Below are 99,996 nucleotides of genomic sequence, written 5' to 3' on the forward strand. Positions count from 1 at the left end.
TTACCGAACTGAGTGAAATAATTGGTAAAGTTAACCTGTGGTGGACCCAGGGCGATAGTAACAGTTCTATTGGGAGAAAATTCAATAAGATTAATACAAATGAATGGGTTATGGATAGTACAGAAATAGTTATTGAAAAAATGTGGGCTATGAAACAATCTCATTCTCTTGACCACCAATTTATCTTAATTAAAACTAAGGCAATGTCTGATTTTAGCATTTATGGTGATGGAGGGAAATACGAATGGAGTGAAGCTGGCTGGTTTAAGAATAAATATATTACTAGAGAAGAATATGATGATGGGGTAGCAGAGATGGATGGCACTATAGTTAAATTAGATGGAACTGCTGAAGTAAGGGGAAGAAATCTTATACCTCAATTTTATTTTTTGGCTACTCAGTCACACCCTATATTAATTTCTAATAATGATTTAGTTGTATCAGATATATACAAGAATCTATTGGTGAGAGGGGAACTAATGGAAGAGGATATATATAAGTTAATCCGCTTAAGGAAACATGAGATATCTTCAATGCTAAATTAATCATAAAAACTAACTTTTTATTTATATTCTAAACCTGTAAAAAGCGCTTGTTCTAATATTGAGAATAATCGTAATTTCTTTTAATGTAATGTGAAACTGTAGCTTGGAAACGAATGAATAGTCTTTGTGAAATCTATTAAATGAGGTGGTTTAGGTGATTTTAGAAGACACGATTATGGATTATTTAAAAAAAGATAATGTCAATTTTGCCTTATTAATAAAGGGGGAGTGGGGAAGTGGTAAAACTCACTTTTGGAATAAAGTGTTGAAGAAAAAAATAGCTTATGAGTTAGGTGAGGATAGAATTAACTATGTGTCTTTATATGGTATTAGCAATATAGAGTCATTAAAAAGAGATGTTTATGGGAAATATATAAGCTTAAAAGGGTTTAGTGAACAAAGAATTAAAAGAAAAGAGGCAGGAATTGCTGCAGTAAAGTCATTGGCGCAAGGTGTTACAAACTACTATGGAGTATCTAGTAATGAGATAGAATTCGACTATGAGAAGTTAATTAATATTGATGAAACCATTTTTTGTATAGATGATTTTGAAAGGACACAACTACCAACAACAGAAGTGATGGGTTTTTTAAATAATCTTGTTGAACATAGCGGTGTGAAAATGATTATTCTAGCAAACGAAAACGAGATAGAGGATGAGGATTACCCAAAGGTAAAAGAAAAGCTTATCGGAAAAACTTTAACTTTTAATCTAAATGAAAATGAAGTTATACCAGAGATTCTTGAAATTTCCATTTCAAATAAACTTTTGCTTAACGACCTTAAACGGAATACTCAATCTATCATTAAGGCGTTTGGCAATAGTAACACTAACAATTTAAGAGCACTTATACAAGCTCTAGGAGATATAGAAAGTATATACGAAACTGTAGGAGAGGAGAAAATCAGTGAGGTTAATAAGGATTATAAAGACAGTTTAATTCTTTTCACAATAATTTTATCTTTACAGATAAAAACAAATAGAGTTAGTAGCAAAATATTTAATTCTATTAATTCATTAGGTGATTTTGAGAGTAGGAGAGTAAAGGAGGATGCAAAAAGAAGAATAAATGAGTCGAAAGGGAAGGCTGTCAAACTAGAAGGTTTATTAGATTTTAGCAAGAATTACCTTGAAGGGTATAATATGCAGAGAAAATTTTATAATTCTTCTAAATTATTAGTGTGTAATGGAAATTTAGATAAGGAAAAAATAACACAAGAGTTGAATGAATTAATCACCTTGCAGAATACACCACCTAGTTATGTTTCTCAGATATTAAACATGTATACAATACCAGATGACGAAATAGTTCAAGTAACTAATAAGGCATTAGCTGAAATAAAGCAAGGAACCCCCCTTTTGTCTAATTACTCACCATGTTTTTATATGATAAATGAATTAATAGAATCTAATGTAGTTACCTTACACATAGATGAAGTTTTTAGTATTTTCGAAGAAGGTATCCAAAAGAATACCTACATTAATGAATATAAAGGTAGAGTCTTATACTCATTAGTAAATATAGAAAAAAATGTTGTAAAGCAAGTTAACACTAAGATAATGGAATTCGTGGATGAAAAAGAACATGAGAATATACTGGCTGAAAAAAAAGATTTTATGACTAATGCTTTTAATAATGATACTAGAGATTTTTTCCTGCAAGAATTTCATAGGCGCTCTGAAGAATTGTCAAAACACACTATAAAACCATCCGAATTTCTAGAAAAAGGTTTACTAAACTTCGAAAATGAGGAATTAAATTCTTTCGATATGTCTTTACGGGTAAGGTTTAAAGAGACCAATTTAAGTCCACAAACTAAAGATTGGATTATTGAATTAAAAAATGAGATTGAATGTTACTTAGTAAAACAAAGTGAATCAGTGTTAAGTCATTTAATACTTAAAAGAATCATAGATACTTTAAATGCGTTAATTGAGTTTAAAGAGGAGCCTGAAGTAGAAGAATAAATTTTTAATATAATCCAAGGTAGTTACTAGAGTAATTATACTACAAATTTTACTTTATATTACAAAAAATCTCCCATATGTTATGTTAGAACCGACATAACTACAGAAACCGGGTGATAACGATAACGATGGGAGCAACTTCTTTTTTTAGAGGTGAGTGGGATGTACTCGCTAACTTAGGGGAGCCCGCTGAAAATAACGTTTATCATGACCCGCAGACCACGATTGTGAAGTTGCGCCTGTTTGGGGAAAAGGTAGCGAAGATGATTCTGGCTGCCGAGGGAATTAAGGAAGCTCCCCGAACGACGCAGGTGGTAATACCCTGAGCCGGGAACGGCTCATTGAAAGTAATCCTCATAGTGAGTTCGTGAATTAGGGTATGGTTTCTGTACAATCAAAACCAAATCTTTCGTTACAGTTGGAAGAGAAGCGTCTATCTCTCATTTCTTTAAATGTTATTTGAGTCATGTCAAATTTAGGGGCGACCTTCACTCCGTACAAAAATAAATATTCTTTTTAATGAGTATCCCCTTTGGTCAGAATGACTAGATTTAAGAACGTATGCTGGGTTGTTCTTTAGGGGTGTATCTTAATGACCAATTACTCGGAAATGAATGAGCGTCCACAGTAGGTGCGCCCAATATTTTTTATAAATCATTAATTAAGCCGGGTACATATCTTTCGAAAACATAATCTTCCCATCCTTTTTCTAGCCGTCTTTCAACCTGCCAGACAGGCATGTTCAAAAATAATCCAACTTGAGCACAATTCTTAAATTCACCAATGAAAACTTTACTTTTCTTTATAATTTTATAGACTTTAATAGTCCCGTAAGTCTTCTTTAATTGGTGGATTGCACGTTTTCTTTTCTGAGGGTAAACCTTTTTCTTCCATTCATCTGAATAATCACGTTTTCGGATAAAAATATATCCTTTAGCGGCGTTTTGTCTCTTGTTTAAACAACGTTCAATATCATAGTAAGCAAGTGGGCGTTCGTTGGAGTGTGGGTCATGGTTGTTTAAGTAAGTTAAAGCTTTATTATACCCAATAAATGGCCCTAAGGGTGATGGGTCATTATAATGAAAGGCATAAAAGGATTTTTCTTGAAATTTATTCTCTCTGTACATCTTTATTATTTCTTTTGATAAAGAAAGAGTATTGTATAAATTGCTATGGACAATTTGAGTGACGGTTTCGTAGGAGATTCCAGTAGCTTTAGAAATTTCTTTAAGTGATGATTCTCCTGCTTTTAAGCAATCAAAAATTGCTACAAGTACTTTTGAATAGTAGCCTTCAAAATCACGATTGTTTCTAAATTCGTTAATCTTATTTGCCAAATTGTTTATATCGTGAAGGAGCTTTTTTGTTTTTTTTCTGTTTAGCTGCAGTAATTTTGCCCACGTATAAATACTCATCATAGTTACTGATGAGGATAACTTTGTGATTTCATCTCGTTCCCCGAAAAGATACAGCACTAAAACACTGCTATATACTTGTGGATACTTTGTGACTTCTTTTCCATTTAAGATGGCTTCAATTGAAGGTTTTGATGTTTTGAAATCTATTGCTGTTTCAAAGTCTGAAGTTAAGGCATCTGGCTCTTGTAAATCATCATTGTTAAGATATCTGTTTTTACTCGAATCCGTTATTAAATCTGTATGTTTATTGATAATTGCTTCAATTTCAGCATGAACAATTCTACCTTCAGCAACTTTATAGTCGCAAGGTATAATAGAATTTCCAGAAATGCCACAATGTTCAGATAGAAATTCATTGAAATTTCGACCTAAATTTAATTTGTTCTTGTATTCCAACCAAACATCATAAAGACCCCGACATTGCTTAATTACTTCAGTTACATTTATCTTTTTATTAATATCAATAATTAGAAACAATAAAGTTCGAATTTGATTTAAATCCAACCTTCTTGGATGATTAATCCAATAGAATTTCTTTTGCACAAGTGAATCAGGTAGTCTGTTATTGAAATAATGCTCTGCAAGCTCTTTTTTTGTGTAAAATTCATTGTTTATTGGGGGATAAAAGCAGATAAACTCAACTTGATTAATCCATACATCAATGAATGAACCTTTAAATTTTAATTGAGCTTTTTGATTTTTGTTGTTTGCAAATGGTACATACTTGTTCCACATACCGCCACGCCACTTCAGAATTTCACCGTTTTCATCTATAGTTATGAGCTTTTCCGACATAAGGTGTTTTATATTTTGTAAGTGTTGTTGGAGTAGTGAATCCATATTATGTGGCTCCTTTAAGTATTATAAAAACATTTTAGACAATGAGGATAAGGAGTATTCATTATTTAATGTTAAAGTTTTTCCTTAAGCAAAATCCCACCACACCCCATCATATTTTGTCTGCGACACAACGTCCACACATGTGGAGTGCGTAGCGTAAACCTAATAAATTCCGAATCGACGAAAGCTTTCACACTCTGTGAAGGCTTTTTAAATTTGGAGGGATCCTGTATTGTTGGTGAACATTAGAACTGTCCTACTTGTTTTTGCAGGAAATAACGAGCGATGTATCGGTAAGAACACCCATGAAAGAAGAAGTTAACGGCTGTCATTAACACCGTAAGCAGGTTGCACCTGTGTGTAATCCTCAATTTCCACCTTCTGATTCTAACCAGCACTGATCCCTTTTTTATGTGTTCTTCCAAACTTTTGAGGCATTCCCCCAGATTGGGCTGGGTGGCAAGCTTCGAAAATGGCCTTCAGGCAATAAGTTAATGTTGTATAGGTTGAAGGTGGTGAGTAGATGGGTAGGCGAATAAATCATAATGAACGTGATATCGAGTCGTTAGCAAGGCTCATGATGTCGGAGGCGGTTGGTGAAGGCGCTGTTGGAATGCAGATGGTTGGTACGGTTGTGGCCAACCGGGTGGAGGCAGACTGTGGTCCTGACTTCGAAAATTTACGCACGATCAATCATGCCATTTATCAGGAAATCCCGGGTACTGGGATCCCTCATTTCGAGCCCGTCTTAAATGGATCTCTGTATACACAGCGGCCCGACGAGTCTGACCTGGAGAGGGCAGAGGATATCCTGAGCGGGTTCCGGGAGCCGCGGTCGAGAATGAGCCTGTGGTTTTTTAACCCGAGTCCTGACAGATCATTCCGGGAGCCCTGTACAGACACGATGCCAAGATCCCCGATGACGCAGTTTGAGTTTGCACATAAAAATCATTGCTTCTATGTCGGTGTACCGGGCTATTGTCCGGAGTTTTACGGCTAAAATAAAGAATTGGAGAGGATTTACAGTGACATTAGGACACTCTGGTTATTATCCGATGAATCATGTTCCGGGTTATCATTCTGCATATAGACAACAGGGGCAGAACGTACAGCAGCAGAACGGACAACAGCCCCACCAGCAGCAACAGCTTCAACAGTTTCAACAACCTCAACAGCAGCAAAACGGCTTCCCACCTTCCGGACCGGCATTTGCCACCCCGGTGGTTCCGGCGGGGACCTGGCAGCAATTCCCGGGACGTGTGGTGGAAGAATCCTTTATCGAGAACATCCTTCGGTACAACAAAGGTAAGATCGGGACCTTCTATTATACGTACCGGGGGAACACCAGCTGGAATGCGATGGTGTACACAGGGCGCGTGGAAACGGCGGGCCGTGACCATATTATCATCAGCGACCCGGCCACCGGTAAACGGTACCTGCTTCTGATGTCCAATCTTGACTGGGTGGAATTCGACGAACGAATCAACTACCCTGACTTTGGAATCAGTGAGGAAATTCAGGCTGCGATGATCGAATCGGATTGATGATAAGAACGCTGAAAACCCGCTAATCCATTCAGGGATTTTGCGGGTTTTTGGTGGTTCCAGTCATCAGCAAAGATTATTCCAGATGCGCGGTGGAAACATCGAATGGGAAGTGTGACAGCTTAGAGTGTTACATAACGGGGAGCAGATATGACTTTCAGAATGCTTTTATTTCCACTACCTCCACACATGTGGAGGTAGTGTCTCAGACAATTTACGTGGATAATTAACAATTCATCGAACCGGTAAAGCACCGTTGGTTCTTCCTTTTTGCTGACTTCAATCCGCAGATAGGGTACTGAAGCGCGAATACGCCACCTCATTTTGTCGACATTATTATTCCCTGTGAAACTTTGGAAGTTAATCGTGGATTCAATGTAAATGTTATTCTGCATTGGCGGTTGCTGAAGAACTTGTAAAAGAAAAGGAAGGTACATGCAGGAGAACCGTACTATAAATTTTAAAATATAAATTTGTTAACAGTACGGAGGATGCCTACCAAATATAATAAATTAGTAAGCCAAAATGTTAATACTAAACTACAAAACATTAGTCCTTCTATCAAACAAGCTGCGGAACTGGTAAACGCGATTCTTAATGATCAAATAGGATGTCTATAAATGACAATAAAGTAATCGAGAAAGGCTGTCAGCAGGAAAACCTCTCCTGCCGACAGCCTTTTTGTGCGGTCCCGTGATGTCTGAAAGCTAAGTGGTGAAAGTCCACTGCGGGTTTGGCTTAGGAAACGTTCGCGAACGGCATGGATGTTAAGGATAGATTAGCTAGGTTAACACACGTTGATAGAATTCTTCAAATCGTGGAGAAGGACGATTGTAATTAGAGAAACTAGGAATTAATTAAAGAAAAGTAATAGATTTTAACTATTTTCTAATAACATAAAGGGCCTTCCAACAACGGCTTCAATACGAAAATAACGATCCAGACCCTTTTCACGAAAAGCATGGGTCATGTTAGTAATTGTTTGTAAATCAGGAACGTCATATAGGAAACAGGCATGCCATCCCAGTTGTCCAGATCGGCCAGATGCAAGCACATCCGCATCGATAGTACCAATTAGTTCTGATTCATTACTCTTCCATTCATTAATGATTTCTTTAAACTCTGGAATAATTGTTTTTTCTTTAAATTCTTTTGTTGTATCAAACCATCCAGTTGATTCAAACATAAACATTACTCTTATAGGCGAAGTAATTTTAGGAACAAGTACATCTTCTTCGTCAGACACTTTTTTTCACCTCTTTTATTTGTTTGATTTCTTCCATTCCAGTAATTCGCTTATGTTTTTTATATAATAGTATCCGTTTATTTTTGTTATTGTTCCCGTCTTATCAAGGCTCCTCATTATATTAGAGACGGTTACCCTGGAGGTTCCCGATAAATCGGCCATTTCCTGATGTGTAAATTTAATTGTTACTTTTCTCCCCACCTTGGTTTCTAAGCCGTATTGCTGAGATAGCTTATACAGATACGTGATAACTCTTTCATTTGCATTCATAAAAGTTATTTCACTTATATGATTCTTTAATGAAGTTAATTTTGAGGTGAGGTTAAAAATTAACTTCTTACTTAAGTTTGTATTATTTAAGATGGTTTTCAGGAACTGGTCTCGATGAATGTATGAAATTTTTGAGTCAGTATTTGTAGTTGTTGTAACTATAGCCTCAATCTGTTCTATTGCTGAGCTTTCACCAAAAATACTTCCTTTATTTAATATAATAATTGATTTCTCCTGACCATCCGTATCTAATAAGGAAGCTCTCACTCTCCCTTCCACGATGCAGTAAATATATTGATTGACCTCCCCCTGGTGATAGATAACACTATTTTTTCTATAACTAATTTGAGGACATTTCTCAAAGATATCCAGCCAGTCATTAACATCGTTATGAAACCAAGGTGATTGAAAATTTTGGCTGAAAAAGCTTTGGTCGTCCTGACTTAACATAACTATACACCCCATTTCTTATGAATATTGTAAACTATTTTACAGAAAATTTAAAATCTTTAGATATAATAAAAACAAAATAAGTCGAATGAAACAGTTGGTAAATAGGAGGTAGACAAAATGATAAGTAATACTCTAATTACAGAAGAAGATGCGAAAGAGTGGCAAAAAGAATTTCCCATTTTAAGGGATGTGATCCATGTAGGGAATTGTTCTCAAGCCCCACAAGCGAAGAAAGTGAGGCTGGCTATAGAAAAATACTTAGATAACTGGTTGACCGTAGGAATGGACTGGGAGTATTGGGTGGAAGAAGTAAATCGGTCAAAAGAAGAGTTTGCTAAATTGATTAATGCCAGCCCTGAGGAGGTTGCCATAACTTCCTCTGTTTCACTGGCTACCGCCTCTATTATAGGAGCATTACCATTTGACGAAATAAAGTCCAATATCGTTTTAACAGAAGCAGATTTTCCAACAATCGGTCATGTTAGCCTGGCTCAAGCGAAGAGGCAAGGTTTCGGTGTGGATTTTATACCGGTGAAAAACGGTGAGATCGAAGAAGCGGATTATGAAAAATACGTGAATGACAATACAATGCTAACTTGTGTTACATCAGCTTATTATCAAAACGGTTTTAAGCAAAACTTAAAAAAAATTGGTGAGATTATTCATCAGAAAGGTTCAATCTATTATGTAGATGCCTATCAGGATATTGGTACCTCCCATATAGATGTTAAGGAGATGGATATTGATATTCTTACAACCGGTAACTTGAAGTACTTGTTAGGAATGCCGGGGATAGCATTTATTTACGTTAAGAAAGAATTATCAGAAAGATTAGAACCGTCAATTACAGGTTGGTTTGGAATGAAAAATCCTTTTAGTTTTGAGATAAAAAATTTAGATTATGCACCTGATACGAGAAGGTTTGACACGGGAACGCCGGCGATTCTTACAGCCTTTGCTGCAAGAGCAGGAATGGAGATAATTAATAAAGTTGGACCAAAAAACATAGAAGAGAGAATTGACAGGCTATCGATATTCACTCTGGATTTAATGAGAACTAAAGGAATGGATATTGCCAGCCCTCTCGACATAAAAAGGAAAGGTGCCGTAACAGCCATTAGAGTTCCTAATCCCCATGATGTGGAACGAAAGCTAAAAGAAAAACAAATTATTGCCTCTGCCCGTGGGGATGTTATTCGTATTGCTCCACACTTCTTCACCACTCAGGAAAACCTCAAAATAGTGGTTGATGAATTGGAAGATGTATTAAAGGTATAGTAATACATTTCTTATCTAAGGAGGAGAAGAGTCGATGGAAACACGTATTAAGACGGACGAGGAATATGATGAGAAAGCAGAAGTTGAGAGGCTTATAAAGAAACATACTTATATCATGCCGCGAACAAAGCTCGGGTGGGTTTTATCCAGTATTATAATCGTTTCTTTTTTAATGGTTTATCCGGGGCTAATGTGGGCGAACACAGCTTATCCATTTATTTTAGGAATGCCATTTACCTATGTTTGGCTTACGTTTTGGGTGCATGTAATTATGGCGGCAGGTATATACGCAGCTAAAAAACTTTGGATTTGAGAAGGGGGAGATTATCTTGGATCAAGCAGTCATCTCAATTGTAATAGTTGTGCTGTTTACATTTATTGTACTATCTATAGGGATGTTCGGCTGGGCTAAAAAAATGGATACATCTGCGCAAGATTACTTTGTGGCAAGTAGAACCCTAGGGTTTGCAGCATTATTTTTTACTTACACTGCGACCTATCACAGTGCTTCTGCTTTTCTGGGTACCGGGGGTTTCCTTTATGCCCATGGGATCTCATACTGGGCGATTGGTCCTTATACACAAACAATCGGTGGAATACTTTTGTATTTATTTGGAAGTCGAATTTGGTTGTTAGGTAAAAAGTATAATTACTATACCCCTGGTGATTTGTTAGGAGCATTTTATGAAAGTAAATTTCTTAAAGTCTTAACAGGAATCGTTCTGGCTGCATTTGTAATTCCCTATGTTCAACTTCAGTTGGCTGGTGCAGGTTGGATAACGGAGTTTGTTACCTTTGGAGCTGTCCCTTATGTATGGGGAGCAACTGGCCTTGGGTTAGTTGTATTATTATATGTTTATTTAGGTGGTATGCGTTCTGTTGCTTGGACGGATATTTTTATGGGGGTTTTCATGTTCTTTGCTATTGTAGTTGGAGGTTGGTATTTAACTAATATTCTATTAGGTGGGCCGACCCAGGCATGGCTGACAATTGAAGACAGAACACCTTTACAACTTGTATTACCTGGCGCACCTGGATATTTCACACTACCTATGGCATTTTCCTGGACAGTCATTATTACAATTGGCTTAAGTGTTGCTGCCCCACATGTAATTATGAGAATGTTTTCTGCGACTTCGATCCGCATCCTTAAATGGGTGGCTGTTCTTTCCCCGATATTCCTTGTTTGGATTTATATTTCTTATGTCTGGTTTGGAATGGGAACAAGAGCCCTGTATCCAGGAATAGAATTTCCGGATGAAATTTTACCAAGGTTTCTATTTGAACATACGCCTGTTGTTTTTGCAGCTTTAATCTGTGCAGGTGGATTAGCAGCAATGCTATCAACTGCAAATTCCCAATTACATGCCTCAGGTGCATTATTATCAAGAGATGTTTACAACACTATAAATAAGAATGCTGGTGAAAAGCAGTTAGTTACAGTAGGAAGAGTTGCAATTTTAATTATCTTTGTGTTCTCGGCATTTGCAGCTATTCAAAAGCCTCCTCTTTTAGCTATGTTAATTGCACTTGCTACAGGAGGAATGGCTCAAATCTTTCCCATGTTATTTGGTGCATTATTTTGGCCGCGTGCTACAAAGGCAGGAGCTATTTCAGGTTTTATAGTAGGAACTATTATTATGGTGTGGTTTGAGCTTGGTGGGATCAATTTATTTGGAATGATGCCAGGTTTTTGGGCGCTGGCAGCTAATACCATTGTTTTTGTGGTGGTGAGTTACTCCACTCGACCACAGTCTGCACATATTATTAAGAAGTTCCATGGCTTCTTAGACTCAGAAGAAGCAAAAAATATGTTGAAACTATAGGAGGGGAATGCAACCAGAGGAAAGGAAGATGAAATTACAAATGAATTTTGAAAGTAATTAGATGCTACTATTTGCAAAATTGTTATTCAGTTAAAGGAGTAGGTTTATGAATAGTATTATTAAAATTACTTGGCCTTCTTTAAAAGAAGAAATAAAAGTAAAACTTTTAGAAGATATAAATCCTGACTTATGCGAGCAGATTAAGAACACCTTGCCATTTGAAAGTATACAAAGCCACGCAGTGGTCGCAGGGAAACAAATGTATTGTCCATACCGATTGGTAACACGATTGAGTGATTTAACTTATGAAAACATGAATGAACAGCCAATCGGAAGAATGAATATTGAGTTGGATTTTCAATATTTAGCGATAAATTATGGTCCAATGACAGAGCCTGTTCCTGCACTTCCTGTCGGACAAATATTGGAGGAAGATATCCCTAATCTAATGCAGGTTGGAGAAAAAGTTTGGAATAATTTATTATACTCAGACGATTACCTTATAGTACATATGACCTTAGAAGGGAGGTTTGGCGATGAATGAGATAGTGACCTTCAAGAAGGAAGTTGAAGAAGAGATTACTAACATTTGGATAAACGAACCAGAGGATATTTTTGTACTTAAAAAGGGATACCTCCCATCCGGAGCAGGTATATATGATCAATACTTTTCTGTGCTTGTAATGTTAAGTGGAGAAATGAGATCACTGGGGATACACGCTTTTGCAGACTTAATGGCGTTTGCCGAAAGCCCGGCCTTTCAAATGGATCAGATAAGAATAATGGTGAAAAGAATACTAAAAATTGATTGTGGGGTGATTAGCTATTTTGGCCTTCCTAAATATGGAGGATTTTTGAATCGATATTATGCTTTAATAGATACTATTGAAACAAAGGAAGAATTTATTGACGTAACAAGATCAATGTTTACTTTAACAAACCGCTATCAAATGTGGTTACACCAAATCTTTCCGTGGGGAATTTCAATGTTTTTTAAACAAAAACAGCCGGATGATTATAAACAAACCTATGAAACATTAAAGGAAGTAACAGAAAAAGGAAGATGAAAACTTTAATTCCCTCCCCGACCCAAAGAATTAATAAACATTTATTGTTGAAGTCAGTTTGTAAAGTATTTAATGGTTAGTATTTTTTTAATTCGATATGGTGTGTAAATAAAAATTACATGGAGGCAAACATGTATACAACTGGAACTGCCTTTTTGGAAGGGTTATATGAAGCTGGTGTTTCCTATATTTTTGCTAACTTAGGAAGCGATCATCCAGCAATTATAGAGAGTTTGGCAAGAGCAAAAAAAGAAAACAAAGAATTGCCAGCAGTTATTACTTGCCCTCATGAATTCGTTGCACTTAGCGCTGCCCATGGTTACGCTCAGCTGACAGGTGAGCCTCAAGCTGTACTGGTTCATGTTGAATGTGGGACACAAAATCTTGGGGGAGCTATTCATAACGCCTATAAAAGCAGAGTACCTGTTCTGATTTTTGCAGGTGCCTCTCCGTACACACAGGAAGGAGAACTTACAGGTAGTAGAAATGAATTCATCCACTGGATACAAGATGTACGTGATCAACGGGGAATTGTTCGTGGTTATACAAAATATGATAATGAAATTAGGACAGGATTTAATGTGAAGCAGCTTATTTATCGTTCCTTGCAAATAGCTAAAAGTGATCCGGCTGGTCCTGTATATTTAATGGGCCCAAGAGAGGTGATGGAAGAGGAAACAACGCCAGTGACGCTGGAAAATGAGCTTTGGCAGCCTATTTTACCTGGGGCGATTGCACCTGAGCAGTTAGACGAATTAACAAGGGACCTTTTAGCAGCCAATGCCCCACTTATTGTAACCTCGTACTTAGGCAGAAACACAGATGCTGTAGGCGAACTTGTTAAATTGAGTGAGAAACTCTCAATTCCTATTATTGAGTCTATCCCTCACCACATGAATTTCCCTCACAATAACCCTATGCATTGTGGTTCTCAATGGAATGTTTCAACACAAAATAAACTGCTCGCTGACGCAGATTTTGTGCTTGTAATTGATAGTGACGTACCGTGGATTCAAACAAAAAATAAACCGTCTGATAAGGCGAAAATATACTATCTTGATGTCGATCCTCTTAAGGAAGAAATGCCACTTTGGTATATTCCATCTAAGCAGTTTTTGAAAGCGGATTCATATATCGCACTTCAGCAAATCAACAAACATCTTAATGAATATGAGATTGATCAGGACGCTGTTTCTAAGCGTTGGTGGAAGTATTCTGAAGTCCATAATTCCTTAATGGCAGAAAAACGAAATGTTGAAGAAACGAGAACTGATATTATTACTCCAGAATATATAGTTGCTTGTGTAAGAGATGTCATTGATAAAGAAAACACTATTGTTCTGAATGAAGCGATCACTAATTATCCAGCAGTCTCTAATCATATTGAAGTAGACAGACCAGGTTCATATTTTGGAAGCGGGGCAGGTTCTTTGGGGTGGAATGGGGGTGCCGCAATCGGAATGAAACTGGCTAACCCTGACAAAACGATTGTCAGCCTGACTGGAGATGGTTCATATATGTTCAGCGTTCCATCAACCGTTCATTGGATGGCTAATCGATATAATACTCCATTTTTGACGGTGATCTTCAATAATTCAGGTTGGAAAGCGCCGAAAATGTCTACTTTAGGTGTCCATCCGAGAGGGGTTGCAAATGAAACAGAAGAATTCTGGGTGAGCTTTGACCCGACATCTGATCTGGCCGGAATTGCTGAGTCGGCTGGGAATGCCTACCCTATTAATGTTGAAGAACGAGCAGAATTGAGAAGTGCTTTAGAAGAAGGGGTAAACAAAGTTAACGAAGGACGGGCCGTGGTTATTAATGTGACAATTCCTCATGTTTACAAGGATGGTGATACTCGCGCTAGAGGAAAAAACACGATTATCCAAACAGATACTATGTAGAGGAGGAAATGAAATGAGTGTAAAGACAGAACTTTTAGGAGACCTTTTAACTGGAATCGTTGAAGAGAAGGTGAAAATAGTAGATTTAACCCAAATTTTAAATGAAGAAACACCTGTTATACAGTTACCGCCTCCATTTAAAAATACAGGGGGGTTTAAGTTCAAGAAACTTTCAGAATATGATGAAGATGGGCCGGTATGCTATTGGAATGATTTTGAAGCCGGCGAACATTGTGGTACCCATTTTGATGCACCGGTGCATTGGGTTTCGGGAAAAGATGGAGATTCAGTTGATACAATGCCAGTTAAAAATATGTTTGGTGAAGCTTGTGTTATAGATATCACAAAAAAAGTAGAAGAAAACCCTGATTATTGCCTGTCCATTGATGATATTAAAAAATTTGAAGCTACACATGGCGAGATTCCCAGTCACTCTTTTGTCATTATCCATACAGGGTGGGATCAATATAACAGTAACTCTGAAAAGTATTTTAACATTGGAGAGGACGGCCAGCCACACACACCTGGCATATCAAAAGAGGCTTCAATCTTTTTAGTTGAGGAGAGGGATATCCTTGGAGTCGGTGTTGAGACGGTAGGCACAGATGCTGGTATCGCGGGTTCATTTGACCCTCCTTTTCCAAACCATCATTATATGCACCAGGCAAATAAATACGGAATTGCCCAGCTTTCAAATATAGATAAACTGCCTCCAAGAGGGGCGGTATTAGTAGTAAATCCTTTAAAAATTGAAAGAGGAAGTGGGAGTCCATTACGTGTACTGGCGTTGATTGAGAGATAAATGAGAAAAATCAGGAACCAATTTCATAAAGTGAGTGCTTGAGTATTCAGGAGATAAACATATTGTTGTGTTAATACTCTGCGGATAGATAAACCAGTGAAAATATAGAAGGCAGCCCAACAGGACCCTTGGTTTGGGGGACCTCTGGTTATTTTAGATCAAACATAAAAGAGAATTTTTGAAGCAATTTATTTTGGAGATCATAACTTTTAAAATGGAGGCATGAATAATGGAAACAGTAAGTAAAAAGATCGATGTTAATCTTGATAAAACTTATGGTCCATATATCAACGGTAAAACTGTAGACCCTTTTATGGGTTATATTGATGCTATTAATGCTGCAAGCGGAAAATTACTTTCCAGGATTGGAAGAGGGGGGACCGAAGATATTGACAGTGCTGTCAAGGCTGCCAGGAAAGCATTACCAGACTGGTCCAATACTCGGGTCGAAGAACGTTCAGCGTTACTCCATAAAATAGCTGATGTTCTAGAAAAAAATCAAGAACGTTTAAAATTAATCGAATGTATGGATACAGGGAGAGCAATCCATGAGTTTGATTTGGATTATGAACTTGCTATATATCAATTCCGTTATTTTGCCTCTGCGATCTTAACATATGAAGGTACCTCGAGGCCTGTTGAGAATGGTTTTTTAATAACGAAGAAAGAGCCATTAGGTGTTTGCGCTCAAATTATTCCTTGGAATGTACCTATGATTATGACTTCCTTTAAGCTGGCTCCAGCTCTGGCTGCAGGAAATACGGTGGTATTAAAACCAGCAGAAGATGCGTGTCTTTCTATTATGGAATTTGCTAAACTCCTCGGAGAGATTCTTCCACCTGGAGTGGTTAATGTTGTACCAGGATATGGAACAGAAGCAGGGCAAGCACTAATTGATCACCCTGATATAGACAAGCTTGCATTTACAGGAAGCGTGGAAGTAGGTCGTCATGTAGGTAAAACAGCTGGAGAAAGAATTCTTCCTGTTACTTTGGAACTTGGGGGGAAAGCGCCACATATAGTATTTCCTGACGTGGATATTGATCGTGCAGTAGAAAATGCGACTTTAGGATACACTTTCTTTAATGGAGAAAGCTGTATTCTTGGTACACGCCTTCTAATTCATGATGATATCTATGATGAATTCATAGAAAAATTAATAGAAAGAGCAAAAGAAGTAAAAATTGGTGAACCAACAGACCCTTCCACTAGATTAGCATCCATTATTAATGAGAAACAAGGTAAGAGAGTACTTGGCTACTTTGATATCGCCAGAGAAGAAGGGGCGAAAATTCTATATGGAGGTAATCGGGTCACCGTACCGGGGTATGAGCATGGTTATTTTATTGAACCGACGATCATTGAAGCTGAACCTAAAATGAGAATAGCTCAAGAGGAGATTTTTGGACCAGTTGCCACAGTGACTCGTTGGAGTGAGGTAGAAGAAGTTATCAAAATGGCCAATGACGTTGAATATGGTTTGGCAGCCGGGATCATGACGGAAAATCTTGAGAAAGCATTAGACACAGCTAACAAGCTGGAGGCAGGGAGCGTATGGATTAATCAATACTTTAATTTTCAGTCAGGAGCACCGTTTGGTGGCTATAAAAACAGTGGTGTGGGAAGAGAATACAGTAAAGAAGCTTTAGATGCATATAGTCAGTCAAAGGCAATTGTGGCTGGTTATCAACTACCACCGAAAGGGCTTTTTAAATAAAGCGTCTTTACGAGTAGAGAGAGTATTTAACAGGGTGCTATTAACGCCACGTCTTCTTTTTTAAGATTGTATTCAATTTGTTCGCTTACATCATAAGCGTGATATATCTCGATGAGGCGATTTTATGATGAACTTTAATCCCCTCATCGAGCTGTTTTTTTCAGCATTCTATGAACTTCGGGCGATATGGTTTTGGTGATGGCCGCCGCGTAGTTCCGGACGGCTGTTTTTGAGGAAACGAGAAGATCCGTCGCAATAATCTCATCTGTAATCAGTGCTTTGTTTACTGATTTTATCAAGAATTCCTGACATTCTAATCAGCTTCCTTCTTATTTTTCCTCCTGACAATAACAAACTGAAACTCTTGGAGAGTACCTGTCTCTAAGGGTTTTTTATCGTGCGCCCGGCATGTCTGACAGCTAGGTGGTGAAAGTCCACTACGGGGGACGGAGGGGCGAACCCTCCTCCTACTTGATTTCCTCTCATCAGCAGCTCTTTTCAGGGTGTCCCTCTTACAGAGGGATTTTTTGTATTCCGCCAGGGAGTAAATATGCGGATGATCAGCTTAGCTTAGTGAAATTCTTTCAGATGGCCTTTTATTTTGTAAATATAAGGTCTTTTTTGTTGAAGCTATTTATTAATAGGTGACTACGAGCATTACTGAAGAGGAACGTGGGCAGTTAGAAGGTAGAGATGGATATAATTCAGGCGATGATGCGAACCGTGGATTCCGCCTGCATGTTGATTTACCATAAGCCGGCAGGTGAATTTGACGAATCGGCATATGATTATGATAGACTATCCTTAAATCAATATTTCGGGGGTAGAGGAATGAAAATATTCATCACACTGCTTATCGTTGCTTCAATTATTTCGTTCGTCATTGGATTAAAAAAGAAACATCGTAACATGACAATCATTTCTGGTGCAGCAAGTGTTGGCTTTCTTGTATTGTATATGGTTTTATTTCAGCTTTAACCTAGACGGTACTGGGAATAATATTGACCTGAAATTGGAAAACGTGTGAAGACATCATTGCAGTTTGTGTAATGGTGTTTTTTTAATGTAGAAAAGATCCTGCAAATTGATAAGCGGCTATAAGTAATGAGGAAAATGATCGGGTTAATATTGGGGAGTACTTGTTGTTACCTCCTTAACACTCATTCGGCCTTATTAGTACAAAAAATATCTGTTTTGTTGACCGCTACTGTGTAATACTATATAGTGGTAGTAAGTGTTACTGGATACCAGTTGTACAGAATAGGGAGAGGTGAATGAGCTGGTTAATCTAACAGAAATGCTCAAAGGCGTACTTGAGGGCTGCGTGCTTGAAATTATCAGCCGGAAAGAAACCTACGGGTACGAAATCACGAGGCAGCTGAATGATCTCGGTTTTACAGATGTTGTGGATGGGACGGTTTATACCATATTGGTGCGGCTTGAGAAAAACAAACTGGTGGAAGTTACGAAAAAGCCATCCGAAAAGGGGCCGCCCAGAAAGTTTTTCACGCTTAACGACGCGGGGCGTGAGGAGCTGAGGAAGTTCTGGGATAAATGGGAATTCGTTGCGTCGAAAATGAACGAGTTAAAGGAGGAGAAACAATGAATTTTTGGGAAAAAATAACGGGAAGCGATATGGAGAAAGAAATGAAACGCTTCGAATCGCGAGTCCAAAAGTTGCCTCCTGCGTATCAGGCGGCCTGGGAAGAGATCGACTCATGCATGTGGGAGCACGCAGATTTCACCGGTCGCAACCTCATGCCCATTCTTGACGGTGTGCTTGGTTTTCTCGAAGAAACAGCGGCGGAAGGACTAAGTGTCCAAGAGGCTTTAGGCAGCGATATTGAAGGATTCTGTTCAGCTTTGGCAGGCGTAAAAGGGGCAAAATCTTATCGGGATAAGTGGCGCGAGCAGCTCAACAATACGATCGCGAAAAAATTAGGTAAGTAGGAGGGTCACAATGAGCATAAGAGATATCATTGAAGGCAAAAAAGAGTGGCGGTCGCACGTTGCTCGAGTCAAAGCGCTCCCAAAGGATTATCAGATTGTTTATAAAGAAATTCAAAAATATTACTTTAAGGTTGGTCCTGTTGAGTTAACCGAAGGAACGGATCTTCTCTCGGGAATTATTGATCTTTTTGAAGAAGGTGCTGCCTCGGGCAAAGGTGTGCTCGAAGTGACGGGAAGTGACGTAGCGGCTTTCTGCGACGATCTGATCAAAGACTCAGAAACTTACGCTGACATCTATCAGAGATCTGCTGATGAGGAAGTGAACAAGGCCATGAAAAAAGTGATGAATAAAACAGAAAAACACAGGTGAGAAGACTGAAGACGGGTTTTCATAGGTCAAACAAGCCATTCACAAGCAAAACCACATGCGATTTCCCAGCCAGAAATCACATGTGGTTTTTATTGTTGTATCAGCGAATCATAATTTTACAAAACTGGAAATCACACAGTCATTCACATAGAGGGATTGGATATTTATGTTATTATGTATGATGTAAACATTTTACTGAGAGATTTTACCACGAGGAGTATCGTTGATAAGTGTCAGGAGGGTCATTCATTAAAAAAACCTACGTCTTTCTCATTATTATTTTAATTATCAACTCAAGTAGATATTTGACCTATTTAATAGAGGGGAACAACTCCCTTTATTACATTTCCATGTTCATTCTAAACATCATTGGTTTAGTAGTAATCTTAATTTCACTACTATTCAATAAGAAGTAATTAACAGCTGAAAGATTTCTATTCCTGCCGATGGTTTATTTTTTGTGAAAACGCGTGGGACTGTCAATTACTGTTTTGAACCTTACAGGTTAACCCGTTAAAAAGCAGATTCCCTGCTTTTTTTTAGGTAGGAACCGTCCCCTTTTGACCCATTTGTCCAAAAAGAAATGGAGAAATGTAATGGTGGTACCAGCCCCGGAACAGGCAAAAGTATAGTATTATTTACTGGTGAAAATAAAGTTCGTTGCGGGGGAACCATGAAAAAAATAATAAAAATCATTAGTATTGCCATCGTATTATTTATTGCTGCAGGTTATTTACTGAATGAGTTATCTCAGTCACGAACGTTCCAGTTCTTCGGAGGTTTGGTTACCAGTGTCGAGACAGACGAAAAAGTCGTTGCTTTAACCTTTGATGATGGTCCAGGGGAAAATACAGTGGAGATACTCGATATTTTAAGAGAGCATGATGTAAAAGCAACGTTCTACTTAACGGGGTATGAAATTGAGGAGCACTTTGACGATGCCGTTCAGATTGTGGAAGAAGGACACGAAATCGGGAATCACTCCTATTCCCATCAGAGAATGGTATTTAAATCCCCATCCTTTATTAAAGAGGAAATCGAGAGGACGGATGAGTTAATACGGGAAATCGGTTATGAGGGGGAAATCACGTTCCGTCCACCTTATGGAAGAAGATTAGTGCTGCTGCCGTATTACCTTTCCAGGGACGACAGGCAAACCATTTATATGGATATTGAACCGGAGTCCTATCCTGAAATTGCTGCTGAAGCAAGTGAAATTGAAAACCATGTTGCAGAAAACGTAAACCCGGGTTCAATCATTTTATTGCACGTGATGTACGAAAGCAGAAGAGAATCTCTCAATTCGGTAGAAGGGATTATTAATGAGTTAAAAGATGAGGGTTATACTTTTGTAACCATTTCGGAATTGCTGGCGTATGAAAATCAGGAATGAGATTACCTTGCGCTTTCGTGCAGGATCGATGATTAAGAGCTTGGAGAGGATGCCTCTCTGAGCTTTTTTATACTTGGCTTTGTTATTTTTCCTCCAACTGGCAACCTTTGTTCCCGGCTCGTGGTATAGTAATAAAAGACATGCATGGAAGGAGATGGTGTTTTATGGCTTACAAGTACAGAACTGAGATTGTAATCAACTGGGAGGTACTTGCTGAATAATTCATGCATATGAACCTCCCAAAAGCTGTATTCTTACTACACTTTAGGAGGAAGATTTTTGAACAATTACAAAACGAAAGAATTTGGTTTTACTGAAGAATGGGTTGAAAAAGCCCTTGAATACGAGGCCCTTCAAACAGGCAGGGTTTCCTCACTGGCTAAAGGTATTTATAAACTGATTACCGGACATGGTGACATCAACGCGGAACTTTCCGGAAAGTTCCGTTTTAGCGCTGCAGGTCCGCTTGACTATCCCACGGTGGGCGACTTCGTGATGCTTAAACACGAAGCAGGGAGTGCAATCATCCACCATGTGCTTCCCCGAAAGAGCGTGCTTACGAGAAAAGAAGCCGGTATGACGCAGGAAAATCAGCTGATCGCAGCAAACATTGACCGCATTTTCATCTGTATGTCACTAAACAGCGACTTCAATTTAAGGCGTTTGGAGCGTTATTTGACCATCGCGTGGGACAGCGGGGCGACCCCTGTGGTCGTGCTGACGAAAGCCGATCTCTGTGAAGATGTACCAGCGAAATTGGATGCCGTCTCGGACACAGCCTTAGGGGTTGATATTTTCGTGACGTCCTGTATGAGTGAAGATGGCTGGCATCCCGTAAAAGAATCGATAGCAAAAGGACATACTGTCGCTTTTATTGGCTCATCAGGAGTTGGGAAATCAACGTTAATAAACGCTTTGCTTGGTGAGGATCTGATGGAAACCGACGGGCTTCGAAATGATGATAAAGGAAGACATACAACAACGAGGCGTGAGCTGTTTGTGATGCCTGACGGCGTTATTTTGATCGATACACCCGGCATGCGCGAGCTCGGCGTGCAGTCTGTGGATCTTTCCCGGTCTTTTTCCGATATTGATGAGCTTTCTGCGGCTTGCCGATTTAACGATTGTCAGCACAACTCCGAGCCGGGATGTGCGGTAAAAGGAGCGATCACAGAGGGCAAAATAACCGAAGAACGCCTGCACAGCTATCGAAAGCTGGAAAGAGAAGCTGCCTACGCCGAGATGAGAGCGCGAAAACGCGAAGAGGAAAAAATCAAAAAGATGTTCGGCAGCAAAAGTGAAATGAAGAAAAAGCTCAGTGAAGTAAAAGCAAAAAACAGAAGATAAACAAGAAGAAGTGCCTGGAGACTTTACGCTCCGGCACTTCTTTTTACTGTAAAGGCTGTGTTAAAAACAGATGTTGATATGTATAGAGTTGACTGCAGCGAACGCGCGACACTTTCCACAGGATCCGCAGGGTGATTATTCACCCACTCTATTTGATGAATACTCCCTGTCTACTTTCCTTAAAATGGTTTTCAACGTAAACTGATAGTAGACAACCAGTAAAGTAAAAGCTTTAAAGGTCGTAGATAAGAGTGAGCTATGTGTGAGAAGAGAAAAGGGGCCACCACTGGTTAATTCGGGTACCTTGAGCAGTCAGTCATTATGGAAAGTGTTTTCAATTACAATTTCAGGCGGTGATAAGATGTATACAGTGAACTGGGGTGCTTTAGTAAACCTGTTAAAATCTTATTCTGTAATTATTGCAGGACTTGTATTTATGGTTGGTATAGTCGTATACATTGAAAAAGAGAAAGCAAGAAAAGAAGAAGAGCGTGATGAGGCGGACTACTGGGAAGCAGATGAATGAGGGGAAAAATGAGATTTGCGATATTTCTGGTCTCCGTTTTCATTTTAGCAGCGTGCACCAGTGGTTTAAGGGTTGATAGCAGTGAAGAAGCGCATGTATATGAAATGAAGAGTTTCAATGGGGTCGTTGATGAATCGAAACTAGTCATTAGAGACGAGAAAGTCATTGATGAGTTTATCAGCGCTTTCCGTGCTGCCAATAGACACAGAGGGGTTGTGGATATGGCGGATCCGGATTACAGAGTGGACCTTGGCAAAGACAGTTATTTTCTCTGGCTGGGTGAAAGTGCAGGGACTGTTATGGATACGGCTGATACCCATACAATCTACGAATTACCGGAAGGATCTGCTGAAAGGCTGCGTGTATGGTTAGAAGAGCAGGTGCTGGATGGATAAAGATAATAAAATACTTTAGGTCGAATGTGTTCAGTCAAAAAGAAGCTCAGTCAGTTCCCGGCTCGATTCTTCAGTTAAATCATAAATGGTTTCTGTGTCATTTACGTTCATAATCGTACCTGTTGTATTTTCCGCAGGCAGCCAGAAATGAAATCCATGCGGAGATTCGTCGTGGAGGATGATCTCGAAATCATAATCACCTTCAGCCATATCAACGGACCCATCAATCCTCTGGGAGGAGTTAATGGCTGTCAGAATGATGTTCAGTTCATCTTCCTGAGTAATGGTCAATGGATCCTCTCCATCGATTGAGCCGAAACGCTCAAATTCTGAAACATGAATTCGATCAACGTCATCAGCCTTATAGTTAAAGTCTCCTGTTGAACATGAAGATATAACCAGCAAATACATTGACACAAAACCGGTAAAGGCAATTTGTTTAATCATGGCAGGGTCCTCCTTTGTAAGCTGCGCTATTATGGAACTGGATACGGGGGATACTCAGCACTTGTATATATTTTCTCATCCCGTTAGTTCAATCTGATCTCCATTTTTCTACTCTTCGTCATCATCCCAATTGACTCATAAAATTCAATGGCAGATGTATTTTCCTCGGATACTCCCAATTCAACGCTATCAACTTTGAGGGTTCTTCCGAAATCAAAAACATATTTAGTGAGTTTTTTTCCGATACCTTTCTTTCTGTGTGCTTCAACCACGCACAGACTTTTGATATATAATACTTTCCTCGCTTTAACAAAAGTGTTTTCTGTTACTTCTTCTTCCTTTGTCACGACAGCACCAGCGATGTCACTTCCTATGGCAGCCACAAAAATATGCTGTTTATCATCAAGCAACTGGCTTTCAAAAAACTCCTGTTCGACTGGAGTGGAATTCTCTTTATACAGATCCGGTCTTACAGAAACGTGGAATTCATGAACCTGGCTAAATAAAGGTAACAAGGACTCGTAATCGACTTGCTTAGCGTTTCTAATCAATATATTCATTTGGTTCTCCCCCAATATTTTGCTCTTTACTTTAATCGAAACGGTATGTTCTTAAAAGGCGCCTCCGTCGTTACTTCTTCGTAAAAATCCCACATAACTCCTTCAGTTGTTACATTTAACTTACTGAAATCCCAGCCGTTTATTTTCCTACCTTAACGTAAAATTCCAGTTCATTCATACTTATACCTGCCTTTCAAGCCGGAAGGGAAGCGGGGGGATTGGTCAAACCATGCTCAGGACATTTTATTATTCCAATACCGGATCTGGTCCTCTATTTGTTCTCTTATCTGTATATTTTCGCTCTGCAGACTGAAGTAAAGCGTTTTATATAAGTTCAAGACATTCGTTTTTGTTCTGAAAAAGGTCAGCGAATACCCTTCTGTCGAGTGGACTTCTTCCAGCCTGGCTGAAATACTATTTATCCACGACTCCAGTACATCACACGAAATCCCTTTGTCCAGGAGAGAGTTGACGACTGCTGCCAGTCTCTCGTCTTCGTCGTCGATATAGGTGACACCGGGAAATAAACACGAGCTGATCGCATCGAGTGCAGTTTTATGATTGCTCGAATCGTATTCAGGGTGCTTGACACATGCATCGAGTAAATCCGCACCGTGGGCAATGGCGTGAGCCCACCCCTTCCCCTCAACAAAGCCCCTTGTATCTTTTTCCGAATTCATATAGAGAATCGCTTTATTAATGACATCCTCAATCTCTTTTTGTGACAGGAGCATCAGATCACGGTCCCTGGTCATCAAAGCGGCTATAAGCAGTGATGAAAATGACCGGGTAAACACGGAATCACTGCTGGTGTCCCCGATGCTGAAAAACAAATGATTCTCGTCGAGACATGTATGCAGCATCGTTCGGAACTGTCTGCTCGTAATTTTGTTATTATAAATCCACTCCGCGAAGGTGGAATAAATCAGTTCGTCCCTTAACTCGGAATCGATCGATCCCACGTTACTGAGCATTTCACCGATTAAATTGTCACCGGGAGTGCCGCAGTCCTTCTCCTTTTTTAACGCCTGTAAACGCTGCTTTAAATGCATGCCTCCAGCTCCTCCATTACATCTATTGCGGATGATTCCTTCTATAGATTAACATAAATTTCCTAATATTCTTTCGGAATCATCTATCTCACAATTAATATGTTAAAATTTTCATGTAATGTAAAGGGGAAGTAATAAGCTGAGGGGGTGGATCGCATTTGGAGAAGTGGAAAACTGTAAAGTCGACGTATTTGCATAAAAGTCCATTCGGGAATATCAGAAAAGATCAATGCGAACTTCCTGATGGCGCTGTAATCGACGAGTATTACGTGAATGAATATCCGGATTGGGTCAATGCAGTGGTATTAACCAGGGAAAACAGGATTGTCCTGGTCGAACAGTACCGTCATGCCGGGGGAGATTTTTACCTCGAAGTGCCTGCCGGGAAAAAAGAAGACAATGAAACACATGAGGAAGGGCTGATCAGAGAAGTAAAAGAAGAGACAGGATACGTTTCTTCCAAAGAACCAATTCTGCTGGGTGAATTCATGGTCAACCCGGCGACACAGACCAATAAAGTAAAGACCTATCTGATCGTGGAAGCGTATAAGGCCTATGAGCAGGATCTGGATGTAACGGAAGATGTGAGAATCAGACTGTTTGATTTTGAGAGCTTTGGAAGTCTAATCACCACAAATCAGATCAGGACTCAGCTGTTTACGGCCCATGCTTACTATATGGCCCGGAATTATGTCTTGGAAAAACAGATAAATAAATAATTTGATACTTATTCATTTTGGGGGCAGAGGCCTGAAACGGGATCTTTTAAAGATTATGGAAATCGTTAGTCCGCTTAACCGATCCTCTCCCTAATAAACACAGAAAAAAGCAGGGACAGAGACGGTTTAGCGAACGGGAATCCAAACGGGTCATAGTGGCATCGATAAATCGCTTGCTTTCCGCAGAAAGCAGGTGAGACCCCGTGTGCTGCGCAATACGGGGTCTCACATTTACTTTTCATCCGAAGACACTGAAAAAATTGTTTTGGGCTTTTCAGTAACCCTCTTTTCATCCTGCAGATACCGAGGTTTGTGTATTGTTCGGAATCTCAGCTAAACACCGCTTTATGTCCCAGCTCCATTGATTTCCCCAGGTACACGGAGCTCAGCTACCCAAAGCCATCCCCCTCAGGCCTCCATACCATCGCACTCCTCACTCTGATTTTCATCTCCAACGCCTCCTTTTCCTATTAATCATAATCAAAATTCCTCTTCTTACATCATGCGAAAATATTCACCTTGACGTACACGCTGCTTTTCCATTCGTCTGCACACCCGTTCATAATGCTGCTCGCGCTCAATTTCTTTTCTGCTGTAGGGATGACGCGTAATGGATACCGTGTAGTGAAACAGTGTAAATAACATACCTTATCACCTCCTTTTTTTACTTCCTCAATCATGATTTTTGTTAAGGTAACCGAACTCCCCGCTGGCTTTTCGCACCTGGCAATGCCCCATCTATACCAGGTAGGGGTATTTTAGGAGGCACTAAAAAGCACAGGCTGATCCGTCGGCCTGTGCACAGCACGTTAATAACATTAAAATGCACAGACCCCTCATCGGCCTGTGCATCATTTTGCCATTTGGTTAAAAAACCATAGCAAATTTATACGATCTCACAGAAGTCGCCCGATGATCCGTTATGAAGTTTTACAGTTGAAATCATTTTTACCTGCATCATGGGGACGACCTCCTTTCGTTTTTGTTGGTTAATTTCGGTTATCCACTTTCCATGTTATAACACTTTATGGGAAATGCAACCGATTTTCGTGTGTGAAAATGTGTAATAATTTTACAAATGCATGTCATGCTTTCCGTCGTCCTTTTGCCAGGGATGTTATGGAGAAGTGGAGAATAGGTGAAGAAGAATTATATATAAAGATAATTTAAATAACGGGGAGCTTTATTAAAGCAGGCTGCCGCTCCTCTTACGGACTGACGTGGAGAAAGCGAATTTGCTGGGCATGAGAAAGATTGTAAATTTAATAGAAAGGGGAGGGGAAGCCACGATGCAAAAAACAGTTTTATTTATTCATAGTGCCGGACCGCAAGGTGGAGGAGAAGGAAGCAGCAATCTGTCAGCGTATTTGCAAAGAAGACTCAGGTATCAGTATCACTTTGTTTGTCCAGAGATGCCTAACCCGGAGAATCCCGAATATACCCTATGGAAGAAACAGCTTGAAAAAGAACTGGATAAGCTTAACGGGGAGGTAATTTTAGTTGGTCATTCATTGGGAGGATCTGTTTTATTAAAGTACCTTTCCGAGGAATCATCAAATCTGACTTTCTGTGGTTTGTTTATCATTGCTTCACCATACTGGGGGTTGGATGAAGATTGGCAGTTGAAAGATTTCATGCTCCAGAGTAATTTCCAGAAAAGTCTGCCCGCAATACCCAACCTGTTTCTTTACCACAGCCGCGACGAAGTGATCGTACCTGTTAAACATCACAAAACCTATTCGGAAAAACTTCCGCAAGCATCCTTACGGGAACTTGAAGGCAATCAGCATTTGTTTCATAATGGCTTACCTGTACTGGTGAATGATATAAAGAGATTATAGGGAATTCGGGAATGATCCCATTAAGCACGCCAATTGGGCACTCATCAAAAAAACACCCTGCCTCCAGTGGTTCACCACTAAAGGCAGGGTGCGTTACGTTCCGGAAATTATTAAGATGATTTTACCCAATAAGCTGCTTTACCTTCAGAGGGAGAAGGTGGGAATTGATCTCCTTCATTTAAGCTTATTTCGGTATTGTCATCTGCTTTATTTCCACTTTCAAGCTGGTCTACTTTATAGTTGCCGGATTCTGGAGCTTTTTCCCCTGTTTTAAACTGTTTGTCTGCCATCGTTATACACCTCCGCAGTTTTTTTATTGTTACTTGTTCCTTTGGCAGTCATATACTCTCTTAATGCCGTAAATCCTTTATCCACCACCTTTCCTGGATTCTTGTTTTACGTTAATCTCATTTACTTTTTCTGACCCCTTCAAACACCATTCAGGCTTCTTATTCATAATTCCTACATTTGTCTTGCTTGCTTATAATGGTTACCCCTAACGGCGTGGCGACCAAGTATCAGAACAATGATCCTGCGTGGATTCAATTGTTAGAGAGCATCCATCTACAGCGAAACGACAGGATGAGAAAAGGGAATTTAATTCCAAATACAGAAACATATGATACGCTTGGATTATCAGAATTCACCAAATAACAGCAAGAAGGATATTTTGGTATTTTGCAGTTACAGGAGGTGTACAGTGAAGACTAAATTACTTAGTTATCCTATGATAGCAGCTTATGGAGGTTTTACAGCAGTGCTTTTGGGTAGTGTGCGTGACGGCGACGCGTTATTGGGTAGTGTGGTGTATGGCTTAATCCTGGGGGTGCTGTTCTTTGTGGCAGCTTCTTTCGTAGAAAAGAGGATCGTAAAACATAAAAAGTCAGGGTGAGAGCTTTGGCTTTTCGTTGTAAAAAAGTATAACAACGGCGTTTTATAGTGTTAAATCAGAGTTTCTCGTTGGATAAGGATTTGGTCATTCGTTTTATTGAATTGTTTCAGGAGAAGGAGTTGATAGAGTCAAAGAATTATATGAAAGCCCCGTCTCCCTGCTTTTATGGTGAATACCTATACACTGAGGGAATATAATTTACTGCAAAAGATCAGAAACAGCCTGTTTTAAAATAGCAGGTGAAAGCAGGGGGAGGAATCTGTGGGGAGATTGGATCCTGAAAAGCTTTATGTGGAATTCAGATCGGGTGTGACCACAGCGGAACCGGTACTGGGACGAAAATATACATTGACTCACTCTGATCTGACAGCTGAGCTGTTCCTGACTATAGGTCTGAAATTTGCATACGACCAAATCACCAGTATGAGGGATGAGGTTCTGGCAGAATGGAGAATGTCCAGTTCGGGCCTGTTTCTTTACGTCTACGTTTATGTAGGCAACTTTGGTCCGGCCGTAAACGCAGTACGCAATGCTGTCTTCAGGAGGGAACTGCCGCTGGCGCTTGAAGCCATCGTCTATGGAGACAATCAGTTTTTTGCTGTACACCCGCACTTAAATCATGCACCCATATGGATCTATTTTGATTCAGCAGATCCGGGCTATACCCAGTTTGAATACTGGGGAACACCTTTAAATTATCAGTAGGGAAAAACGAAGCAAGATCAAAATTCACCGATTCACGAAAGCTTTCACACTGTGTGAAAGCTTTTTTGACATTCGGCGGCCGGCAGATTATCCCTTCCCTTTCGCCTACACGCACTTACTCCAAACTTCAGCACCAGGCTCATCGAGCAGAAAGAATGTAAGTTAAAGCGTGTGGCAATTATAGAAGAAGTACGCATCGTCGCTCAGTATACATGCAAAAGGGGAATGGTTATAAATGTTCTTCACCGCCGGAAAATGTGCATATCGCTCTCTCTATCCGGGTCAGCGTGCAGCGGAATAATACAACAAACTTTCCGAAAACCGCTTTTTAGGAATGAAAATTCATTGCCCTTTTGGAATCTGTACTATGTTGTCATCTATTTCGAACACAAAAATTTCTGCAGTGTTTTCGATAAGTTTGACTTTTCCGTAATGCAGCTGCCTATGGTGATTAGCGCAGACCGTAATAAGGTTATACGATGACAATAAACCCGCCTGCAGTGTAGATACAGGAATAACATGGTGAGTCTCAATGTAATATTCACCATCTGGCTTCTTAAATGAATATGGATTCAACCCCAGACTATCACAAATCTGGCATTTAAAGTTTGTTTTTCGTTTGAACTCTTGTGCAATGCTGCCTCTTTCTATATATTTACTGACTCTCTGTTTTACAAGGGGTACGGCATCAGCGTATTTTTCCTCCAGTAATTTAAGACTCGTTTGATTTCCTTCCTGGAAATCAAATTCCAAGGTATCCAAGCCTCCAACTTTACTTAACAGATTTTCAAATGCTGAGGGGTTTAACGGCATAGTAGAGCCTTGCTGTCCCTTGACCAGATGTTTATCAGACACTTCTGCTGATAAGTTCAGCTGCTCCAGTAAAACAGGGTTATGGAGTAGATTTTTAAGGCAGCGAATACTAACTCTAAGCCTGTCCTCTTCGTCTTCTTTTTCATCTTCCCCATACTCTTTTTTAGTACTTTTCATAAGTTTAGGCACGTCTAATATTTCTACAATTGCGTACACGCCTCTTTTTAAACGAGGGCGGTTTTGAAGTTCAGCTTTAGTTCTTTTATCATAACCGACTCTCACGACCCCCAATTGTCCTTTATTGAAGTAATCTTTATGATGTTTAGAAATTGAGAAGTTATCTATTACAGTTGAGGATGACAAGAACTTGTCTATGTGCCATTTCTTTGGATTACAAAAAAAGGTCCAATAACCTGTTGGTTCAATCATAGAAAAACCTCCTGGCCAGGAATGTTATGTAGAAATTACAGGATAAAAAGACGGCTACTTTATTTTTGAACAGCCGTCTGCCGTATATAATGATCTTGTTTATGTTTAAATATGCCCTTTATGGTTAAAGGCACACTCCCAACTTCATTGAGGCTATTGCAGCATTACCGGCCGGGTGAACTCCCTGTTTATTCTGGGCTTGTACCTGGTGAATCGAGGGCTGATTCACACAAAAAAGGACAGACAGAGTCATCCTCCGCCTGTCCTTTACAGGTTACATTACTTCGGAAAAGTTGCTTTTAGATAGAATATGAAACGAAAGGCGGCGACTCCGGCGGGAAGAGCAGGAGCAGAAGACCCTGCAGGGACGAGCGTTTACATCTTGAGTTTGCTTCGAGCTGCTTCGACGCAGATGCTTCGGAGCAATTCGGGCAGAGGAAGAAGCATGGTAACTACTCTGCTGGCTGATGCCCTGCCCGCGGAAAGCGTCCGCCTGTAGTGGAGATAGCTTAAGTCTTCCCGAAGATAGCTTTTATTTTACAGGTGCCTCCAGCGCCACGTCTGCTTTTTTAAGGTCATGGTCGATCTGCTCGCTCACATCATAAGCGTGATACATCTCGTTTTCGATCATGTACGTGGCGATTTTGTGATGGGCTTCGATCGCCTCGTCGAGCTGCTTTTTCAGCATTTTATGAACTTCAGGCGATGCGGTTTCGGTGATGGCCACCGCGTAGTTCCGGACCGCTGCTTTTGAAGACACGAGAAGATCCGTCGCTATAACCTCGTCGTTAATCAGTTCCTTGTTATTGATCTTATCAAGAATTCCTGACATTCTGCTCAGCTCCTTTCCTATTTTGCCTCCTGTAGAATTCCTTTCAGTTCTTCCACTGCTTTCTGCGACAGTTTTGCGTCCTCTTCAAGAAGCTCCTTCAGTTTTTTGTCCGAAGCCAGCCCCTGCATCATGGAGGACTTCACCGCACACGCGGATTTCACCGTCAGCATTTCGTGCACTTCCAGTAACTCGTGTGGAGCGTATTTTTTATCAGCCACACAGACACCTCCCTGTCGTCTTGTCCCTTTACGGATACCACGTGTACCTTCAGTGAAACCGGAATTTATTTCGTGACGGGAAAAACAGGACGTTAGGAATGGGACAAACCGTTTATTTTCAAGCTGAACGACAGGAAAGGTTTGAACACGGCGGTTACGGTGCAAAAAAAGAACACAACCACAAATAAGGAGGAGATGGACATGGAACATGTAAAACCTTTAGCGATTAAAGCAGTCGCTGCCCTTTCAGTCCTGTTTGTCGTCCTTGGCCTCGGGTACGGGGTTTCCTTTGTGAATGTTTTACTCATCACTTTAGTACTGGGTGCTGTTTCATATCTTGCAGGTGATCTGGTCATTCTGCCTAAGACAAATAACATCATTGCCACGCTGTCCGACGCTGTCGTAACCTTTCTCGTTGTCTGGCTCATGGGGATGGCGCTAGCCGGCGGTGCTTTCCTGGTACCGGCCATTGTCACGACCGTGCTGATCGGTGTATTTGAATTCTACTTCCACATCTACATTGCGAATTCAAAGATCGGCCTGAACTCGCCGAGCGGAAAAAGCTGGGAGACAACGACCGATAACGGCTAATTTCAGTGGAACTGGAAGAGGGCAGGGGATTCGTTCCCGTGCCCTCTTTCACTTTTATGGCGGGATTGTGCCAGGGGCAAAACCGGAGAGACCCGGACTCATACCACCGGCTTATTCGTTGATCCACGTAATAGGTACTTCCCTTCTTGAATCTGGGGGAAAATAGAAATTTATAAGGGGGTCTGTAAGCCTAAAGCCCCTTTTTTGTTCAAACTGTTTTATCTTTTTTAAAAAAAAGGAAGTCCCTCAAGTGAATAGAGCAAAAAATAACTAGGAGGTTTGACAGATGGCAAATTACAACGTGAGATTTCATTTTAGTAACGATCATTACGACACAATGAAAATTAATGGAGAGTCGAAAGAGGATATCATTTCCCAGATAACGGCCGTAGATGAGCAGTGGCTGATTCATGGCAAAACACACGAAGCTGTCAATTTAAACCTGGTAACGTCTATTGAGTTTGTAGACGAAGAGGACGACGAATCATCTGAAGACGAATCATCAGAACAAGGTGAAGGTGAACAGGAGGCTGCTGCCTCAAGAGAGGAAGATTACGAAGAAGAATCCGAGGAAGATGCTGAGGAATCTGAAGAAGAATCGGAGGAACAGGAAGAAACAGAGGAATCTGAAGAGGAATCTGAGGAACAGGAAGAAACAGAGGAATCTGAAGAGGAATCAGAAGAACAGGAAGACACGGAGGAATCTGAAGAGGAATCTGAGGAACAGGAAGACACCGAAGAATCAGAAGAAGAATCAGAGGAACAGGAAGACACTGAGGAATCTGAAGAGGAATCAGAGGAACAGGAAGACTCTGAGGAAGAAACCGAAGAAGAGGAAGACGATAAAGAAGATAATAAGGGAAAGAAAGAAAATTCCGGTTCTAAAAAGAACAAAACGAAGAAGAAAACCAAGGCCAAGTAAAAATTCTTAAAACCTTGGCATCGAAGCACAATTACCGAAAATCCGTAACAAAGACGGACAATAACAGTAATAAAACCCTTGGAGATCTACTGTCTCTAAGGGTTTTTTAATGCCGTTTGCCAATCATGGTACTAAATAGGGCAGTTAATCCGTTTGTAATTTTCGTAAAGCCATCCCGTTGGAAACCACTCCAATAAACCCTGCAATCGCAAAGACATATGCAGCAAACAGGGGAGTGGAAGCGAGTGATTCAGTAAGAATTCTAAACATACCAAAAGCAAAAATTAGTAAACTGCCTGTAAGGGTAATAATTGTTCCGGTTTTATTGTTCACTATTACAAACCTCCGAAAAAAGTTAATTATTAACATTTTATATGTTAACACAAATGGAGAAAGGTGTTAACAATTAGATTGATCAATCTCTCTGGCAGTAAGCTTCGGGTTTGGGTTTGGATATATATGTTAATATAAAAATGGGAGATTCACATCTATTGTTTAGAGAAAATCAGTTTACATAAAGCGAGGTTCTGCCCAAAAGTTTTATAGTTTTATAAATCAGGGGGAGTTGTTCAAGTTGCCCGAGCTTGTCAGAAATAATGAGGAAATTTTTATTATCCTATACTGTTTTATTTTATTATGGGTAAATATCAGCTTCATTAAAGAGTATAAAAGTATCAAAGAGGGATTAGGTGACATATCATCCGAAAATGAATTGGAGATAAATCCGAATACAATGGCGATGATGGTTTTCAGCCTGATGTTTAATTTTATTCGCAGATGGCTGATTTATCTGCTTGCCGTGTTAATCACTGGAAACATCTTTGTGGCTGTTGTTTCACTGGCCCTGTTTGTAACAGGTTTATACGACAGCCTGTTCAATTACAGCTTGGCCAGGGTGAAAAAATCGAAAGTGAAGTTGTATTTAGCAGTTATGGACACGGTATATATTTCTGTCTTTGTTATTTATCTTTTGGCTGTCTAAGTAATGCAGGAATTTAAGACTCTGTCGCCTGGGGGGGACCCGATTTCTGCAGGCGATTCGTAAGCCTTTATGGATAAAGAAAGCAGGAGAGCTCCGACCCATGTGTAGTCCGAGCTCTCCTTTTGTTTTCTTAAGGCTGGCTTTCGCTCACTGCGCTCCCTGTCCGCGGACACATTAAGCTTTAATAGCCTTTTTAAAAGAAGTCAGAAAATTTCATTGACATTTGGATTTGCAAATCGTATGATAAATACAAATAAGTGATTTGGATTTACAAATCGATTTACCAACCCAAAATAACCGGTGGAAGGTGACGATGATGGCCGATAAAAACGGAAACAGACACGATGCAATGGAGATCAACTGGGAGCAGCAGAAGGTATTATCCAATCCGCTGCGGTCGAGAATGGTGGCTCTGCTTTACGAACAGGCGATGACACCGAAACAGGTTGCTGATGAAGTAGGGAAAAACCCCGGAACGGTTTACTATCACATCCAGCAGCTGTTAAAGCACGATATTCTCGAAGTTGAACACGTTAACACGGAAAAAGGGATTGTAGAGAAATACTACCGGGCGAAAGCAAAGCTCTTTAAGAATCCGGAAAAAGTATCCCCGGCAGGGCACGTTCACGGCAGTACGGCGAACGTTTATCTGTCCAAAAAGCTTGTGGAACAGTTAAATGAAGAGCTCGAGGATCTTTTCTTTAAATACGGCCATTTATCCTACAGGGAAAAAGACAGCGAGGAACAATCGCCGTATCTGATCGAATTTCTTATAAAAGAAGCGAACGAAGAGGAGGAGGGGGAATGACGACAAAAATAAAGCCTTTCGTGTTTGAGAGAAATTTCCTGATACTGCTGACAGGTGTTTTTATGAACGGGCTGGGGAGCGGGATCTACATGGTTGCGGCGATGCTGCTTGTTTTTAATCTGAGTGGGAGTGTTCTCTATTCCGGGTTCGCCTTTTTTGCAATCAGTTCAGCTGGGGCACTGGCCTTTTTAATTGCCCCGTTTGCAAACTACGCGAAGTATAAGAATGGTCTCGTTTACAGCAACCTGATCAAAGCGATCATCTTATTTACCATCCCAATCATGCACTACACGATCGGCCTGCACGTCTGGTATGTCATCGTTCTATTGTTTATCACCGCGTTACTGACGCAGTATACGTATCCGATTGAATCAACCATACTACCTGTGATCGTAGGGAAAGATCACGTGGTGGAGGCGAATTCGTACCTGCAGACGATTCGTGAGTCGATGGATATTGCCTTCATTGCAGGAGCAGGTATTATCATAGCTGTAATCGGTACCGTTCCGGCTATTGCAATTACGGCTGTCTGCCTGGTGCTGGTGACGATTCTGTATGCCTTCTTCAACTTCCAGCAGCCGGAGATGTCCAGGGAAAAAGCTCAGTCTGTCGGAGCTGCCGCTAACGGTTACTTTAAGGATCTTGGAGCCGGTTTTAGCTACATCAGAAATTCTCTGATTCCGAAAATGATTTTTTCGATCGTGTTCATTAACGTTGCCATGGTGATCATGACAACAAACCTGCCTGCGTTCTCCCTTATAAAAGGGAACGGAGCAGAAGCAGTGTACGGTTTTTATCTCGCCTCCCTGTCGCTCGGGGTCCTGATTGGTACGATTCTTTCTCCCAAACTGAAACATATCGATTTTGGAAAACTGGTTATCGTTACTTTTGCCGGTACAGGGGTGATGTGGATCGGGACGTCGACGCTCCCGGTAGTGCCGTCGATGATTCTATTCTGCACAGGTGCTGTTTCGATCGGAATTCTGAACATCCTTGTGTTTTCGGCGATACAGAAGCAGGTGGAGACAGCGTTTATCGGAAGAGTTGTTACCCTGTTAACGAGTGCAGCATCCCTGGGCATGCCCGCAGGTGCTCTTGCTGGCGGCTTCTTAGGGGAAATGCTTTCACCGGAAATCCCTGTTATGATCTGCGGCATCTCGATGATTGTCTTCAGCCTTTTCTGGTTGAGCAGTTCGGTGTTGCGTAAGCTTCCGGATATTGAGCGCGTGAACCTGTTTTACAGCAAGGCTGCGTAGGCGAATATCCTAAAACGATGAAGGTGTGGGCTGAACATGAAAATCCTTGAAACAGAACGACTGTACTTAAGGGAACTGAGAATGGAAGATGCTGCAGAGCTGGCCGGGGTTCTTTCCGATCCGGAATCGATGCAGTACTACACTGAACCGTTTAGTCAGGAGAAAGTGGTGAAATGGATTGAGTGGAATATGGGGAATTACAGAAAGTACCGTCATGGCTTGTGGGCGGTCATTTTAAAAGAAGAGGATGTATTTCTCGGAGACTGCGGGATTACTATGCAGACAATCGAAAATGAAGAGGTCCCTGAGATTGGCTTCCACATTATTAAGAGCTATTGGAATCGGGGGTATGCAACTGAAGCCGCGAACGCCTGTAAGGAGTATGCATTCGATGTTCTGGCGTACCCCGAGGTGTTTTCATACACCACCGCTGCGAACATCCCTTCACAAAAAGTGGCAGAGAAGATCGGGATGCAGCCCTATAAAGTGTTTGAGAAGAACGGGGAAAAGCAGGTTGTGCAGGTGGTGTCCAGGGCCGGATTACAGGTAAGCGATTAAATCTTTTATGGCTGCAAGTTCGCGGATGTTCCCGTACCGGTAGTCGGAGCCGACGCCGATGCCGAAGCCCCTTATATTCATGTTGATGGCCAGCTCCACATCCGCCGCCGAGTCACCAATCATGAAGGATTCGGTTAAATCAATCCCGGGGTGGGTGTTTAAAGCCTTTTCGATCATACCTGTTTTCGGTTTAATGCAGGAACAGTTCCCGGTCCTGGCATGGGGGCAGTAGTAAATGTCATGAATGATAACCCCGTGCCGTTTCAGATCCTTGGCCATCTGCCTGTTGATATCGTGGTACTGATCCACTGTAATATGACCTTCACCGATAATGTACTGATTGGTGATGATGATGATCGCGTAGCCTTTTCTGTTTACTTCTTTTAACACCGGGATCGCTCCGTCCATAAATACGGGAAAGGTCACGTGGGTCCATTCGTGATCCGCATAATCTTCAATGATTGTTCCGTCCCTGTCAAAAAACGCAACCTTCATGTTTGCCCTCCAATCCCGTTATTTTCCCACATAGACTGTTTTTATCTCTTCTTCAACGATTCTGTTGCCTTCAATCATTACCTTATATGCTTTGGCCCCCGGTCTGGAACTGACAGAGGAGGAGAGCGTTTCATTAATAAAATGAAGAGCAGCACCGTCATCGGCTGCATAACCCTCTTTTATTTCACCTTTTAATACTAACCGGTGGTAAGCCGGTTTCCGTTTGTTCTCACCATCGTAGTGAGGACAGTTGCTGCCTTTTAAAAAGCCCAGACAGTCCAGCTTGTATAACGGAGCGTTCAAAGGATCTGTTAAGCCTTCTTCGAACCAGCAGATTGAACCTGCACTCAGTCCGGTAAGGATAATCCCTTTTTCGTAGGCTTTTTTCAAAATCGTGTCCAATCCCCATTCCTTCCAGAGTACGAGCAGGTTCCTTGTATTACCTCCGCCCACATAGATGACATCCTTGTCGAGTATGAAGTTTTCAATGTCCGGCACTTCCGGTTCAAACAGGGACAGGTGGGAAGGCTCGCATGGAAGCGTCTGAAAGGCCTTGTAAAATCTCTCAATGTAATTGGTCTGGTCCCCACTGGCGGTGGGAACAAAGCAAACCTTTGGTACGTCACTTTTAACCTGAGCCAATATGTAGCGATCAAGTAAAAGGTTTTCGGGCTCCATCGAAAAACCTCCGCCACCCATCGCGATAATTTGTCTCAATCGATTTTCCCCTCCCGTGGTCATTACTTAAAGTACGATGTACTGTTCAATATCCTGATTGATCCTCTGGATGGACTGCTGCCAGAACTCAGGGTGCGAAAGGTTTATACTGAAATGCTTTTTAACCAGCTGTTCAAGAGGGAGTAATCCTGTTTCACTTAAGAACCTCTGGTACTTCCCGCTGAAAAGAGACTCCTTCTTCGCATGCTCTAAAAGTCCAATACTCAGCAGAAACCCAAGAGAGTAGGGGTAATTGTAAAAAGGGATGTTTGCCTGATAGAACTGCACATACTTAATCCATATAAATGGTTCGTATTCACTTAACCCATACCCGTACGCTTCTTTTTGAGCCTGTATGGAAAGCTCTTCTATCTGACTGGCATCCAGAGGCCCGTTTTCTCTGCATTCATAAAAACGGCTTTCAAATAGAAATGCGCCTCTAATCGCCATTAAGTAATTCAGGGTCCGCTCAATTTTTGCACCAAGCATTGCTTTTCTGACTGAAGAATCACCGGTGTTTTCAATTACGTAATCGATATAAGCTGTTTCAAAAAAGACTGAAGCTGTTTCTGCCGTGGTCATTTCGAACGTTTCATCTGAAAACACTAGAGAAGCAGCGTTTTTCATTTGTTTAAAATGCCAGGCGTGTCCCAGTTCATGGGCAAGCCTTCTTGCGCTGTCTATACTCTCGTCATAATTAATGGAGATTCGTGATTCACTTTCTTGCATAAATGGCGCACAAAACCCTCCAGGCGGCTTAGTTTCACGCGGTTCCGCATCAACCCAGCCTCTCATAATGACGTTTTTAATAAATTCGCCTGTGTTACTGTCGATGGGAGCAAGAGCTTCAGAAATTCCTTCAACTGCCTGGGGGAAAGGAATGGTATGTGGTGTTGCCTGAGTTGAAGTCATTAAGTCGTGCCAGGAGATTCTTTCTTTTCCCGATTCCCGGGCTTTAGTGTGTAAATACTTTGAAACCTCAGGCAGGCTGTCATCAACTGCATTCCACATGGCATCAAGCACCGGCTTTGAAATGCCGTTTATTTTCAGTGAAGCTTCAAGGGTATCCGCATTTTTCACCTTATTCTCATTTAGGCGCAGTCCAGCCATGGAATTGTAGATAGAGGCAAAAATACCAGCCTGTTTTTCAAGAGTCCTGTTAAGTTCTGAGAATATTTGATTTCTGGTGGAAGGCACGGGGTGAGACAGTGCCGAATGACTGGCTTCAGCAAAAGACAGTTCAGTTTTTTCACCCTCCGCTTCAGCTTTAACTCTAAGATTATTTCTTACTTGTCCATAGATGTCTTCCATGCTGCTCAGCGTTTCGGCGGCAAAACCTGAAATGATTTTTCCCGAGCTGCTTTTTGGCTCTGTACCTTCTGTTAAATTCCTGATAAAACTCTTCTGCGTCATACGGCTGGACCAGTCTGCGAACTGCTCCTCACCCATTTGGCTGATTATTTTCTTCTGATTCGATACGAGAAGGCGGATGCGGGATTTTAACTCTGAGATGCTGGTAAGTAACGGAGATAAAAAAGAGCGATCTTCCTCTTCGGTGGTAAGACAATAATAGAAGGATTCCGCTGATTCAACTTGCTGAATCAGTCGTGCAAGTTTGTTCAGTTCAATTTCATTGAGGAGTGCTGATTCTTCGGCTGCCTCAAGTACTGACAGTTTTTCTCTTAAACTATTGATGTGAATTCTAAATTCCTGTGTGTCGGGATCACAAGGAAGAAGGTCAGTGAGGTCCCATCTTGTTGGAGCAGCTATATTCATCCTGTTTCACTCCAGTCATATTTAATTATTGATCCACTTAACTATTCCTGAAAAGTCGATGTTAATAGTCCAGGATAAATTGTACGATAATCTAACTCTTTAATAACTCTTCTGGCTATCTCCTGAATCACTTCTTCTTCATAAATGCCTGCTATATAAATTTCTCACAAATACAGGCGCAGCTTTATATATGTAATCAACCATCCCATTAATTTCTTCCAGGTACCGGCCTTCATGGTCAGGAGGGGGAACGGTTAATGAAGTCTCCTCGTTCCTGTATATTTCATTGAACAAGGGAATTCTTCTTCCGTACTGTTCCTCAATGAAGGTCCTGTGCTCCACGCCCATTGCTACAACCAAGGAAAAGTCGTCCAGGAACTTACTCTGAAACTGTGTTCGTTCAAAGGTTGATGTGTCTACGTCAAGATCTTTCATTCTATCAAAGTGAATACTTGAAAACCTGCTTAAATAGCTATCTGCTCTGAAGCCTGCAGAAGCCACTTCTATACCTGTGATGCTGTTTTTCTTCATATAGGACCTTAAACAAAACTCCGCGGTCACGCTTCGTGTGTAATTATCTGTGCACAAAAATAACACCTTCACTTTTTCATCTCCCTTCTGAAGCGGATCTATTTCAAAGCAATATCGATCTGGGCAAAATGATGCTCATCATGCTCTTTAAGCCCCTTAAAGTACTCAGACAGAGACAGTGTTGTTTTTCCGATTGTGAAGTTTCTCTCCCACTTTTCCTCCGGAATTTCCTCGATCGCCTCACAGAGTGCAGTCCTTACAGAAACGAATGTATCGATTGTGGACTGCCGGGACTCTTCCCTCGCTTTGGCTGCTGCCCGGTGGTTTGTTTCTTCAGCGTCGGGGCCTTTTGGGAGCTGGTCAGTGGAAAAGAAGTAAGGCAGCCGCTGATGGAGGACGAAGCGATCCCACGGTATGAAATGACCGACAACTTCGGCTACCGTCCATTTTCCTTTGGCAATCGGTGTTCGCCACTCATCCTCACTCAGGCTCCTCAGAGAATCTGCAAATTCAATTGACTGCTCGTAATGAACTAGTATTTCTTGTTTGTGTCTGTTCATAAGAATCATCCTTCTTAAGTATTTTCATTGTTTAACCAGAAAACATAGAGTCACCCCAACCGCAGTTACACCCTCGCATGACCGCAGTTTTCCTCTGCCTGTTTGAGGTGGTTTTTCCCCCAGTGGCACATGGCCTCCAAAATCGGGCTGATGCTTTTGCCGTATTCACTGAGCCGGTACTCTACTTTCGGCGGCACCTGTTTGTATACATCGCGGATGACAAGGCCGTCCTGTTCAAGATCCCGCAGCTGCTGGGTGAGCATTTTCTGTGTAATGTCCGGCAGCAGTTTTTTCAGCTCACTCGTACGCTTGGTACCTGTTTCAAGATGACAGAGAATCAGGCATTTCCATTTGCCTCCGATCACCTCAAGGGCAGCTTCGATCGACATATGATAGCTTCTCATTTTCCTTCACTCCTAAGGCACTTTGAAGTACCTATCGTACAAAAAAGTGCGTACTTCAATCTTTTTCCACATGCACGTATACTTCTTATTATAAAACCGGAGAGAGGTGGATGGCTATGCTTGTTCTTTACGGGAGTTCCCGTGCGGGCGGCAATTCAGAGCTGCTAGCAGAAAAACTGATCGGCAATCACGAGGCGGAACGGATTTATCTTCGCGGGAAAACGATTGAAAACATTAAAGATCAGAGGCACGAGGAGGGAGGTTTTGAAAAGAAAGGAGACGATTACTATGACGTCCTGGATCAGCTGATGGCCCATGATACTGTTGTATTTGTAACCCCGCTCTACTGGTACGGGATGAGTTCGGTGATGAAAACCTTTGTGGACCGGTGGAGCGAAACGCTTCGCGACAGGCAGGTACCGTTCCGGGAGACGATGAAAAGAAAAATCTTCTACCTGGTTGTCACGGGCGGTGACAATCCAAAGCAGAAAGCCCTGCCCCTCGTCCTTCAGTTCAGGCACATCTGCGATTTCTTTGGGACCAAGTGCGGCGGATACGTGATCGGTGAAGGGAATGAACCGGGGCAGGTGGCAGATGACAGGGAAGCAATGTTTCAGGCAGAGGAGATGTCCAGGCGTTTGAAGTGACGATGGGGAAAAGGACTCGAAGTGGGGAAGCATCAGGTGGACCAACTCCGTTGCCCAGCTATTAATTGAGTCTTAATTGCCTATTACATTTTAATAGCGTTATGTAATAATGAAAGAGTTGTCATGACTTAACAGGAGTTATGCGGTTTCAGTACCTCTGTAAATTTCACAATATTTAAATTAATTGTCCGCCTGCATAACAATCTATAAACCAAGAGGGAGATTACATTGATACAGATAAAAGCGGTCACTAATGAAGACGTGAGAGAAGTTTCGGGCTTAATCGCACAGTTGAACAGCAGCGAGGAGTCACATATTGGCTACTGCGGGAAGGATCAGAAGGAAATTCAGAAATCCCTTCTGGAAGATCTGGATGATGTGAAGTTTCCGGAGAGTTTTGTCGGCGCTTATGAAGGGGATCAGCTGGTTGGTGTACTGGGGTTTGATGCCGACCTTGAAGATCGGAGTGCCGAAGTGTGGGGGCCTTTCATACAGGCAGATAAGTGGGATGCCGCAATTGATATGTGGAAAACAATGATGGTACGGCTGCCGGATGAGATCGATTCACTGGAGATGTTTCCGAATGCGAAAAACCGTCGCGCATGCCAAATGGCAGAAGAACTCTCATTTAAAAAACACAGCGATCAGACAATCCTGACCTTTCACGGGGACCAGAGCCGAGAGCTGACAAGCACCTCTGTGGAGGAATTAACCCCGGCGTACGAGTCTGAGATGATACAGCTGCACGACTCCGCCTTCCCGGGGACTTATTATAGCGGACAGCAGATCCTCGAACGGTTAAATGAAAACCGTAAAGTGTTTGTCATCACCAGTAATGGCACCCTTTATGGGTACATATATGTAGAAGCTGAGCCGGAGTTCGGTGACGGCAACATCGAATTTTTTGCTGTGGCTCCGTCTGCGAGAGGAAAAGGCATTGGGACGCAGTTGTTAACTGGAGCTCTGAAGTGGCTGTTCACATTCGAGTCCATCGAATCGATCAGGCTTTGTGTCAACGCAGCCAATGACCGGGCTGTAAACTTATATAAAAAAGCAGGTTTTCAGCATCAGCATGATTTGCAGGTGTTCAGTAAAGAGGTTTAAGGCAGGAGGAGTAAGGGCGCGGGGAGGACCCGTGCTCTTTTTCGTACAGTCAGATAATAGCCGGCTTCTGCATCCTCCAAAAAAATCACTTCATTCTCTATTTCATCATACCGAGAATCTGCTTTGAATTTTTGATCAGTCCCAGTAACCCGAGTCCTTTTTTTGCATCTTTCGTTAATTTCTTTTCTGCCGTCTTAATCGTTTTCTCATTGGCCGAAGTATAATTGCCGGCATTGTAAAGCGGCTGCGGGTCGTATTCCAGAATCAGCTGAATCGCTTTTGTTTCATCTTCCCCAACCATCCTGTCTGATAAGTACAAAGCCATATCGATCCCTGCAGACACCCCGGCAGCGGTCAGGTATTTCCCATCCTCGACGATCCGTTCCCTTGCCGGTACGGCTCCATATCGGCTTAAGAGGTTAAGCGGCTTCCAGTGGGAGGTTGCCTTCCGTCCGGCTAATAAACCGGAAGAAGCGAGCAGCATCGAGCCGGAGCAGACGGACGTCGTCCATTTCGTCGTTTTATCCATCTCCTTAATCCACTCCAGAACTCTCTCGTTCTTCATCTCTTCAATGAATGCGATAGTGGAGCCGGGGATGATTAGAATATCCGCCTCTTTCACATCCTCGATCGAGTGCTTCACGTTCAAATCAACAAAACCTGAATCGGCCTTGATTTCCCCTGTTCTCTCAGCCGCAAAGCAGACCTCGGCATCGGGAAGGTTCCTTAAAACCTCATAAGGTCCGATAGCATCCAGCATCGTGATCCCGTGGTATACGTAAATGACGATTTTCATGACTTGGCCTCCTGTTTTTATCCTGAGAAACCAATTCAATTAACAGTTGGGGAAACCCTCTAATGATTTCCAGAAAGGTACCTGCAGGGATTATTCTTTATATATTTCACATTATCTCTATTCTCTTATTTTTACTTCTTTTTCCTTTGATTTAGCCATATCGGTCGATTTTCAGTCATAAATCATGTTTTTGTCCGTTTATCTACTGTATGCTTTTAAATGCAAACGAATAATAGATATTAAACCTGGGTATTGTCAATAGTTTTTGAAAGAATTTTCTGTCAGATAACAAAATAAAGTACTGTCTTTTTTCAGATGACAGGCTTATACTAATCTGGAAATATACTAATGAATGTTTAGGAGGAATGGTTGTGAAAGGCTTGTTCTTGTCCTTGTTGATTGGTTTGTTCCTTGTCGTCTCGCCATCTGCCGGCAGTGCCGCACCATCGGAGAAAGAACTGGAGACCTATTTAAATGACACCAAATGGTCCCACAGTGAACTGGTGGAATACCTGGATTTCTACGATTTAACCCTGGATGATTTTGAAGACATGGAGGATCTCGAATCCTTTCTGGGTCCTCTACTGAGTGAAGAAACCCTCAGAGACCTGCTTCATGACTTTGGTGTGAGCGAACGGGAAGTTACCGAACTTCTTGTCAAAAACGGGGAGCTTGAAAATGGCGAGGGGATCCTGGACGTTTACAGATTCGCTGACGACCTGGAATTCGACCTGTTTTACTATGTACAGACTCCGATTACTGAGGAAACCCTGGACGAGCTGTTAAAAGACTACGAGCTTACATATGATGAGCTGACTGCTCTTTTAAAAGACAACGGAGATTCTATTGGAAACTATGAATATATCGAAGATCTGGACTTGGCTGTATGGGATTATCTGTACGGCGGCGACTGGGACATGGACTTTGAGGAACTTACCACGTTTATGGATGAGATCGGTTTAACCGAGGAAGAGCTCGAGAGACTGTTCCAGCACCTCGAGTCACTGGACTTTGATGACGCTTTTCTGGATCGGCTGGACGAGCTGTCATGGCGGCTCATTGCTTTCGAGGATTTTGACGAAGCATCCGAGCTCACAGCTGAACAAATCGCGGAACTGCTTGCGATCTTCACGGAGCTGTTGGACCTGTTCCAAATGGAAGTGGAGTTTTACTTTGTTAAAGGAGACGAAAAGAATCCGGTTTCCCTTCAGTCCCTCATGACGATGACAACGACAGACGGCTACGACCTGCTTATCGAGCTGTACAACAGACAGGGCACGTTTCTGGCGGACATTCTGTTAAGAGCTGACATGTTCGGCTGGGAACTGATCAACGGCACGGGCACTGATCTTAAAAAGACCCATGATGTGATCGAAGAGAACGGGCATAAAGAACATAAAGAGGTCAGCGTAAGCAAACCTGCAGATAAAGCCGGGGAGAGTAAGACTCTCGTGAAAACGGAGCACGGTGCGAAGCTTCCGAAAACAGCAACCAGTACCGCTTCCGGGTTGGCAGCCGGGCTCCTGGTTCTCATGAGCGGCCTGTTGCTCTACCGGAGGTTCAGTGTTAAACATGGCTAAAGAACAGCGGAAAAGAATGAAGCGATTCATTCTTCTTTCTTTCAGTATGGCGTTGATTGCGGGAGGCTTGTGGTTTACGACAACCACGTCCTATACGTTTCTGAAAGGGTACATGCTCTACAAGAGCGGCGGGGGAGTGACCGTTCAGGCTGAAGGCGCAGGAACGGAGGACGCTCATCTCCAGGAAGAGCCCGCAAAAGAAGACGTGCCCGGTTTGGAGGAGGATCCGGACGCGGGTCCTCTTTACCCTGAACGACCGGAAATCGGGGATGTAATCGGAGAACTTTATATTCCGAAGCTTGATGCGAAGCTTCCGATCTACCATGGTACCGATGAAGACGAGCTGGCAAAAGGCGTCGGTCATTTTGCAGGAAGCGTATTACCGGGGGAACCGGACAACGCTGTTCTGGCCGGACACAGGGACACAGTCTTTCGTGATCTCGGTGAAATCGGACTAAACGATCTTCTCATTGTTACCACGGCTGCAGGAGAATTCGAATACAAAGTGAAAAACGTCCGCATCGTCGATGAAGACGACAGAACCGTGATCGTTCCAAAACCGAGAGCCACACTCACAGTGAGCACCTGCTATCCGTTTACAGTTGCGGGGAGTGCGCCGGAGCGCTACGTTCTCGTAGCGGAACTTCGGGGCGGGGAGCGGGAAAGGGGAAAGCGGTGAAGAGAATTTGTCATCATTTCATGATAGTTTAAAATCATAAAGGAAAGGATGATAGCAATGGACGCAGTGGATATGTTAAGAGATGATTTACTGGCTGAACTTGAAACGGGCATCCGGTCGATGGAAGGCCTGCTGAAAAAGGTGCAAATGGAGGACTGGGATTATCAGCCGGCAGACAACATGAGAAGCCTTAAAGAGCTTGCAAAACATATCGTTTCCATACCGGAAGTAGACCTTCATATTTTTCAGGAAGAAGAGCAGGAAACGATTCAGGAGCTGGAAGCAAAATACGATAAACTGGGATCAGCTGATGACATGATTAAAGCAATGTATAATGGGTTTGAAGAGTATAAAGGATATTACCTGTCCTTATCTGAAGAGGATTTTCTGACTAAAAAAACAAAACCATTTTACCTTGAAGAAGGTGAAACACAGGCACGCTGGCTTGTTGAAGAAGTTTCCCACCTTTTCCATCACCGGGGACAGTTTTTCAACTATTTGAAGCAGCTTGGCTACGACGTGACAATGTTCGATCTTTATGTCTGACACAGCTGATGCCACGGGAGGAATCATGATGACACAGAAAAAGAATGCCAGGGTCTGTGAAGAGGGCCATACTTATTACAAAAGCAGCGACTGTCCAAGCTGTCCTGTCTGTGATAAAGAGAAAAAGCCTGAAAGCGGCTTTCTCTCGAAGCTCAGTAAACCTGCAAAAGGCGCTCTGATTCATGAAGGGGTCGACACGCTGGAGAAATTATCAAAGTACACGGAGAAAGAAATATTAAAAATCCATGGTATTGGACCGGCTTCCCTGCCTGTGATGAGATCGTTACTGGCGGAAGAGGGATTATCGTTTAAGGACAGTTGACAACATTCCCTTTCTTCTTCTTCCTCAGCGTAAGACTCATTCATCTTCTCCTGTCCCTGGCCCTAAGCATTTTTCCTGTCCCTGATCTAAGCCCCAAGTCGCCTGGAGTATGGGCCAACCTGGATTGAAAAAAGATTTTACCGGTACTGACTTGCAATTCCCCACATCTCCTGATACAATAAAGAAGAATTATTTTTGTTCGGTGTAAAAGAAAGTATGAAGAAGGACTTCGTCTTGATGATACTTGAGCAAGAATAGTAATACATTGTGCGATCACGCACTAGGAGGCAACAAACATGGAACAAGGTACAGTAAAATGGTTTAACGCAGAAAAAGGTTTTGGATTCATCGAAGTAGAAGGACAGGACGATGTATTCGTACACTTCTCTGCTATCCAGGGCGAAGGATTTAAAACACTTGAAGAAGGTCAAAGCGTAACTTTTGACGTTGAGCAGGGTTCCCGCGGACCTCAAGCTGCTAACGTTCAAAAAGCTTAATCTTATATCGCTTATACAAACAGGCTCTTTATGCGGAGCCTGTTTTTTTGTGTTCAATAAAAAAAGCCTGCTCAACGTTAGAGTAGGGAGGGAGTAAAGGTATTGGGTCTGGTAAAATTGCAGAAAAGATTAAAGAGGTCAAAGCTCTATAGGGGAGTTCAGGAAGGTGAATCGTTGAAAAAACCTTTCGAACATATTCCCGAAAACTCAGGATATTTTCGGGAGGTGTACTATATTCTTTTCAATTAGTCTTAATGAAAACTTTCTAATTGATTTTCAGTGATCCCTTTAATTAATTCCAGTTCACTGCTCAGGAATTTACGGGCGTTATCCAGCATTTTCTTTTCGCTTGTATTAAGTGCTTTTTCCTTCTCCATACGCATTAAGTCACGTACAACTTCAGCACAGTCCTGTATTTCACCTGTTTTTATTTTCTCTGTGTTCACTTTATACCGTTGTTTCCATGACAGCAGGCTATCTGATTCTCCATGCTGAAAAATGTGCATGATGTGTTTTAAAGCCAAAATGTCAGTAACAGGGCGTATGCATGAACTGACTATTTTATTCTCAGGAATCATAACCTGCATGTTACCGATTAACATTTTTATGACATAATACTGCTGTTTGTCACCGGAGATTTCCTTTTCTTCAATGGCTTTGATTTCACCTGCTCCGTGCATTGGATAAACAATGTTATCACCGACTTGAAACAAATTATCCACCTCCCTGTATAGTTACATTCTTAATCATAACACAAATGATGTTTTTTAACAAATTTTTAATAATACCATATATGTGTTTTGCGTGTCAACTTGTTTTTGGGAACCCGGATTTCCAAGGGGATACTATTTCTGCTGCGTAAAATCAGGGGGCCCAAAAAAAATAGCGATGCCGTCGTTAACAGACATCGCTATCCTGTATATGCCCGGAAAAGAGTCTCCCGCTGCCAATGGAAAGCGGCATGCAGGGACCTGAATCAAAAGGACGTTCGTTCCTTATCACTTTTGATTTTTTTCCTCCCGGAACCTCTCGACAGCCTCTTCTACACTAAAAACGCCAACATTCCCTTTCTTCCGCTTCCTGAGTGCTACAGACCCGTTCTCCATCTCCTGATCCCCGACGATGAGCATGTAGGGAATTTTCTTTTTTTCTGCTTCGCGGATTTTCAGCCCCATTTTTTCCCCGCGGTCATCCACTTCCACGCGCAGTCCGGCGGCTTCCAGGCGGGACTGTACCTCGTAGGCATAATCTGCATGGGCATCGGAGGAAATCGGGATGATTTTTGCCTGTACCGGTGTCAGCCAGAGAGGGAACTCCCCGGCAAAGTGCTCGATTAAGATGGCCATAAATCGCTCAAGGGAACCGAAAATGGCTCTGTGAATGAGAACGGGAACGTGGCGGCTGTTGTCTTCGCCTATATAGGAGCAGGCGAATTTTTGAGGCATCTGAAAATCGAGCTGGATCGTGCCGCACTGCCAGCTTCTGCCCAGTGAGTCCAGAATGTGAAAGTCGATTTTAGGGCCGTAAAATGCCCCGTCGCCGGGATTGAGCTTGTAGTCGACGCTCTTTTTTTCCAGAACGGATTCAAGTGCTTCCTCCGCGTCGTCCCAGATTTCTCTCTCACCCATGTAGTCCTCCGGCCGCGTGGAAAGCTCGACTTTGTACTCAAACCCGAAGTGGGCGTAGAAGTCATCGACCAGCTCAAGAATGTTCCCGATTTCCGCTTCAATCTGATCGGGTCGGACGAACAGGTGGGCGTCGTCCTGTGTAAAGGAGCGCACCCTCAGGAGTCCGTTTAAAGACCCTGAAAGCTCGTGTCTGTGAATGAGCCCGAGCTCTCCGTAGCGGACCGGGAGTTCCCGGTAGCTGCGGCGTTTGCTGTTGTAGATGGCGATCGCCCCGGGGCAGTTCATCGGCTTGATCGCGTAATTCTGCTCATCCACCTGGGAGAAGTACATGTTTTCGTGGTAGTGATCCCAGTGGCCGGACTTCTCCCAGAGCTCCTGCTTCATCATGATCGGTGTCCTGATTTCCCGGTAGCCTGCCTCCTGGTGCTTTTTGCGCCACAGGTTTTCAAGTTCGTTGCGGATCACCATCCCGTTCGGCAGGAAAAAGGGCATGCCCGGCGCATCCTCCATGGATGTGAACAGCTCCAGTTCCTGACCCAGCTTTCTGTGATTTCTTCTTTCTGCTTCTGATTGATTTGCCATTGTGAATTCCTCCTGAATTTTTTATAAAAATGAGTTTACCCTTTCGTCAGTTTCGTGCAGCTCCGCTGAACGCCATCCGCTCCCTTTCCGCGGCGGTGCCGGCGAGCCTCCGCGAGCTTCGCCCTGCGGGGTCTCGCCTGGCCCCCACTGCCGCAGGAGTCTCGCTGCTGGCGTCAGCTGCGCAAAAGAGCGATTTACTGACTAAGAGGTATACTTATTTATGAAAAAAGACCACACTCTTCCCGTAAGTAGGGACGAGTGTGGTCGTGGTTCCACCCTGATTCCATAGAGCGGAGAACGCTCTATGCTCAAGAAAGGTAACGGATTTCCCGGCTGCGGATAGTCTGGCTTTGTGCCATTTCCCCGCAGCAGCTCGAAGGTGGTAAACGATTCCGTTTTCCTGCAGGGCTCTCAGCCGGTGACCCTGTTCTCTGTCAGGAAAAGTGAAGAATCGTTCGTGTCCTTTTCAACGCCTGTTATATTATTTTTTAAACGCTCTGTTAAAGTCAATTGTTGATTTCCGCTCAGCGCGCTCCCTTTCCGCGGGCACCACTGCAGCCTCCCTCGGGAAAAATCACCCTCCAGGGTCTTCCGTAGGTGCTTTTCCCGCTGGAGTGTCGCGCCTTCACTTCAATCAACTGTTTTTTAATCAAAAAGACCACACTCATCTTGTAAGTAGGGACGAGTGTGGTCGTGGTTCCACCCTGATTCCACAGAGCGGTGAACGCTCTATGCTCAAGAAAGATAACGGATTTCCCGGTTACAGATAGTCTGGCCTGGTGCCATTTCCCCGTAACAGCTCGAAGGTGGTAAACGATCCCGTTTTCCTGCAGGGCTTTCAGCCAGTGACCCTGCTCTCTGATAGGAAAAATAAAGAATCGTTCGTGTCCTTTTCAACGCCTTTTATTTCATTTGATGATCAGTATATTCCTGTGCATACGGAAATGTTTCGTCGGCTCAGCCACCGAAACCACCATGCGGGGTTACAATAGTCAAAAAAGACCACACTCATCCCGAAAGCAGGGACGAATGTGGTCGTGGTTCCACCCTTAATTCCATAGAGCAGAGCGCTCTATGCTCAAGAAAGATAACGGATTTCCCGGTTACAGATAGTCTGGCCTGGGGCCATTTCCCCGTAACAGCTCGAAGGTGGTAAACGATCCCGTTTTCTGCAGGACTTTCAGCCGGTGACCCTGCTCTCTGATAGGAAAAGTGAAGAACCGTTCGTGTCCTTTTCACAGCTGTTGATTTGTTATTGTTTGTAATAGTAATACACATTCTGGAAAAGGTCAAGCTGCATTATTGATGTTAACCAAAGTCAGGTTGTTCTTAGGAAAGATAATCACTGATGAAAAGGGGACAGTTGTCACGTGACTTTTTGCAGCCGCGCGAGCAGGTCCCCCCCTGCGTTTCATGTAGAAGTATATTGTCCTTTTCCAAGGTTGACTGTTTTACCTTTCAGGGCGGGGGAGGAGGTGTTGAAGATCAGCTGGGAAAGCCTGTTTTCGTAAGGGCCGCCTTTCCTGAAGGCAAGTGATCTGTCACCGAGCGTCAAAGTGTACTCTTCGTTCTTAGTGGGTGTGAGGCCAAAGAGACTCTGCCAGTGAGCGGCGGCTGCCGGTGGGTCCTCCACTAAGAAAACCGCCTTTTAAAGCGTCGTTTTTCCAGCCGGATGATCCTTTATGACGCCTTCTTTTTTCAGGAGGTCGAGCCTTTCATGGTCTGCCTCAATCCACTGGATAAAGAAGGGGTACAGGAGCCCGTGCCAGTCACCTTCAATCGTAAGCATTTTCCACTCAATGAGCCTGCCGTGGGCATTCACCCGATTTCCGTCGAGGACTGGTGAAACAGCCAATCCTTTCAGAAGAACCGTCCCCGTGTTTCCCCGAGTTTCACTTTATCAACTGATTTACTGCCTTCCTTATGTTCCCCTCGTGAGCCCTGAGGGCCTGTTTTGCTTCTTCCGGCGTGGCACCTGTTAGAAGGTGGACGATGGCTGTTTGGGGATCCGCTGTCTTTTCGAAGGCTTTTTCTGCTTCAGGGAGAGGGACTCCCGTGGCTTCCTGAATGATCCGGACGGCTCTGGCTACCAGTTTTTCGTTGGTAGGGTTCAGGCTGACCATGAGATTGCTGTAAACTTTGCCCATCCTGATCATTGTGCCGGTAGAGAACATGTTAAGGACCATCTTCTGCGCCGTGCCTGCTTTAAGACGTGTAGAACCGGTAATCGCCTCTGGTCCCGTGTCGATTTCAACAGCAATATCAGCGAGGGGGGACAGTTCCGCCCCTTTATTGCAGCAGATGAGAGCGGTGGCTGCGCCCTGCTTCTGGGCGTACAACAGGGCCCCTCGGACAAAAGGGGTCCGTCCGCTCGCGGTTAAGCCAATGACGAGGTCGTGCTCTGCGATACGGTGAGGTATCAGTGCCTTTCTGCCGGCCAGTTCATCGTCTTCGAACAGAGGGGCAGCATCTCTCAAAGCCTCGTCCCCGCCAGCAATAATGCCATTAAACTGCCCGTGTTCGATGCTGAATGTCGGAGGGATTTCGGAGGCGTCCATTACACCAAGTCTTCCGCTTGATCCGGATCCGGCGTAAAAGATTCTCCCTTTTTTCCGAAGGGAAGCAGCACCGGTATTGATAAGACGGGCAATATCCGGAAGTACGCCGGTGACAGCGTCTGCCACAGTAAGATCCTCCCTGTTCATCATTCTGCAGATCTCCAGTGAAGAAACGGTATCAATGTCCATTGTATTTGGATTTCGTTTTTCGGTATGTAAATGCTCAAGATTCACTGGGAAAAACTCCAATCTGTTCTTAAATTTAGTATAATAGACTTACTTTTTAATCTATTAATGAAAAAGGTGTTGGGATGTCAAAAATTGCGCTTGTGCAAAATCAGGTTTATATGTCGTACGCGAGCAAATCGGACGTAAGGCCACTATTGTTAAAGTTTGGATATGATACTCATAATGTATCACTTTACACGTCCCATAACATCAAAAAACTAAAAAACGATATGGCGGCAGAAGAAATTAGCGCCGTCATTTTCACTTCAAACTCCCTTAAGGAAGCGACGATTCGGGAGGAAGTTTTTTCCGGGGATTTCAGGGACACTTTTCATTCATTTCTTCAGCGCGGCAAGGGCTGCCTCATTTTTCATCAGATGGGACTCGCAGACGAGGGGTATCATGATGAAAATGCCGGAACCTACGATTTTTTACCGGCAGCGCTGGGAAGGATCAGGGCAATCAAACGGAAGGGGGAGGCTCCCACTGCAGGGGACTTTAAAACGAGCCGTATGACAGCAGCCCATCCGGTGCTTCTGTACCCTCATCAGGTGAACCCCTCCAGTCTGAAACAGTTTTGCATTCAGAAAAAGGGCCTTTACTGGCATTACCTGGACGGTGTGGCACCGGCTGAGTGGGATACGATTCTGTTTGATGAGGATGGGGAAGGAGGCAGGCGCCCGCTTGCAATTAGCACGAGGGATACGTCCCCTTACAGAATTATGCTCACGTCCTTAAATCTGGACTGGCAGAAAGACGAGGGGTTTCTGCCGAATATTCTTTCCTACATAATAAAAGGCAAATGCCAGACGGCAGTCATCAGGGATCCGGATTACGACAGTATTGGCTTTGATTTTTTTCTGGCTGTGCTCAAGTCGAGGAACTTCCGGTATGAACTTTATGAATACAGCAGCCTGGAAGAATTCCGGCGTCAGGTAAAGCGGGGGACCCACACGGTTGTGGTTCTGGGGCCGCACGTAAATCCGGATGCAGAGGAAGTACGAAACACTTATGCGTTCCTGAAAAACGATATCAGCGGCGGCAGGGTTAAGTGTGTGGGCATTGAAGCGGCAGGCAGGGATTTTAAACAGTTTTTCATCTCCGGGCGGGAGAAGTTCGCCCTCAACTACCTGTACGATATGGAAATCAACATTCAGCAGGAGCTGAACATGCACGGTCTGATCGATGGGAGTTTCTGGGCTACAGTGGACACTTTCAGGTACCTGCGCCAGATTGAAGATACACGCTCTGAGTTTGATAACAAAACCATTCAGAAGGTTTTTCAGAAGGTGCAGGAAAAACATATTGAAGATAATGGGTCCTACGATGGCCTTATTGCCCCAACTATTTCATTGCTTTGGCTGAGGGCTGTTTTTACCGGCATCCACTCAGAGGGGACGAGGCGGACGGTGGAGTGGATAAAGGAGCACGTGGACGCTGAGGAAGACCGGGAGCAGATCCTTGCCTATTCCATGTTTGTTGAACTTGGGATTGACAGTAATTCATCTGCAGGGAAACTTCAGAGCCTGATCGGGGCGAAGGAGCTGAAGAATGCCAATGAGATCGAACTGATTTATTACCTCAGGGCCGCTCTTCTCCTTAAGGATCCCTCTTTGGCGAAAGCGTGCATCTCTGTACTTGCCGAAAGAAGGAGCAAAGAGGGGCTGTGGCTGGACGTGTCTATCTCGGCAACGGTAGTGAATCTGCTGCTCGACACCATCAAAATGCTGCAGGAGGACGTAATCGAGGATACCGAGGAGCTGGAAGCAGCCGCCGAGGATATGGTTTTCTCCACGATCAATGTAATTCAGAAAAACATGAACAGAGTACAGGGGAACAGAGAGGAAGTTATCTATCCCTGGGAAAATAAAGCGAACACGACAGCAAAATGCATATGCGCTATGCTGAAGCTGGATAAACTGATTGATATGCCGATTACAGAGATTGTACAGTCGCTGATTAACCATTCAAACGACATTAATAGAACCGGAACCGATAAAATGGCCCTGCAGATCATCGAGGATTTTAAGTCTGAGGCCCGCCAGAGCAGTAATCGAAATGAGGAATTAAAGAAAGAAATCAGGAATCTGAAGAACGGTGTTCGAAATGAAAAGGAAAAGTTGAAGGAGCTGGAACGGGCAAAAGCCAAACAAGAGAGAACCATAGACAACCTGGAGGTGGAAAACAAAGAGTACGCTGATCAGCTTACCAGAAGTGCAAGAAGATCCATTACAGTCCAATATGCCTGGTCTTCCTGGATTATCATGGCAATTATCGCAATCTGGGCGATGATCTTCTTTAACGGGAATAGGGCCGCACTGGATGCTCTTCTCACCTTCTACCAGAACTACAGTGACATTATTATTCTGACCCTCGGCGTACCTGCGGGCGCCTTCGGAACCTACTTTATCCTTGAGCGTTCTGTACTTTCAAAAAGAAGGAGCGGGAAACAGCATTCAAGGGCAGGTTAGAGAGAGGGAATCTATAAAAAAATGGAGGCAAAATGGCAATCAACAATAATGAGTGTCCAAGGTGCGGATCCCGTAATTCTGCAGATATCCGTTACGGGCTCCCGACTCTGGAAGCTATAGAGCAGGCGGAAGCCGGGGAGATCAGTCTCCGCGGATGTCTCGAGGAACCAGGAAATACGGAATACAGATGCAGGGATTGTGAACATGAGTGGAATGTGGAAGAAGCCGTTGATGATGCGTATGAAAGGGTCAATTGGCTTAAAGCGTCCGTTGGTGGGTACTTCGGCAAGTCCTACGAAGTGGAGATCGATTTCAATGAGGGGAGCCTGACCTGGAGCTGCTCTGAGCAAATGGTTGAAGTTGATCGAACTGTTAAGAGAGATCCTTCTCTTAAATGTAAAAGGGAGCTGAAGACGACAGGCCTTTTTAAGTGGAAGTCCACTTACGTTGAACCTGGTGTAATGGACGGTACGAGCTGGAGCGTGGAACTGATCGGCGATGGACGGAACATAAGGAAATCGGGACAAAACAAGTATCCTGCCGGATGGAACCGTTTCTGTGACTATATCAGAAGGGTAACGGGAAAGGAGTTTTCATAGAAATCCAGGACGGTTTCCCGGGTTTCGTTCTCTTTCCAAGTCCTCGTCGTTTGGAGAGAACAAGATATTAACATGGCCCGGGGGCGGGGGAATGCCTCCGGGCCATTCGTCTATTTAGAGTTACCGGGGATCTGAGAGGGATAATGCGCTAGTCAACAAGGAACTTGTACCAGCAATCTACTCTATAATTCTCCAGAAAGCCGGTTTCACCCGGTAGTTGTGGTCAAACACAAAAGGGGCATCGATTCTCTCACCGGGATTGTATTCGGTTGCCCGGTCGTCGAGCCACGTGTGGTTATCGGCAATGCCCCAGAAGGTGACACTGCTGATGTCGTCGCTCAAGTCTTCATACAGATTAAACAGATCTTCATAACGGTCGGCCTGATCCTGAAGATCAGTTTCTTCGATGTCTTCGTACGTTTCATATGCAGGTACCGGTGGCCAGCCGTACAAACTTACGTCCAGTTCAGTTACCTGGTTATCGAGGCCAAGATCAGTAAAGAGGCTGAAGGACTCTTCCATTTCTTCAAGTGTAGGCCAGTCGAGCTGGATATGGGCCTGGTGTCCGACACCGTCAATCGGAACCCCGTCATTCAGCAGGTCCTGGACAAGATTATGGAGGTGATCTCTTTTCGGCTGTACTTCCGTGTTGTAGTCGTTAATGGAGAGTTTCGCGTCGTCTCCTGCATATTCTCTGGCGGTCTCGAATGCCACCTTGATGTATTCATCGCCGGTAATCTGATACCAGACGGATTCACGCAGACCTCTTTCATTAGGGGTGCCGTCATCGATCGCTTCGTTTACGACATCCCATGAAGTAACGTCATCTTTGTATCGCTGAACCACGGTTTTTATGTGTGTTTCGAGACGCTCCAGTAAGAGCTCTTTATTCTGCTCCTGTTTTTCCGGGTCTGTTTCATCCACCATCGGATTTCCGTGTTCATCTATAAAGAACCAGTCAGGTACCTGATTGTGCCAGACGAGGGTGTGGAAGCGGAGCTCCATATCGTGTTTCCGTGCAAAATCTACGATCCGGTCGGCTCCTTCCCAGTCCCATTCTCCTTCTTCAGGCTGGAGGGAGATCGGCTTCATGGCATTTTCCGCCACAAGGCTATTGTAATGATGCTTCAGGATTTTGCCTTGTCTTCCATTTAGCTGATGCGGCTCAACGGCAGCGCCGATGTCGAAGGAATCGTTGTACCGTTCAGCGATCGAATCAACCTGCCAGGCAAAAGGAGCAGGTTTGCCTTTTCCATTCCCTTTTCCGTTTTCCCCGAATATACCTTCCTTGTGTGGTCCGCCCTGAGCTGCGGCACTGCCCATACTTCCAGCCAGCAGCGTAACGGAAAGACCTGTAACAGCAAGTTTTTTCCAAGAGTTAAGCATGGTAATATCCCACCTTTTATAAGTATTGGATTACAGCAGAAAATCGTAAGTACTTGTTTTCAACAGACCTCCTTTCATGAAGGCGGAGCAGTCCAGATAAAAGAAAGGGCTTACATTTCTCTCCGCAAGAGTACAGGCCTCCATCTGCCTGTATGTAAAATGATAGCAATGAGTCTCTTAGTTTGTACAGTGGATAAACTAAGTTTATTTAAAATAGTCTGAATGTTGTGTTATTGTTTTCCTGTTTTATTACTGTTTTCAGAGAATGACCGGGACTAAAGGCTTAGGAGAGGCTGGTGTTAGCAGGGACTGTATTAGGGAAACAGCGCCAACACCCATTTTCTTCTGTTTTTCCTTGTAAATACCAGATACTTTCCTTTAAAGTTGGTGTAGATTTACATTCCTATAAAGTATAGTTGCTGATAGTGGGAAATCGGGAGTGGATTGAGGGGGAAACAGAGTGAAATTACGATTCATACTTTCTGCAGGGTGCTTTGCAGTGCTGGCAGCCGGCTGCGAAATGGGAACAGGGCCGGACGAAACAGTGATCATAGATGGAGTGGAAGAAGAGAGTCCGGAAGAAAACACGGTTGTTGAGGAGGAAAGTGAACCTGTTTCATTTGAAGTGGAGGAGGAAGATCTGACCTCGGATGCAGCGGAAAAGGTGAGGGCAGACTTCGAAAATGGGAACCTTGAGCAGAAACTGTTCGAATATGAAAAGCGTTTTTCCAGGAATGACGGTAGTTATCTCGGTGATACAGAAGCAGACAGTCAGGAAGCCTTTATCGAAGGCAGCGGCCCCGTACTGGTTTCTGCACCGCACACTACCTCGCACATAAGGGATGGGGAGCAGAGGCCTGCTGAGATTTATACTGGATCGATGGCTCTTCTCGTTCATAAGTATACAGATGCTCATGTGCTTTATAATGTGTACGAAGGAGAGGACGCCAACAGTGTTGCCGGTGGTACATACAAAGAAGAACTGGGCCGAATCGTCGAGGAGTACGATATAGAACTTGTACTCGATCTGCACGGTGCGGGCCGGAGCAGGGAGTTTGATTTGGACATCGGAACCAATTACGGAGAGACCGTGAGTGAAGAGCAGGTGGAACTTCTTACGTACAGCCTGAATGAACGGGGCATCGGAGAAGTGTACGAGAATCACACGTTTGCAGCAAGCCAGCCGAACACGATAACGAATTACACGTGGAACGAGCTGGACACAGAAGCGATGCAGCTGGAGATCCATTCTGATTACAGAAATCCGCGGGAGGATGTGGAATCCTACTACAGAATGCTCGAGTCGCTCGTGTTTTTTGTGGAAAACGCAGGCTGATCATTCTTCCTGTCTGCTGGATGCCGGGATCCAGCAAACGGAAAAAAAGAAATCCCAATTGCCGGGATTTCTTTTTTTAATCACTCTGCACAAAGGTCTTCCAGTAAATGCTTTAAGGCGTGCACAGTATGCACACAGTCATTCAGGGAGGACCATTCGGCAGGATTGTGGCTGATGCCGTCCCTGCTCCGTGTAAAAAGCATGGCGATCGGTGTCTTTTTACCAATCATCATAGCGTCGTGGCCAGCCCCGCTGGGAAGAAAATACGGCTCCCGGTTAACGACCTTTCGGACAGCTGCGGCTGCTTTCTGCTGCATCTTCTCTGTTACATTTATCGGTGGTACAGACAGGGTTTCCTTAGTCTCAACTTTAATGCTCCGTTCTTCGGCTATCTCGCACGCTTTTGCAATAATCGCTTCTTTTAAGGCGTTTCGCTTATCTTCGTGTATATCACGGACGTCCACACTCATTTGAACTTCCCCCGGGATCACGTTTACCCCGTTCGGTGTAACATTTAATTTGCCGACAGTTGCCACAGCGGATGAACTGAACTGTGAGGGTAGTTTCTCTATTTCCGCGATCAGCAGTCCTGCTGCCACCAGCGCATCGGCACGGTCATCCATTGGTGTATTTCCCGCGTGTCCTGCTGCCCCGGTAAATGTCACATCAAGCCACGAAGGTCCTGCTATTCCCTGAACCACGCCAACAGGTAAATTTTCTTTTTCAAGTTTTTTTCCCTGTTCGATGTGCACTTCTACAAAAGCATCTACATCCGAAAAATCCCGTGCGGCACTCTGTAAGCTGGACAAGCTTAAACCATTCTCTTTCATTACATCTTCAAATGACTTTCCGTCCGAATCTGTTAACTTCTTTTTCTCACTTGGATCAAATGTCCCGGCCAAAGCCTGACTGCCTGTTAAACCGCTGTTGAAGCGGGCGCCTTCTTCGTCGCTAAAAACAACCACTTCATAGGATTTTTCCGGCACAAAGTCAGTGTCTTTCCAGGCCTGGGCCACTTCAATTGCTGCCAGTACACCTAAAGGCCCGTCAAAATGACCGCCGTTTGGTACACTGTCCAAATGGGAACCCGACATAACAACGGCTTTGGAGGAGGCCCCTTCAAGTCTTCCGATGACGTTGCCGGCCCCGTCTTCCTTTACGGTCAGTCCTGCTTCTTGCATCCATACCTTCGCCAGATTTTTTGCTTCCTGCTCCTCTTTTGTAAAAGAGATCCGGTTTGATCCGCCGTCTTTAGTAAGACCGATTTTTGAGAGCTCATAAAGACGCCGGGCAAGGCGCTCACCATTAACACCGGTATGGGTTAACGCTTCATTATAATCCTCGATTAAACTTTCAAATCGCACTGGTATACCTCCTGTTCCATCCCTGATCATTTATTAAGGAGCATATCATCTGTTTGTTTTCTTCAGTTTGAACTTAAACTCACAGACGCCTTCCCGTAAAACATACTGATCGTGGTCCACCTCGAAATCCTTGTTATAGCCTCTGGCGATTGACGGATCGATCATTTCACAGTACAAAATGCCGTACTCACCCATGTCATCATCTGCCCACTGCTGGCCGAACGGACACTTGGTAAATGTCTGTTCAATCACCTCAGGATAGTGCTCCGTTTCCATATCAAACAGTTCGCTTCGGGCCATATCGTAGTTGGACAGATAATTCTCGATGGTGTTGTCCTGACCAAGATGGGCTGCACGTGCTGCGATCCCTTTTCCTCTCGCCTCCCCGAAAGTGCGTACACCTTCACGGACAGCGTCTTTTCCTTTTTCACCATACTCGTCCACAACAGCCTTTGTCACTTGCCCGAACAGTTTGGCCATCTGGCTGTAAACCGTGGCTTCGTCCTGCTCCAGTTTTTTCTTCTCAACGTCCTCGGGAATATATTTGTCCAGGTTATGTACTTCACCTTCTTCAGCAGCTCTAACGGATATGTTTTGTGCCAGGTCATGTCCAAACCGGGAAACTCCCTGTTCGACCTTATTCGCAGCTTCATCACCAAATGATGCGATTACCGACTTTTCCACGTGGGTGAACAGTCGGGCTGTAATCCGGTACATGGATAATACCGGCAGTGGTTTTCGTTCTGTATGTTTTTGTACCATTCAGGATTCTCCTCTCTTTTTTTCCACCGTATCATATTTTTGAGTTGAAGAGATGGGTTTGCAGGACAAAAACAAGCCGTCACCGTGCTTTTTGTTGTACTTATGATTTTGGATAGGCTCTTTTCGGAAAGATTATTTTTTTATTCCGCTGCAGGCGGACGCTTTCCGCGGGCAACGCCTCAGCCTCCTCGGGAAAACCACCCTCCGGGGTCTTCGACTGTTGCTTTTCCCGCAGGAGACGCCGCCTTTCGCTTTCATTTTGTGAAAAGCAGCAATTTATCCGAAAGAAGCTTTTAACTGAATGAAATGGAGAATCGTCACCGTGACTCTCTGACAAAATGAAAAAGCGGGATACTCAGCAATTGAGCATCCCGCTTTTTTTTTACATGCTTATTCCTGTCCTTCTTCCTGGCTGCGGTACTCCTGGTAAGGGAGGTCGTCCCAGAAAGTAACATCGGCGTCGTTAATAGAACCGTCAGCAATGGCTTCCATTGCAGCTTCCATGGAAACAACGGCCTGCTTAATCAGGTAACCGTTGCTTTTCTGGCCGAGAACGGCTTCTTCACGGCTGTTGTCGGTCATGCCGCGCATTTCAAACAGCAGAGTAGAGAAGTCATACTCGTATGCAAGTCCGTTACGGGCAATCGTGTTGGCAGTTCCACCCGGATATTTCGCCAGGTGTCCCCAGCCGTGGGCAGTAACAGCGTCGTAGATCACGCTTCCAAGCTGCTTGGAGCCGATCACCGTGTCTTCATTTACTCCCGGATTTGTCGGGTAAAGCATGGAACCTGACACATAGCGGTCATCAAGGACCGGAGATGTGCCCTGGTGATGGAAATCAATTAAGTAGTCGATGTCGTACTTCTGAAGCACATTTTCGTGAAGAGCAATCGTTTCAGGCTGTGTGCGGTCGTTATGGTCGCGGTTCAGATCCACTTCGTTTGCATTGAAGCGGGTAGAAGTGCCCCCTGCAGTGTAGTCGCTGATGTCGAAGTTTACGTCTCCTTCGGCACCATCAGGGTTAATTCGAGGGACGAACAGAACGTTCACCTTTTCTTCAAGCTCACGAACGTGGCGGCTGTTGGTGCTCAGGTTTTGAATCACGTTAAGGGCACCTTCCGTGATCATCTCTTCATTTCCGTGCTGCTGGGTAAGGAACACGATTGTCGGGTTATCCGGGTTGTTACCGAATTTAACAAGGAACAGGTCGCGCTCTTTTACAGACTCACCGATCACTTCCAGTTCAAGGCGGTCAGAGCGGTCGGTTACGTGATAAAGGAAGTCGGACATTTCCTCATACGTTTTTACCCGGTCTTTGTTAATGGACTGGTTCGGGTTGATGTTCGGGCCATTCCCCACAGCTCCTGCCTGAAGCGGCAGCATGGACACAAGCAGAGCCAGTGTCAGCACGGCTGCAAATGTACTTTTCATGATGTTTCGATTCATATATGAATCCCTCCTAAAAATTTTGTCCCTGTCATTTTCGTTATTTCGACAGGCGAATCCTTCGTGATACGAATAAATGAGCGGATACGACCAGGGAGGGAATTTCCTTTCGAGGAAAAAAGAAGCGGTTATTGTATAAATGTGGATATTATTAGTGCGTTTTGTCTCTGGAACTCTGCTGGTACTTTAAGACTGTCACGGGGAAATTGATGAATGTTGTTCCGTAATGACTTGAAAAAATCCGGACAGACTAACAGGAAACGGTATTCAGGAGGAAAAGCAATGAAGATTTTACTGGCGATCATGATTGTATTCGTCCTCTTCCAGGCCAGCCCTCTCGTGGATCCTGCCCATGGAGAAAAAGGAGGCGGCCAGCCTTTACCGAGTGAGCAGCAGGAGGAACCCGACTATGCAAAGTGGGGAAAGCTGGCAGTGGAAAAAGTAAGGGAGCGTTACCCTGAAGCGAAAGTGGTGGACTATCTCCACGTCGGCCGTGAAGAGCTTGGCGAAGGGAAAGCATCGGAGACATTTAAGCTCTGGCTCAGGGGCGAAGAACGGGAATTCGGTGTCATCGTGACGATTACCTTTGAAAAGGCGACGGACGACGTAATTGAGATTGAATACGAAGAAACGGACAGGTGAGGAAGCGGCACGAGGCATGTGAGCAGCAGATAATGTGAACCTCCCTATTCTCAATGAAAGGTGTGGTTCACAAATGAAGGCTGTGAAAGACCCGGAGGTTGAGAGCCTCCGGGTCTTTTGCATTTTGCCGTGAACGACATTCTGGAACCATGAGCTGATCCTCCTTCATGTAAGCCGCAAGTTGTGAAGGTAAACCATTCTTTCTGTTAAAAATTGGGTACTTGATTATACAAATGGATAATTATTTTAATAGAATATCCTGAGTGGAGAGGAATACCAAAGAAAGGAGATAAGGATGCAACATTGGATAAGAATAAGCGAATTAAAAAGTGAAGAGCTCCTAATCGTTGTACCAGATCCCCTTTACAGCCACCTGGGGAAGGTAACCTCTGTTCAGCACGGACGAAAGACCTGTAAATGTAAACTTACTCACAAAAAAAAAGTAAGTGGAAAGGGAACAAAATCAAGTCCTTTTGTGATTAAAGTTTCCTCATTATTAATCCGTAAATCCCTCTTCATAACAGACATTCCGTATCAGATTATTAAACAGGGAGACACATTAAAGTTCGGCCCTTTTACTGTAGTTCTCACCAGTCAAACAAGCCGGTTAAATGTCCGCAGACAGATTATCCCAAGGACAGGTGGTGTCCTTATCAGTGCTAAACCGAACAGCTTTAACTGGGGTAGAGGTACTGTCAGAGGAGAATTTTATCATCAGAAAAAAAAGAAATGGATTCGTAAAACCCTCCCTCTTCCGGAAGTCATATTCAATAATTATGTTATGGGCAGGAGAGGAAGAAGAACGCTTCTCAAGCGATGTAAAGAGAAGGAGATCCTGTTTTTCAATACGAGAAGATACGATAAAAGGAAAGTTGAAAAAGTGATGAGTAAGGTTGACACCGTTAAGGATTATCTGATCAGGAGTACGATCGTTCGTAATCCCCAGGATGTTTTTACAGCTTTAAAGTTATATAAAAAGGTGGTTCTCAAACCTGCCGCAGGTGCCCGGGGGAAAGGGATTGTTTTTTTAAGGAAAAAAGCAGCCGGGTCTTACCAGGTTTATAATTACCGGTCAACAGCAGCGGGAATTATTAAAACCCTGTCCGACCATCAACTGAGAACATTTTTAAATTCATTTAATTTTCAGAAACAAAGGTATATAACTCAAAAATGGGTCCTCTTTAAGACTTTCAATAAACGTCCATTTGACCTTCGCGTACACATGCATAAAGACGATACAATCTGGAAATGTGCAGGGATTGAGTGCAGGGTGGCCGGAAAAGGCCAAAAGCTCACCAATGTATCCAAAGGAGGTAAGGCGGTCAGTTTTTCAAAAGCGCTGTATTCCTATCCGTCAACAGAACGAAAACGGATAAGAAAAAAGATCGTTAACATAACTAAGAATATTTGTAAAGGTCTTGATGACCAGCTTCCCTCAGACAACTTTGCAGACTTGGGTATTGATATTGCTATCGGTAAGAAAAAAAGGATTTATTTTATTGAGATTAATTTTAATCCGCAATTCAATGGGTTTAGAAAAATCAATTATAAAGTTTACGAGAAGATCAACTGGCAGCCACTTATTCATGCTGCAAAGAAGCAGGGATTTAAAGTGATATGAATGCCAAGGGAGTAAGGTGCCTTTAATGAAGAGGCACTTTTTTAATACACAAATGGTTATCTGCTTAGTTGATGAACGTATTTTTATCATAAACTGCTAAGAGAAACAAAGCTGAATTTATCAGCTTGGAAAGGTGATTTTATGCGTTCATACTGGATTGAAATCAGGTTACTCGATACAAAACAAAAACTTGTTTTACTTCCTGGGCAGCTGGAGGATAAAGTCCCGGGAATCACAACAGTTCAGCATGGTCTGATTCGAATACAGAGTAAAATAGAACTGTCAGCAAGCAATGTTTCAGGAAAGGGAACAAAATCCAAACCCTATACTGTTGCCTTGTCCCCCTGTTTAGTCAAAGAGCTTCATCTGATTAAAGGGGTAAGGTATCGTATTATGTTCAGTAAGGGGGTAATGAAGTTTGGTCCATTGACTGGCATGCTGGTGAAAGATGATAAATTTACCCAAAAACACGGGCGGGCCTTAATTCACGAAAAACTTGGCGGAGCTTTTGTGACGTTCTTACGGGATGAGTTTCGCCCTGACAGGAAAATGGTCAGGGGAAAAGTATATCTGGCTCATAGCAAGAAGTGGGTGGACTACACCGGGCCTCTCCCGGAAGTTTTATTTATCCGTTGTTCCCTGGGAGGAAGAAAAAGAAAACGGATCCTGTCAACTTATAAAAAACGAGGCGGTCTCGTCTTTAATTCAAATATTTATAATAAACGAACAGTAGAAAAGAAAGTCTCCGGGATAAAAAGTGTCTCTGACCAGGTCATTAAAAGCAGGATGATCAGAAGTAAGTCGGACGTACTTGCCTTTTTGGACAGATACCAGGAAGCGGTTTTTAAACCGAAGAACGGACGGAAAGGGAACGGGATCTTTTTTGTGAAAAAGGTAAAGGACCGTTACCGGGTGTATGATTACCGGGTACAGGGAAAAGGCGAAAAGTTCCTTTACACAAAAAGAGAGTTCCTGCACTATCTGACGAGAGTAAGGGCCAATAAGGGCAGGTATATGGCTCAGAGGTGGATCAAGTTCATGAAAAAGAACGGACGTCCATTTGACATGCGCGTATACGTGCAGAAACAGGATCATAAGCACTGGGAGTGCACAGGAATTATGACAAGAATAGCAGGGGAAGGGAAAAAAATTACAAACCGTTCAAGAGGCGGGCGCTTTGTTACCGCCGAAAGACTGTTCACCATGTACGGCCCACAAAAAAAGAGGGATCTGATCAGGAAAGTGTCAGCCTTTGCCGAGGAATTCGGTTATGCACTCGACAAAGCTTTTCCTAATCAGCATTTTGCAGATGTTGGTTTGGATATAGGGATGGACAAAAACGAAGACCTTCATTTTATGGAAGTGAATTTTGTGGCCCAATACCAGACGGTCCGAAAACACGATCGGAAAATGTTTAACCGTCTCTGCTGGAATCCCCTTATCCACGCCTCAAACTACCAGGGTTTCACTTTGAAAAAGAGGAACGACTATGAAGTTAAAATATAGAGATAAATACAGGATGTATAAAGTGATGAAACAGCATCCCGAACTTTCCCCGCACTTGCCTGACACAAGAAAGTGGCGTGGTAAAAATGAATTTTATCAGATGCTTTCCAGTCATAAGGGACTCGTGCTAAAGCCTAACAAGGGTCTGAAAGGGAAAAATATCTACTTTGTAACGAAATCTAAAAACTCGTACTGGCTCCAGTACAAAAACTGGAGGCGCAGGTTCAAATCCAGGTTCAGTCTGTTTTCCCATCTGGATAAACGCATAGGGAATAAAAGATATATTATACAAAAGAGAATTTACACAGCAGAGGTAAAAGGAAGACCTTTTGATATCAGAGTAATCGTCCAATTAAATCCCAAAAGTAAGAAATGGAAGGTGACCGGTTATAAAGTACGGGTTGCCGGTAAGGGTATGTTAATAACAAACGCCAATGCCGGGGGAAAAGTCGTTTCGTATAAAATGGCCATGCAACATTCTGCCCTGCCGGAATCCAAATGGGAAGGACTACTGAAAAAAACCAAGGAAGTCTCGTTGCGGTCAGCAGAAGTTATGGGAGAATCCTATAAAGGTCACCGGATTTTCGGAACGGATATCGGCGTTACAAAAGATGGAAAGGCCATCATTTTTGAAATCAACCGTCATCCACTAATAAAGGGTTTTACGAAGAAACATCTGAAAACAATCAGGAATTATAAAAGAATGAACTGAAATTTGTCAGACTCTCCTATTAAACTGGAGGGGTTTTGAGCGTCCATTGCTGTGGGCGGGTAATTACATTGTATACGCTACTGTATCTCCGCTGGAAAGTACCGACAGATCCAGCCATTTATCGGAAGCTTTAGGATCACAGGGAATGAGGATATGAGGTACTGGAGTATGTCGTTGTATCCCCTTTAGGTATCAATGCGAGTCACCTGCCTCTGGTTCCCCTTCGCCCTCGCTGCAGAAATAAGCTGGTTGCTCACGATTTTCCTCCCAAAGTAATGGGAGAATATTATCCATGTGCAGAGTATGCGGGCCTATCTACGTTCAATAGTAGTAACAGGAATTGGAGAAGTGGTACTGGCGTCTTTTATTAAAAAACCGTCCCTGTGTTTTTCTGTAAATGGGCTTTCCCCTGTGTCAATCATCCATACCGTTCTATGGAGAGGGGAATATAATAATAAAAAAGGCGGGAGTTACTTTGACTGAAATATCTACAGGAAAATGGGACAAGTATCTTGCATTTAAAAGTGATCCTTATTTTCACCCATACCTGCCGGAAACCATGCTGTTTACACAGGATAATTTTAAGAAAATGACTGAAAAATACGAGTCTGTGATAATCAAGCCGTCACACGGAAATTTGGGTAAGGGTGTTATGAAGGTCACTCGACTAAAGGAAAATATCTTCTGTTTAAACTACATGAACCTCGAAGTAAGAAAGGATGGAGTGAAGGAGACTTATCTTTTTGCAGCTGCCCAGCAGGAAAAACTGTGTATTATTCAGCAGTGGATCCCTTTGGCGAAAATAAATAAATCGATGTTCGATCTAAGGGTTATGGTTCAAAGGCGTAGGAAATCGACTGCCTGGACGGTCACAGGTATAGCAGCCCGGGTAACGTATCCCCAGTCTGTTATAACCAATGCAGCTGTGAAAGTAATTCCTTTGGAGGAAGCTTTGAACCAGGCGGATTTTCTAACGACAGTAAACCAAAAGGGAATTATTAATGAGGTTTATAAGCTCGGGGTGAAATCTGCGGTCCACCTTCAGAAATTTTACCCGAAAAATAGAGAATTCGGCATGGATATTGCCATCGATCAGTTTGGCTGTATATGGATAATTGAGGCGAATATAAGGCCAATGATAAACATGTTTGAAATAATGGGAGATTCGGAAGTGTACGCCAGAATAAAAGAGTACAGAGCGAAGAGGAGACGTAGGGGGAAGAAGGGAAACAGGAAAAATAGAAGTAAGAAAAAGAAGTAGGCTGGAATTAAGAGAGGCTTTGTATCTGGGTTGATAAATTTGTTTAATTGGAGGAAAACCGGTCCACTCAGGGCCGGTTTTCATGTTGGAATATAGAAAACAAAAAAGTTACAAGTTGACAGGGCGTCAGTAAGCTGTCAACTTGTAACTTATCATGCGAATTTCCAGTTTTTTTAACACCATTTTAGCCAGTTGAAATGATAAACCTGGAGATATTGACGATAAACAACTAATTTGACGGGCGTAACGGGCATCCCAGTCTATTAAAGCTTTCAAAGCGTTCGCCCTGGGCTACTCGTGCCGCCTGATCGCCATCCCAGGCAGTTTGGAATTCCTCGATTACTTCTTCTGGGGTCAGTGGATAGTTAATGTCAGGATGAGAGGCATTTAACAGAGCTGCCACTGCCTGACGAATTAAATTGTTTGTGTTGGGAGGGTTTCCACCGCCGAGAAGTCTCACTGACTGAAACAATGTACGGCTCGGGACGCTGGCCACTCTGCCAAACACATCATTAAACAGATCAGTAGGATTATATGGAGTCGGCACCCAGTTTGATAAGTTGTTGGGATTTCTCCAGAATCCTATTGTACAACCTTGTAATTGACCCATGCTGATTCCTCCTTTCTGAGTTGATAGTGCATTCTATTCCTCGAGATACAAATAAGAGTAAACGGATATCATTTGGTGTACATAAATAGGCGCTTACTATCATATACAGTTCGTCTAATAGTGACAGTCAGGGAGTGGATAAAAAACCCCTGCCTCAGGCAAGGGCATTTAACTATTATTATGCTACTGGTTCTTCGGAAGTAATTTCAATGGTTACATCGGTCAGACCCAAGGCTTCTATATCAATAACTACAGTTTCATTTACAACGGGGCAGGCAATCCCGGTTACCGGTACACCAAGAATAACCAGATTTAACTCTCCTGCAGCATCTAATGCAAATGGTCGAGCAATAAAAATGTCTATAGGACCTACTTCTACTCCGCCAATGGCAGTAATCCTTGCAGAAACTTCACAGAATAAAGGTTCAAAAGCACCCATTTCTTCCCTCCTCTCTTACTTTATACTTCATAGTATTTTTTAGAGGAAGATGTGCTTGTATTAATTGACCATAGGAAAAGCACATTTTAAAAAAGTAGACCTTCTAAAGCAGCCTGAAGGAAAGAGGTAATGCCAATCTAAGTACTTTCCGTTTCGCCCTTTGTCTCTTATTTTATAGAATGATTTATGTTTTCACACAGGCAGAATACGTCCACCCCCATATGCTGATAGTATAACTTTCAGATTATGGGGAGATGTCGTATGATAGGAGTCTTAGTGAGCAGAAAGATGTTTCACAGGGTAATTACAGGTACATCCGGGATTGAGAAAGCTGTGCACTACCAGCGCTTTGCGAATGAATATAAAATACCAGTAGTCATTTATTATTTGTGTGATGAACTTTTCAGCGGGGAGCGTGTTAACGGCTTCGTATTCTCACCTGATAAGAAGCCAAAGCAGATAAAAGTAAAAGCCCCCGCTCACACTTTCTGCCGAATGGTTGTTGGAAGAAAGTCCAAAAGAAAACTAAAGCGGCTGATGAAAAGGACCAATAAAATATTTTATCAGCTTCAATCTGGCAGAGATAGAAATAAGTGGCGCCACATCACGGCCTTGACAGAAAATTTAACTACCGCGGTTCACGTCCCCGAAACAAAAAGGCTTACTCCAGACTCAGCGGTGGAGTTGATTAAAAAGTATGGGGAAGTGATTATAAAACCAATAAGAGGACGTCTTAGCAGAAAAGTCATTATGATAAAAAGAGACGGCTCAAACTATACTATTAAATCCAAAATAGATCAGAAGTTAAATATACAAACTGTTACAGCAGCAGAGCTGAAAAACTATATAGCTGGTATGGCGGTAAGAAAATACATTGTGCAGCAAAAAGTTAAGGCGGCCAAGGTGGGGGACAGCATTACAGAGGTTAGAATAAGCACCCAGAAGAAAAACTCCGGCGAATGGGGAGTCACGGCTAAATCACTGTGGATATCGGAAAAAAACGATTTCCTAACAAAGTTTTCAAGTGGTTCCCAGTGTGTACATTTTAATTCGAAGTACTTTAAAAGTGCTGACGTGGAAGCAGCAGTTGACCGAACGAGTAAAGAACTGGCAAAGCAGCTCGCAAAGAAGATTTCGGCAATTGATTTAGGATTTGATTTAATGATTGATGATGCAGGCAAGGTATGGTTTATTGAAGCCAACTTACTGGATATGAAGAGAACTTACATGTGGGCGGGTCAGGATGAGGATTGGTACCAGACTGTAACACAACCGCTTCGTTACATTTCAGGGAAAATGAAGGGATAACTAGTCATAGAGGATGACTCTTAATGGAGATATGATAGATATTCTCTGTTACGAGTTGTCCTCGCTTTTTTTGTATGTCTTGTTTGGCTAATTTTGTGCTGGTGAGAGTTGAACATACTGAAACAAAACCTCGTATCTGAATATGATAAAACTGGCACTGGTTTTCAGGTCTTTACTAAGGAAGCTGTCGATACAGATATGAGTTTTTTTGGAGGAAGGTTGTACATTCAAATAAACTAAATCAAACATTTTATAAAACTTATCAGATTATCAGTACACCTTTAAATGTTACAATGGCATTATTGACTATTATTTAAGGATGTGAGTTAAATGAAGCCCGGCTATCAGGAAACCTATGCAGATTATTTCAGCCAGCGTCAGGAAGAGTTTCAGGAGACATTGCTAAGTGATGCAGCCCAGGTTCGGGATAAAGTTAATGAAGTCCTATTAGTTGGAAATATTGATTTACTAGATAATGCCCACAAACTGGTTATGTATGCTCTTACAGGAGAAGACGGGGAGCCACTGTCTTCCTTTGCGGAAAAAGAGGGAGTTGCCTGGGCACAGCACGAGCTGACTCTTTCGTTTAAACTGGAATGGGTTCAGACAATCCGCAGGACGATGTGGCGGTTTCTTGAGACCTTTCAGGAAGCGGAAGGGAACAGCAGTATTTCGTTCTTTGAACTTGAGAGACAGGTGAATGATATCATTGATCAGTTTCTTAACGGATTCTTTTTAAGCTACTCGCGGTATAAGGACGCCTTGCTGGAAGCCCAGCAGAAGATGGTTGAAAACCTGAGTGCGCCGATCATCCCGCTCAGTAAAGCAGTATGTGTGCTCCCGCTTATCGGAGAGCTGGATGAAAAAAGAGTGGCAGCCATCGAGAAAAAAATACTGCCTGAAATCAATCGCCTGCAGATGGAAACACTCATTATTGATTTTTCGGGGATTGCAAATATAGACAGCCCAAGTATGAATCGCGTTATGACAACGATCAACGGCACCTACATGATGGGATGCGAATGTGTCATTACAGGGATGCGCCCTGAAATTGTACTCACTCTAACAAAAGAGGGACTCACTTTTGATTCCAAGATCATTACGAAGGGGTCGCTTGAGCAGACGGTGAATGATTACCTGATCGTAAATGACACAGACATGCCTGCAGAAAGCAGTTGAAAGGGATCGTCGTTCCGCCTGCAATTAAGTGAAAATCAGACACCTCCTTTGTGACTGTATGTCACGCTGGAGGTGTCTTTTTTATGCTGCTATGCTGCAGATTCAGAATTTCCTCTTTCATCGAGCTCATCCTTCAGGTACTGACTGCCGGCGAGAGCGAAAACGAGGCCGAGGGTGAAGACGTAGAAACCATACTGCAGGGCAGCGAGACCCTCGTTGGCTGCTGTATTCATAAACATGATCAGGGCTGCTGCCGTACAGAGAATCATGGGAATGGCAACAAGCGTAACCGTCGTTTTTTCCGGACTGTGAAAGACCGAGAAGAGCGGGTAAACCAGGGCAAATAATAGTAAAAGTGCAAAAATGGATTTTTCACCTGCTGCAAGAATGCTGTAAATGGAAGCGTCCCCTGTCCATGGTAAAAAGACACCAAGGGTACACAGAACGGTTCCGGCTGACATCATCAGTTTCGATCTTCCTGCATTCATTTCTCCAACTCCCCCTCAGGATGTTATAAGAAAGAACGGGCTCAGGGCCCATCCCACCCATATACGTTTATGCCCGGCAGAAGGGGTTTAGACCAAGTGATTCCCGGCTTAGGAGAATAGGGTTCCGAAGGTATGAGGTGCAGAGTCACTGGTTTCGTGAAATTAACATCACAGTTTATATAGAAGGAATTTTGAAGAATTGAGGTAATTATGTCCCTGTCAGAGCCGGTAAATATTATAAAAAGTGTTGAACGGGCACGATATCGGGAAAGGAAACATACCGGTAAAAGACATCGGTTATAGATGGGAAGATTGCCGGGGGGCTACGGCACTGGACTCTTTGGTTTTTTTATCGTAAAGTAATGCATGGCAAAGGACAGCGACTATCGAATGGAGCGAACGGGATGACGATGAATATGACGGAAAACGAAATACAGCTTGCGATCATCCAGACCCTCCAGGAAGGGAAGAAGCGGGCCTTCCAGGAGATCATGGATGAACTTCAGCCGTACGATATGTACTGGCAGTATAATGAACTGCCGCGAAAACATAAACATAAATATTTGTCCTACCTTTCACTAAGGCAGCTGACGGAGCTCATGAACGAGCTGGACCTCGATGGTCGTCAAGATGTGCTTCAGAAACTTGGTGTAGAGCGTTCCACCAAGGTGCTCGACCTGATGGAAAACGACGAGCTGGCCTCGTTTTTATCGGAGCTCGACGAGGACAAAATGGAGGAACTTCTCTATGAAATGAAGGACGAGGAGTCGGAAGTCGTCCAGAGTCTCCTTGAATACCCGGCGGAGACGGCCGGGCGGATCATGAACAACCGGTACGTGTGGATCGAAAAGCACTACACAATCGGCGATGCGGTGGAAAAACTCAAGGATTTCGTGGAGTACGCCGAATACTTAAACTACCTGTACGTGATCGATGAAGAGAAAAAGCTTGTGGGTGTCGTTTCCTATCGGGATCTCCTTTTGGGCGACGCCACTGATAAAATTGAAGACGTGATGTACAGCCGCGTTGTGAAAGTGGACGTGAACACCGACCAGGAGGAAGCGGCAAAGATCATCAGCCGGTACGACTTCGTCTCCCTGCCTGTTATTGAAGAGGATGAGACGCTGGCCGGAGTGATAACGGTCGATGACCTCATTGACGTTGTAATTCAGGAAGCGAACGAGGATATTGAAAAGCTGTCCGCATCGGGTAAGGATATCGATTTCAACACAAAGGCCTTCACCGCGGCATTCCGCCGTCTGCCGTGGCTGGTGATTCTCCTGTTTGTGGGACTCGTGTCAGGGGGGATTATCAGCGGCTTTGAAGAGACTCTCGACGCGGTAGTCGCGCTGGCCTTTTTCATGCCAATGATCGCCGGGATGACAGGAAATACGGGGACCCAGTCGCTTGCTGTTGTAGTGCGGGGGCTGGTGTCCGAAGATCTGACCCTTTCCCAGGTGGTGCGACTCATTTTCCGGGAGCTGCGGGTCGGAATCCTGATCGGGATTGCCTGCGGGATTCTCATCACAATCATCGCCTACTTCTGGCAGGGCGACATGACGCTCGGGCTCGTCGTCGGAAGCTCTCTGCTCCTTACGCTCATCATCGGTACGCTTGCCGGAACGATTATCCCGCTCATCCTGTATAAACTGAAAGCCGACCCGGCAATTGCCTCCGGGCCGCTCATTACAACAATTAACGATATTCTGTCGCTGCTGATTTACTTTGGTATTGCGACAGCGTTCCTCGTAAACCTTACGTAAAACCGCGCAATAGAACAGTGAAAAAGCATGGAGTTAGTTTCCATGCTTTTTTTACGTGGCAGATCCAGACTGGATCTCTTATGTATACTTCGAATTAGAATATCTTCAGTTTTCCTTCTGTCCCCCATGGTCGATAAAATAACGGTCCTTCCGGTAAGCTACTGCCTCCATTGTGGCAATCCGGTCTTCCTCATGAAAAACTTCAATCCGGTAGAAGCCGGTGCGGAAGTTTCTGGTCGTCTCGGTGGCCCTGGCTGTTATCCGGTGTGCCGGGAGAGCGGCTTTCATGAACTGAATCGTGGTGGAAAGGCCCACGGATGTCCTGCCGTACGCATTGCAGGCAACGGAAAAAACGTGATCGGCAAGCGCATAAATGACAGCCCCGTGAACCGTACCGTGGGCATTTACCATATGTTCCTGCACGGTGAGAGAAGCCTCGGCAAAGCCTGCCTCAAACGCCGTTAACTCAATCCCGAGCGATGCTGCATACGGATCGTTTTTCACCTGCTGTAAAATCTCCTCGCGATGCTTTTCGAAAATCTGATTCTCATCGATTTTCTTTTTCATCGGAATCACCCCACTTTGATTTATCGAAATATTACTACAATTACACAACAGATCACAGCACACGTCAAACGCCAAATTAGAGTGGGACGGTCCCCTCATTTCAAAAGGTTGTACACATAAATTTCCTCATCGAACTCAGGGTCTATCAGGCCTGTATCTTTAAAGCCGTGTTTCCTGTAAAAATGTTTGGCAGCATCATTGTTTTTGGTGACACTGAGTACCAGTTCATCCACGTCGTATTGACGAAGGACAAACTCTTTCGTTTTTTCCAGAAAAACACCACCCAGCCCTTTACCCTGAAAACGGCGGTCGATCATGAAGCGGTCGAGCCATACATAACGCTCCTCCCTGTTTTCTGCTCCGATCATCATAAAGCCCACTGCCGTCTCACCATTAAATAATCCAAAACATGACCAGTCGTTTTTTGTGTCGTAAAACGACTCCAGGAGAGAGATTTCGTTCGGTTCGATGAACGGTTCCTGGCTTTTTTCTGCTCTTAAGGCAATGACATAGCGCCAGTTTGATGAGTCGACGAGTAGTATCCTGAATGTTCCCATAACTTACTCCTCCTTTACCAGAAATTTATTAAATTTAACTATTTTTTACAGCAATATCAACCTTACTGAAGACAAAAAAGGCTAAGCAATTACGATACGTGGGTGGGAAGCGTATTCCATGCTACTGTTTGTTTTCCATTTGTTCGTTAAGCGAATGATAAAAATCCCTTAAAATGGGGGGAATGCCCACAACCAACTCACTTCTTAATAATACATTACTTATAAAGCAGGAATTAAAGGGTGTGAGGTAGGCAGTGGATAAAACTAGTGGTTATTTGGGGGTTTTGCTCTCGAGAAAAGCTTGGAAATTGATGGTTAAAAACAGCCCTCATTACCGGATAGCAATGTTGGCAAAAGCTAATGAGAATGTTAATCTTAATCTGTTTTTTTTCGAAATGAAGCAAGTTGATAAAGAAAATGAAAAAATCAGAGGATATTATTTTGATCATAAAACAGGGGCATTTAAAACAGGTGTTTTTCCTTATCCTGATTTATTGTACAGGAGAGGTGGACCGACAAATGATTTAAGAAAGAGCTACAGGAGATTCCTTCGGCAGTGTCAGGATAAAGGTACAATTATGTTAAATCCAGGATCCTTGGGAAATTGGGCTGTTTACGATTGTTTCATGAAGGAGGAAACCTTAAAGCCTTATCTTGTGGAGACGATTCTGTACAAACGTCCTAAAGATCTATTTACTATGCTAAAAAAACACCCCACTCTTTACCTGAAAGGTGTGAATGGCCGGAAAGGTGAGCAGGTTATGAAGGTTAATTCCCGGTCGAGTAAACGCTTTACCTGTAAACGTTTCGACCATAGGAATAACAAGGTTTACTGCAAAAAGAATTTAAAACCAAGGGGTTTACTTTCAATCATTAATGATTTTTTTGGCGATAAAGAATTTATGGTTCAAGAAGGGATTAACCTTTTGGAGTTTGATGGTAGAAGAGTGGATTTAAGGGCTGAAATGCAAAGAAATAAAAAAGAAGATATTGTAATCAGTGGCATAAGCGCAAGAATGAGTCAGAGAAATTCACCCATTACTATTCACTCAGATGCTTACTCTTTAAACGAGTTCTTCGATTTACTGGAAATATCCGAGACGGAAAAAAAACTGCTTGAAAAAAGGATTGTGGAATTCCTGTACGCGGTATATGAATGTACTGAACGTAAGTTTGGTACTTTCGCGGAGATTGGAATTGATTTTGCCCTCACTAAAGATTTGCAGATTAAATTTATTGAATGTAATTCACAGAGTGCAAAGGTCTCTCTGTACAAAGCATTTGGTAAAAAGAAGTTGCATGAAGCAATGGAAAACATACTGTCGTACGGTAAATATTTATATCAGAAAGAAACCGAAGAGCAACATAGTGACTTTTCAAATAAAGAACAGCCCGCCAGTGTGAAATCCTAATTAATGCAGTTGTAGAAAAAAATGGTGGGAAGCTATGCTGATTTGATGCCATGACGGAAAATGGATCACTCAATCTTTTTTCTGAAATACAGGGCTGCAATCCATAATAAAACATAAAGGCCGGCTCCCATGGAGGACCGGCCTTTATTTGCCGCATAAGAAACTTCCACATCTCAATTTACCTCCCGGCTGACTACGGCTACAAAAGGGGAGGCTTCTTCGGAGGCGCTTCCTTTTTTGGCGTTTAATTTTCTCCCTCCAAAGCGCAGCTCCTGTTTGATTAGAGATACCAGACTGTGGTAAACCTAAAGCACACGACTAAACTGCAAAGGAGCGCCTATGACTCATAATCAGAACACAAACGTACACGACGAAACCGGCTGGAACTTTGACAATTCCTATCGCAGGCTTCCGGATGCATTTTTTGCCGAAGTGGAGCCGATTCCTGTGCCTCATCCTGAGGACGTCACTTTTAATCGGACACTCGCGGAGTCTCTCGGCCTGAACCCGGACAAGCTGGCCGGCATGGAAGGCGCCGCCACCTTCGCGGGAAACTACCTTCCTCTCGGTGCCGAGCCGATCGCCCAGGCCTATGCGGGACACCAGTTCGGCAATTTTACGATGCTCGGGGACGGCCGTGCAGTCCTTCTCGGTGAACAGATCACTCCCGATGGCAGACGGGTGGACATTCAGCTGAAAGGCTCCGGCCGCACGCCGTTTTCCCGTGGAGGCGACGGACGTGCAGCCCTTGGGCCGATGATTCGGGAACACATTATCAGTGAGGCGATGCACGCCCTGAACATCCCCACGTCCCGGAGCCTCTCCGTCGTTACGACAGGCGAAGGCGTGCAGCGGGAGATCGAATTTCCCGGAGCGGTTCTCACCCGCGTCGCGTCAAGCCATCTCCGTTTCGGCACGTTTCAGTACGCAGCCAAGTGGGGCGGGTACGACAACCTGAAGGCGCTCGCCAATTACGCCATCGAACGCCATTACCCGGAGGCGGCGGATGAGGACAATCCGTATCTCGCGCTTCTAGAAAAGGTCATAAAAACCCAGGCAGACACCGTCGCTAAATGGCAGCTCACCGGCTTCATCCACGGTGTCATGAACACCGACAACATGACTCTCAGCGGGGAGACGATCGACTACGGGCCGTGCGCGTTCATGAACACGTACGACCCGGCGACTGTATTCAGCTCCATCGACGTGCAGGGACGCTACGCATACGGCAACCAGCCCTACATTACCGGCTGGAACCTCGCCCGCTTCGCCGAAACGCTCATCCCCCTCATCAACGACGATCAGGAAAAAGCGGTCGAGCTGCTTCAGGAAAAAATGAAGCTCTTCAGCGAGCGGTACCAGCAGAACTGGCTCGATGGCATGCGGGCAAAGCTCGGCCTGTTTGACACCGAAGAAGGCGACGAAGCGCTCGTGGAGGAGCTCCTCACCGCCATGGAAAAAACGCACGTGGACTTTACTAATACGTTCCGTGCCCTTACTTATGGCACGTTTCTGGAAACGTCCTGCGGCCGCGAACTGAACGACTGGCATGACAAATGGCAGAGCCGGCTCAAGCGGGAAGGACGATCGGAAGAAGACGTGCGCCGGCGGATGGAAACGGCAAATCCAGCCGTGATCCCCCGCAACCACCGTGTTGAGGAAGCCCTTGAGGCGGCTGTCAGCAAAAGTGATTACACCGTCATGGAAAAACTGCTGGACGCACTCTCGGATCCGTACGACCATACAAAAGAATACGGCAGCTACACCGAGCCACCGGAATCCGAGCAGGGCTACCAGACATTCTGCGGGACGTAGTATCGAATAGCCATTTTACAAAACCAGCACCCGACTTCCTGTCAGGTGCTGGTTTTCCTGTTTTTAGGACGTGATTTTTTTCGGAATGGAGGAAAAAGGCTGTCTCCCATTGAATATGCTATTCTGCAGTGATAAAAAAACCTGGAGGAAGACCGCCATGACCACATTAACACTGAAAACAATTGACCGGACAAACTGGGAAGACGCCGTTCAGCTCAAGGTTCACGACGAACAGAAGCGTTTTGTCGCAAGCAATCTGTATTCTATCGCCCAGGCTCAGTTTCTGGACCGCTTCACTGCCAAAGGCATTTATCTCGGGGAGACGATGATCGGTTTTGCCCTGTACGGTATTGACGAGGACGATGACAACTACTGGATTTACCGCCTCATGATCGACGGGCAATATCAGGGGAATGCTCACGGTTATGAAGCCCTACGGATGATTGTAAAAGAAATGGAACAGGGAAATACCGACGGCCGGCCGTGCGTGATGCTCTCCTATGAACCGGAAAACCACGGAGCCAGGCACGTGTACGGCAAAGCCGGTTTCAAAGAAACAGAGATGGCCTCCTGGGGAGAGCAGATGGCGAGATATGATTTTGTGAAGTAAGGAGAGGAACACAGTGCCGGGAAGACGAATCGCAGAAGGAAACACAGCAGAAATCTATCAGACTGAAAACCGCGTAATCAAAGTATTCAAGCCCCATCTCCCGGAAACAGAAGCAGAAAAAGAGGCTCAAAAACAGAGGTTTGCCTTTGCTGCCGGTCTGCCGGTACCGGAAGTGATCGATGTTACGCCCCTTGAAGGAAGACCGGCTATCATCATGGCGCACGCACAGGGAAAAACGTTCGGTGACCTCTTCCTTGAAAACAGGGAAAGGGCCGAAGAGTTACTTGCGCTGTCCATCGACATTCAGCACACCGTCCACAGTCATTCGGCTGAGGGTCTGGAGTCCATGACCGGCAGGCTGAGGCGCCAGATCGAAGCAGCACATCCACTCAGTGAAAAACAGCGGACTCTCCTGCTTCGGAAACTGGAGGAGATGCCGGCCGGAGAAAGTCTCTGTCACGGCGACTTTCATCTTTTCAACCTGATTCAGGGGAAGCAGGAAGTCACCATTCTCGACTGGGTTGACGCAAGCTCAGGCAGCAGGGAGGCCGATATCTGCCGCACCTATCTTCTGTATCTCCAGTATTCCAAGGATCTGGCGGCGATGTATCTGCGTCTTTATGGTGAAGGAAAAGGAGTTTCCCGGGAGGCGGTTCTTGAGTGGCTGCCGATCCTTGCAGCTGCCAGGCTGTCCGAACATGTCCCGACAGAAAACGAAGACAAGCTGATACAGATCGTGCACAAGGCGTACCCGGAGTGAAGAGGGCGGGGCCACTATTAAGGCTTCAGTCCCGTTTTTCATTTGCAGAGAGTGAGCCGCGTCAGAAGAAGTCTGGCCTTAATAAGGTACAGGCTTTTTCAGCTTGCCCGTTATGTTTTCGTACGGAAGGCGCCAAGCCGGATTCTGCAAAGAAAAAATCTTCACTATGAATTTGTGAAAACATGCATTTGAAGAGAGGGTAAAGGGTATAAAAACCGAAGGAGAGCCTTTTATTACCTTATGGAGATGAACACAGGAGGCAATCATGAGTACAAATCAGGATCAATCGCAGAAAAAGTACGAGGAAAACGACTATGAAAATGACCGGAAAACGATGACTCTGGGCCTTGTTCCGGCTCCTGAGCTGCCCGAGGAAATCGTATCCAAAGTTGTGGATGATCTGCCTGACCTTCTCTCCAGATATGTGGATAAAAAAGTGAACTGGCAGGTCGAATCCGTCACCGATCCCCTTACAGGAATTGCAGGCAGTTCCGAAAGCATATTAGATGCGGCGGAGAACAGCAAGGTGCAGAAAGAGTGGGATATGGCTGTCTGTGTGACAGATCTACCAATCTTTCAAAACCGAATGCTTGTTGTCGCGGACGTGAGTGCAGAGAGAAATCTCGCGGTCATTTCCCTCCCGTCACTCGGTGCTGCTCCGATAAAACGGAGAGTCCGTGAAGCAATTATTCAGATGGCGAGTGAAATGTATCACGGCAGTTCCGATGAAGACCGGGAGCAGGAGGAAGAGCGGATGGAAAAGTCCGGCAGTGATGACGAGGTCAGCAAAAAAGGGACGAAACAACTGATGAGTACCCGTCTGACTGAGCTGGTTTCCCCGATTACAAGGAAAACCTATTCCGAATCCGGTGCCAAAGATGATGAAAATAGTGATATAGACGTCCGCTATCTTGTAAATTCAAGAGTAAGCGGAGGGCTCCGGCTGATTTTCGGTATGTTATATGCCAACAGGCCCTGGACGATTTTTCCCACTTTTAAGAGCGTGCTGGCAGTGGCGTTTGGGACCGGCGCCTATGCCCTCATTTTTCCGAGCCTCTGGATGCTCAGTGATGAGTACGGGCCTGCGAGATTTATTACTTTTATGGTTGTCGCCATCTCCGCCATGGTGACCTGGATTATTGTTGCCCACGAGTTATGGGAGAGTCCGGAAGATGAGGGATCCACCTTTATTGCCAGGCGTTATAATATCGCCACTGTGCTCACACTCCTGTCTGGGGTGCTGGTTTACTATGTGATTCTGTACCTTCTCTTCCTGGCTATGGTGTCACTCTTCGTTCCTCTCACTCTGATGCAGACGGAAATCGGCAGCGCCGTCAATGCAGGGAACTACTTCCTTCTCGCCTGGCTGGCAGCTTCTCTGGCCACTGTGGTCGGCGCTGTCGGCGCTGGACTTGAGAGTGAGGAAACGGTTCTGAAAACTACTTACGGCTACCGCCAGCGAAGAAGAAAAGAGGATGCAGAAGAACAGGAAAAGGGCAGTGACGAGTAATAGGCCCATTGGAATCATCCGTAAAAGAAAAGCGGAACCTCCTTTCCTGCGAGGTTCCGCTTTTTCCTTTGTTTCGAATGACCGGCGACGGGGGTCAGTCGTTCAGGATTTCGTACGCCTCCAGCTGCATCTCGTATATAAACGCCACAGGATAAGAAGAAAAAGAGCCCTCTGGATGAAGTATGCTCACCGTTTACGTTCCAACCATTGTTTTAGTGATGAACGCGACGGGAATAGAAGGGCTGTACACTTTTAACGGAAAAAACAGCTCAATGAAAAGGGTGATCTTCATGCGCAATCAGACGAAGCATTTTATTAACGGAGAATGGACCGATTCGACAGGTTCCGAAACGATTGACGTGATCAATCCGGCCACCGAGGAAGTGATGGGCACGATCAGCTCAGGCACGGAAGAAGATCTGGATAAAGCGGTTAAAGCTGCCCGTGCGGCATTCCCGTCTTTTTCCCGTTCCACAAAAGAAGAACGGATCCAGTGGCTTAAAAATATTGCAGAAGGCTATGAGGCAAGAAAAGATGAGCTGATCGAGGTTATGACCGATGAACTCGGGTCGCCTCTGTCTGTATCCGAAGAAGTGCACTTTGCTGCGGGACTCGGTCACTTCAGGCAGGCGGCTGAATGCCTTGAGGACTTTTCCTTCACTGAGGACCGGGACGGCCACACACTCATGAAAGAATCGATCGGTGTGAGCGGTCTCATTACGCCGTGGAATTTCCCGACTAACCAGACCTCGACTAAAATTGCCAGCGCCATTGCAGCAGGGAGCCCGGTGGTGCTGAAACCGGCCTCGAAGACGCCTTTTGCAGCGATGATTCTGGCGGAGATTATTGACGAAGCGGGTGTGCCAAAAGGGGCATTTAACCTGGTGAACGGCACCGGATCTGTAATCGGGAACGGCATCAGCTCCCACCCGGGAATTGACTTTGTCTCGTTTACCGGTTCCGGCGCCGTCGGTGAAAAAATCATGCAGAACGCCGCAGAGACGATCAAGAAAGTGGCCCTTGAGCTCGGCGGCAAGTCGCCTCTCATCGTCCTTGACGACGCTGATGTCAAAGAGGCGGCAAAAACCGCACTGTCCAGCATCATGACCAACACCGGACAGGTGTGTTCCGCAGGTACGAGAGTGTTTATCCCACAATCAATGAAAGAGGACTTTGAAAAAACGATCGTGGAAATGCTTGAGGAGTTCCCTGTAGGAGATCCCCGCAAGGAAGGCGTCGCCACCGGCCCGCTTGTGTCGGAGGATCAGTGGGAAACAGTCCAGTCCTATATTGAAAAAGGGGAAAAAGAAGCCACGGTGCTTGCCGGTGGTACCGGAAAGCCGGAGGGGCTTGAGACAGGCTACTTCGCAAGGCCGACCATTTTCACGGACGTATCCCACGATGCCGTGATCGCCCAGGAGGAAATCTTCGGACCGGTGACCACGCTGTTCACCTACGAAGATGTGGATCAGGCAATTGAGATGGCCAATGATACGATATACGGCCTCGCAGGCTACATCGTCGGAAACGATCCGGAAACGATCCGCCATGTTGCCTCGAACATCCGGGCTGGCCGGATTAAAATCAACAATGCCAAAACCGATTTTAACGGCCCGTTTGGCGGCTACAAGCAGTCCGGCATCGGCCGTGAATGGGGCGACTTCGGGATCGAGGAGTATCTCGAAATCAAATCCGTACACGGGCTGCCTTCGTCGTAACCAGGTCGATATGAATAACTGAATATCCTTTTTCAGGCCGCCGGGACACTGCTCCCGGCGGTTTTCTTGCTGGACTCACTCCCCCGGTCACGCCGCCTGCTGCACAGTCTCATGTTTCGCCCGTTCTGCCCGGTTTACAGCAATCACTCCCGCGATGGCAATGAGACCGCCTGCCGTCGGAACAAGTCCCGGCAGCTCCTGAAGCCAGATCCATGCCACAATGATCGCAATCGCCGGCTCAAGGTACATCGTGCTCGTCACTGTACCGGCGCTGCCTATGGAAAGGGCAACTGCCCAAGTCACATAGGCAACCGCAGCCGGGAAAATACCGGTAAACAGGGCGGCAAGGTGTGCTTCAGTAGTTGCCTGGCTAATGGAGGACGTGAGCCCGGGAGCAAAAACGAGCAGAGGAATCGTCCCGGCCCACGTGAGATAGGCGGTCAGTTCGATCGGATGATACCGCCTGAGGAGCGGTTTCTGAAACACAAAGAAAACAGACGTGGCAAGAGCGGCGATCAGCACGAACAGTGCGCCCGGAGAAGGAGTGAACATGGGGCCGTCCGCGCCGAGTGTAATAACCAGGATACCTGTAAATCCAATCCCCAGGCCGATCCACCCTGCCCGGGAAAGCTTTTCCTTCAGGAACGCCACTGCAAGCAGAGCTGTAAACACAGGCGCTGCTCCAATCAGCATGCCGGCCGTTCCTGCCGAAATCGTCTCCACACCAAAAGTGACACCTGCATGATAGACGCTGATACCAATGAAGCCGAGGGCAGCGATCTTAGGCAGATCTTTTCTCATTGGAAGCCGGAAATGCCGGCGGAAAAGAAGCGCGGCAATCAGAAACAGAGCAGAGGCAATCAGGTAGCGCACGAGGATCAGGTGCCCCGGTTCATATCCCCCCTGCAGGCTTGCCCGGATAGCCGCAAATGTGGATCCCCAGATTAAAACGGTAATCAGCGCCATCATCAGTGCTTTTTTATTCATGGAATCCCAACTCCTCTCCCTTTAAATCCAACCAGCAAAATGGTGCCGGTCTGTCTGATACATATTTTAATAGGGGTCTGGTACAATGTCTTCAACCAGTTAAAGAGAACAATTCCAACCAGTTGGGGGCGAGCACCTCGTGCGGAAAGCAAAATTCAGATCCGTCATGGATTATATAAGGAAAAAGATTAAGCAGGGGGAATGGAGCGTGGGAAGTGCCCTGCCGAGCCAGCGGGAACTTGCCGGAACATTCGGGGTAAACCGGAGCACGGTTATTGCTGCACTGGAGGAACTGATCGCCGAAGGCCTTCTGGAAACCAGGCCGGGCAAAGGTACTTTTGTATCGGACAGTACATGGAAAGTCATGAGTGCCGGACAGCCGGCAAACTGGCATCGTACTGTGACGGCCGGTGTACACAAAGCCAGTCTTGAAACTGTGAAGGAGATCAACGAACGGGAAGCAAGAGGTACCGACATTCAGCTCGGGAAAAGCGAACTGGCCCCTGCGCTTTTTCCTGCAGCTGAAATCCGGGACATTCTCCACAAAAGGGCAGCACAGCTCACCTCCCTCAGCTACGAGGACCCGAAAGGAAACCGGGAGCTCAGGGAAGCGGTGAGCTCCCATCTGGCAAAAAAACAGATTTCAGTTTCCCCGGACTCGATTTTAATCGTTTCCGGTGCCCTCCAGGCACTTCAGCTCATTTCCATCGGCCTTTTGAGCACCGGCTCCACCGTCTATCTGGAAAGGCCGAGTTACCTTCTTTCCCTTTCCGTTTTTCAATCGGCCCACCTGAGACTCACAGGGCTGAAGGGAGACGAAGAGGGACTTGTGCCGGAGGAGCTGGAAAAGCGCCTCATTCCCGGGGAGAATGCGGCTCTGTATACGATTCCTACTTTTCATAACCCTACCGGCACGTTGATGAATGGCAACCGGCGCCGGACGATTATGGAAATCTGCCGAAACGGGGAAATTCCCATCATAGAGGACGACGTGTACGGAGATCTCTGGATTGATGATCCCCCGCCGCCGCCGTTAAAGAGCGGGGATGAATCGGGTAACGTGCTGTATCTCGGAAGCCTTTCCAAAACGCTTGGTCCCGGACTCCGGATCGGCTGGCTTGCGGGGCCCGAATCGGTCATTGACCGGCTGTCCGATTTAAAAATGCAGACCGATTACGGTTCGAGCTCCCTCTCCCAGGTGGTGGCGGCGGACTGGCTGACCGGAACAAAGCACGAGGAGCATATGAAAAAAGTCCGCCTTGAATTAAAGGCAAGAAGGGATACCGCAGTGGCAGCCCTGAACGAATACGCCGGTGACCTTGCAGACTGGCAGGTGCCTGCGGGAGGCCTGTTCATCTGGGTCCGTTTCAGGACGCCTCTTTATCAGAAGCGACTCTTTGAGAAAGCACTCGATGCCGGGTTGCTTTTAAACCCTGGAACCATTTACAGTAAACATGCTACCAGGCATGTCAGGCTTTCTTACGGGTATGCTTCGCTTAGGGAAATACGGGAAGGAATCCGGAGAGTAGCGGAGATCGTAAGGCGTATTCAGGACAGCCGGACCACCGGGCAGTAAAACGGACAAAATGATATACTGGCCACAATATCAGCTCTTTAAAGGAGTGGAAATACATGACCAAACTGATCCTGAGCCGGAAAGGTTTCGATTCTTCTGCCGGCCACGGCTATTCGCCGTACGATCCGGAGACGGGCCGCTATATCGTTCTGCCGATTCCTGAAACAGCAGAACGGGGCGGAGGACCGGGTTACCGGGACCTGGAGCTTGAACCCGGCTACCTGAGCAATATCAAGGCAAAAAATCTTCATGAACTGATCAATCATAAATCCCTCAACTACAGCAGTAAAACGAAAGCTGTCGTCAATAAGCACCCAGCCCACTACGATCCGGTTACAGGCCGGCCGCCCTGGCATACAAACGGCCCGTCCTACGGCGCGTTCGGCCAGTCGGATGCTGCAGCCGGGCACCTGCGCAATCACGGCGTGGGGGAGGGGAGCGTGTTTCTCTTTTTCAGCCGCTTCAAGCCCGTAAGTGACCGCCTGCACCCGCTCGATCTGCGCATGGCGTGGACGGATGGCGCATACTTTCTCTACGGCTGGCTCAAAGTCGGTAAAGTCTATACAGCGGCGAATCAGGACGAACTTCCAGGTGAGATCCGCCGCCAGCACCCCCACGGGTCGCCGGAGGATTTTGACAACCGCTCCAATAACATTATTTTCACCGCAGCCGACCGCCTGTTTGACGATTGCGACATTCCCGGAACGGGCGTGTTTCCAAAGCTCACAGATGATCTGCTTCTTTCATCACCGGAGCACCGGAACAAACCGACCGTCTGGAAGCTGCCGTCCTTTTTCCAGGAGGAGAAGTACTGTCCCACCTACCTGAACGCTCCGAGAACGCTGAAGGACCGCTGGTTCCACTGTGGAGAGGATTCCGGACTCTGCTACGTCCAGTCCACCGCCCGCGGCCAGGAGTACGTTTCCCCTCTTGAAGGGAAAAGTGAGGCATGGCTTCGGGAGCTGTTTAACCGGTAGCCGGCTCGGCTGCTCATGTCTTTTTGCCGCTAATCGCTCCAAGCTGAAATTAACCGCTCCAAGTCTCTGACTAATCGCTCTAAACAAGGGGCTAATCGCTCCGAATGAAAAACTAACCGCTCCAAACCTCCCCCCGGATCCGTCTGCACATGAAAAAAAGTATATATTCCTGAAGGAAAAGGGTATTCTTTCCCCTCCTAAAGTAAGGTAGGGTATACGCAGAGTCAATATTTCCAAACAGAAATGAAACAGCAGATCTGGAAAGGATGTGGGACGATGAAGACTTACGAGTTTTATATAAATGGTTCTTTTACTGGCAGTTCAAACGGGGAGACGCTCAGCGTAACCTCACCGGCAGACGGTCAGGCGTTTGCTGAAGTACCTGCAGGGACAAAAGAAGATGTAACCCGTGTGACCGGGAGTGCCCGGCAGGCATTTAAAAAGTGGAAAAAGCTCGCCACAATCGAGCGGGCAGCCTATATCGACAATCTGATCGAACTGCTTCGTGATGAGGAGAACCAGAAGCGGATCGGCCGCGCCATCTCCATGGAAATGGGCAAGCCGCTCAGCCATGCAATTGGCGAAGTTGGCGCCGCTGCGGAAATTGCCGCTTATCAGAATCAGTGGGCCCGCCGCATTGAAGGAGATATCGTGGACGCCGACAGCAGCAGTGAAAGGATCCTTCTCTACAAGGAGCCGATCGGGACTGTACTCTGCATTACACCGTGGAATTTCCCGATGTACGTGCTCTTCAGAAAAATGGTTCCTGCTCTTCTTGCAGGGAACACGGTCATTGCCAAGCCGAGCTTCAAATCGGCCGTTTCCGCCCTGGAGCTTGCGCCTCTCCTTAAGGAAGCCGGATTCCCGGATGGTGTTGTCAACGTCATTACCGGCCGCGACGAAGAGATCGGGGATGCGCTCACTTCAAATGAAAACGTCGGCATGGTCACCTTTACAGGAAGTACCGGAGTCGGGAAACATGTAGCCGCGCAGGCTGCCACGCACGTAGCCCGCACCTCTCTCGAGCTTGGAGGAAAAGCGCCGGCTGTGGTAATGAAGGATGCCGACCTCGACCTCGCCGCCCAGGCTATTGCCGGCGGACGCCTCGCCAACAGCGGCCAGGTGTGCAACAATACGGAACGCGTGTATGTCCACGCCTCCGTAAAAGATGAGCTTGCGGAAAAACTGAAGGAGCAGTTCTCGTCCTATCAGGTCGGAAACGGGATCGACAACCCGGATGTCGACATGGGGCCGCTTGTGAGCGAGGAAGACGGGAACCGGATTCACGGCATTGTGGAAAAAGCCCGTGAACAGGGGGCAGAGGTGCTTACCGGCGGACATTTCCTTGACGGGTTGCCGAAAAGCTTTTATCCGCCGACCCTTCTCGACAATTGTACACAGGATATGGACGTTGTCCGCGATGAAGTTTTCGGTCCGGTTCTGCCGATCGTGACGTTTGAAACGATCGATGAGGCGATCGACATGGCGAACGATTCCATCTACGGCCTGACAGCCAACGTTTATACAAACGACTACCGGTCAGTGATGCGTCTTACAACGGAGCTCGAGTCAGGTGAAGTGTACGTGAACCGCCAGCAGGGTGAAGCGTTCCAGGGGTACCACACCGGCTGGAAGCAGTCCGGCATCGGCGGCGACGACGGCCGTTACGGATTTGAGGCCTTTCTCCAGAAAAAATCCGTTTATATGAACTTTGAATAAACCTAAAGAGCCCTCCCGCCGATTCAGGCAGGAGGGCTTATTTGTGCTGGGATTTCACAGTGAGTCGCAGTATTGCCGAGGTGAACGACCCTGAAGAACCAGCGAACCACCTAAAAAAAACATACCAGTCCGACACTACTTCTGATGACGGCGCCTGAACTCCGAGGGCGCCATGCCCATCTTCTTTTTGAAAATCCGGCTGAAATAAAAGCCGTTCTGGTAGCCGATGCTGGCTGCGATGTCATCCATCGTTTTTTCCGTTTCGATCAGGTACGTCCTTGCCTTCCGCATCCGGAGCACGGTCAGATATTCCATGGGCGGCATGCCCACCGACTGGTCAAAGCGCCGGGAAAACTGCACGTCGCTCAGGCCGGTTTCCCGGGCGGCATCTGCAATCGACAGGTCCGTAAACGCCTTTTCCTGGATCAGACGGAGCGCTCTTCTGACGAGGGGATCCTGGACAGAATCCTCCGGCTCCGCGATCATCTCCTCGTTTTCGAGTTCATGAAATAAAAGGATATCGGCAAGAAGGTGACCTTTCACCTCCAGGGCACGGCCGGTTTCAATAAAGGCCAGTTTCCGCAGACAGTCGTACGTGGTTTCAAGACGCCGGCGGTTTTTTACCGAAATCAGGCCCTCGGGCACCACTGTCCCGTCCGGGGGAGTGAAGCGGAGAAAGTGAAACGTAAGAGGCCCTTCGGTGTACCGGTTCATGGGAATGTCCGGGGCACAGAAGATGACGTCACCTGCAACGGCAGTGTTTTTCTCATCGCCGATTTGATACAGCAGTTCCCCCTCTTCCACGCAGAACACCGTCCACTCCTCGTACACTTCCTTTTCGTAAAGAAAAGAAGGCAGGGCCTTCCAGTATGTATGCTGATGAACGCTGAATGGTTTGCTGCCCAAACTGAAGCTCTCCTTTTAATGGTGAAAAAAAGTATAAATCCATACAGGAAAGGTGCATGGTCTTTTTCCTGCCTGTCTTTTATTATGACAGCATGTATGACAGTACACCAATGATTAGTCTGACCAAAACGCTGTGAAAGGATAGATAAAATGAAGATCACATCCATAGAAATTAAACAGTACGTTATGCCGCTGGACCCGCCATTTAAAGCGGCATGGGATCCGGCACCGCGAAAGAATTTTGCCACAACGCTTGTGTTTGTTCATACCGACGAAGGCATTACAGGCGTTGGTTCCGGTGACCTGATGTTCGGATTCCAGGGCCACGAACACCTCTTTATCGGACGCGATCCGTTTGAAATCGAGCGCCATTACCAGGTGCTCGACAACATCGACTTCCACTACGGCCGCTGCTGGCCGCTTGATCTCGCCCTCTGGGACCTCATGGGCAAAAAAGCAGGCCGTCCCGTGGCCGATCTTGTAGGAGGAAAGCAGAACAAGATTCTTGCGTACGCCTCCACAGGGGAAATTGTGGAACCGGAAGTAAGAGCCGAGCGCGCGAAGCAGTTCGTGGAGCAGGGCTACAAAGCGATGAAAATCCGCTTCCACCATGACCATGTCCGCGACGATCTGAAAGTTGTCGAAGCTGCCCGCAAAACAGTGGGGGATAAGCTGGAGATCATGGTTGACGCGAACCAGGGATGGAAAATGCCGTGGGACACAGAGCCGACTTGGGATCTGAAGAAGGCAGCCCAGGTAGCGAAAGAGCTGGAAAATCTCGATGTGTTCTGGCTGGAAGAACCGCTTCCCCACGAGAACTTTGACGACATGAGAAGACTCCGGGAAATGTCTGGCATCCGGATCGCAGGCGGAGAAATGAACCGCCGCTCCCACGACTTCCGTGAAATGAGTAAGCGCGGCTCCCTTGACGTGTACCAGCCGGACGTAGCTCTTGCCGGCGGAATTACAGGCGTGAAAAAGATTGCCGAATTCGTCCAGGGCAACGGCGCCTGGTTCAGCCCGCATACGTGGAGCAACGGCATCGGCGTACTGGCAAACCTCCATCTGGCTGCCGGTGTGAGCAACTGTCCATACCTGGAATTTCCGTTTGATCCTCCGGCATGGACGGTGGAACGACGTGACTACATTCAGTCCACTAAGCTGACAGTCGGTCAGGACGGCTATATTCATGTACCTCAGACACCGGGACTCGGGATCGAGCTCGATGACGAATCATTGAAGAAATACGAAGTAAACAGTGCCTACGTAGGCGAGAAGGAATAGAGGGGAAAGGGGGATCATCATGAGCGCGTATCAGTTTCAGGTCCGTACCGCCATTCATGCAGGCGAAAATGAAGCGCGCAGCACAGGAGCGCTGACAGCAGGGAAAAGCCGGACAAAACAGGCGGTAATCGTCAGTGACCGCTTTCTTGTCCAGGCAGGGCTCACCAAGCCCGTGGAGGAAAGCATGATCGAAAGCGGCTTTCAGGTGCACGTATTTGACGAGGTCAGCAGTAACCCGACCCTCGTCGAAATCGACCGGATCGCTAAGCTCATCCGCAGTACCGGCAGTGACGTCGTGATCGGCATCGGAGGAGGCTCTCCCCTGGATTCCGCCAAAACAGCAGCACTCACAGCGGGTGCTGACCTCCCTGCCGCTCATTACGCACTGGGTGCCAATCCGTATCCGGCCAAAAAAGTAACAGTTGTTGGCATTCCGACTACTGCGGGAACCGGGGCGGAAGTGACGAGCACCGTTATCTTCTCCGACAGTGACCACCGGAAACTGTGGGGATGGGACGAGAGGATGGCCCCTGAAATCGCCATCCTCGATCCGCTCCTCACCCTCGGTCTGCCGCCGCATCTGACAGCGGCCACCGGCATGGATGCGATTGTTCACGCCATTGAAGCAGCTGCTGGCCAGGCGGCGGACCCTATTACCAGAGGAATCGCCATGCAGAGCGTTTCTCTTGTGGCAAAAAGTCTGGAGCAGGCAGTCGCAGTACCGGATGATGTGCAGGCGAGAGAGAACCTTCTGCTCGGTGCCGCCCTTGCCGGAATCGCCATTGAACACGGAGGTACCGGGATCGCCCATAACATCGGGCATGCCCTGAGTTCTGCCGCAGGTCTTCATCATGGCCAGGCTGTGGCAATCGCCATGTACCATGCCTATGACTTTAACCTCGGCTCCGACCGTACGGAGGTGTTTGCCGACGTGGCACGTGCCCTCGGCGTCACCGGACACTTCGGTGATCAGCGGGCCCTCGCGGCTGAAGGAGGGCGCGTATTCAGGGAAATGATTGAACGTCTCCCGATCTCCCTTCAAATTGACACCGAAGACCCGTGTGCGATTCTGGAAAAACTGAAGGCAAGCGCGTTCTCCGGGGAAAACGAGCCGATGCGCAACAATAACTGCCGGATCCCGGATGACCGGGAACTGGAAGCACTCGTGGAGCTTGCAGCGGGAAGATGAAGCAGGATGGGAACAAGGCTGGCATGAAATCAGCGTTGTACGGGTTCGTGCCAGCTAAATTTCGTTTAAGCGATTATTGATAGTTGGAAAATTATTATTCTATAAATCGAGGCAATAAAAAGCCGTATTGAATCATTACAATTCAATACGGCTTTTAAAGGTGTAAGAAACTTTGTTTTCAGCTGAAATGACTATTATGCCTGTACAACCTTACGTCGAATCAGCATGAAAGCTCCAGCACCTGCAGCCAAGAGTCCAATTAACAGCATCATCGGATATGAATTAGCTGTTACTGGAAGAGCATCTCCGTCATCTGAGCTCTCATCAGAGCCATTTGCTGCCTCACCTGCGTCTTCTTCAGTGGCGTCTTCTTCAGCGGCTTCTTCTTCAGTGGCCTCTTCTTCAGTGGCCTCTTCCTCAGTAGTTTCTTCTTCAGTGGCCTCTTCTTCGGCAGCTTCTTCTTCTGTGGTGTCTTCACCAGCTTCATAGGCTAAAAAGTCACTCTCCATACTGGATGTAAGACTTTCACATGGCACCCCATCACTGTCTCCATCCAGGCGTTCCGGATCGTTTTCAGAGTTATAGCCGTGAGAAGTCCAAAACTCATAGACTTCTTCTCCAGTGCTGAAATCACCACAGTTAACGGTTCCTTCCTCATGATCAGCCATTACCGTTGACATGCTCCCGAAACTCACAAGTACGACACTGGTTATTCCTATAGCCCATTTTTTCAGCATTCCTTTTTCCCTCCTTTTTATGCAGGATATACCATTTCTCGAAGTTAGTATTGCACAGAATTAGTAATAGATCAACAAGAAAACTGAAAATTTAGATAAAAAACTGTTTTTACGAGGAAACTTTACAAAGAATTCATTGTAAATTAACCTGCACGCTGGTTTTTGTGAAGTTTAGAGCCAGATAAGCTGCGGAAAAAGCCAGTGCGGAAGATACGTAAAATGCACTTTTGGTTTGGTAACATAACAGCCTGCAGACTCCATTTCATAAACGGGGAATATAAAGGCCGCGGCAGGAAAGTTTAACATCGTTTTCACGTAAGGCAGGGGAGGGGTTCTAAAACACTTTCAAAAAAATTTCTTCTGAAAAAACACCGGTTCTGCAACCATGTAAGCGTTACCGGGTTTTTTCACCCTGAAAAACCCCGTTGACAACCTGGAGCTCACAGGTCTAGAATAGTCTCAACATTAAAATTAATTAAATAACCTCTTATCCAGAGTGACCGAGGGACCAGGCCCGATGACGTCCAGCAACCATCCGCCATGCGGAAAGGTGCTCCTTCCTGCAGAATGCAAATTCTGAGAGATAAGGTATAAATGACTCCTCTTTCAGACGCATTGAAAGAGGTTTTTTTATTGCCTTAAAGTGATGAAACCGGGAGGAAAACCCGGCATTTTAACACCCTGAAAAGGAGGCGGAACAGATGACTGCACTAACAGTCCAGCCCGGGCCTGGTACATATGTATGTGAACCCGGTTCGTTCAGCAGGATCGAACAATACCTGAAAACCTACGGGTACAGCCGTGTTCTTTTTGTCCACGGAGAACGCTCCTTCCGTGCAGCCGAAACGTATCTGCAGTCATTTGAAAACACGGAAGTCACTTACTTCAGGTACGACGGTCTCTGTTCGGATGCGGAAACAAAAAGAGCAGCCGCAGCAGCCGATCAGGCAGGCGCCGAAGCCGTCATCGGGCTCGGCGGCGGAAGCGTACTTGATCTGGCCAAAGCAGCCGCCAGCCGCCTGCAAAAGGATGCTGTTCTGCTCCCGACACTGGCCTCCACGTGTGCGGCATGGACCGGGCTCAGTGTTATCTATGACGATGAGCACCGCTTTATCAGGTTTGACGTTTATGACCGGCCGACGCGCCTGGTGCTCGTGGAACCGGATGTCATTGCCAGGGCACCGGTCCAGTACCTGAGGGCAGGCATTGCCGATACACTGGCAAAATGGTACGAAGCGAAGGCCCTTGCGGCAGGCATCGATGAGCCGCCAATCCCGGTGACGCTGGCTCTCAGCACCGCCCGGATCTGCCGGGACACCCTTCTGCACCATGCTGAAGATGCTGTTCGGGCGGCGGAAAAGGGAGAACTCACTTCTCCGCTGCAGAAGGTAATCGAAGCCAACATCCTTGCCGGGGGCCTTGTGGGGAGTCTCGGTGACAGATACGGCAGGGTTGCCGCTGCCCACTCGGTGCACAATGCCCTGACGCAGTTTGAAGAAACCCGGTCGTACCTCCACGGGGAAAAAGTCGCCTACGGCATCCTGCTCCAGCTTGAACTTGAAGGGGATACAGAGGCGATCGCGGAGCTGCTTCCGTTTTACCGCGCCCTTGGGCTCCCTTCTTCACTGGCTGCCCTGGGACTGAAAAACCGTGCCGAAGTAAAGGAAGCCCTGGCATCACGGGTGCTCATACCCGGCGAATCGATTCACCAGATGCAACAGCGCTTCACAGAGACTGACATTATCCGCGCTGTTGAAGATCTGGAAGCCGAAACGGCATCTGACTCCAGCGTGCATGCAGGATAGATTTTATAAACAGTAATCCACCTAAAACAAAAGGAGACGATCATCATGAAGAAATCACTACTTACCACCATCGGAGCAGCAGGACTGCTTGCCCTTACAGCCTGCGGAGATTCAGACGCAAGCGGGGAGGAACTGTCTGAGGATCAGCTAAGGATCGGCGTCACAGCCGGCCCACACGAACAGATTCTTGAAAAAGTGCAGGAAGTGGCCGCAGACAAAGGGCTTGATATTGAGATTGAGGTTTTCACCGAATACGTGATGCCGAACATCGCCCTCGATGAAGGGGAGCTTGACGCCAACAGCTTCCAGCATACGCCGTATCTGGAGAACTTCCGCAATGAGCGGAACCTCGATATCGTGTCCGTTGCCGACACTGTGAATTTCCCGATGGGCATATATTCCGAGGAGCTCTCGGACGTTTCCGAACTTCAGGAAGGTGACAGCGTCGGTCTGCCGAACGATCCGACTAACGGTGCCCGCGCCCTGATGCTGTTTGAAGAAGCAGGCCTTATCACTCTTGAAGAAGATGCCGGTACCGAAGCGACGGTGAACGATATCGCCGATAATCCGCTTGACCTTAACTTTGTGGAACTGGAAGCATCCCAGCTTCCACGTCAGCTCAATGAGCTTTCTGCAGCCACGATCAACACCAACTTTGCTGTGGAACACGGCTACGTGCCGACTGAGGACTCGATCTTTATTGAACCGGAGGACTCGCCATGGTTTAACGTCATTGCCGTCCGTGAGGAAAACAAGGATGACGCAGTGATCGAGACCCTGATTGAAGCGTACCATTCAGAAGAAGTGAAGCAGTTTATCGAAGAGGAATTCCAGGGATCGGTCGTTACGTCCTGGTAATCGGTGATTGGGGAATGACTGAGGCAGCTGCAGCACTCGTTTTTCCCTTTTCACGGAAAAGATCTTCAGCAGCAGAAAGAGGGGAACAGCATGATTGAGCTCAAAAACGTATCAAAAACCTTTTATTCAAAAAAATCAGCCGTCCAGGCTTTAAGCGGTGTCTCCCTCAATGTCGGTAAAGGGGAGGTCTTCGGCGTGATCGGCTACAGCGGTGCCGGGAAAAGTACCCTGATCCGCTGTGTGAACCTCCTGGAAAAACCGACAGAAGGCCAGGTCATCATCGATGGGACCGATCTGACTGGGCTGCCGGCTTCAAAACTGCGAGAAAAACGTCAGAAAATCGGAATGATCTTTCAGCACTTTAACCTGCTGAAAACAGCGACTGTCTATGAAAACATCGCAATTCCGCTTAAACTCACCGGACTTTCGAAAACCGAAGTTGACGAGCGGGTAAAAAAATACCTGGCAGTAGTAGGACTGGACGATAAATCCGATGCGTATCCCGGCCAGCTTTCCGGCGGTCAGAAACAGCGTGTCTCCATCGCACGGGCCCTTTCCCACGAGCCGGAAATCCTCCTCAGCGACGAGGCCACAAGTGCTCTGGACCCGGAAACGACGGAATCGATCCTCGACCTGCTCCTTAGGATCAACAGGGAATTCGGCATCACGATTCTTCTCATTACCCACGAGATGCACGTCATTCAGAAAGTGTGTGACAGGGTCGCTGTCATGGAAGGCGGGGAAGTGGTGGAACAGGGCAGCGTGATCGATGTGTACGCACAATCCGCCCATCCGACCACAAAAAAGTTCATCGACAGCCAGTTCCCGATCGAAGCACCGGAATCGATGCTCAAAACGATTGCCGGAAAAGGGCCGATCGTCAAGCTTTCCTTCGTGGGCCATTCCACCGGACAGCCGGTGCTGTCGGAAATCGTCAAACGCTTCGACGTACACACGAACATCCTGTCCGGCAACATCGTTCAGATGAAGGACGAATCCTACGGCCGGATGATCGTTCATATTTCAGGTGAAACCGATGCACCGAAAGCCATCGAGGCACTAAAAGACGCCGGCGTACAGGTGGAGGAGGTGAATCTCGATGACGTTTAATCCAGCAGAATTTATCGACCGGTGGGGCAGTAACATCTGGCAGGCAACGATCGAAACGTTCCAGATGGTGGGGATCGCCCTGTCCATCTCCATCGTCATCGGGCTCCCTCTCGGTGTAATCCTCGTCCTCACACGGCCGGGAAAAGCTCTCGACAACAAGTATCTGTACCAGTTTCTGAACGTCTTTATTAACGTGATCCGTTCGATCCCATTTATCATCCTGCTCTTTTTCATTCTTCCGTTTACGCAGCTGATCGTCGGAACGAGCATGGGTGTAAGGGGCGTTATCGTTCCCCTTGTCGTGTACACGGCACCGTACATTGCCCGTCTCATGGAAAATTCCCTACTTGAGGTGGATAAAGGCATTATCGAAGCGTACGAAGCGATGGGGATGAAAACCCGCCACATTATCTGGCACGTCATGATCCGCGAAGCGCGGCCGTCCATTATCCTCGGCCTCACGATTGCCACCATCGGTCTGATCGGCGCCACCGCCATGGCCGGACTTGTAGGTGCTGGCGGACTTGGGGATCTGGCCTACCGATTTGGCCACCTGCGCTACGAGGAAGACGTGATGATCGTCACAGTAATCCTCCTCATCATTCTCGTCCAGGGCATCCAGAGCCTCGGTAACCGGACTGCCGCCTGGCTGAAAAAGGATTAGAGGTGAACGCAAGTGACAGCAGAGACTGATTTTTCTATTTTGACAAAAGCGGAGACACTGGAGTACGAGGCGGGCAGGAGAATCCCGACGGGCCCATACGAATACGTCCGTTCCGGCTCGGGAAGCGAAGGGACAGCCCGGCAAAACAGGGCTGCATTTAACCAGTGGGATCTGGTTCCGAGAATGCTAAGAGACGTGAGCAGCCGTTCTCTTCGCACTCAGGTGTGGGATATCCCCCTTCGCACACCGCTCGCCCTCGCTCCTGTCGGGTTTCAGACGATCCTGCATCACGACGGGGAAGTGGGCGCTGCGCGGGCGGCTGCTGCCCACGGCATTCCCTTTACGGCAAGCACAGTGAGTTCCTATACAATGGAAGAAATCCGTGCAGCTGCAGGAAACGTGCCTGCCTTTTTCCAGCTATACTGGCCTTCGGATGACCAAGTGGCCGAAAGCTTTGTCCGCCGGGCGGAAAAGTGCGGCTACGATGCCATTGTCGTCACGGTGGATACGCCGATCCTCGGGTACCGGGAGCAGGATCTGCAGAACAGATATTTTCCCATGAAAGAAGGAGCGGGCATGGCCAACTTCAGGGCGGATCCTGTATTCAGGGAACGCTGCAGTCTCACTCCCGAGTCGGGTGACAGCGAATGGGCTGCCGCTATTGAACCACTCCTGTTAAATGAAAGCCTCACGTGGGAGCACATTGCCCTTCTGAAAGAATGGACCACGCTTCCGGTCGTGATAAAAGGAATACTTCACCCGGAGGATGCCCGTGAAGCGGTGGAAAGGGGCGTGGACGGCATTGTCGTATCCAACCACGGCGGCCGTCAGCTGGACGGAACGATCAGCTCCATTGAAGCCCTCCCGGATGTGGCAGAAGCTGTGGAGGGGAAAATTCCGGTCCTTTTTGACGGCGGCGTAAGACGGGGATCGGACGTGCTGAAAGCCCTCGCTCTCGGTGCGGATGTAGTCTCAATCGGCCGGCTGTACGCCTACGCTCTCACCTTTGGCGAGGAAGGCGTGAGGGAAGTGCTGGGGAACCTTGTCAGGGATCTTGATATAAGTCTCGCTCTGACAGGCGCCACAAGTGTCGGCGAGCTGGACCGGAGCATTCTGAAAAAGAGGACATCCTTATAATAGAAGAAAACCGCGGTTATGCAAAAAGCATGCCGTGGTTTTTTGGTGTTGGAAATGCATGGAGATTTGCTTTAGTAATATCGGGTATGCAGAAGAACTGATTTCATTTAATTTAATGATGGTGGTTTCTGAGTGTTTTTCGCTTGTATTCTCAGTGACTGGATTCGTTTGTATATTTCTTTAGTGGGTAGTCGTTTGAAGTTGCCCCGGATAAGAGGACGACTATTTACTTCATAGATCCAAACGCGTTTTGATGTATCAAGACCAATGTCTATACCAAATTCGTAGTTTTTCGGATAGATTGGACTCACGGCTTTTGATGCTTTAAGGATACAATCATGTAATGTTTTTATAACCTCTTTTCTTTCTGTTTCGGTGTAGTCAAGCAGTTTATCAAACAGCGAATCAAGTTCACACGGAGTTCCTCCCATGTGGGAGGTAGTCACTATTTCCCCTTGAGGCCCGAGCCGGGCACAAATTCCTCCTACAGTCCAAACCCCGTTTACGCGAATAACGTGACATCGAAGATCAAATTGCCTGCCATCTTTAGTAATGCTGTTTATCGCCTGTTGGATAATATGTCTTTTTCCATTTGTATGTTGAAGAACAGCTCTCCACAAAGAACTGAAATCACTATACTGTTCTTTCTGAGCCTTCCTGCTTTTTAGCAGAATAAATCTTTTACTTGTTTTCGAAATCTGAATGATCCCCTTTGATTTCCCTCCTTTATCAGGCTTTATATAAACTTTTTTGTAAAAATTCAACATAGAAGATAGACTTTTTTTGTTTAAAATTTCTGTTTTGGGGAGGTAAACACTTGTTTCCGGATAACAACTGAGCACATAACTAACCATTGATTTGCGTGCAACACTGTAATTTCTGATAGGCATGTGAAAGCCACCTTTTCTTTAGTTTAGTTCTTGTTACATTGGTATGTATTTTTTTTGAAATGGGTTGTTTAATAGTCCAGAAATTCGGTAATTCCATTTAATTGAATTTGCAGGTTTTATCCTGACAGCAAGTATACGGGGGTTCTAAATACAGGGTATCAGCGTGATTGGAAGTAAACAGACGGTCTTTGAGGAATGGGGAGGAGAGGAGCCGAAGATTTTACTGGTGGGAGAAAGTGTGTAATATTCCGGATGGCTCGGAAATAGTCTCAATCGGCCGGCTCTACGCCTACGCTCTCACTTTTGGGGAGGAGGGCGTGAGAGAAGTGCTGGGGAACCTTGTCAGGGATCTTGATATAAACCTCGCCCTGACAGGCGCCACAAGTGTCAGCCAGCTGGACCAGAGCATTCTGAAAAAGAGGACATCCTTATAATAGAAGAAAACCGCGGTGGCGTTTCTGGCCAGCCGCGGTTTATCTTTGCCTGAATAAATGAGCAGCCCCCTTGCTGGAGTTCTTCAGTCAATCAAGGCCATTTAGTGTGAAATCATTTCAGTCTTTATATCCTCTCCGTCCATACCAGCTGGGTAGTAGGTAGGCCAGTTGGTGACTTCGTCAAGCAGCTCGTCCCGGTCGTCACCCCAGTAAAAGTGGAAGTGATCAGCTTCTGTTGGAAAAATGTTGTGGTCGCTGAACTGAATGTAGGCAGGCATTTCCTCATCGCCTTCTTCCAGTTCAAAAATAAAGCGCACACCGCGGTTGCCGGCTTCATAAGTGAGAACTTCGTAACCATCGTAAACATATGCACCGGACCACTCACCTTCGTCGCTGGTGAATGTAAATCTGTCTTCTTCGATCGTGATGAAATCAACCTCTGTTTCGTAGCCGGTTTCATAATACTCGGTATATTCTTCAGCAGTCATAGAGTCACTAAGAGCAGCTTTATGTTCCATAACTTCATCCAGTTCACCGCTCATTAAGTAAGGATAAACAGACTGCCATTCCCCTTCCCAGTCAGATAACTCCCTGTCTTCAATCTGATCGTCTTCAAAGTAGCCGTCGTAGATTGCCTGTGATTCCTCATCATGACTGTGATTATGATCGTGGTCATGATCATCTTCTTCGTGACTGTGGTCATCCTCATCGTCCGGGGTATCTTCCACATCAGTATGCTCATCTGTCGGCTCACTCTCTCCATTTTCGGAAGCAGAAACCTCGGGAGCAGTAGTTGATTCCTCAGTGGTGGTGTCAGCCTGACATCCTGCCAGGAGGAGAGTTGTGGTAAGAGCTGTAAAATATAATTTGGATCTTTTCATTAGAGACACTCCTTTTGTTTAAATCGTAATGATTACTATTTGGGGTATAGGCCCGTTACCCTGCCTGGTCAATAACGGTAATGAAATGCAGGGAATAAGTACCGAATTTATTAACACTCCTGACAGGCAGAGGATGATGAATGGGTCCAATTGACCGAACCTTTCTGCTTGTGCGAACTGCACCTTTTTCTCCTCTGTAATCCATCAGAGATGAAACCCTTTACCTGCACCCACCGTAAAAAAGGGTGGGGGAGGGTTACATATGAAGCATACTGCCGGGCAGATCTTTTTCAGCGCTGTGCTGGTCACGCTTGTCTTCTTCCTGGAAAGGTTTACGGGAGGGCAGGTGTCCATACAGGCGTCAGCGGGCGGGGGTACCGCCGTTAATTCATCTTTTGTTATTTTCTTCATCTCCTCGGGCATTCTCACTTGCATTTACGCAGTATTTTTTCTGGAAGCCGAGAAAGAAAACAGCCTGTTTCAAAGCCCGTTCTGGAGTAAGATGCCGGTCCTGTCAGCTGTATGGGGGCTGGTATCTGTCACAGCGCTGGTCACAGCTTTTCTGACCATGCCGATGTCAGACCTGATGGGCGGAGGGACGGCCTTTTTTTACAGTCTAATTATTTACTTCCTGTTCCTTGTCTTTCTGTTTGTGTTTTCTATTGAAAACAGAAAACGAAAGCACTCATACTCTGAAGCAGTTCACCGTTCGTTTGGATTTACGATTGTGCTCTTCTTTGTCTTGTACGTCGTCATGTAAGAATGAAAACATACTAACATTAGTAGCACAGACCAAGGCCATGGTCTGTGCTACTATTTTTTTATAGTAGAAGTGAAGAAAGGCCGACCAGCCTCTGGGACCATG

The 99,996-nt window shown here is 45.4% G+C and carries 106 protein-coding genes, 2 pseudogenes, 1 riboswitch and 1 other annotated feature (1 of these 110 running past the window's edge); of the genes and pseudogenes, 68 read left to right on the forward strand and 40 right to left on the reverse strand.

The window, feature by feature from the left end; all coding sequences use genetic code 11:
• From FGB90_RS14555 to FGB90_RS20005, 3 genes and pseudogenes are all read left to right on the forward strand, one after another.
• Positions 1-545: the 3' portion of a serine/threonine-protein kinase gene (locus FGB90_RS14555; RefSeq protein WP_138811570.1), read on the forward strand. Its footprint begins 979 nt before the window's first position; the window shows 545 of its 1,524 coding nt (coding positions 980-1,524); its start codon lies off the left edge, out of view; it ends in the stop codon at positions 543-545.
• 154 nt (positions 546-699) lie between these two features.
• Positions 700-2,514, forward strand: a complete 1,815-nt coding sequence (locus FGB90_RS14560; RefSeq protein WP_138811571.1) for a P-loop NTPase fold protein — start codon at positions 700-702, stop codon at positions 2,512-2,514.
• Between the two features lie 128 nt (positions 2,515-2,642).
• A pseudogene (locus FGB90_RS20005) lies at positions 2,643-2,828 on the forward strand (hypothetical protein); the annotation flags it as partial.
• Positions 2,829-3,161: 333 nt separating this feature from the next.
• Here the strand turns inward: FGB90_RS20005 and FGB90_RS14570 are convergent.
• Positions 3,162-4,772 carry a hypothetical protein gene (locus tag FGB90_RS14570; RefSeq protein WP_138811572.1) on the reverse strand — a complete coding sequence of 537 codons (1,611 nt, stop codon included), beginning with the start codon at positions 4,770-4,772 and terminating at the stop codon, positions 3,162-3,164.
• A gap of 523 nt (positions 4,773-5,295) precedes the next feature.
• Between FGB90_RS14570 and FGB90_RS14575 the strand changes: the two genes are divergently transcribed.
• Positions 5,296-5,772 (forward strand): cell wall hydrolase, encoded by a 477-nt coding sequence (locus FGB90_RS14575; protein ID WP_138811573.1) that lies wholly within the window; start codon positions 5,296-5,298, stop codon positions 5,770-5,772.
• 20 nt (positions 5,773-5,792) lie between these two features.
• On the opposite strand, the gene FGB90_RS20215 is transcribed toward FGB90_RS14575, so the two are convergent.
• Positions 5,793-5,981, reverse strand: a complete 189-nt coding sequence (locus tag FGB90_RS20215) for a hypothetical protein (RefSeq protein ID WP_438502702.1) — start codon at positions 5,979-5,981, stop codon at positions 5,793-5,795.
• Between the two features lie 53 nt (positions 5,982-6,034).
• Here FGB90_RS20215 and gerQ point away from each other — a divergent pair, with 53 nt between their 5' ends.
• The gene (gene gerQ, locus FGB90_RS20220) at positions 6,035-6,316 is read left to right on the forward strand and encodes a spore coat protein GerQ (protein WP_438502703.1); all 282 of its coding nucleotides are present in this window, start codon (positions 6,035-6,037) and stop codon (positions 6,314-6,316) included.
• Between the two features lie 877 nt (positions 6,317-7,193).
• Here the strand turns inward: gerQ and FGB90_RS14585 are convergent.
• Both FGB90_RS14585 and FGB90_RS14590 read right to left on the reverse strand, forming a co-directional pair.
• Positions 7,194-7,562, reverse strand: a complete 369-nt coding sequence (locus FGB90_RS14585; protein ID WP_246056194.1) for a hypothetical protein — start codon at positions 7,560-7,562, stop codon at positions 7,194-7,196.
• A 15-nt stretch (positions 7,563-7,577) separates the two neighbouring features.
• On the reverse strand, positions 7,578-8,282 hold the full coding sequence (locus FGB90_RS14590; protein ID WP_171051851.1) for a Crp/Fnr family transcriptional regulator: 705 nt from the start codon (positions 8,280-8,282) through the stop codon (positions 7,578-7,580).
• Positions 8,283-8,402: 120 nt separating this feature from the next.
• On the opposite strand from FGB90_RS14590, the gene FGB90_RS14595 reads away from it, so the two are divergent.
• From FGB90_RS14595 to FGB90_RS14630, 8 genes are all read left to right on the forward strand, one after another.
• A complete protein-coding gene (locus tag FGB90_RS14595) occupies positions 8,403-9,563 on the forward strand; it encodes an aminotransferase class V-fold PLP-dependent enzyme (RefSeq protein ID WP_138811575.1) in 1,161 nt (386 codons plus the stop codon).
• 34 nt (positions 9,564-9,597) lie between these two features.
• On the forward strand, positions 9,598-9,876 hold the full coding sequence (locus FGB90_RS14600) for a hypothetical protein (RefSeq protein ID WP_138811576.1): 279 nt from the start codon (positions 9,598-9,600) through the stop codon (positions 9,874-9,876).
• Positions 9,877-9,892: 16 nt separating this feature from the next.
• Positions 9,893-11,389, forward strand: coding sequence for a sodium:solute symporter family protein (locus FGB90_RS14605; protein ID WP_138811577.1), 1,497 nt, complete (start codon positions 9,893-9,895; stop codon positions 11,387-11,389).
• A gap of 106 nt (positions 11,390-11,495) precedes the next feature.
• The gene (locus FGB90_RS14610; RefSeq protein ID WP_138811578.1) at positions 11,496-11,933 is read left to right on the forward strand and encodes a hypothetical protein; all 438 of its coding nucleotides are present in this window, start codon (positions 11,496-11,498) and stop codon (positions 11,931-11,933) included.
• On the forward strand, positions 11,926-12,456 hold the full coding sequence (locus tag FGB90_RS14615; protein ID WP_138811579.1) for a cucumopine synthase-related protein: 531 nt from the start codon (positions 11,926-11,928) through the stop codon (positions 12,454-12,456). Before FGB90_RS14610 ends, FGB90_RS14615 begins: the two co-directional genes overlap by 8 nt.
• A gap of 131 nt (positions 12,457-12,587) precedes the next feature.
• Complete coding sequence (locus FGB90_RS14620) at positions 12,588-14,360, forward strand: thiamine pyrophosphate-requiring protein (RefSeq protein ID WP_138811580.1); 1,773 nt, start codon at positions 12,588-12,590, stop codon at positions 14,358-14,360.
• A 13-nt stretch (positions 14,361-14,373) separates the two neighbouring features.
• The gene (locus tag FGB90_RS14625; RefSeq protein WP_138811581.1) at positions 14,374-15,162 is read left to right on the forward strand and encodes a cyclase family protein; all 789 of its coding nucleotides are present in this window, start codon (positions 14,374-14,376) and stop codon (positions 15,160-15,162) included.
• Positions 15,163-15,391: 229 nt separating this feature from the next.
• Entirely contained in the window at positions 15,392-16,879 is a 1,488-nt protein-coding gene (locus tag FGB90_RS14630; RefSeq protein ID WP_138811582.1) for an aldehyde dehydrogenase family protein, read from the forward strand.
• 143 nt (positions 16,880-17,022) lie between these two features.
• On the opposite strand, the gene FGB90_RS20010 is transcribed toward FGB90_RS14630, so the two are convergent.
• The gene (locus FGB90_RS20010; protein ID WP_246056195.1) at positions 17,023-17,178 is read right to left on the reverse strand and encodes a spore coat protein; all 156 of its coding nucleotides are present in this window, start codon (positions 17,176-17,178) and stop codon (positions 17,023-17,025) included.
• A 394-nt stretch (positions 17,179-17,572) separates the two neighbouring features.
• Between FGB90_RS20010 and FGB90_RS14640 the strand changes: the two genes are divergently transcribed.
• The 8 genes from FGB90_RS14640 to FGB90_RS14675 all read left to right on the forward strand — a co-directional run bounded on the left by FGB90_RS14640 (position 17,573) and on the right by FGB90_RS14675 (position 22,860).
• Entirely contained in the window at positions 17,573-17,857 is a 285-nt protein-coding gene (locus FGB90_RS14640; protein ID WP_138811583.1) for a hypothetical protein, read from the forward strand.
• Between the two features lie 319 nt (positions 17,858-18,176).
• Positions 18,177-18,485 (forward strand): PadR family transcriptional regulator, encoded by a 309-nt coding sequence (locus FGB90_RS14645; RefSeq protein ID WP_138811685.1) that lies wholly within the window; start codon positions 18,177-18,179, stop codon positions 18,483-18,485.
• Positions 18,482-18,829 carry a DUF1048 domain-containing protein gene (locus FGB90_RS14650; protein ID WP_138811584.1) on the forward strand — a complete coding sequence of 116 codons (348 nt, stop codon included), beginning with the start codon at positions 18,482-18,484 and terminating at the stop codon, positions 18,827-18,829. The genes FGB90_RS14645 and FGB90_RS14650 overlap by 4 nt, the downstream gene beginning before the upstream one ends.
• A 10-nt stretch (positions 18,830-18,839) precedes the next feature.
• A complete protein-coding gene (locus tag FGB90_RS14655) occupies positions 18,840-19,199 on the forward strand; it encodes a DUF1048 domain-containing protein (RefSeq protein ID WP_138811585.1) in 360 nt (119 codons plus the stop codon).
• Between the two features lie 673 nt (positions 19,200-19,872).
• Entirely contained in the window at positions 19,873-20,592 is a 720-nt protein-coding gene (locus FGB90_RS14665; RefSeq protein WP_138811587.1) for a polysaccharide deacetylase family protein, read from the forward strand.
• A gap of 279 nt (positions 20,593-20,871) precedes the next feature.
• Positions 20,872-21,939: a ribosome small subunit-dependent GTPase A gene (gene rsgA / locus FGB90_RS14670; protein WP_138811588.1), complete on the forward strand. Its 1,068-nt coding sequence runs from the start codon at positions 20,872-20,874 to the stop codon at positions 21,937-21,939.
• A 361-nt stretch (positions 21,940-22,300) separates the two neighbouring features.
• The gene (locus FGB90_RS19760) at positions 22,301-22,465 is read left to right on the forward strand and encodes a hypothetical protein (protein ID WP_171051852.1); all 165 of its coding nucleotides are present in this window, start codon (positions 22,301-22,303) and stop codon (positions 22,463-22,465) included.
• Between the two features lie 8 nt (positions 22,466-22,473).
• Positions 22,474-22,860 (forward strand): YhfM domain-containing protein, encoded by a 387-nt coding sequence (locus tag FGB90_RS14675; protein ID WP_138811589.1) that lies wholly within the window; start codon positions 22,474-22,476, stop codon positions 22,858-22,860.
• 30 nt (positions 22,861-22,890) lie between these two features.
• Here the strand turns inward: FGB90_RS14675 and FGB90_RS14680 are convergent, their stop codons facing one another.
• The 3 genes from FGB90_RS14680 to FGB90_RS14695 form a co-directional block, all read right to left on the reverse strand.
• Positions 22,891-23,307 carry a YhfM domain-containing protein gene (locus FGB90_RS14680; RefSeq protein WP_138811590.1) on the reverse strand — a complete coding sequence of 139 codons (417 nt, stop codon included), beginning with the start codon at positions 23,305-23,307 and terminating at the stop codon, positions 22,891-22,893.
• 83 nt (positions 23,308-23,390) lie between these two features.
• Entirely contained in the window at positions 23,391-23,867 is a 477-nt protein-coding gene (locus tag FGB90_RS14685) for a GNAT family N-acetyltransferase (protein ID WP_138811591.1), read from the reverse strand.
• 233 nt (positions 23,868-24,100) lie between these two features.
• Positions 24,101-24,919 carry a DUF2785 domain-containing protein gene (locus FGB90_RS14695; RefSeq protein ID WP_138811592.1) on the reverse strand — a complete coding sequence of 273 codons (819 nt, stop codon included), beginning with the start codon at positions 24,917-24,919 and terminating at the stop codon, positions 24,101-24,103.
• A 158-nt stretch (positions 24,920-25,077) separates the two neighbouring features.
• Between FGB90_RS14695 and FGB90_RS14700 the strand changes: the two genes are divergently transcribed.
• Positions 25,078-25,638 carry an NUDIX hydrolase gene (locus tag FGB90_RS14700; protein WP_138811593.1) on the forward strand — a complete coding sequence of 187 codons (561 nt, stop codon included), beginning with the start codon at positions 25,078-25,080 and terminating at the stop codon, positions 25,636-25,638.
• Between the two features lie 495 nt (positions 25,639-26,133).
• Here FGB90_RS14700 and FGB90_RS14705 read toward each other — a convergent pair whose 3' ends face one another.
• Positions 26,134-26,283, reverse strand: coding sequence for a YrzI family small protein (locus tag FGB90_RS14705; RefSeq protein WP_138811594.1), 150 nt, complete (start codon positions 26,281-26,283; stop codon positions 26,134-26,136).
• A gap of 644 nt (positions 26,284-26,927) precedes the next feature.
• On the opposite strand from FGB90_RS14705, the gene FGB90_RS14710 reads away from it, so the two are divergent.
• Entirely contained in the window at positions 26,928-27,479 is a 552-nt protein-coding gene (locus tag FGB90_RS14710; RefSeq protein ID WP_138811595.1) for an alpha/beta fold hydrolase, read from the forward strand.
• Between the two features lie 110 nt (positions 27,480-27,589).
• Here FGB90_RS14710 and FGB90_RS14715 read toward each other — a convergent pair whose 3' ends face one another.
• Complete coding sequence (locus FGB90_RS14715) at positions 27,590-27,769, reverse strand: YjzC family protein (protein ID WP_138811596.1); 180 nt, start codon at positions 27,767-27,769, stop codon at positions 27,590-27,592.
• Between the two features lie 208 nt (positions 27,770-27,977).
• Here FGB90_RS14715 and FGB90_RS14720 point away from each other — a divergent pair.
• The 3 genes and pseudogenes from FGB90_RS14720 to FGB90_RS14730 form a co-directional block, all read left to right on the forward strand.
• Positions 27,978-28,133, forward strand: a pseudogene (locus FGB90_RS14720) (IS1595 family transposase); the annotation flags it as partial.
• A gap of 46 nt (positions 28,134-28,179) precedes the next feature.
• Positions 28,180-28,371, forward strand: coding sequence for a hypothetical protein (locus FGB90_RS14725; RefSeq protein WP_138811597.1), 192 nt, complete (start codon positions 28,180-28,182; stop codon positions 28,369-28,371).
• A gap of 261 nt (positions 28,372-28,632) precedes the next feature.
• Positions 28,633-29,076, forward strand: coding sequence for a staygreen family protein (locus tag FGB90_RS14730; protein WP_138811598.1), 444 nt, complete (start codon positions 28,633-28,635; stop codon positions 29,074-29,076).
• A gap of 342 nt (positions 29,077-29,418) precedes the next feature.
• On the opposite strand, the gene FGB90_RS14735 is transcribed toward FGB90_RS14730, so the two are convergent.
• The 3 genes from FGB90_RS14735 to FGB90_RS14745 all read right to left on the reverse strand — a co-directional run bounded on the left by FGB90_RS14735 (position 29,419) and on the right by FGB90_RS14745 (position 31,368).
• Positions 29,419-30,318, reverse strand: coding sequence for an HNH endonuclease (locus FGB90_RS14735; RefSeq protein WP_138811599.1), 900 nt, complete (start codon positions 30,316-30,318; stop codon positions 29,419-29,421).
• 532 nt (positions 30,319-30,850) lie between these two features.
• Positions 30,851-31,150: a spore coat protein gene (locus FGB90_RS14740; protein ID WP_138811600.1), complete on the reverse strand. Its 300-nt coding sequence runs from the start codon at positions 31,148-31,150 to the stop codon at positions 30,851-30,853.
• 17 nt (positions 31,151-31,167) lie between these two features.
• Positions 31,168-31,368 (reverse strand): hypothetical protein, encoded by a 201-nt coding sequence (locus FGB90_RS14745; protein ID WP_138811601.1) that lies wholly within the window; start codon positions 31,366-31,368, stop codon positions 31,168-31,170.
• A gap of 201 nt (positions 31,369-31,569) precedes the next feature.
• Here FGB90_RS14745 and FGB90_RS14750 point away from each other — a divergent pair, with 201 nt between their 5' ends.
• Both FGB90_RS14750 and FGB90_RS14755 read left to right on the forward strand, forming a co-directional pair.
• Positions 31,570-31,959: a DUF2512 family protein gene (locus tag FGB90_RS14750; protein ID WP_138811602.1), complete on the forward strand. Its 390-nt coding sequence runs from the start codon at positions 31,570-31,572 to the stop codon at positions 31,957-31,959.
• A gap of 286 nt (positions 31,960-32,245) precedes the next feature.
• A complete protein-coding gene (locus FGB90_RS14755; RefSeq protein WP_138811603.1) occupies positions 32,246-32,881 on the forward strand; it encodes a hypothetical protein in 636 nt (211 codons plus the stop codon).
• Between the two features lie 144 nt (positions 32,882-33,025).
• Here FGB90_RS14755 and FGB90_RS14760 read toward each other — a convergent pair whose 3' ends face one another.
• The gene (locus FGB90_RS14760) at positions 33,026-33,214 is read right to left on the reverse strand and encodes a hypothetical protein (RefSeq protein WP_138811604.1); all 189 of its coding nucleotides are present in this window, start codon (positions 33,212-33,214) and stop codon (positions 33,026-33,028) included.
• A gap of 241 nt (positions 33,215-33,455) precedes the next feature.
• Here FGB90_RS14760 and FGB90_RS14765 point away from each other — a divergent pair, with 241 nt between their 5' ends.
• From FGB90_RS14765 to FGB90_RS14780, 4 genes are all read left to right on the forward strand, one after another.
• On the forward strand, positions 33,456-33,863 hold the full coding sequence (locus FGB90_RS14765) for a hypothetical protein (protein ID WP_138811605.1): 408 nt from the start codon (positions 33,456-33,458) through the stop codon (positions 33,861-33,863).
• 313 nt (positions 33,864-34,176) lie between these two features.
• The gene (locus FGB90_RS14770; RefSeq protein ID WP_246056196.1) at positions 34,177-34,671 is read left to right on the forward strand and encodes an ArsR/SmtB family transcription factor; all 495 of its coding nucleotides are present in this window, start codon (positions 34,177-34,179) and stop codon (positions 34,669-34,671) included.
• Complete coding sequence (locus FGB90_RS14775) at positions 34,668-35,927, forward strand: MFS transporter (protein WP_138811606.1); 1,260 nt, start codon at positions 34,668-34,670, stop codon at positions 35,925-35,927. Before FGB90_RS14770 ends, FGB90_RS14775 begins: the two co-directional genes overlap by 4 nt.
• Positions 35,928-35,963: 36 nt before the next feature.
• Positions 35,964-36,485: a GNAT family N-acetyltransferase gene (locus tag FGB90_RS14780; RefSeq protein WP_138811607.1), complete on the forward strand. Its 522-nt coding sequence runs from the start codon at positions 35,964-35,966 to the stop codon at positions 36,483-36,485.
• Here FGB90_RS14780 and FGB90_RS14785 read toward each other — a convergent pair.
• The 6 genes from FGB90_RS14785 to FGB90_RS14810 all read right to left on the reverse strand — a co-directional run bounded on the left by FGB90_RS14785 (position 36,468) and on the right by FGB90_RS14810 (position 40,968).
• On the reverse strand, positions 36,468-36,980 hold the full coding sequence (locus tag FGB90_RS14785; protein WP_138811608.1) for an HAD-IIIA family hydrolase: 513 nt from the start codon (positions 36,978-36,980) through the stop codon (positions 36,468-36,470). The two genes, FGB90_RS14780 and FGB90_RS14785, sit on opposite strands and share 18 nt — an antisense overlap.
• An 18-nt stretch (positions 36,981-36,998) precedes the next feature.
• A complete protein-coding gene (locus FGB90_RS14790) occupies positions 36,999-37,697 on the reverse strand; it encodes a Type 1 glutamine amidotransferase-like domain-containing protein (protein WP_138811609.1) in 699 nt (232 codons plus the stop codon).
• Positions 37,698-37,724: 27 nt separating this feature from the next.
• Positions 37,725-39,473: a M3 family metallopeptidase gene (locus FGB90_RS14795; protein ID WP_138811610.1), complete on the reverse strand. Its 1,749-nt coding sequence runs from the start codon at positions 39,471-39,473 to the stop codon at positions 37,725-37,727.
• A gap of 138 nt (positions 39,474-39,611) precedes the next feature.
• Positions 39,612-40,076 (reverse strand): arsenate-mycothiol transferase ArsC, encoded by a 465-nt coding sequence (locus tag FGB90_RS14800; RefSeq protein WP_171051853.1) that lies wholly within the window; start codon positions 40,074-40,076, stop codon positions 39,612-39,614.
• A gap of 26 nt (positions 40,077-40,102) precedes the next feature.
• The gene (locus FGB90_RS14805) at positions 40,103-40,564 is read right to left on the reverse strand and encodes a DinB family protein (RefSeq protein WP_171051854.1); all 462 of its coding nucleotides are present in this window, start codon (positions 40,562-40,564) and stop codon (positions 40,103-40,105) included.
• A 65-nt stretch (positions 40,565-40,629) separates the two neighbouring features.
• Positions 40,630-40,968, reverse strand: coding sequence for a winged helix-turn-helix transcriptional regulator (locus tag FGB90_RS14810; protein ID WP_138811613.1), 339 nt, complete (start codon positions 40,966-40,968; stop codon positions 40,630-40,632).
• A gap of 110 nt (positions 40,969-41,078) precedes the next feature.
• On the opposite strand from FGB90_RS14810, the gene FGB90_RS14815 reads away from it, so the two are divergent.
• Together FGB90_RS14815 and FGB90_RS14820 are read left to right on the forward strand one after the other, a co-directional pair.
• Positions 41,079-41,615 carry a flavodoxin family protein gene (locus FGB90_RS14815; protein WP_438502704.1) on the forward strand — a complete coding sequence of 179 codons (537 nt, stop codon included), beginning with the start codon at positions 41,079-41,081 and terminating at the stop codon, positions 41,613-41,615.
• Between the two features lie 228 nt (positions 41,616-41,843).
• Positions 41,844-42,719 (forward strand): GNAT family N-acetyltransferase, encoded by an 876-nt coding sequence (locus tag FGB90_RS14820; protein ID WP_138811614.1) that lies wholly within the window; start codon positions 41,844-41,846, stop codon positions 42,717-42,719.
• 97 nt (positions 42,720-42,816) lie between these two features.
• On the opposite strand, the gene FGB90_RS14825 is transcribed toward FGB90_RS14820, so the two are convergent.
• The gene (locus FGB90_RS14825) at positions 42,817-43,515 is read right to left on the reverse strand and encodes a DJ-1/PfpI family protein (RefSeq protein WP_138811615.1); all 699 of its coding nucleotides are present in this window, start codon (positions 43,513-43,515) and stop codon (positions 42,817-42,819) included.
• 371 nt (positions 43,516-43,886) lie between these two features.
• On the opposite strand from FGB90_RS14825, the gene FGB90_RS14830 reads away from it, so the two are divergent.
• The 5 genes from FGB90_RS14830 (at position 43,887) to FGB90_RS14850 (ending at position 47,139) form a co-directional block, all read left to right on the forward strand.
• Positions 43,887-45,095 (forward strand): processed acidic surface protein, encoded by a 1,209-nt coding sequence (locus FGB90_RS14830; RefSeq protein WP_171051855.1) that lies wholly within the window; start codon positions 43,887-43,889, stop codon positions 45,093-45,095.
• Positions 45,088-45,774: a class D sortase, LPxTATN-specific gene (gene srtD, locus FGB90_RS14835; protein ID WP_138811617.1), complete on the forward strand. Its 687-nt coding sequence runs from the start codon at positions 45,088-45,090 to the stop codon at positions 45,772-45,774. The genes FGB90_RS14830 and srtD overlap by 8 nt, the downstream gene beginning before the upstream one ends.
• Before the next feature lie 57 nt (positions 45,775-45,831).
• Positions 45,832-46,320, forward strand: a complete 489-nt coding sequence (locus FGB90_RS14840; protein ID WP_138811618.1) for a DinB family protein — start codon at positions 45,832-45,834, stop codon at positions 46,318-46,320.
• 28 nt (positions 46,321-46,348) lie between these two features.
• Positions 46,349-46,642: an RNA polymerase alpha subunit C-terminal domain-containing protein gene (locus FGB90_RS14845; RefSeq protein ID WP_138811688.1), complete on the forward strand. Its 294-nt coding sequence runs from the start codon at positions 46,349-46,351 to the stop codon at positions 46,640-46,642.
• A 296-nt stretch (positions 46,643-46,938) separates the two neighbouring features.
• Entirely contained in the window at positions 46,939-47,139 is a 201-nt protein-coding gene (locus tag FGB90_RS14850; RefSeq protein ID WP_138811619.1) for a cold-shock protein, read from the forward strand.
• A gap of 251 nt (positions 47,140-47,390) precedes the next feature.
• Here FGB90_RS14850 and FGB90_RS14855 read toward each other — a convergent pair whose 3' ends face one another.
• The 5 genes from FGB90_RS14855 to murQ form a co-directional block, all read right to left on the reverse strand.
• Positions 47,391-47,852, reverse strand: coding sequence for a CarD family transcriptional regulator (locus FGB90_RS14855; protein WP_138811620.1), 462 nt, complete (start codon positions 47,850-47,852; stop codon positions 47,391-47,393).
• Positions 47,853-48,137: 285 nt separating this feature from the next.
• Positions 48,138-49,349 (reverse strand): threonine--tRNA ligase, encoded by a 1,212-nt coding sequence (thrS, locus tag FGB90_RS14860; protein ID WP_138811621.1) that lies wholly within the window; start codon positions 49,347-49,349, stop codon positions 48,138-48,140.
• A gap of 674 nt (positions 49,350-50,023) precedes the next feature.
• Positions 50,024-50,255, reverse strand: a binding site (T-box leader).
• Between the two features lie 505 nt (positions 50,256-50,760).
• Positions 50,761-50,982, reverse strand: a complete 222-nt coding sequence (locus tag FGB90_RS14865; RefSeq protein WP_138811622.1) for a hypothetical protein — start codon at positions 50,980-50,982, stop codon at positions 50,761-50,763.
• Positions 50,983-50,997: 15 nt separating this feature from the next.
• Positions 50,998-51,204 carry a VOC family protein gene (locus tag FGB90_RS14870; protein ID WP_171051856.1) on the reverse strand — a complete coding sequence of 69 codons (207 nt, stop codon included), beginning with the start codon at positions 51,202-51,204 and terminating at the stop codon, positions 50,998-51,000.
• A 37-nt stretch (positions 51,205-51,241) separates the two neighbouring features.
• Positions 51,242-52,141 (reverse strand): N-acetylmuramic acid 6-phosphate etherase, encoded by a 900-nt coding sequence (gene murQ / locus FGB90_RS14875; RefSeq protein WP_138811624.1) that lies wholly within the window; start codon positions 52,139-52,141, stop codon positions 51,242-51,244.
• Positions 52,142-52,218: 77 nt separating this feature from the next.
• On the opposite strand from murQ, the gene FGB90_RS14880 reads away from it, so the two are divergent.
• Together FGB90_RS14880 and FGB90_RS19840 are read left to right on the forward strand one after the other, a co-directional pair.
• Entirely contained in the window at positions 52,219-54,606 is a 2,388-nt protein-coding gene (locus FGB90_RS14880) for a hypothetical protein (RefSeq protein WP_138811625.1), read from the forward strand.
• Between the two features lie 32 nt (positions 54,607-54,638).
• Entirely contained in the window at positions 54,639-55,205 is a 567-nt protein-coding gene (locus tag FGB90_RS19840; RefSeq protein WP_210237246.1) for a hypothetical protein, read from the forward strand.
• A 177-nt stretch (positions 55,206-55,382) separates the two neighbouring features.
• Here the strand turns inward: FGB90_RS19840 and FGB90_RS14890 are convergent, their stop codons facing one another.
• Positions 55,383-56,591 (reverse strand): endo-1,4-beta-xylanase, encoded by a 1,209-nt coding sequence (locus FGB90_RS14890; protein WP_138811626.1) that lies wholly within the window; start codon positions 56,589-56,591, stop codon positions 55,383-55,385.
• A 460-nt stretch (positions 56,592-57,051) separates the two neighbouring features.
• Between FGB90_RS14890 and FGB90_RS14895 the strand changes: the two genes are divergently transcribed.
• Positions 57,052-57,927, forward strand: coding sequence for a hypothetical protein (locus FGB90_RS14895; RefSeq protein WP_138811627.1), 876 nt, complete (start codon positions 57,052-57,054; stop codon positions 57,925-57,927).
• 80 nt (positions 57,928-58,007) lie between these two features.
• Here FGB90_RS14895 and FGB90_RS14900 read toward each other — a convergent pair whose 3' ends face one another.
• The 3 genes from FGB90_RS14900 to FGB90_RS14910 form a co-directional block, all read right to left on the reverse strand.
• Positions 58,008-59,321 (reverse strand): Zn-dependent hydrolase, encoded by a 1,314-nt coding sequence (locus FGB90_RS14900; protein WP_138811628.1) that lies wholly within the window; start codon positions 59,319-59,321, stop codon positions 58,008-58,010.
• Positions 59,322-59,336: 15 nt separating this feature from the next.
• The gene (locus FGB90_RS14905; protein ID WP_246056198.1) at positions 59,337-60,053 is read right to left on the reverse strand and encodes an L-2-amino-thiazoline-4-carboxylic acid hydrolase; all 717 of its coding nucleotides are present in this window, start codon (positions 60,051-60,053) and stop codon (positions 59,337-59,339) included.
• Positions 60,054-60,443: 390 nt separating this feature from the next.
• Complete coding sequence (locus tag FGB90_RS14910) at positions 60,444-61,499, reverse strand: M14 family zinc carboxypeptidase (RefSeq protein WP_246056199.1); 1,056 nt, start codon at positions 61,497-61,499, stop codon at positions 60,444-60,446.
• A 282-nt stretch (positions 61,500-61,781) separates the two neighbouring features.
• On the opposite strand from FGB90_RS14910, the gene FGB90_RS14915 reads away from it, so the two are divergent.
• From FGB90_RS14915 to FGB90_RS14935, 5 genes are all read left to right on the forward strand, one after another.
• A complete protein-coding gene (locus FGB90_RS14915; RefSeq protein WP_171051857.1) occupies positions 61,782-62,141 on the forward strand; it encodes a DUF3889 domain-containing protein in 360 nt (119 codons plus the stop codon).
• A gap of 295 nt (positions 62,142-62,436) precedes the next feature.
• Entirely contained in the window at positions 62,437-63,762 is a 1,326-nt protein-coding gene (locus tag FGB90_RS14920) for a YheC/YheD family protein (RefSeq protein ID WP_138811630.1), read from the forward strand.
• A gap of 549 nt (positions 63,763-64,311) precedes the next feature.
• On the forward strand, positions 64,312-65,268 hold the full coding sequence (locus FGB90_RS14925; protein WP_246056206.1) for a YheC/YheD family protein: 957 nt from the start codon (positions 64,312-64,314) through the stop codon (positions 65,266-65,268).
• The gene (locus tag FGB90_RS14930; protein WP_138811632.1) at positions 65,252-65,980 is read left to right on the forward strand and encodes a YheC/YheD family protein; all 729 of its coding nucleotides are present in this window, start codon (positions 65,252-65,254) and stop codon (positions 65,978-65,980) included. Before FGB90_RS14925 ends, FGB90_RS14930 begins: the two co-directional genes overlap by 17 nt.
• 475 nt (positions 65,981-66,455) lie before the next feature.
• Positions 66,456-67,241, forward strand: coding sequence for a YheC/YheD family protein (locus tag FGB90_RS14935; RefSeq protein WP_171051859.1), 786 nt, complete (start codon positions 66,456-66,458; stop codon positions 67,239-67,241).
• Positions 67,242-67,470: 229 nt separating this feature from the next.
• Here FGB90_RS14935 and FGB90_RS14940 read toward each other — a convergent pair whose 3' ends face one another.
• Positions 67,471-67,851: a hypothetical protein gene (locus tag FGB90_RS14940; protein ID WP_138811634.1), complete on the reverse strand. Its 381-nt coding sequence runs from the start codon at positions 67,849-67,851 to the stop codon at positions 67,471-67,473.
• 178 nt (positions 67,852-68,029) lie between these two features.
• Complete coding sequence (locus FGB90_RS14945; RefSeq protein WP_138811635.1) at positions 68,030-68,290, reverse strand: hypothetical protein; 261 nt, start codon at positions 68,288-68,290, stop codon at positions 68,030-68,032.
• A 276-nt stretch (positions 68,291-68,566) separates the two neighbouring features.
• Between FGB90_RS14945 and FGB90_RS14950 the strand changes: the two genes are divergently transcribed.
• Complete coding sequence (locus FGB90_RS14950) at positions 68,567-69,598, forward strand: YheC/YheD family protein (RefSeq protein WP_171051860.1); 1,032 nt, start codon at positions 68,567-68,569, stop codon at positions 69,596-69,598.
• Between the two features lie 330 nt (positions 69,599-69,928).
• Positions 69,929-70,777 (forward strand): STAS domain-containing protein, encoded by an 849-nt coding sequence (locus FGB90_RS14955; RefSeq protein WP_138811637.1) that lies wholly within the window; start codon positions 69,929-69,931, stop codon positions 70,775-70,777.
• Between the two features lie 89 nt (positions 70,778-70,866).
• On the opposite strand, the gene FGB90_RS14960 is transcribed toward FGB90_RS14955, so the two are convergent.
• Positions 70,867-71,265: a hypothetical protein gene (locus FGB90_RS14960; protein ID WP_138811638.1), complete on the reverse strand. Its 399-nt coding sequence runs from the start codon at positions 71,263-71,265 to the stop codon at positions 70,867-70,869.
• 404 nt (positions 71,266-71,669) lie between these two features.
• Between FGB90_RS14960 and mgtE the strand changes: the two genes are divergently transcribed.
• On the forward strand, positions 71,670-73,028 hold the full coding sequence (mgtE, locus tag FGB90_RS14965) for a magnesium transporter (RefSeq protein WP_138811639.1): 1,359 nt from the start codon (positions 71,670-71,672) through the stop codon (positions 73,026-73,028).
• Between the two features lie 105 nt (positions 73,029-73,133).
• On the opposite strand, the gene FGB90_RS14970 is transcribed toward mgtE, so the two are convergent.
• Positions 73,134-73,595, reverse strand: a complete 462-nt coding sequence (locus tag FGB90_RS14970) for a PaaI family thioesterase (protein WP_138811640.1) — start codon at positions 73,593-73,595, stop codon at positions 73,134-73,136.
• A 95-nt stretch (positions 73,596-73,690) separates the two neighbouring features.
• Positions 73,691-74,152, reverse strand: coding sequence for a GNAT family N-acetyltransferase (locus FGB90_RS14975; protein ID WP_138811641.1), 462 nt, complete (start codon positions 74,150-74,152; stop codon positions 73,691-73,693).
• A gap of 254 nt (positions 74,153-74,406) precedes the next feature.
• Between FGB90_RS14975 and FGB90_RS14980 the strand changes: the two genes are divergently transcribed.
• From FGB90_RS14980 to FGB90_RS15005, 6 genes are all read left to right on the forward strand, one after another.
• Positions 74,407-75,564 (forward strand): YheC/YheD family endospore coat-associated protein, encoded by a 1,158-nt coding sequence (locus FGB90_RS14980; protein ID WP_138811642.1) that lies wholly within the window; start codon positions 74,407-74,409, stop codon positions 75,562-75,564.
• A 339-nt stretch (positions 75,565-75,903) separates the two neighbouring features.
• Complete coding sequence (locus FGB90_RS14985) at positions 75,904-77,379, forward strand: protein adenylyltransferase SelO (RefSeq protein WP_138811643.1); 1,476 nt, start codon at positions 75,904-75,906, stop codon at positions 77,377-77,379.
• A gap of 157 nt (positions 77,380-77,536) precedes the next feature.
• Positions 77,537-77,989: a GNAT family N-acetyltransferase gene (locus tag FGB90_RS14990; RefSeq protein WP_138811644.1), complete on the forward strand. Its 453-nt coding sequence runs from the start codon at positions 77,537-77,539 to the stop codon at positions 77,987-77,989.
• A 13-nt stretch (positions 77,990-78,002) separates the two neighbouring features.
• On the forward strand, positions 78,003-78,749 hold the full coding sequence (locus tag FGB90_RS14995; RefSeq protein WP_138811645.1) for a phosphotransferase family protein: 747 nt from the start codon (positions 78,003-78,005) through the stop codon (positions 78,747-78,749).
• Between the two features lie 265 nt (positions 78,750-79,014).
• On the forward strand, positions 79,015-80,259 hold the full coding sequence (locus tag FGB90_RS15000) for a tripartite tricarboxylate transporter TctB family protein (protein WP_138811646.1): 1,245 nt from the start codon (positions 79,015-79,017) through the stop codon (positions 80,257-80,259).
• A 290-nt stretch (positions 80,260-80,549) separates the two neighbouring features.
• Positions 80,550-81,977, forward strand: a complete 1,428-nt coding sequence (locus FGB90_RS15005) for an aldehyde dehydrogenase family protein (protein ID WP_138811691.1) — start codon at positions 80,550-80,552, stop codon at positions 81,975-81,977.
• Positions 81,978-82,064: 87 nt separating this feature from the next.
• On the opposite strand, the gene FGB90_RS15010 is transcribed toward FGB90_RS15005, so the two are convergent.
• Positions 82,065-82,964 carry a DMT family transporter gene (locus FGB90_RS15010; RefSeq protein ID WP_138811647.1) on the reverse strand — a complete coding sequence of 300 codons (900 nt, stop codon included), beginning with the start codon at positions 82,962-82,964 and terminating at the stop codon, positions 82,065-82,067.
• Positions 82,965-83,130: 166 nt separating this feature from the next.
• Here FGB90_RS15010 and FGB90_RS15015 point away from each other — a divergent pair, with 166 nt between their 5' ends.
• The 3 genes from FGB90_RS15015 (at position 83,131) to aldA (ending at position 87,236) form a co-directional block, all read left to right on the forward strand.
• Entirely contained in the window at positions 83,131-84,540 is a 1,410-nt protein-coding gene (locus tag FGB90_RS15015) for an aminotransferase-like domain-containing protein (protein ID WP_138811692.1), read from the forward strand.
• Positions 84,541-84,596: 56 nt separating this feature from the next.
• A complete protein-coding gene (locus tag FGB90_RS15020) occupies positions 84,597-85,517 on the forward strand; it encodes an Nmad3 family putative nucleotide modification protein (protein ID WP_138811648.1) in 921 nt (306 codons plus the stop codon).
• Between the two features lie 276 nt (positions 85,518-85,793).
• Positions 85,794-87,236: an aldehyde dehydrogenase gene (aldA, locus tag FGB90_RS15025; RefSeq protein ID WP_138811649.1), complete on the forward strand. Its 1,443-nt coding sequence runs from the start codon at positions 85,794-85,796 to the stop codon at positions 87,234-87,236.
• A 135-nt stretch (positions 87,237-87,371) separates the two neighbouring features.
• On the opposite strand, the gene FGB90_RS15030 is transcribed toward aldA, so the two are convergent.
• Positions 87,372-88,142, reverse strand: a complete 771-nt coding sequence (locus FGB90_RS15030) for a helix-turn-helix domain-containing protein (protein WP_138811650.1) — start codon at positions 88,140-88,142, stop codon at positions 87,372-87,374.
• A gap of 150 nt (positions 88,143-88,292) precedes the next feature.
• On the opposite strand from FGB90_RS15030, the gene FGB90_RS15035 reads away from it, so the two are divergent.
• On the forward strand, positions 88,293-89,426 hold the full coding sequence (locus FGB90_RS15035; RefSeq protein ID WP_138811651.1) for a mandelate racemase/muconate lactonizing enzyme family protein: 1,134 nt from the start codon (positions 88,293-88,295) through the stop codon (positions 89,424-89,426).
• A 19-nt stretch (positions 89,427-89,445) separates the two neighbouring features.
• Positions 89,446-90,615, forward strand: a complete 1,170-nt coding sequence (locus tag FGB90_RS15040) for an iron-containing alcohol dehydrogenase (protein WP_138811652.1) — start codon at positions 89,446-89,448, stop codon at positions 90,613-90,615.
• 194 nt (positions 90,616-90,809) lie between these two features.
• On the opposite strand, the gene FGB90_RS15045 is transcribed toward FGB90_RS15040, so the two are convergent.
• A complete protein-coding gene (locus tag FGB90_RS15045; RefSeq protein ID WP_246056200.1) occupies positions 90,810-91,352 on the reverse strand; it encodes an excalibur calcium-binding domain-containing protein in 543 nt (180 codons plus the stop codon).
• A 484-nt stretch (positions 91,353-91,836) separates the two neighbouring features.
• A riboswitch (SAM riboswitch) is annotated at positions 91,837-91,942 on the forward strand.
• Between the two features lie 111 nt (positions 91,943-92,053).
• On the opposite strand from FGB90_RS15045, the gene FGB90_RS15050 reads away from it, so the two are divergent.
• The 5 genes from FGB90_RS15050 (at position 92,054) to FGB90_RS15070 (ending at position 96,926) form a co-directional block, all read left to right on the forward strand.
• Positions 92,054-93,157, forward strand: a complete 1,104-nt coding sequence (locus FGB90_RS15050) for an iron-containing alcohol dehydrogenase family protein (protein WP_138811653.1) — start codon at positions 92,054-92,056, stop codon at positions 93,155-93,157.
• A 45-nt stretch (positions 93,158-93,202) separates the two neighbouring features.
• Entirely contained in the window at positions 93,203-94,015 is an 813-nt protein-coding gene (locus FGB90_RS15055; RefSeq protein ID WP_138811654.1) for a MetQ/NlpA family ABC transporter substrate-binding protein, read from the forward strand.
• Positions 94,016-94,105: 90 nt separating this feature from the next.
• Entirely contained in the window at positions 94,106-95,125 is a 1,020-nt protein-coding gene (locus tag FGB90_RS15060; protein ID WP_138811655.1) for a methionine ABC transporter ATP-binding protein, read from the forward strand.
• Complete coding sequence (locus FGB90_RS15065; protein WP_138811656.1) at positions 95,115-95,789, forward strand: methionine ABC transporter permease; 675 nt, start codon at positions 95,115-95,117, stop codon at positions 95,787-95,789. The genes FGB90_RS15060 and FGB90_RS15065 overlap by 11 nt, the downstream gene beginning before the upstream one ends.
• A 12-nt stretch (positions 95,790-95,801) precedes the next feature.
• Positions 95,802-96,926, forward strand: a complete 1,125-nt coding sequence (locus tag FGB90_RS15070; RefSeq protein WP_138811657.1) for an alpha-hydroxy-acid oxidizing protein — start codon at positions 95,802-95,804, stop codon at positions 96,924-96,926.
• A 107-nt stretch (positions 96,927-97,033) separates the two neighbouring features.
• Here the strand turns inward: FGB90_RS15070 and FGB90_RS15075 are convergent, their stop codons facing one another.
• Entirely contained in the window at positions 97,034-97,816 is a 783-nt protein-coding gene (locus FGB90_RS15075) for a YheC/YheD family protein (protein ID WP_138811658.1), read from the reverse strand.
• A 167-nt stretch (positions 97,817-97,983) separates the two neighbouring features.
• Between FGB90_RS15075 and FGB90_RS15080 the strand changes: the two genes are divergently transcribed.
• Positions 97,984-98,250, forward strand: coding sequence for an alpha-hydroxy-acid oxidizing protein (locus FGB90_RS15080; RefSeq protein WP_138811659.1), 267 nt, complete (start codon positions 97,984-97,986; stop codon positions 98,248-98,250).
• 101 nt (positions 98,251-98,351) lie between these two features.
• Here FGB90_RS15080 and FGB90_RS15085 read toward each other — a convergent pair whose 3' ends face one another.
• Positions 98,352-99,140, reverse strand: a complete 789-nt coding sequence (locus FGB90_RS15085) for a metal-binding protein ZinT (protein ID WP_438502705.1) — start codon at positions 99,138-99,140, stop codon at positions 98,352-98,354.
• 253 nt (positions 99,141-99,393) lie between these two features.
• Here FGB90_RS15085 and FGB90_RS15090 point away from each other — a divergent pair, with 253 nt between their 5' ends.
• On the forward strand, positions 99,394-99,891 hold the full coding sequence (locus FGB90_RS15090) for a hypothetical protein (protein WP_138811661.1): 498 nt from the start codon (positions 99,394-99,396) through the stop codon (positions 99,889-99,891).
• Positions 99,892-99,996 lie beyond the last annotated feature (105 nt).

Origin of the sequence: Alteribacter natronophilus (assembly GCF_006007885.1) — a bacterium.
Classification (GTDB): domain Bacteria; phylum Bacillota; class Bacilli; order Bacillales; family Salisediminibacteriaceae; genus Alteribacter; species Alteribacter natronophilus.

Excerpts from the sequence above, each read along its gene's own strand:
- FGB90_RS14570 (WP_138811572.1), bottom strand. The coding sequence starts at position 4,772 with ATGGATTCACTACTCCAACAACACTTACAAAATATAAAACACCTTATG.
- FGB90_RS14575 (WP_138811573.1), top strand. The coding sequence starts at position 5,296 with ATGGGTAGGCGAATAAATCATAATGAACGTGATATCGAGTCGTTAGCA.
- FGB90_RS20215 (WP_438502702.1), bottom strand. The coding sequence starts at position 5,981 with ATGCCGGTCCGGAAGGTGGGAAGCCGTTTTGCTGCTGTTGAGGTTGTT.
- FGB90_RS14590 (WP_171051851.1), bottom strand. The coding sequence starts at position 8,282 with ATGTTAAGTCAGGACGACCAAAGCTTTTTCAGCCAAAATTTTCAATCA.
- FGB90_RS14595 (WP_138811575.1), top strand. The coding sequence starts at position 8,403 with ATGATAAGTAATACTCTAATTACAGAAGAAGATGCGAAAGAGTGGCAA.
- FGB90_RS14600 (WP_138811576.1), top strand. The coding sequence starts at position 9,598 with ATGGAAACACGTATTAAGACGGACGAGGAATATGATGAGAAAGCAGAA.
- FGB90_RS14610 (WP_138811578.1), top strand. The coding sequence starts at position 11,496 with ATGAATAGTATTATTAAAATTACTTGGCCTTCTTTAAAAGAAGAAATA.
- FGB90_RS14615 (WP_138811579.1), top strand. The coding sequence starts at position 11,926 with ATGAATGAGATAGTGACCTTCAAGAAGGAAGTTGAAGAAGAGATTACT.
- FGB90_RS14620 (WP_138811580.1), top strand. The coding sequence starts at position 12,588 with ATGTATACAACTGGAACTGCCTTTTTGGAAGGGTTATATGAAGCTGGT.
- FGB90_RS14625 (WP_138811581.1), top strand. The coding sequence starts at position 14,374 with ATGAGTGTAAAGACAGAACTTTTAGGAGACCTTTTAACTGGAATCGTT.
- FGB90_RS14630 (WP_138811582.1), top strand. The coding sequence starts at position 15,392 with ATGGAAACAGTAAGTAAAAAGATCGATGTTAATCTTGATAAAACTTAT.
- FGB90_RS14640 (WP_138811583.1), top strand. The coding sequence starts at position 17,573 with ATGGATATAATTCAGGCGATGATGCGAACCGTGGATTCCGCCTGCATG.
- FGB90_RS14645 (WP_138811685.1), top strand. The coding sequence starts at position 18,177 with ATGCTCAAAGGCGTACTTGAGGGCTGCGTGCTTGAAATTATCAGCCGG.
- FGB90_RS14650 (WP_138811584.1), top strand. The coding sequence starts at position 18,482 with ATGAATTTTTGGGAAAAAATAACGGGAAGCGATATGGAGAAAGAAATG.
- FGB90_RS14655 (WP_138811585.1), top strand. The coding sequence starts at position 18,840 with ATGAGCATAAGAGATATCATTGAAGGCAAAAAAGAGTGGCGGTCGCAC.
- FGB90_RS14665 (WP_138811587.1), top strand. The coding sequence starts at position 19,873 with ATGAAAAAAATAATAAAAATCATTAGTATTGCCATCGTATTATTTATT.
- FGB90_RS19760 (WP_171051852.1), top strand. The coding sequence starts at position 22,301 with ATGTATACAGTGAACTGGGGTGCTTTAGTAAACCTGTTAAAATCTTAT.
- FGB90_RS14675 (WP_138811589.1), top strand. The coding sequence starts at position 22,474 with ATGAGATTTGCGATATTTCTGGTCTCCGTTTTCATTTTAGCAGCGTGC.
- FGB90_RS14680 (WP_138811590.1), bottom strand. The coding sequence starts at position 23,307 with ATGATTAAACAAATTGCCTTTACCGGTTTTGTGTCAATGTATTTGCTG.
- FGB90_RS14685 (WP_138811591.1), bottom strand. The coding sequence starts at position 23,867 with ATGAATATATTGATTAGAAACGCTAAGCAAGTCGATTACGAGTCCTTG.
- FGB90_RS14695 (WP_138811592.1), bottom strand. The coding sequence starts at position 24,919 with ATGCATTTAAAGCAGCGTTTACAGGCGTTAAAAAAGGAGAAGGACTGC.
- FGB90_RS14705 (WP_138811594.1), bottom strand. The coding sequence starts at position 26,283 with ATGTTATTTACACTGTTTCACTACACGGTATCCATTACGCGTCATCCC.
- FGB90_RS14710 (WP_138811595.1), top strand. The coding sequence starts at position 26,928 with ATGCAAAAAACAGTTTTATTTATTCATAGTGCCGGACCGCAAGGTGGA.
- FGB90_RS14715 (WP_138811596.1), bottom strand. The coding sequence starts at position 27,769 with ATGGCAGACAAACAGTTTAAAACAGGGGAAAAAGCTCCAGAATCCGGC.
- FGB90_RS14735 (WP_138811599.1), bottom strand. The coding sequence starts at position 30,318 with ATGATTGAACCAACAGGTTATTGGACCTTTTTTTGTAATCCAAAGAAA.
- FGB90_RS14740 (WP_138811600.1), bottom strand. The coding sequence starts at position 31,150 with ATGTCAGGAATTCTTGATAAGATCAATAACAAGGAACTGATTAACGAC.
- FGB90_RS14750 (WP_138811602.1), top strand. The coding sequence starts at position 31,570 with ATGGAACATGTAAAACCTTTAGCGATTAAAGCAGTCGCTGCCCTTTCA.
- FGB90_RS14755 (WP_138811603.1), top strand. The coding sequence starts at position 32,246 with ATGGCAAATTACAACGTGAGATTTCATTTTAGTAACGATCATTACGAC.
- FGB90_RS14770 (WP_246056196.1), top strand. The coding sequence starts at position 34,177 with ATGATGGCCGATAAAAACGGAAACAGACACGATGCAATGGAGATCAAC.
- FGB90_RS14775 (WP_138811606.1), top strand. The coding sequence starts at position 34,668 with ATGACGACAAAAATAAAGCCTTTCGTGTTTGAGAGAAATTTCCTGATA.
- FGB90_RS14780 (WP_138811607.1), top strand. The coding sequence starts at position 35,964 with ATGAAAATCCTTGAAACAGAACGACTGTACTTAAGGGAACTGAGAATG.
- FGB90_RS14785 (WP_138811608.1), bottom strand. The coding sequence starts at position 36,980 with ATGAAGGTTGCGTTTTTTGACAGGGACGGAACAATCATTGAAGATTAT.
- FGB90_RS14795 (WP_138811610.1), bottom strand. The coding sequence starts at position 39,473 with ATGAATATAGCTGCTCCAACAAGATGGGACCTCACTGACCTTCTTCCT.
- FGB90_RS14805 (WP_171051854.1), bottom strand. The coding sequence starts at position 40,564 with ATGAACAGACACAAACAAGAAATACTAGTTCATTACGAGCAGTCAATT.
- FGB90_RS14810 (WP_138811613.1), bottom strand. The coding sequence starts at position 40,968 with ATGAGAAGCTATCATATGTCGATCGAAGCTGCCCTTGAGGTGATCGGA.
- FGB90_RS14815 (WP_438502704.1), top strand. The coding sequence starts at position 41,079 with ATGGCTATGCTTGTTCTTTACGGGAGTTCCCGTGCGGGCGGCAATTCA.
- FGB90_RS14825 (WP_138811615.1), bottom strand. The coding sequence starts at position 43,515 with ATGAAAATCGTCATTTACGTATACCACGGGATCACGATGCTGGATGCT.
- srtD (WP_138811617.1), top strand. The coding sequence starts at position 45,088 with ATGGCTAAAGAACAGCGGAAAAGAATGAAGCGATTCATTCTTCTTTCT.
- FGB90_RS14840 (WP_138811618.1), top strand. The coding sequence starts at position 45,832 with ATGGACGCAGTGGATATGTTAAGAGATGATTTACTGGCTGAACTTGAA.
- FGB90_RS14845 (WP_138811688.1), top strand. The coding sequence starts at position 46,349 with ATGACACAGAAAAAGAATGCCAGGGTCTGTGAAGAGGGCCATACTTAT.
- FGB90_RS14850 (WP_138811619.1), top strand. The coding sequence starts at position 46,939 with ATGGAACAAGGTACAGTAAAATGGTTTAACGCAGAAAAAGGTTTTGGA.
- thrS (WP_138811621.1), bottom strand. The coding sequence starts at position 49,349 with ATGGCAAATCAATCAGAAGCAGAAAGAAGAAATCACAGAAAGCTGGGT.
- FGB90_RS14880 (WP_138811625.1), top strand. The coding sequence starts at position 52,219 with ATGTCAAAAATTGCGCTTGTGCAAAATCAGGTTTATATGTCGTACGCG.
- FGB90_RS19840 (WP_210237246.1), top strand. The coding sequence starts at position 54,639 with ATGGCAATCAACAATAATGAGTGTCCAAGGTGCGGATCCCGTAATTCT.
- FGB90_RS14890 (WP_138811626.1), bottom strand. The coding sequence starts at position 56,591 with ATGCTTAACTCTTGGAAAAAACTTGCTGTTACAGGTCTTTCCGTTACG.
- FGB90_RS14900 (WP_138811628.1), bottom strand. The coding sequence starts at position 59,321 with ATGATCAGGGATGGAACAGGAGGTATACCAGTGCGATTTGAAAGTTTA.
- FGB90_RS14905 (WP_246056198.1), bottom strand. The coding sequence starts at position 60,053 with ATGGTACAAAAACATACAGAACGAAAACCACTGCCGGTATTATCCATG.
- FGB90_RS14910 (WP_246056199.1), bottom strand. The coding sequence starts at position 61,499 with ATGAATCGAAACATCATGAAAAGTACATTTGCAGCCGTGCTGACACTG.
- FGB90_RS14915 (WP_171051857.1), top strand. The coding sequence starts at position 61,782 with ATGAAGATTTTACTGGCGATCATGATTGTATTCGTCCTCTTCCAGGCC.
- FGB90_RS14920 (WP_138811630.1), top strand. The coding sequence starts at position 62,437 with ATGCAACATTGGATAAGAATAAGCGAATTAAAAAGTGAAGAGCTCCTA.
- FGB90_RS14925 (WP_246056206.1), top strand. The coding sequence starts at position 64,312 with ATGGTCAGGGGAAAAGTATATCTGGCTCATAGCAAGAAGTGGGTGGAC.
- FGB90_RS14930 (WP_138811632.1), top strand. The coding sequence starts at position 65,252 with ATGAAGTTAAAATATAGAGATAAATACAGGATGTATAAAGTGATGAAA.
- FGB90_RS14940 (WP_138811634.1), bottom strand. The coding sequence starts at position 67,851 with ATGGGTCAATTACAAGGTTGTACAATAGGATTCTGGAGAAATCCCAAC.
- FGB90_RS14945 (WP_138811635.1), bottom strand. The coding sequence starts at position 68,290 with ATGGGTGCTTTTGAACCTTTATTCTGTGAAGTTTCTGCAAGGATTACT.
- FGB90_RS14955 (WP_138811637.1), top strand. The coding sequence starts at position 69,929 with ATGAAGCCCGGCTATCAGGAAACCTATGCAGATTATTTCAGCCAGCGT.
- FGB90_RS14960 (WP_138811638.1), bottom strand. The coding sequence starts at position 71,265 with ATGAATGCAGGAAGATCGAAACTGATGATGTCAGCCGGAACCGTTCTG.
- mgtE (WP_138811639.1), top strand. The coding sequence starts at position 71,670 with ATGACGATGAATATGACGGAAAACGAAATACAGCTTGCGATCATCCAG.
- FGB90_RS14970 (WP_138811640.1), bottom strand. The coding sequence starts at position 73,595 with ATGAAAAAGAAAATCGATGAGAATCAGATTTTCGAAAAGCATCGCGAG.
- FGB90_RS14975 (WP_138811641.1), bottom strand. The coding sequence starts at position 74,152 with ATGGGAACATTCAGGATACTACTCGTCGACTCATCAAACTGGCGCTAT.
- FGB90_RS14985 (WP_138811643.1), top strand. The coding sequence starts at position 75,904 with ATGACTCATAATCAGAACACAAACGTACACGACGAAACCGGCTGGAAC.
- FGB90_RS14990 (WP_138811644.1), top strand. The coding sequence starts at position 77,537 with ATGACCACATTAACACTGAAAACAATTGACCGGACAAACTGGGAAGAC.
- FGB90_RS15000 (WP_138811646.1), top strand. The coding sequence starts at position 79,015 with ATGAGTACAAATCAGGATCAATCGCAGAAAAAGTACGAGGAAAACGAC.
- FGB90_RS15005 (WP_138811691.1), top strand. The coding sequence starts at position 80,550 with ATGCGCAATCAGACGAAGCATTTTATTAACGGAGAATGGACCGATTCG.
- FGB90_RS15010 (WP_138811647.1), bottom strand. The coding sequence starts at position 82,964 with ATGAATAAAAAAGCACTGATGATGGCGCTGATTACCGTTTTAATCTGG.
- FGB90_RS15015 (WP_138811692.1), top strand. The coding sequence starts at position 83,131 with ATGGATTATATAAGGAAAAAGATTAAGCAGGGGGAATGGAGCGTGGGA.
- FGB90_RS15020 (WP_138811648.1), top strand. The coding sequence starts at position 84,597 with ATGACCAAACTGATCCTGAGCCGGAAAGGTTTCGATTCTTCTGCCGGC.
- aldA (WP_138811649.1), top strand. The coding sequence starts at position 85,794 with ATGAAGACTTACGAGTTTTATATAAATGGTTCTTTTACTGGCAGTTCA.
- FGB90_RS15035 (WP_138811651.1), top strand. The coding sequence starts at position 88,293 with ATGAAGATCACATCCATAGAAATTAAACAGTACGTTATGCCGCTGGAC.
- FGB90_RS15040 (WP_138811652.1), top strand. The coding sequence starts at position 89,446 with ATGAGCGCGTATCAGTTTCAGGTCCGTACCGCCATTCATGCAGGCGAA.
- FGB90_RS15045 (WP_246056200.1), bottom strand. The coding sequence starts at position 91,352 with ATGCTGAAAAAATGGGCTATAGGAATAACCAGTGTCGTACTTGTGAGT.
- FGB90_RS15050 (WP_138811653.1), top strand. The coding sequence starts at position 92,054 with ATGACTGCACTAACAGTCCAGCCCGGGCCTGGTACATATGTATGTGAA.
- FGB90_RS15055 (WP_138811654.1), top strand. The coding sequence starts at position 93,203 with ATGAAGAAATCACTACTTACCACCATCGGAGCAGCAGGACTGCTTGCC.
- FGB90_RS15060 (WP_138811655.1), top strand. The coding sequence starts at position 94,106 with ATGATTGAGCTCAAAAACGTATCAAAAACCTTTTATTCAAAAAAATCA.
- FGB90_RS15065 (WP_138811656.1), top strand. The coding sequence starts at position 95,115 with ATGACGTTTAATCCAGCAGAATTTATCGACCGGTGGGGCAGTAACATC.
- FGB90_RS15075 (WP_138811658.1), bottom strand. The coding sequence starts at position 97,816 with ATGCCTATCAGAAATTACAGTGTTGCACGCAAATCAATGGTTAGTTAT.
- FGB90_RS15090 (WP_138811661.1), top strand. The coding sequence starts at position 99,394 with ATGAAGCATACTGCCGGGCAGATCTTTTTCAGCGCTGTGCTGGTCACG.